The organism is Streptomyces sp. NPDC055025 (assembly GCF_053608565.1).
Genome location: NZ_JBSGVS010000030.1, coordinates 1 through 86,893, shown reverse-complemented (window position 1 = coordinate 86,893; position 86,893 = coordinate 1). Strand labels below are relative to the sequence as shown.

The 86,893-nt window shown below is 70.5% G+C and carries 62 protein-coding genes and 1 pseudogene; 39 read left to right on the top strand and 24 right to left on the bottom strand.

Features of this window, described 5'->3' with window-relative positions; translation table 11 throughout:
- Window positions 1-114: 114 nt before the first annotated feature.
- The 3 genes from ACWGDX_RS19910 to ACWGDX_RS19900 form a co-directional block, all read right to left on the bottom strand.
- Entirely contained in the window at window positions 115-1,344 is a 1,230-nt protein-coding gene (locus tag ACWGDX_RS19910) for a branched-chain amino acid ABC transporter substrate-binding protein (RefSeq protein WP_453627255.1), read from the bottom strand.
- Window positions 1,345-2,099: 755 nt separating this feature from the next.
- Window positions 2,100-2,564 (bottom strand): hotdog fold thioesterase, encoded by a 465-nt coding sequence (locus ACWGDX_RS19905; RefSeq protein WP_453627253.1) that lies wholly within the window; start codon window positions 2,562-2,564, stop codon window positions 2,100-2,102.
- A 194-nt stretch (window positions 2,565-2,758) separates the two neighbouring features.
- Entirely contained in the window at window positions 2,759-5,053 is a 2,295-nt protein-coding gene (locus ACWGDX_RS19900) for an FdhF/YdeP family oxidoreductase (protein ID WP_453627252.1), read from the bottom strand.
- A 157-nt stretch (window positions 5,054-5,210) separates the two neighbouring features.
- On the opposite strand from ACWGDX_RS19900, the gene polA reads away from it, so the two are divergent.
- Window positions 5,211-7,919: a DNA polymerase I gene (polA, locus tag ACWGDX_RS19895; protein ID WP_453627250.1), complete on the top strand. Its 2,709-nt coding sequence runs from the start codon at window positions 5,211-5,213 to the stop codon at window positions 7,917-7,919.
- 394 nt (window positions 7,920-8,313) lie between these two features.
- Complete coding sequence (locus ACWGDX_RS19890; RefSeq protein ID WP_453627248.1) at window positions 8,314-9,990, top strand: lytic transglycosylase domain-containing protein; 1,677 nt, start codon at window positions 8,314-8,316, stop codon at window positions 9,988-9,990.
- A gap of 115 nt (window positions 9,991-10,105) precedes the next feature.
- Here ACWGDX_RS19890 and ACWGDX_RS19885 read toward each other — a convergent pair whose 3' ends face one another.
- Window positions 10,106-12,781 (bottom strand): ATP-dependent RNA helicase, encoded by a 2,676-nt coding sequence (locus tag ACWGDX_RS19885; RefSeq protein WP_453627246.1) that lies wholly within the window; start codon window positions 12,779-12,781, stop codon window positions 10,106-10,108.
- A gap of 164 nt (window positions 12,782-12,945) precedes the next feature.
- Window positions 12,946-13,815, bottom strand: coding sequence for a class I SAM-dependent methyltransferase (locus ACWGDX_RS19880; protein WP_453627244.1), 870 nt, complete (start codon window positions 13,813-13,815; stop codon window positions 12,946-12,948).
- Window positions 13,816-14,169: 354 nt separating this feature from the next.
- Here ACWGDX_RS19880 and rpsA point away from each other — a divergent pair, with 354 nt between their 5' ends.
- Window positions 14,170-15,675, top strand: a complete 1,506-nt coding sequence (gene rpsA, locus ACWGDX_RS19875; RefSeq protein WP_365902437.1) for a 30S ribosomal protein S1 — start codon at window positions 14,170-14,172, stop codon at window positions 15,673-15,675.
- A 129-nt stretch (window positions 15,676-15,804) separates the two neighbouring features.
- Here the strand turns inward: rpsA and ACWGDX_RS19870 are convergent, their stop codons facing one another.
- Window positions 15,805-16,788 (bottom strand): right-handed parallel beta-helix repeat-containing protein, encoded by a 984-nt coding sequence (locus ACWGDX_RS19870; protein ID WP_453627242.1) that lies wholly within the window; start codon window positions 16,786-16,788, stop codon window positions 15,805-15,807.
- A 416-nt stretch (window positions 16,789-17,204) separates the two neighbouring features.
- On the opposite strand from ACWGDX_RS19870, the gene ACWGDX_RS19865 reads away from it, so the two are divergent.
- From ACWGDX_RS19865 to ACWGDX_RS19850, 4 genes are all read left to right on the top strand, one after another.
- On the top strand, window positions 17,205-18,728 hold the full coding sequence (locus ACWGDX_RS19865; RefSeq protein ID WP_453627281.1) for a flavin monoamine oxidase family protein: 1,524 nt from the start codon (window positions 17,205-17,207) through the stop codon (window positions 18,726-18,728).
- A 261-nt stretch (window positions 18,729-18,989) separates the two neighbouring features.
- A complete protein-coding gene (locus tag ACWGDX_RS19860) occupies window positions 18,990-19,937 on the top strand; it encodes a PAC2 family protein (protein WP_363080118.1) in 948 nt (315 codons plus the stop codon).
- 166 nt (window positions 19,938-20,103) lie between these two features.
- Window positions 20,104-20,709 carry a dephospho-CoA kinase gene (gene coaE, locus ACWGDX_RS19855; RefSeq protein ID WP_453627240.1) on the top strand — a complete coding sequence of 202 codons (606 nt, stop codon included), beginning with the start codon at window positions 20,104-20,106 and terminating at the stop codon, window positions 20,707-20,709.
- Between the two features lie 74 nt (window positions 20,710-20,783).
- Window positions 20,784-21,188, top strand: a complete 405-nt coding sequence (locus tag ACWGDX_RS19850; RefSeq protein ID WP_453627238.1) for a tetratricopeptide repeat protein — start codon at window positions 20,784-20,786, stop codon at window positions 21,186-21,188.
- A gap of 134 nt (window positions 21,189-21,322) precedes the next feature.
- Here the strand turns inward: ACWGDX_RS19850 and ACWGDX_RS19845 are convergent, their stop codons facing one another.
- The gene (locus tag ACWGDX_RS19845) at window positions 21,323-21,697 is read right to left on the bottom strand and encodes a DUF6343 family protein (RefSeq protein WP_453627236.1); all 375 of its coding nucleotides are present in this window, start codon (window positions 21,695-21,697) and stop codon (window positions 21,323-21,325) included.
- Between the two features lie 154 nt (window positions 21,698-21,851).
- Between ACWGDX_RS19845 and ACWGDX_RS19840 the strand changes: the two genes are divergently transcribed.
- Entirely contained in the window at window positions 21,852-22,592 is a 741-nt protein-coding gene (locus ACWGDX_RS19840) for a class I SAM-dependent methyltransferase (RefSeq protein WP_453627234.1), read from the top strand.
- On the opposite strand, the gene ACWGDX_RS19835 is transcribed toward ACWGDX_RS19840, so the two are convergent.
- Entirely contained in the window at window positions 22,574-22,918 is a 345-nt protein-coding gene (locus ACWGDX_RS19835) for a hypothetical protein (protein WP_453627232.1), read from the bottom strand. The genes ACWGDX_RS19840 and ACWGDX_RS19835 overlap by 19 nt on opposite strands.
- 300 nt (window positions 22,919-23,218) lie before the next feature.
- On the opposite strand from ACWGDX_RS19835, the gene ACWGDX_RS19830 reads away from it, so the two are divergent.
- From ACWGDX_RS19830 to ACWGDX_RS19810, 5 genes are all read left to right on the top strand, one after another.
- Complete coding sequence (locus ACWGDX_RS19830; protein WP_453627230.1) at window positions 23,219-24,301, top strand: SPFH domain-containing protein; 1,083 nt, start codon at window positions 23,219-23,221, stop codon at window positions 24,299-24,301.
- 145 nt (window positions 24,302-24,446) lie between these two features.
- On the top strand, window positions 24,447-27,479 hold the full coding sequence (locus ACWGDX_RS19825) for a DEAD/DEAH box helicase (protein ID WP_453627228.1): 3,033 nt from the start codon (window positions 24,447-24,449) through the stop codon (window positions 27,477-27,479).
- Window positions 27,476-28,855, top strand: a complete 1,380-nt coding sequence (locus ACWGDX_RS19820) for an SWIM zinc finger family protein (RefSeq protein WP_453627227.1) — start codon at window positions 27,476-27,478, stop codon at window positions 28,853-28,855. Before ACWGDX_RS19825 ends, ACWGDX_RS19820 begins: the two co-directional genes overlap by 4 nt.
- A 47-nt stretch (window positions 28,856-28,902) precedes the next feature.
- Complete coding sequence (locus ACWGDX_RS19815; protein ID WP_453627225.1) at window positions 28,903-29,328, top strand: hypothetical protein; 426 nt, start codon at window positions 28,903-28,905, stop codon at window positions 29,326-29,328.
- Window positions 29,329-29,332: 4 nt separating this feature from the next.
- The gene (locus tag ACWGDX_RS19810; protein WP_453627223.1) at window positions 29,333-31,465 is read left to right on the top strand and encodes an NB-ARC domain-containing protein; all 2,133 of its coding nucleotides are present in this window, start codon (window positions 29,333-29,335) and stop codon (window positions 31,463-31,465) included.
- Window positions 31,466-31,525: 60 nt separating this feature from the next.
- On the opposite strand, the gene ACWGDX_RS19805 is transcribed toward ACWGDX_RS19810, so the two are convergent.
- Window positions 31,526-33,181, bottom strand: a complete 1,656-nt coding sequence (locus ACWGDX_RS19805; protein WP_453627221.1) for a translation initiation factor 2 — start codon at window positions 33,179-33,181, stop codon at window positions 31,526-31,528.
- 326 nt (window positions 33,182-33,507) lie between these two features.
- Window positions 33,508-34,638 (bottom strand): S1 family peptidase, encoded by a 1,131-nt coding sequence (locus ACWGDX_RS19800; protein WP_453627279.1) that lies wholly within the window; start codon window positions 34,636-34,638, stop codon window positions 33,508-33,510.
- A 348-nt stretch (window positions 34,639-34,986) separates the two neighbouring features.
- Here ACWGDX_RS19800 and ACWGDX_RS19795 point away from each other — a divergent pair, with 348 nt between their 5' ends.
- Window positions 34,987-35,721 (top strand): DUF7873 family protein, encoded by a 735-nt coding sequence (locus ACWGDX_RS19795; RefSeq protein WP_453627219.1) that lies wholly within the window; start codon window positions 34,987-34,989, stop codon window positions 35,719-35,721.
- 499 nt (window positions 35,722-36,220) lie between these two features.
- Here ACWGDX_RS19795 and ACWGDX_RS19790 read toward each other — a convergent pair whose 3' ends face one another.
- Complete coding sequence (locus ACWGDX_RS19790) at window positions 36,221-37,432, bottom strand: pyridoxal phosphate-dependent aminotransferase (protein ID WP_453627217.1); 1,212 nt, start codon at window positions 37,430-37,432, stop codon at window positions 36,221-36,223.
- Between the two features lie 86 nt (window positions 37,433-37,518).
- Between ACWGDX_RS19790 and ACWGDX_RS19785 the strand changes: the two genes are divergently transcribed.
- The 3 genes from ACWGDX_RS19785 (at window position 37,519) to ACWGDX_RS19775 (ending at window position 41,601) form a co-directional block, all read left to right on the top strand.
- Window positions 37,519-38,190 carry a winged helix-turn-helix transcriptional regulator gene (locus ACWGDX_RS19785; RefSeq protein ID WP_453627215.1) on the top strand — a complete coding sequence of 224 codons (672 nt, stop codon included), beginning with the start codon at window positions 37,519-37,521 and terminating at the stop codon, window positions 38,188-38,190.
- Window positions 38,191-38,365: 175 nt separating this feature from the next.
- Window positions 38,366-40,897 (top strand): SpoIIE family protein phosphatase, encoded by a 2,532-nt coding sequence (locus tag ACWGDX_RS19780; RefSeq protein WP_453627213.1) that lies wholly within the window; start codon window positions 38,366-38,368, stop codon window positions 40,895-40,897.
- A 65-nt stretch (window positions 40,898-40,962) separates the two neighbouring features.
- Window positions 40,963-41,601: a uridine kinase gene (locus tag ACWGDX_RS19775; RefSeq protein WP_453627211.1), complete on the top strand. Its 639-nt coding sequence runs from the start codon at window positions 40,963-40,965 to the stop codon at window positions 41,599-41,601.
- 64 nt (window positions 41,602-41,665) lie between these two features.
- On the opposite strand, the gene ACWGDX_RS19770 is transcribed toward ACWGDX_RS19775, so the two are convergent.
- The 5 genes from ACWGDX_RS19770 to ACWGDX_RS19750 form a co-directional block, all read right to left on the bottom strand.
- Window positions 41,666-42,616, bottom strand: coding sequence for a carbohydrate kinase family protein (locus tag ACWGDX_RS19770; RefSeq protein WP_453627277.1), 951 nt, complete (start codon window positions 42,614-42,616; stop codon window positions 41,666-41,668).
- Window positions 42,617-42,675: 59 nt separating this feature from the next.
- Entirely contained in the window at window positions 42,676-43,584 is a 909-nt protein-coding gene (locus tag ACWGDX_RS19765) for a pseudouridine-5'-phosphate glycosidase (protein WP_453627209.1), read from the bottom strand.
- Between the two features lie 186 nt (window positions 43,585-43,770).
- On the bottom strand, window positions 43,771-45,000 hold the full coding sequence (gene fdhA / locus ACWGDX_RS19760) for a formaldehyde dehydrogenase, glutathione-independent (RefSeq protein ID WP_365902454.1): 1,230 nt from the start codon (window positions 44,998-45,000) through the stop codon (window positions 43,771-43,773).
- A gap of 306 nt (window positions 45,001-45,306) precedes the next feature.
- Complete coding sequence (locus ACWGDX_RS19755; protein WP_453627207.1) at window positions 45,307-45,852, bottom strand: methylated-DNA--[protein]-cysteine S-methyltransferase; 546 nt, start codon at window positions 45,850-45,852, stop codon at window positions 45,307-45,309.
- A gap of 115 nt (window positions 45,853-45,967) precedes the next feature.
- Window positions 45,968-46,876, bottom strand: coding sequence for a glycerophosphodiester phosphodiesterase (locus ACWGDX_RS19750; RefSeq protein WP_453627275.1), 909 nt, complete (start codon window positions 46,874-46,876; stop codon window positions 45,968-45,970).
- Window positions 46,877-47,228: 352 nt separating this feature from the next.
- Between ACWGDX_RS19750 and ACWGDX_RS19745 the strand changes: the two genes are divergently transcribed.
- The 5 genes from ACWGDX_RS19745 to ACWGDX_RS19725 all read left to right on the top strand — a co-directional run bounded on the left by ACWGDX_RS19745 (window position 47,229) and on the right by ACWGDX_RS19725 (window position 54,753).
- Window positions 47,229-48,227, top strand: coding sequence for an MHYT domain-containing protein (locus ACWGDX_RS19745; protein ID WP_453627205.1), 999 nt, complete (start codon window positions 47,229-47,231; stop codon window positions 48,225-48,227).
- Between the two features lie 62 nt (window positions 48,228-48,289).
- A complete protein-coding gene (gene uvrB / locus ACWGDX_RS19740; RefSeq protein WP_453627203.1) occupies window positions 48,290-50,425 on the top strand; it encodes an excinuclease ABC subunit UvrB in 2,136 nt (711 codons plus the stop codon).
- 185 nt (window positions 50,426-50,610) lie between these two features.
- Window positions 50,611-51,177, top strand: a complete 567-nt coding sequence (locus tag ACWGDX_RS19735; RefSeq protein WP_365902554.1) for a TerD family protein — start codon at window positions 50,611-50,613, stop codon at window positions 51,175-51,177.
- Between the two features lie 258 nt (window positions 51,178-51,435).
- On the top strand, window positions 51,436-53,484 hold the full coding sequence (locus ACWGDX_RS19730) for a TerD family protein (protein WP_453627201.1): 2,049 nt from the start codon (window positions 51,436-51,438) through the stop codon (window positions 53,482-53,484).
- Between the two features lie 252 nt (window positions 53,485-53,736).
- Window positions 53,737-54,753 (top strand): TerC family protein, encoded by a 1,017-nt coding sequence (locus ACWGDX_RS19725; protein WP_453627199.1) that lies wholly within the window; start codon window positions 53,737-53,739, stop codon window positions 54,751-54,753.
- Between the two features lie 85 nt (window positions 54,754-54,838).
- Here the strand turns inward: ACWGDX_RS19725 and ACWGDX_RS19720 are convergent, their stop codons facing one another.
- From ACWGDX_RS19720 to ACWGDX_RS19710, 3 genes are all read right to left on the bottom strand, one after another.
- The gene (locus tag ACWGDX_RS19720; protein WP_453627197.1) at window positions 54,839-55,894 is read right to left on the bottom strand and encodes a S66 family peptidase; all 1,056 of its coding nucleotides are present in this window, start codon (window positions 55,892-55,894) and stop codon (window positions 54,839-54,841) included.
- Window positions 55,895-55,973: 79 nt separating this feature from the next.
- The gene (locus ACWGDX_RS19715; RefSeq protein WP_453627195.1) at window positions 55,974-56,627 is read right to left on the bottom strand and encodes an MBL fold metallo-hydrolase; all 654 of its coding nucleotides are present in this window, start codon (window positions 56,625-56,627) and stop codon (window positions 55,974-55,976) included.
- Window positions 56,628-56,637: 10 nt separating this feature from the next.
- Window positions 56,638-57,324 (bottom strand): maleylpyruvate isomerase family mycothiol-dependent enzyme, encoded by a 687-nt coding sequence (locus ACWGDX_RS19710; RefSeq protein WP_453627193.1) that lies wholly within the window; start codon window positions 57,322-57,324, stop codon window positions 56,638-56,640.
- Between the two features lie 243 nt (window positions 57,325-57,567).
- Between ACWGDX_RS19710 and uvrA the strand changes: the two are divergent.
- The 16 genes and pseudogenes from uvrA to ACWGDX_RS19630 all read left to right on the top strand — a co-directional run.
- Window positions 57,568-60,483 (top strand): annotated as a pseudogene (uvrA, locus tag ACWGDX_RS19705) (excinuclease ABC subunit UvrA); the annotation flags it as partial.
- A gap of 295 nt (window positions 60,484-60,778) precedes the next feature.
- A complete protein-coding gene (locus ACWGDX_RS19700; protein ID WP_453627192.1) occupies window positions 60,779-61,207 on the top strand; it encodes a Rieske (2Fe-2S) protein in 429 nt (142 codons plus the stop codon).
- 107 nt (window positions 61,208-61,314) lie between these two features.
- Window positions 61,315-63,477, top strand: a complete 2,163-nt coding sequence (uvrC, locus tag ACWGDX_RS19695; protein ID WP_453627190.1) for an excinuclease ABC subunit UvrC — start codon at window positions 61,315-61,317, stop codon at window positions 63,475-63,477.
- Window positions 63,464-64,402 carry an RNase adapter RapZ gene (gene rapZ, locus ACWGDX_RS19690; protein ID WP_363083678.1) on the top strand — a complete coding sequence of 313 codons (939 nt, stop codon included), beginning with the start codon at window positions 63,464-63,466 and terminating at the stop codon, window positions 64,400-64,402. Before uvrC ends, rapZ begins: the two co-directional genes overlap by 14 nt.
- Window positions 64,399-65,433: a gluconeogenesis factor YvcK family protein gene (locus ACWGDX_RS19685; protein ID WP_363083677.1), complete on the top strand. Its 1,035-nt coding sequence runs from the start codon at window positions 64,399-64,401 to the stop codon at window positions 65,431-65,433. Before rapZ ends, ACWGDX_RS19685 begins: the two co-directional genes overlap by 4 nt.
- Entirely contained in the window at window positions 65,424-66,413 is a 990-nt protein-coding gene (whiA, locus tag ACWGDX_RS19680; protein ID WP_046495602.1) for a DNA-binding protein WhiA, read from the top strand. The genes ACWGDX_RS19685 and whiA overlap by 10 nt, the downstream gene beginning before the upstream one ends.
- Window positions 66,414-66,619: 206 nt before the next feature.
- The gene (locus ACWGDX_RS19675) at window positions 66,620-69,571 is read left to right on the top strand and encodes a M14 family zinc carboxypeptidase (RefSeq protein ID WP_453627187.1); all 2,952 of its coding nucleotides are present in this window, start codon (window positions 66,620-66,622) and stop codon (window positions 69,569-69,571) included.
- A 180-nt stretch (window positions 69,572-69,751) separates the two neighbouring features.
- Complete coding sequence (gene gap / locus ACWGDX_RS19670) at window positions 69,752-70,756, top strand: type I glyceraldehyde-3-phosphate dehydrogenase (protein ID WP_382859351.1); 1,005 nt, start codon at window positions 69,752-69,754, stop codon at window positions 70,754-70,756.
- A 155-nt stretch (window positions 70,757-70,911) separates the two neighbouring features.
- On the top strand, window positions 70,912-72,123 hold the full coding sequence (locus ACWGDX_RS19665; RefSeq protein WP_453627185.1) for a phosphoglycerate kinase: 1,212 nt from the start codon (window positions 70,912-70,914) through the stop codon (window positions 72,121-72,123).
- Window positions 72,124-72,130: 7 nt separating this feature from the next.
- Entirely contained in the window at window positions 72,131-72,907 is a 777-nt protein-coding gene (gene tpiA / locus ACWGDX_RS19660; protein WP_453627184.1) for a triose-phosphate isomerase, read from the top strand.
- Between the two features lie 186 nt (window positions 72,908-73,093).
- Entirely contained in the window at window positions 73,094-73,324 is a 231-nt protein-coding gene (gene secG / locus ACWGDX_RS19655; protein ID WP_363083672.1) for a preprotein translocase subunit SecG, read from the top strand.
- Window positions 73,325-73,494: 170 nt separating this feature from the next.
- Complete coding sequence (locus ACWGDX_RS19650) at window positions 73,495-73,830, top strand: RNA polymerase-binding protein RbpA (RefSeq protein WP_003976875.1); 336 nt, start codon at window positions 73,495-73,497, stop codon at window positions 73,828-73,830.
- Window positions 73,831-74,087: 257 nt separating this feature from the next.
- On the top strand, window positions 74,088-75,740 hold the full coding sequence (gene pgi, locus ACWGDX_RS19645) for a glucose-6-phosphate isomerase (RefSeq protein ID WP_453627273.1): 1,653 nt from the start codon (window positions 74,088-74,090) through the stop codon (window positions 75,738-75,740).
- A complete protein-coding gene (locus ACWGDX_RS19640) occupies window positions 75,730-76,242 on the top strand; it encodes a PH domain-containing protein (protein ID WP_453627182.1) in 513 nt (170 codons plus the stop codon). The genes pgi and ACWGDX_RS19640 overlap by 11 nt, the downstream gene beginning before the upstream one ends.
- Window positions 76,239-77,831 carry a PH domain-containing protein gene (locus tag ACWGDX_RS19635; protein WP_453627180.1) on the top strand — a complete coding sequence of 531 codons (1,593 nt, stop codon included), beginning with the start codon at window positions 76,239-76,241 and terminating at the stop codon, window positions 77,829-77,831. The genes ACWGDX_RS19640 and ACWGDX_RS19635 overlap by 4 nt, the downstream gene beginning before the upstream one ends.
- 149 nt (window positions 77,832-77,980) lie before the next feature.
- Window positions 77,981-78,820 carry a poly-gamma-glutamate hydrolase family protein gene (locus ACWGDX_RS19630; RefSeq protein WP_453627178.1) on the top strand — a complete coding sequence of 280 codons (840 nt, stop codon included), beginning with the start codon at window positions 77,981-77,983 and terminating at the stop codon, window positions 78,818-78,820.
- A gap of 138 nt (window positions 78,821-78,958) precedes the next feature.
- On the opposite strand, the gene pgl is transcribed toward ACWGDX_RS19630, so the two are convergent.
- The 5 genes from pgl to tkt are packed head-to-tail and all read right to left on the bottom strand — an operon-like array spanning window position 78,959 to window position 85,532.
- Window positions 78,959-79,741, bottom strand: a complete 783-nt coding sequence (gene pgl / locus ACWGDX_RS19625) for a 6-phosphogluconolactonase (RefSeq protein ID WP_365902472.1) — start codon at window positions 79,739-79,741, stop codon at window positions 78,959-78,961.
- A complete protein-coding gene (opcA, locus tag ACWGDX_RS19620) occupies window positions 79,738-80,769 on the bottom strand; it encodes a glucose-6-phosphate dehydrogenase assembly protein OpcA (protein ID WP_453627176.1) in 1,032 nt (343 codons plus the stop codon). The genes pgl and opcA overlap by 4 nt, the downstream gene beginning before the upstream one ends.
- A complete protein-coding gene (gene zwf, locus ACWGDX_RS19615; RefSeq protein ID WP_453627174.1) occupies window positions 80,766-82,298 on the bottom strand; it encodes a glucose-6-phosphate dehydrogenase in 1,533 nt (510 codons plus the stop codon). Before zwf ends, opcA begins: the two co-directional genes overlap by 4 nt.
- 5 nt (window positions 82,299-82,303) lie before the next feature.
- Window positions 82,304-83,422: a transaldolase gene (gene tal, locus ACWGDX_RS19610; protein WP_453627172.1), complete on the bottom strand. Its 1,119-nt coding sequence runs from the start codon at window positions 83,420-83,422 to the stop codon at window positions 82,304-82,306.
- A 34-nt stretch (window positions 83,423-83,456) separates the two neighbouring features.
- Complete coding sequence (gene tkt, locus ACWGDX_RS19605) at window positions 83,457-85,532, bottom strand: transketolase (protein ID WP_453627170.1); 2,076 nt, start codon at window positions 85,530-85,532, stop codon at window positions 83,457-83,459.
- A 337-nt stretch (window positions 85,533-85,869) separates the two neighbouring features.
- Here tkt and ACWGDX_RS19600 point away from each other — a divergent pair, with 337 nt between their 5' ends.
- On the top strand, window positions 85,870-86,817 hold the full coding sequence (locus ACWGDX_RS19600; RefSeq protein WP_453627168.1) for a heme o synthase: 948 nt from the start codon (window positions 85,870-85,872) through the stop codon (window positions 86,815-86,817).
- Window positions 86,818-86,893 lie beyond the last annotated feature (76 nt).

The window sequence follows — 86,893 nt, the reverse complement described above, 5'->3', positions numbered from 1 at the left end:
TTTTGCGTAATTTCGTGCACGGTGGCTCATGCTTTTTTCTTGGTTGGTGCCCCGGCGGGGGGCGCTTTGGGGGCCGCCCCGCGCGGCTGTGGGAGTTACGGAGTCAGCGGCTGATCAGCCGAAGGTGCCGGATTCGACGGGCTTGTGGGCTCCGCCTTCGACGGAGTAGACCGTGAGCTGCTTGTTGGTGGTGTCACCGAACTCGTCGAAGGAGACCTTCCCGGAGACGCCGTCGAAGGAGACGGTCTGCACGGCGTCGACGACCTTGGCGCGGGCGTCCTCGGGGAGCTTGCCGTCGTTGGCCTCGACGACCTTCTTCACGCCCTCGATGATCGCCCAGGCGGAGTCGTAGGAGTAGCCGCCGTACGCCTCGTAGGCGTCCTTGAAGCCGGCCTTCTCGTAGTTGGCGATGAACTCCTTGGCCGAGTCGAGCGTCTCGATGGGCGCGCCGACGGAGGTGGCGATGTCGCCTTCGGAGGCGGCGCCGGCGAGCTTGATGTACTCGGCGCTGTAGAGGGCGTCACCACCGGCGACGGGGATCTTGGCGCCGGAGTCCTTGATCTGCTTGCTCAGCGGACCGCCGGCGGGGTACTCACCGCCGTAGTAGACGACGTCGGCGCCGGAGTTCTTGACCTTGGTGACGACGGCGCTGAAGTCCTTGGTGTCGGGGTTGACGTGGTCGGTCCCGACCACCTTGCCGCCGAGCTTCTCGAACTCTTCGGTGAAGGTGCCGGCGAGACCGGCGCCGTAGGTCTTCTTGTCGTCGATGATGAAGGCCTTGGTCTTCTTGGCCTTGTTGTAGATGTACTGGGCGGCGAAGGGGCCCTGGATGGCGTCCGTGGTGGCCGTACGGAAGTACGACTTGTAGGTCCGCTGCTTGGTGCCACCGTTCCACTCCGGGCCCTGGGTGAGCGCCGGGTTGGTGTTGGCCGGCGAGACCTCGACCAGCTTGGCGTCGTCGAAGACCTTCTGCATGGACTCGGCGACGGACGAGTTGAGCGGGCCGACGACGCCGAGGACCTCGGGGTCGGAGACGAACTTGGTGGCGTTCTGCTGGCCGGAGGACGGCTGCGCCTGGTCGTCGAGGGCCTCGAACTTGAAGGTGACGCCCGGGACGTACTTCTTCGCGTTGGCCTGCTGGACGGCGAGGTCGACGGAGTTCTTGATGCCGAGGCCCAGCGCGGAGAGGTCGCCGGTCAGCGGGGCGTCGATCCCGATGACGACGGTCGTGTTGCCACCGTCGGTGGTACCACCCTTGCTCTCGTCGCGCGAGCCACAGGCGGTCAGCGCGAGTGTCCCCGCCGTGAGCGCGGCCGTCATGGCCATGAGCGAACGTTGACGCACGATTCAGTCCTTTCACCTGGCACGGCCGCCCCCCCTGGGACGCACCGAGTCGAGCGCGGGAACCGAACTGAAGGTAATCCGGTGGCGCGGTGACTGGCCGTGACTCTAAGCGCGCCGGTCGAAATGGTGCAGAGGTCCAGGCCATGCTGTGACTCTCTTGTTATGACAGGAGAGATTCGAAGATCGGATGGACGGGGTGGAAAGGGCGCTTTAATACCGTTCGGCAGTCCGGATGGTGAGAATCAGCAGGACGGCGCGGAGCCGCCCCGGCGAGGGGGACCGGCCGGGGCGGGGCCGCCGGAGGGCGGCGGCGGGATCCTCCGGGTGGCCGGATCCGAGTGGGGGGCTCGGCTGTTGTATTGCGTGTTTATTACCGAGTGTTACGTCCAGGAAAGGGAATCCGACATTCCGCGGGACTTTTCCGCAATCCCGGATATGCGCCGTAACAATCGTTTTCTGCTCCGACCAGGCTCTTACCGGTGAGGGGTGGCCGGGTGCGGCGATGGCGCGGCCCGCTTCGGCGGGGCTCGGCTCCCAGGGTGCGGAGCCACCGCGAAGCTTGGGGGAGAGGTACTACGGAAGGTGACGAGGCGGGGGGCCGCGGCGGGTACGGGATGCCCGATGCCCGGATCGGGGGGTCCGCGGCGTCCGGTTGTCCGGACGCCGCGCCCGGTTCACGCAGGGCTGTGCCCGCTTCGGCCCCGCGCCGCTCGGTCACCCGCCCCGTCGCGCACCGCCGGGTCCCGGCGCCGGGGTCAGGGCCGCGGGGTGGCGTCGCGCAGCAGGCAGGTCAGACGGGCCGAGCAGACCCGCCTGCCCTGCTCGTCCGTGATGACGACCTCGTAGGACGTGGTGGTGCGCCCGAGGTGGACGGCGGTCGCGACACCCGTGACGGTCCCGCCGCGGACACCGCGGTGGTGGGTGCAGTTGAGGTCCACCCCCACGGCGATCTTGGAGCTGCGGCCGTGCAGCATCGCCCCGACGGAGCCGAGGGTCTCGGCGAGGACGGCCGACGCGCCGCCGTGCAGCAGTCCGTACGGCTGGGTGTTGCCCTCGACGGGCATGGTGCCGACGACGCGTTCGGCGGACGCCTCGACGATCTCCACCCCCATCCGGCTGCCGAGATGCCCGGCGGAGAAGAGCGCGGGCAGATCGACGCCGAGCGCGGAGTACTCGTCGATGATGTCCTGCGGCAGCTTCGCGGTCGACTGCTCACCCATGGGCCCGGCTCCGATCGGATCGTCTGCGGTCGTTCGGCGTGTGCGCTGTGCACGGTCCTGCTTACCAGATGACTGAGCGAACGCTTAGGGCGGCCATCACATGGGCACCCGGGGACGGACCGCGCGGCTGCGGAACGGGCTGTACGGAACGGGCGGCCGGCGCGGGCCCCCGGCGCCGGCCGCCCCCGCCGTTCTCAGTCCGTCCGCTCGGAGTCCGTCCGCTCGAACCGTACGATCACGGACTTGCTCGCCGGGGTGTTGCTCGTATCGGCCGTGGCGCCCAGCGGGACCAGCACATTGGTCTCCGGGTAGTAGGCGGCGGCGCAGCCGCGCGCGGTCGGGTAGTGCACCACCCGGAAGCCGGGCGCGCGCCGGTCCACGCCGTCCTTCCACTCGCTGACCAGATCGGTGAACGAGCCGTCCTCAAGACCGAGGGCCGCCGCGTCCTCCGGGTTGACCAGTACGATCCTGCGGCCTCCCTTGATACCGCGGTAGCGGTCGTCGAGGCCGTAGATGGTGGTGTTGTACTGGTCGTGCGAGCGCAGGGTCTGGAGCAGCAGCCGGCCTTCGGGGAGCCTCGGGTACTCCACGGGCGCCGCGGTGAAGTTGGCCTTGCCGGTGGCGGTGGGGAAGCGGCGCTCGTCGCGCGGCGCGTGGGGCAGCGCGAAGCCGCCGGGACGGGCCACCCGCTCGTTGAAGTCCTCGAAGCCGGGGATCACGCGGGCTATCCGGTCGCGTATGTTCCCGTAGTCCTTCTCGAAGTCCTCCCACGGAGTGATGGACCCGGGGCCGAGCGTGGCGCGCGCCATCCGCGTGACGATGGCGGGCTCGGAGAGCAGATGGGGGCTCGCGGGCGGGAGGTTGCCCCGGGAGGCGTGCACCATGCCCATGGAGTCCTCGACGGTCACGATCTGCCGGACGCCCGCCTGGACGTCCTTGTCGGTACGGCCCAGGGTCGGCAGGATCAGCGCGCGGGCGCCGGTGACCACGTGCGAGCGGTTGAGCTTGGTCGACACATGGACGGTGAGCCGTGCGCGCCGTATCGCGGCTTCGGTGACATCGGTGTCGGGGGTCGCGGCGACGAAGTTGCCGCCCATCGCGAAGAACACCTTGGCCTTGCCGTCGCGCAGCGCCTCGATGGACCGTACGACGTCGTAGCCGTGGTGGCGCGGCGAGGTGATGGCGAACTCGCGGTCCAGGGCGTCGAGGAAGCTGTCGGCCGGCCGCTCGAAGATGCCCATCGTGCGGTCGCCCTGCACATTGGAGTGGCCGCGCACCGGGCAGACGCCCGCCCCCGGGCGGCCGATGTTGCCGCGCAGCAGCAGGAAGTTGACGACCTCGCGGATGGTCGGCACGGAGTGCTTGTGCTGGGTCAGGCCCATCGCCCAGCAGACGATGGTGCGCCGCGAGGCGAGGACGAGGGCGAGCGCCTTCTCGATCTCGGCGCGCTCCAGACCGGTGGCGGTCAGCGTCTCGTCCCAGTCGGCGGCGTCGGCGGCGGCCGTGAACTCCTCGTACCCGTGGGTGTGTTCACGGACGAAGGCGTCGTCGACCGCGCCGGGCGTCCGGAGGATCAGCTTGTTCAGCAGCCGGAAGAGGGCCTGGTCGCCGCCGATCCTTATCTGGAGGAAGAGGTCGGTGAGCGCGGCGCCCTTGACCATGCCGAGGGGCGTCTGCGGGTTCTTGAACCGCTCCAGGCCGGCCTCGGGCAGCGGATTGACGGAGATGATCTTCGCGCCCGCGGACTTGGCCTTCTCCAGCGCGGAGAGCATCCGGGGGTGGTTGGTGCCCGGGTTCTGGCCGGCCACGATGATCAGATCCGCCTGGTGCATGTCCTCCAGGGAGACGCTGCCCTTGCCGATGCCTATGGTCTCGACGAGCGCCGAGCCGGAGGACTCGTGGCACATGTTGGAGCAGTCCGGCAGATTGTTCGTACCGAACTCGCGGGCGAAGAGCTGGAGCAGGAACGCGGCCTCGTTGCTGGTGCGGCCCGAGGTGTAGAAGAGCGCCTCGTCGGGGGAGCCGAGCGCGGTCAGCTCCTCGGCGATGACCGCGAAGGCCCGTTCCCAGCTCACCGGTCTGTAGTGCTCGGGATCCTCGGCGGTGTCCAGCAGCATGGGCTGGGTGATACGGCCCTGCTGCCCCAGCCAGTAGCCGCTGCGGCCGGCGAGGTCGGACAGGGGGTGCGCGGAGAAGAACTCGGGGGTGACCCGGCGCACCGTGGCCTCTTCCGCGACCGCCTTGGCGCCGTTCTCGCAGAACTCCGCGGTGTGCCGGTGGTCCCCCTCGGGCCAGGCGCAGCCGGGGCAGTCGAAGCCGTTCTTCTGGTTGACCTTGAGAAGCGTCCGTGCGGTCCTTCGCACACCCATCTGCTGGTGGGAGATGAGGAGTGAATGCGCGACGGCGGGGATTCCCGCCGCGGCGTGTTTGGGGGCCGTTACCCGCGGTGAGTCCTGTGCTGGATCACCTGCTGGCGGCTTGCTGGCCATCACGCTCTCCTTGAGCCTAAGTGTCGACTGTCTACAGTATTCAATTCTCCCACGTCTCTGTGGCAACGTTACGTCCGGCCGGTGTCGGGATCGTTGCGGGGCGGGGTTGTCCGTACGGCGGGGCGGGTTGTCAGTGCGACGTGGCAGGATCGGGTCTGTGGCTGAGACAGCATCGAAGAAGACCGCAGACAACCGTCCACGCCTGCTCCTCATGGACGGGCACTCCCTGGCGTACCGAGCCTTCTTCGCGCTGCCCGCGGAGAATTTCACGACCGCGACCGGTCAGCCGACCAACGCCATCTACGGCTTCGCGTCCATGCTGGCCAACACCTTGCGTGATGAGTCGCCCACGCATTTCGCGGTCGCCTTCGACGTCTCCCGCAAGACGTGGCGCTCCGAGGAGTTCCCGGAGTACAAGGCGAACCGCTCGAAGACACCCGACGAGTTCAAGGGGCAGGTCGAGCTGATCGGCGAGCTGCTGGACGCGATGGGCGCGGACCGGTTCGCGATCGACGGCTTCGAGGCGGACGACGTGATCGCCACGCTCGCCACCCAGGCCGAGGCCGCGGGCTTCGAGGTGCTGATCGTCACCGGCGACCGGGACTCGTTCCAGCTCATCAGCGAGCACACGACAGTCCTGTATCCCACCAAGGGCGTCTCCGAGCTGACCCGCTTCACCCCGGAGAAGGTCCAGGAGAAGTACGGACTCACCCCCGCCCAGTATCCGGACTTCGCGGCCCTGCGCGGCGACCCGTCGGACAATCTGCCCGGTATCCCGGGGGTCGGCGAGAAGACCGCGGCGAAGTGGATCAACCAGTTCGGCTCCTTCGACGAACTGGCCACGCGCGCCGACGAGATCAAGGGCAAGGCCGGACAGAACTTCCGCGACCATCTGGAGTCGGTCAAGCTCAACCGCCGGCTCACGGAGATGGTGCGCGATGTCGAGCTGCCCAAGGGCCCCGAGGAGCTGAAGCGCGCGCCGTACGACCTCGCGGCCGTGAAGCGGGTGCTGGACGTGCTGGAGATCCGTAACCCGAGTCTGCGCGAGCGGCTGTTCGCGGTGGACCCCGGTGCCGCCGAGCACGAGGCCCCGGCGCCCGCCGCCGGTGTGGAGCTGGACGGCACGGTGCTGGGCCCGGGTGAGCTGGCGCCCTGGCTGGCCGAGCACGGCGGCGAGCCGCTCGGGGTCGCCACGGTCGACACCTGGGCGCTGGGCGCGGGGAGTGTCGGCGAGATCGCGCTCGCCGCGGCCGGCGGCGCGGCGGCCTGGTTCGACCCGGCCGAGCTGGACGAGGCCGACGAGCGGGCCTTCGCGGGGTGGCTCGGTGACGCGGCCCGGCCGAAGGTCATGCACAACGCGAAGGGCGGGATGCGGGTGGCGCCCGAGCACGGCTGGCGGGTCGGCGGCGTCACGATGGACACCGCCCTGGCCGCCTATCTGGTCAAGCCGGGCCGCCGTTCGTTCGCGCTGGACGCCCTCGCCATCGAGTATCTGGGCCGTGAGCTGGCCCCGGCCGCCGAGGACGGGCAGCTCGCCTTCGGCACCGACGAGCAGGCCGAGGCCGACGCGCTGATGACCCAGGCGCGCGCCGTCCTCGATCTGGGCGACGCGTTCGCGGAGCGGCTCGGTGAGGTCGGCGCGACCGAGCTGCTCGACGAGGTGGAGCTGCCCACCTCCGAGTTGCTGGCCCGGATGGAGCGGTCCGGCATCGCCGCCGACCGGGCGCATCTGGAGGCCATGGAGCAGCAGTTCGCGGGCGCGGTGCAGCAGGCCGTGAAGGAGGCGCACGCCGCGGTCGGCCATGAGTTCAATCTCGGCTCGCCCAAGCAGCTCCAGGAAGTCCTCTTCGGCGAGCTGGGCCTGCCCAGGACGAAGAAGACCAAGACCGGCTATACGACGGACGCCGACGCGCTGGCCTGGCTCGCCGCCCAGACCGAGCACGAGCTGCCGGTGATCATGCTGCGCCACCGGGAGCAGGCGAAGCTGCGGGTCACGGTCGAGGGCCTGATCAAGTCGATCGCGGCGGACGGCCGTATCCACACCACCTTCAATCAGACGGTGGCGGCGACGGGCCGGCTCTCCTCCACCGACCCCAACCTCCAGAACATCCCGGTCCGCACGGACGAGGGCCGGGCCATCCGGCGCGGCTTCGTCGTCGGCGAGGGATACGAGTCGCTGATGACGGCCGACTACAGCCAGATCGAGCTGCGCGTCATGGCGCATCTCTCCGAGGACGCCGGGCTCATCGAGGCGTTCACCTCCGGCGAGGATCTGCACACCACCGTCGCCTCCCAGGTGTTCGGCGTGGAGAAGCCCGCCGTCGACCCCGAGATGCGCCGCAAGATCAAGGCGATGTCGTACGGACTGGCCTACGGGCTCTCGGCGTTCGGTCTCTCCCAGCAGCTCGGTATCGAGGCGGCCGAGGCGCGCGGGCTGATGGACACGTTCTTCGAGCGCTTCGGGGGTGTACGGGACTATCTGCACCGCGCGGTCGTGGAGGCCAGGGCCACGGGATACACGGAGACGATGCTCGGCCGCCGCCGCTATCTCCCGGACCTCAACAGCGACAACCGCCAGCGCCGGGAGATGGCCGAGCGGATGGCGCTCAACGCCCCGATCCAGGGCACCGCGGCGGACATCGTCAAGGTCGCCATGCTCAAGGTCGACCGGGCGCTGACCGAAGCCGCCCTGGAGTCGCGGATGCTTCTCCAGGTGCACGACGAAATCGTGCTGGAGATCGCCGCGGGCGAGCGCGAGCGGGTGGAGGAGCTGCTGCGCCGCGAGATGTCGGGCGCGGTCGAGCTGCGCGCGCCCCTGGATGTCTCGGTGGGCGTCGGCACGGACTGGGAGTCGGCCGCGCACTGACCGGCGGAGCACCGGCACGACGACCGGCCGACCGGTGGAGAACGACGGCCGGCCGACCGGCGGAGAACCGAGAGCACGTGCGGTGACCGGTGGAGAACCGGCGCGGTGACCGGTGCTCTGATCGGTGCGGTCCTGAGGTCCCTTCCTGGTGCCTCGGGGCCGCACCGGCCCTTTTCCCGGGGCGCCTGAAGTACGCGGGTGCCGGGCGCCTGGCCACCGGGGCGGCCGGGAAGGATCCTTCGTACCGGCCCGGAGGGCACTTGGGGGTCCCGGAGGTGGCGAACTGGTGAATACCGGTCACGCACCGATGTGCTGGGGCCTGGAGTTGACGTAGTGTCGCCTGAGTCCACGCGCGGGGAGCGCGAACAGACGTGCACCGGGAGGGACCAGACGTATGGCAGCGCTATTCGGCCGCCGACTGCGTAAAGGAGCCATGACGACGGCGGTGGCCGCGGCGGCGATCGCCGCCCTCTCCGCTTCTCAGGCACCCGGCGCGATCCCCACGGACAAGGACACGGACACCGGCGGCAACGCCCAGGCGGCCGACGCGACACCGCCCCCCGGTACGCCGGTCACCGGCAACTCCCCGTACTACACCGAGCTTCCGCCGCTCACGACGCCGGACAAGCCGGTCACTTCGATAGACCTGCCGGCCACGGGTCCGGCGGAAGCGGGCATTCCGGCCACGGTCCTGGCCGCGTACCGACAGGCGGAGCAGGCTCTCGCGGAGAGCAGGCCCGGCTGCAATCTGCCCTGGCAACTGCTCGCCGCCATCGGCAAGGTGGAGTCGGGCCAGGCACGCGGCGGCCGGGTCGACGCCCAGGGCACCACGCTCTCCCCGATCCTCGGCCCGGTGCTCAACGGTGTGGGATTCGCCAATATCAGCGACACCGACAACGGCCAGTACGACGGCGACACGACACATGACCGCGCGGTCGGCCCGATGCAGTTCATCCCGTCCACCTGGGCCACCTGGGGCCAGGACGGCAACGGCGACGGACAGAAGGACCCCAACAACATCTACGACGCCGCGCTGGCCGCGGGGCAGTACCTGTGCGCCGGGAACCGCGACCTCTCGGTCGATGCGGATCTGCACAAGGCGATCCTCGGCTACAACCACTCGCAGGAGTATCTGAACACGGTCCTGACCTGGTTCGCGTACTACAAGAACGGTACGCACGAGGTCCCGGACGGCACCGGCGTACTGCCCGAAGGCCCTGGTCCGGCCGACCCCGGCACCTCGCCCGGCCCGAACCCCACCCCGCCGGCCACCGGCCCCAAACCGTCGAAGCCGGGCACCGGTTCGCCGACCCCGCCGTCCGGCGGTCCGGGCACCCCGAAGCCGCCCAAGCCGGACGACGGGAACCCGACCACGCCGCCCGCCCCGAAGCCCGTCGTCGAGCGGCTGGAGAAGACGGTCACCGGGACGCTGACCGCCGTGGCCGGCGGAGCGTTCACCGAGCGTGCCGGGGTACGGGCGGAGGACGCGACGGGCAAGGCGGTCGCCGAGGTGCCCGTACGGTTCGAGATCACCGGCACCACGGACGCCCGCTTCAGCGGCGGCCTCTCCGTGGTGACCGTCACCACGGGCAAGGACGGCCTGGCCGGTGCCCCGGTGCTCCAGGCGGGCGAGCAGGCCGGCGAGTTCAGGGTCCGGGCCACGGTCGTCGGCAAGGATGTCGCGGCCGTCGAGTACACCGCGAGTGTCACGGCCCGGCAGACGGACACGCTCGCCGGCGAGCAGAGGGCGCTGACGGCCGCGCCCGGCGCGGACTTCGCCGAGACGGTCGAGGTCAAGGCCACGTCCGGCGGTGTCGCCGTGGCGGGTGTCGGGGTGACCGCCACGGTGATCACCTCCGCGGACGATGCCACGACACCGGCCGCCGGTCCGTACTTCAAGGACGAGGCGGGCAACCCGCTGCGGAGTCTGAACCGCGTCACGGACGCCAACGGTGTTCTCCAGCTCCCGAAGATCTACACGGACGACACCACGGGCACCTTCGTGCTCCGTCTCGTGACCGAGAACGGCGTGAAGTTCGACATCACCCTGACGGTCGCCGCGCCCGCCTGACGGCTGGGGCCCACGGCCCCGAGGGCTCCCGCCCGTTCGCGTGCCACCCGTCGACGCCCGCCGCCCCCTGTCCGCCCGGACGGGGGACGGCGGGCGAACGCCGTTCTCGGCGTTCTCAGCGCCGGTTGTTCGTACGGCGCGTGGCCACCGCCGCCGAGGGGTCCTCGGGCCAGGGATGGCGGGGGTAGCGGCCACGGAGCTCGGCACGTACCGCGCGGTAGCCGTCCCGCCAGAAGGACGCCAGGTCCGCCGTGACCGCCGCGGGCCGGCCCGCCGGGGAGAGCAGATGGACCAGAACCGGCACGCCCGCGACCGCGGGGGTCTCGCCCAGGCCGAACAACTCCTGGAGCTTGACCGCCAGTACGGGCTGCGGACCGCCGTACTCGACCCGTATCCGTGAGCCGCTGGGCACCTCGATACGCTCCGGAGCCAGTTCGTCCAGCCGTGCCGCGTCGCCGGTCGCCCAGGGCAGTACCCGCCGCAGCGCCTGGCCCGCGTCGATCCGTTCCAGATCGGAGCGGCGGCGGGCGCGCGACAACTCGGGCTCCAGCCAGTCCTCCGTACGGGACAGCAGGGCGGCGTCCGAGACATCCGGCCAGGGCTCGCCCAACTCCCGGTGCAGAAAGGCCAGTCGCTCGCGCAGCCCGTGAGCGTCCCGCGTCCAGCGCAGCAGTCCGAGCCCGTGCCGGGCCAGACCGTCCAGCAGGGCGGTCCTCACGAGACCGGGGTCGGGCCTCTTCAGGGGCCGTACGGCCAGCTCCACGGCGCCGAGCCGCTCCACCCGCCGGGCGACCACCTCACCGTCCTCCCAGCGCACCTCTTCGCCCGCCACCCGCAGATGCCCGGCGGCGGTCCCCGCGGTGTCCTCGTCGATGACGGCGGCGAGCCGTACCCGTGCGGACGCGGAGTGCGCGGGGCGGTCCGCGACGGCCACCGCCAGCCACTGCGCGCTCCGCAGTCCGGACCCCTGACCCAGCTCGGCGCCGGTGCCGGAGACCATCAGGAAGGCCCCCTCACCGCGCGCCCGAGCCACCCGTTCGGGAAAGGCGAGCGCGGTGACGAGCCCGGCGGCGACATCGTCGCTCCCCGCGCCGGGCCCCGAGCCGGCACCGGACACCGGCCCCGGGCCCGTCCCCGACCCGGGGCCCGAGCCTGACCCCGCGCCGGACCTGGACACCGTCCCGGAGCCCGGCCCCGCGCCGGACCCGTGGGCCGGCTCCGTGGCCGCGCCCGGGTCCCGCCGCGTACCCGGCGCCGGTCCCGGTCCGTCGCCGCCCGCCGCCGATGTCAGACGGCGTACCTCCTGGCGCCAGCGTGCCGCGTATCCGTCACCGCCCCTGCGCGCCGCGCGCCACGCCGCCGCCAGATCGTCCCCGTACTCCCGGGGCGGCTCCTCGCTCAGCAGTGCCACCACCTCCGCCGCCCGCCGCGCGCCCACCTCGGCCGCCCCGTCCAGCAGGGCGCGGGCCAGCCGGGGGTGCAGACCGAGGCGCGACATCCGTACGCCCCGGCCGGTCGGCCGCCCGGCCGCGTCCACCGCGCCGATCGCGCTCAGCACGGAACGCGCGGCGGCCAGCGCCCCGGCCGGCGGTGGGTCCAGCAGTGCGAGACCCGCCGCCGAGGGGTCGCCCCAGCACGCCGCCTGGAGCGCGAAGGCCGTCAGATCCGCCACCTTGATCTCGGGGGAGGGGAAGCGGGTGAGCCGTGTGTCCTCGGCCTCGCTCCAGCAGCGGTAGACCGTGCCGGGCGCCTCGCGTCCGGCACGTCCGGCCCGCTGCGCGGCGCCCGCCTGGGACACCCGTACGGTCGTGAGCGCGCTCAGCCCCCGCGCGTGGTCGGTACGGGGCTCCCGCGCCAGCCCCGCGTCCACCACGATCCGTACCCCGGGAACGGTCAGACTCGACTCGGCGACGGCGGTGGCCAGGACGATCCGGCGGCGGGCCGGGGAGCCCGCGGAACCCGGTGAACCGGCCAGGACCGCGTCCTGCACCGCCGCCGGTGCGCGCCCGTGCACCTGAAGCACCTCCGCGCCCAGCTCCCCCAACTGCCCCGCGACCCGGCCGATCTCCCCCACACCCGGCAGGAAGCAGAGCAGATCGCCGTCCCGCTCGGCCAGGGCCCGCCGTACCACCGACGCCACATGCGTCAGCAGCGCCGGATCGACCCGCATCCCGTGCGGTGGTCTCACCGGCGACCCCGGCGGCGCCCACACCACCTCCACCGGATACGACACGTCCCGCGCGGTGACCACCGGCGCGTCCCCCAGCAGCCGCGCCCACCCGGCCGCGTCCGTCGTCGCCGAGGCCGCCACCAGCCGCAGTCCGGGCCGGAGGGCGGCCCGTACGTCCAGCAGGAACGCCGCCACCGTGTCCGCGTCGAGATGCCGCTCATGGCACTCGTCGAGGATCACCGCGTCGACCCCCGCCAGCTCCGGGTCCCGCTGGAGCCGCTGGAGCAGGACTCCGGTGGTCACCACTTCCACCACCGTCGCGCGCCCCACCGCACGCTCCCCGCGCACGGTGAAGCCCACGCGCTCCCCGGCCCGTTCCCCGAGCAGCCAGGCCATCCGGCGGGCCGCCGCGCGCGCCGCGATCCGCCGTGGCTCGGCGACGACCACCCGCCGTACGGGACCGTCGCCGAGCAGCCCGGCCAGCGCCAGCGGCACGAGCGTCGTCTTACCGGTGCCCGGGGGCGCGCACAGCACCGCGCAGCCATGGCCGTCGAGCGCCCGTTCCAGCGCGGGAAGGGCGGTGTGGACGGGCAGGCTGCCGAGGAGGTCGTCGCGGATCACCCGCTCAGTGTCGTACGGAAACGGCCCCGCGGTGCGGCGGGTGCCGTGCCGGGACCGTGGCCCGGGACCGTACGTCTCAGTCCCGTGGGCGCGTGTGCCCGTGTGCCCGTGTGCGCGTGGGCCCCTTTGCCTCTTTGCCGCTGTGTCCCGGGTCCCGTATCTGTTCAGTCCCGTTCGCAGACGAAGATCGCCGTCCCCGGGATCAGACCCCCGCGCAGCGGGGACCAGCCGCCCCACTCCTGGGTGTTCCAGGCCGGCCACTCCGGCTCCACCAGATCGACCAGCCGGAAGCCGCCCGCCACCACGTCCCGTACCCGGTCTCCGACCGTGCGGTGGTGCTCCACATAGACCGCGTGCCCCCGCTCGTCCTGCTCCACATAGGGCGTGCGGTCGAAGTACGAGGCCGACACCGACAGGCCCTCGGGCCCCGGCTCGTCGGGGAACGCCCAGCGGATCGGATGCGTGACGGAGAAGACCCACCGCCCGCCCGGCCGCAGGACACGCCGTATCTCGCGGAAGACCCCCACCGGATCGGCGACGAAGGGCATCGCGCCATAGGCGGAGCAGGCCAGGTCGAAGGAGCCGTCACGGAAGGGCAGCGTCCCCGCGTCGGCCTGCACCAGCGGGAACGTCAGGGACCGGCCGTCGGCGATACGCAGCGCGTGCTGGAGCTGGCGGTGCGAGAGATCGAGCGCCACCGGGCGCGCGCCCTGCCCCGCCAGCCAGCGCGAACACTGGGCGGCTCCCGCGCCGATCTCCAGGACGTCCAGTCCCCGCAGGGACTCCGGCGGGCCCAGCAGCCCGGCCTCCACCTCGTCCAGGCCCTCGGGGCCCCAGACGAAACGGTCGTCGCCGAGGAAGGTGCCGTGCTCGGTCTGGTAGTCGTCCGCGTTCCGGTCCCACCAGCCGCGGTTGGCCCGGCTGCTCTCCGTGGAGCCGCTGTCGCGGCGGGTCGCCTCGGGATCCCGCGTCACCTGCTGGTCCGGTGTCGCCTGGGGTTCCGGTGCCGCTTCGGGCTCATGCTCTTGGATCATCGTGTCCGTCGTCGTAGTGTGCGGGAAGTAGCGGTGATGGGCAGCCTCGGACGGGTGTTCTGGCCTCATCAAACGCGAATTGTGCCGGGTATGAGAGGTTCCGCCCCGGGTGTGCGCCTTCGCGCATTGACCGTGCCCGGCTGCCCCCGTATGCTAAAGGTTGCGCTGCGGGCCTGCGCGCCTCAGACGTAGCAGCCGCGCTCGCACTTGTATGAAAGTCTCCTCGGTTGTCGAGGCGCTCACCCTTTGTCCGGGGGCGGCGCTTCCTTGGCTGTCCGGCTTGTACAGGGGCGATACGGGTTCACGGCGTGGCAGTACCTACGACTCACTGTCCGTACCGGAGCCCTTTCCCACATGACGAGCAGCACCGAGACCACCGCCACCACCCCGCAGGTTGCGGTCAACGACATCGGTAACGAGGAAGCCTTCCTCGCCGCGATCGACGAGACGATCAAGTACTTCAACGACGGCGACATCGTCGACGGCGTCATCGTGAAGGTCGACCGGGACGAGGTCCTGCTCGACATCGGTTACAAGACCGAAGGCGTCATTCCCTCCCGCGAACTTTCGATCAAGCATGACGTCGACCCCAACGAGGTCGTCGCCGTGGGCGATGAGATCGAGGCCCTGGTTCTCCAGAAGGAGGACAAGGAAGGCCGTCTCATCCTGTCCAAGAAGCGTGCGCAGTACGAGCGCGCCTGGGGCACGATCGAGAAGATCAAGGAAGAGGACGGCATCGTCACCGGTACGGTCATCGAGGTGGTCAAGGGTGGTCTCATCCTCGACATCGGCCTCCGTGGCTTCCTGCCGGCCTCCCTCGTCGAGATGCGCCGCGTCCGCGACCTCCAGCCCTACGTGGGCAAGGAGCTCGAGGCCAAGATCATCGAGCTGGACAAGAACCGCAACAATGTGGTCCTGTCCCGCCGTGCCTGGCTGGAGCAGACCCAGAGCGAGGTCCGTCAGACCTTCCTCACGACGCTCCAGAAGGGCCAGGTCCGCTCCGGCGTCGTCTCCTCGATCGTCAACTTCGGTGCGTTCGTGGACCTCGGCGGGGTCGACGGTCTGGTGCACGTCTCCGAGCTGTCCTGGAAGCACATCGACCACCCCTCCGAGGTCGTCGAGGTCGGTCAGGAAGTCACCGTCGAGGTTCTCGACGTGGACATGGACCGCGAGCGTGTCTCCCTCTCGCTCAAGGCGACGCAGGAAGACCCGTGGCAGCAGTTCGCCCGGACCCACCAGATCGGTCAGGTCGTCCCGGGTAAGGTCACCAAGCTCGTTCCGTTCGGTGCGTTCGTCCGCGTCGACGAGGGCATCGAGGGCCTGGTGCACATCTCCGAGCTGGCCGAGCGCCACGTGGAGATCCCGGAGCAGGTCGTCCAGGTCAACGACGAGATCTTCGTCAAGGTCATCGACATCGACCTGGAGCGCCGCCGCATCAGCCTCTCGCTGAAGCAGGCCAACGAGTCCTTCGGCAGCGACCCGGCCTCGGTCGAGTTCGACCCGACGCTCTACGGCATGGCCGCGTCCTACGACGACCAGGGCAACTACATCTACCCCGAGGGCTTCGACCCCGAGACCAACGACTGGCTCGAGGGCTTCGAGACCCAGCGCGAGGCGTGGGAAGGCCAGTACGCCGAGGCGCAGCAGCGCTTCGAGCAGCACCAGGCCCAGGTCATCAAGTCCCGCGAGGCCGACGAGGCCGCCGCTGCCGAGGGTGCTGCCGCTCCCGCCGGCGGTGGCAGTGCTCCCGTCGCCTCGGGTGGCTCGTACTCCTCGGAGTCCGCGGACAACTCCGGCGCCCTGGCGTCGGACGAGGCCCTGGCGGCCCTGCGCGAGAAGCTGGCGGGCGGCCAGAGCTGACGCTCCGGTCTCCGGCCGGCTGCTCCAGCCTCCGGCTCCGGCCGGTAGCGTGAGCGTCCGGTAGTGGAACGTGGTAAGGCCCGCTCCCCTCGGGGGGCGGGCCTTACGCGTGTCCGGAGCCGGACGAGGTCAGGGGGTGACCGGGATATTGGTCAGGCCCTTGCCGCCGGTCACGGTGTTGCTGCTGTGGACGGTGGTGCGGCAGCTCGAACCGCTGTTGGTGACATTGACGGCGAGCTGGTTGGCGCCGGTCGAGCCACGGAGGTCCGACTTGTTGGAGCGGAAGACGGTGCCGCAGCCCCAGCCGCTCTGCTGGGTGTGGGTCTCATAGCCGTTGTTGGTGGTGTTCTTGCCGGTATTGCCCTCGACGAGGACGTTGTTGCCCTTTACATCGACCCAGGAGTCGTCGTAGTTGGCGCCGGTGAGGCCGTTGCCGTCGAAGGTGTTGCCGATGACACGCGCGCCGGTGGTGCCTTCCTTGATGTCGACGTTCTCGCCGCCGACATCGGGACCGATGGTGTTGTTGAGTATCTGCGCGTTGTCGCTGCGGTCGGAGAGTGAGTTGGCGGTGCCGACATACACACCCTCACCCATGCCCCGGCCGTCGTTGCCGGTGTCGTAGATCCGCGAGTTCCTGAGGATGCCGTCGCTGCTGGACTGACGGAAGTGCACGCCCTCCATGTCCAGGTTGTGCACCGTCACGGAGTCGATCACGACGCCGTTGGCCGCGTCCGCGACGATGCCCTTCTGCGCGTCGGTGAGGGTGATGCCCTTGACGGTCCAGTACGCGGCGCCGTTGAGATGGAGGGCGTAGCCCCCGCCTCCGGTGGTGAGGACCGCGCCGGACGAACCGGTCAGCGTGATCCGCGATCCGGAGGTGCCGGGCGTGGTCGCCTTGAAGTTGCCCTTGTACGTGCCGTTGGCGAGCTGGATGGTGTCGCCGGGGCGGGCAGCGGTGAGAGCCGCCTTGAGTTCGGCCGCGGTGGTCACCTGTATGACCGCGGCGGTTCCGGCGGCTCCGGCCGGCGAGGCGAGCAGGGACAGCCCTCCGGTGGCGAGCAGTCCTGCCAGCAGGGCGGGGACCAGGGCGGGGAACGGTGTTCGGGTGCGCATGTGGGGTGCCTTCCCGTGGAGTCCGAGTGGTGCCGAGGCAGGCCAGTCACTTCCCGTAGCGTACTCATACGTGAACGCTGGACGGGTTTCTGAACTCTGCTGTTCCGTGACGGTAGGGACGCGCCCTGGGTGTGTCAAGGTCCAGACCAATATCCAGGTCCAGACCAAGGGAAGTGTGCACGGAAGTGCCCGCGGCTCCGCCGGTGGGGGCGCTGAGTGAGGTGGTGAGCGGAGAGCAACGCGTGGGATACGCACGCATCTGACGAGCCGTAACAAGCCGTTGCCAGGATCCCGGCACATCTGAACAGCCGGAAGGGGTAACGGACATGAGTCACGCGCCGAACACCATGACGGGCACGGGCACCACCCGCCGCGGATTCCTGCGGCAGGTGGGCATCTCCGGGGGAGCGGGGGCGATGCTCGCCACCATGGGGGCCCTGGGTCTCGCCCCCACCGCCGAGGCCGCGAGCCGCGAACCCGTCTTCCGCGCGCCCCGGAAGAGCGACTTCACCCTCACGGGCCGGGGCGCGGCCAGAGTCGTCATCGTCGGCGGCGGCATAGCCGGGCTGACGACCGCGTACGAACTGGGCAAAGCGGGATACGACTGTACGGTCCTGGAGGCCCGGGACCGCACCGGCGGGCGCAACTTCACCGTGCGCGGCGGGGATTCGAACCTCGATCTGTACGGCAACCGCCAGACGGCGCGGTTCAGCGACGGCCAGTATCTGAACGCGGGACCCGCCCGTATCCCGCAGTGGATGGTCACCATGGACTACTGCCGTGAACTGGGCGTTCCCGTCGAGGTGTTCACCAACTCCAACGCCAACGCGTACATCTACAACGAGAAGGCGGGCATGACCGTCCCGGTGCGCTTTCGCACCGCCAAGGCGGATATGTACGGCTATGTCTCCGAACTGCTCGCCAAGGCGGCCGGAAAGGGCGCGCTGGACGGGGAGCTGACCGCCGGGGACCAGGAGCGGCTGCTGGAATTCCTCAGGGGCTTCGGGGACATCGGTTCCCGGCTCACCTACACCGGCAGCGACCGCCGAGGCTACAGCGTGGACCCGGGGGCGGCCGGTACCCCGGGCGTCGAGCTGGGCCCGGTGCCCTCGGCGTCCGAGGTCTTCTCCAGCGGGGTCGGGCGCTACTTCTCCTTCGAATTCGGCTACGACCAGGCGATGCTGATGTTCCAGCCCGTCGGCGGTATGGACCGGATACCGGCGGCACTGACCCGGGCGATAGGCGGGCACCGGATCAGAACCGGTGCGGCCGTGGAGAAGATCACGGACACGGCGCACGGCGTGACCGTCACCTACCGCGGCGACGGGCGGGTCCGCACCATCCACGCGGACTACTGCGTCGCCGCGCTGCCGCCCAACATCCTCGCCAAGACCGCGCACAATCTCGGTCCCGCCGTACAGACGGCCCTGGAGGCCTGCCGGCCGTCGTCGGCCGGCAAGATCGGGCTCGAATACCGCAGCCGCTGGTGGGAGAGCGATCACCGGATCTACGGCGGCATCACGGAGACCGATCTCGATCTGGCCCATGTCTGGTATCCGTCCTACGGGCATCACGGCCGGCGCGGTCTGATCGTCGGGTACTACAACACGGGCGCGTCGGCCGACTCGTACGCCCAGCTCACACCGCGCGAGCGCGAGGCGCGCGCCGTGGCGCAGGGCGTGAAGATCCATGGCGAGAAGTACCGCAGCGAACTCGCCTCGTCCTTCTCCCACCACTGGCGGCAGACCCCGTATCTGGAGGCGTCCTGGCACTCCCTGTCCGGCGGGCCCGACGCGCCCGTCTTCGACCCGCTCAACAAGCCCACCGGGCATGTCTACTTCGCCGGTGACCATCTCTCGTACGCCGACGCCTGGCAGCACGGTGCCTTCACCTCCGCCCGCAGGACGGTCACGGCGCTGCACGCACGCGTTCTCGCCTGACACCGGACGCCTGACACCGGACGCCTGACGGCCGGCACCGGACCCCTGACGGCTGACGCCTGATGTCTGGGGGACCGGCTCCGGACCTCCCCGGAGCCGGTCCCCGGCCCCGGGGGCGCGTTCGGGGCGCTGTCGGAGGGCGGGGCGCGAGCCGATGATCGGGGGCGCACTTCATGACCGCGGGTTTGTGACATGGGGCGTGGGGAATGCCTGCGCCCCATGACGCGTTCTTCGTTACGAACACGAGGAGGAGCGGTAATCGTGCTTGATCCGCAGGGTTTGTACGAATGGGAGCCCAAGGGCCTGGCCGTCGTCGATGTGGCGCTGGCACAGGAGTCGGCGGGCCTGGTCATGCTGTACCACTTCGACGGCTATATCGACGCGGGTGAGACCGGCGACCAGATCGTCGAGAACCTGCTGGAGTCGCTGCCGCACCAGGTGGTGGCCCGATTCGACCACGACAGGCTGGTCGACTACCGCGCCCGGCGTCCGCTGCTGACCTTCCGGCGCGACCGGTGGACGGCCTTTGAGACGCCGACGCTCGACGTACGGCTCGTACAGGACGCGACCGGTGCGCCGTTCCTGCTGCTCTCCGGGCCCGAGCCGGATGTGGAGTGGGAGCGTTTCGCGCTCGCCGTACAGCAGATCGTGGACCGTCTCGGCGTGCGTCTGTCCGTCAACTTCCACGGGATCCCGATGGGCGTTCCGCACACCCGCCCCGTCGGTATCACCCCGCACGGCAACCGCACCGACCTCATGCCGGGGCATCGCAACGCCTTCGACGAGGCCCAGGTGCCCGGCAGCGCCGAGTCGCTCGTCGAGTACCGGCTGATGGAGTCCGACCACGATGTCCTCGGTGTCGCGGCGCACGTACCGCACTATGTGGCCAGGTCCTCGTACCCCGACGCGGCGCTGACCGCGCTGGAGGCGATCACGGCGGCGACCGGGCTGGTGCTGCCGAGCATCGCGCACTCCCTCCGTACGGAGGCGCAGCGCACCCAGACCGAGATCGAGCGGCAGCTCGGCGAGGGCGACGAGGAACTCGTCTCGATGGTCCAGGGACTTGAGCACCAGTACGACGCCATCGCGGGCGCCGAGACCCGTGGCAATCTGGTCGCCGAGCCGGCGGAGCTGCCGTCCGCCGACGAGATCGGCCGGGAATTCGAGAAGTTCCTCGCGGAGCGGGAGGGCGAGGGCGGCGGAGCCTGACCGTCCTGGCGATTTCCGTGGGCGGGGTCGCCCGCCCGTCCTGGCGATTTCCGCGCTTCCGCTCGTGAGTGTTCACGGCCGTACGGTGCCCAGCAGCCGCTGGAACCGTGCGGCCGCTCGGTGTACCGGCGGACAGGACCGTGACGACACGCCCTAGGCTGAGCGCATGCTGAGATTGGGACTCACGGGTGGGATCGGCGCGGGCAAGAGCGAGGTCTCCCGTCTGCTGACCGGTTACGGAGCGGTGCTGATCGATTCCGACCGGATCGCACGCGAGGTGGTGGAGCCGGGGACACCGGGTCTGGCCGCGGTGGTCGCGGAGTTCGGTCCGGAGGTGCTCACCGCGGACGGGCGTCTGGACCGCCCCGGCCTCGGCGCGATCGTCTTCGCCGACCAGGACCGGCTCCGCGCGCTGAACGCGATCGTTCATCCCCTGGTCCGTGCCCGCTCGGCGGAACTGGAGAGCGAGGCCGGGCCGGACGCGGTCGTGGTGCACGATGTGCCCCTGCTGGTGGAGAACGGCATGGCCGGGCTGTTCGACCTGGTCGTCGTGGTCGACGCCTCGCCGGAGACACAGCTCGACCGGCTCGTACGGCAGCGGGGGATGGCGGAGTCCGAGGCGCGCGACCGGATGGCCGCGCAGGCGACCCGTGAAGAGCGCCGCGCGGTCGCGGATGTCGTCATCGACAACGACGGACCGCTGGAACGGCTGGAACCGCGGGTTCGCGAGGTGTGGAAAGAACTGACCGAGCGCGCGGCGGCCGACCGCTGACCGATGCGACGGGGTGTCGAACAGCGACCGACGCGCTGGCGTTGAAAGCGCGCAGCCAGGAAAGGATGCGAACCGTGCCCGAGAGCCCGGAGACCCACATCATCGACTATCGCGCGGCCGAGCAACTCCTGGCCGCACGGGATCCTCGGGGAGCCGTGAAGCTGCTCGACTCGGTGATCGCCGCCCACCCGGAGAACACGGCGGCCCGGCTGCTGCGCGCCCGCGCGTTCTTCGCGGCGGCGCAGCTGCGCCCGGCCGAACTCGAATTCGAGCTGGTGCTGGAGCGTGAGCCGGACAACGCGTTCGCGCACTTCGCCCTGGCCCGGACGTTCCAGCGCTCGGGCCGCCCCGAGCCGGCGAAACGGCACTTCCGGCTGGCGGCGGCGCTCGATCCCAAGCCGGAGTACGTCAAGGCCGCGCAGTTCGATTCCGACAGCCGCGGCGGCGCCGACGGGGACATTTCGCCGTCGGACGACTGACTCGTACGGGACCGCACCGCCTCGTACCGGACCGCACCGCGCCGTAACCACCAGCCCGCGCGGCGCCGACCTGGCCGCTCGCGGCAGGCGGTCACCTATGAGCCTTGGCGGTCACCGGTCGGTCACGGGGTGGGTCACGGTCTGTGCCGCCCGTACCGGCCGTGTCCCGGGCCGTCGTCACGTCGGCCCTCGTCGGGAACCCGGTGCCGGGCGCGGCCGCCGTCGGGACCGTGGTCCCCGGGCCGGCGCTCGCGCTCGTGGTCGGGTTCGTACGGAGGGATGTCCCGTCCGGGCTGGTAGTGCGGCCCCTGACGGATGTGGCGCACCACCAGGACCAGGTCCGTGGCGACGATCAGGAAGAGCACCCCGCACGCGACGGCCCATCCCGTCCGCCCGGCGACCGCGAGCACGCCGGTCCCGAGGGCGGTCCAGATCAGGCCCCATATGCTCAGCCAGAGCCGCATACGCAGCGGGCTGCGCGCGGTGGCCGGTTCACTTCCGGTGCGCATGGCTCTCGCACCTCCCACCCCGTGTGTACCCGCGGACGCGGACTCCGACCCGGCCCGGGGGCGGGCGATGTCGAAGATGTCTTGTCCTCGCCAGGGAGCGAGACCGAGGGAACCGGCGCGGGAGGCCGCTCGTTCCGGCGACATGAGCTTATCGATGGGGCAGGGACAACCGCGTCAGGGATATCGCCAGGGACATCAGGGCACCGGCCCGGGGGCCCTCACCCCGGACGGGTGCGCCGTCGAGCTGTACTCCCGTCTCTCCGCCCGCACCGAGCCCGAGGTGATCGCGGCAGCCGTGCCCGCGGGCGCCTCGGTGCTGGAACTGGGCTGCGGAGCGGGCCGGGTGACCCATCCGCTGCTGGAGCGCGGCTTCGCCGTGACGGCCGTGGACGAGTCCGCGGAGATGCTGGAGCGCATACGTGGTGCCCGTACGGTACAGAGCCCGATCGAGTCGCTGGAGCTGGACGAGACCTTCGATGTGGTGATGCTCGCGTCGTATCTGGTGCACGTGGGCGAGCACCGCGTCCGGGACGGTCTGCTGCGCACCTGCCGCAGACATGTCGCCGACGACGGCTGCGTACTGATCCAGCGCGAGGGGCTCGACTGGCACACCATGGTCCCTCGGGAGCGGGTGGATCCGGCCGGTTGCACCGTACGGATCGTGTCCTCCGACCCCGTCGGGGACGGAGTGAACTCCGTACACGCCGAGTATGTCTTCCCGGACGTCCGCTGGACGCAGACGTTCCGGTCGCGTCCGCTGACGAAGGAGGCCTTCGAGGGGTATCTCGACGCGGCGGGACTGGTGGTCGACAGCTATCTGACGGACGACGGGACATGGGTCAGGGCCGTGCCCAAACAGCCCCTCGACCAGCCCGGTCAGTGGACGATCGTGTAGCTGTGCCAGGGGCCGGAGCCGGGGGCGATCACGTCGGAGAGTGTGGTGGCGATGTACGTCGTGTGGTCACCGGTGCAGTTCGCCGACCGGTACATCATGAGATCGACGAGCGTGCGGTTCGTGAGCTCGACCGCTCCGGGGGATGTCAGCCGGTGGCAGCCCCTGACCAGGGGGTTGGACACCTGGACCTCGTGGTGCTGTTCCGTCCTGTAGGCGATGGTGCCCCTCGCGTTCTGGCCGAGGCCGGAGCAGCCCGCGAGGAGGACGGACAGGAACAGTGCCCCGGCGGCGGTGCCGAGGCGGCGCCGGTGATCTGTCACGGACATGGGCGGTCCTGGTCGGCTCGTCGGTGGTCGGCTCGGAGAAGCCCGGTGCTGGTCACACTGCCGGATCCGGCGTCCCACGGCACGAGGTGCGCGGCCGGCCGGGGTAGCGGGGTGCCGGTCACCCGCCGGTGCCGGTGCCGGTCACCCGCCGGAGCCACCGGCCCCGCCGGTCATGACCGGCCGCGCCGCTGGTGTCCGGCTACTGGCCCGTAGAACCCCCGTATCCGCTTCTCGACCGCCGGGTCATACAGGGCATACCGTGGATATGAGTACCTCGCTCCGGCGTCAGGGGGACCCGTCATGGTCCAGGAACTGGTGGTAGCGGTCATAGCGGCGGTATGTGCCCTCGGGCTGTACGGGATGGCCGCCGCGCGGGTCATCAAGCAGTACGAGCGAGGCGTGGTTCTGCGGCTCGGCCAGCTCCGCGAGGGTGTGCGAGGGCCCGGATTCACGATGATCGTCCCCTTTGTGGACAGGCTGCACAAAGTCAATATGCAGATCGTGACGATGCCCGTGCCCGCACAGGACGGCATCACACGGGACAACGTCACCGTCCGCGTGGACGCGGTGATCTACTTCAAGGTCGTGGACGCGGCCGACGCGGTGATCCGGGTCGAGGACTACCGGTTCGCGGTCTCACAGATGGCGCAGACATCGCTGCGGTCGATCATCGGAAAGAGCGATCTGGACGATCTGCTGTCCAATCGCGAGAGGCTGAACCAGGGTCTGGAACTGATGATCGACAGCCCGGCGATCGGCTGGGGCGTACAGATCGACCGGGTCGAGATCAAGGATGTGTCCCTGCCGGAGACGATGAAGCGGTCGATGGCGCGCCAGGCGGAGGCGGACCGTGAGCGCCGCGCGCGGGTGATCAACGCGGACGCGGAGCTCCAGGCGTCGAAGAAGCTCGCGGAAGCGGCCGAGCAGATGTCCGAACAGCCCGCCGCGCTCCAGCTGCGGCTGCTCCAGACCGTGGTGGCGGTCGCCGCCGAGAAGAACTCGACACTTGTGCTGCCCTTCCCGGTCGAGCTGCTGCGTTTTCTTGAGCGGGCCACGCCGGCCGAGACGGCGCAGGCCGTGAGGGCCGTCTCGGGTGCCCCGGTGCCGTCCGCGGTTCCGTCCGCTTCGGGAGGAGCGCGGACGGAACCGCGGACTTCGTCCGAGGCCGCGGGGCGCTCCGAGGTCTCCGAGGCGCCTGAGGTATCTGGGGTGTCCGAGGTATCTGGGGTGTCCGAGGCGCCGGCCCCGACGACGCCGGTCGGCGGGACTTCCGCAGGTGAGGCCGCGAGGGGTGATGCCGTGCTGGATGAGGCGGCGATTGGCGAGGGGCCGCCCGGGACCGCGCCGCGTCAGAAGCCCGTGCCGACCCAGCCGCGTGTCTGATTCTCTACCCTCACTGACCTGCGAAAACGCCGTTCCTGGACCCGTTGTCAGACCCCCCGCCTAGACTCGCGGAGGTAATCGGATCTTGCGCGGGAAGGAGTCGGCGGCTGTGGCGCGATTCGTTCATTCCTCGGCGGAACCGGTCATGCCTTCCGTGGTGGCCGTTCCTCCGCTGCCCGGATCTTCCGCGCCCCGCACATCCTCCCCGTCCACGACCGTGACCGCCGGGCTCACGCGCTGTGCGGCCGTCTTCCTGCCCGCGGGACTGCCGCGCGAGGGGCGGGTGGCCTTCTGGGCTCCGGAGGGCGCGCTGCCCGTCGCGGCGGAGCACGACGGCCCGGCGGACAGCACGACGGCGGACGGCGCGGAGGACGGCGCGGAGGAGCTGACCGTCGTACGGAGCCATGGGGACGGAGCCGTCCGCGCGAGTTCCGTTCCCGCCGTGCTGCTGTCCGTCGTGGACGCCGTTCCGCTGCTCGTCCGCGCCCGGCGCGACAAGGCGGCACATCCCGCGGCCGCCTGCTGGGGCGCCGCCGCGCTGCACGCGCTCCAGCTCGCCGCGCGCGGCAGACTGCTGCCCGGTCTGACCGCCTCCGACCACGACGCCTGGCGGGCGGGCCCGCTCGACGCCGACGACATCGCCCAGTTGCGGGCCATCGCGGCGGCCATGCCTCCCGAGGCGCACGCCGTGCCGCTTCCGGGGCCGGGTCCGCTGCGACTGCCCGATCCGGAAGCCCTGGTGCGGGCGTTCCTCGACGCCGTGGCCGACTCCCTGCCCCGTACCCCGGCCGCGGCGTACGCGGCGGGAGCGCCGTTCGCGGCCCGAGCGGCCCAGCATCTGCCGGGTGCGCGCACCTGGGCGGCGGAGGCGGCGGCCGGTATGGACGCGGGGGTGCGGGTCTCGCTGCGGCTGGATCTTTCCGCGTTCGACCTGTTCGATCAGGAGGGCGCCGGCGCGGACACCGGGACGGACCCGGGCTCCGGCCCGGACAGGGGCCCGCGCACGGGTTCCGATTCGGATGTCCCCGCCGTCGCCGGGCAGGACGATGTCGTACGCCGGGCGGGGACCGCGCTCGTCCAGGTCCACAGCCTGGCCGACCCGACCCTGGTCATCGACGCGGCCGGGCTCTGGGCGGGCGCCGGCGACGAGAGCTTCGGTCCGCGCGCCAGGATCGACGCGATGCTCGCCCTCCGCCGTGCCGCGCGCGTATGGACCCCTCTCGCCCGGCTGCTGGAGCGCGATGTCCCGGACGCGCTGGCGGTCTCCGAGGACGAGCTGTACGACCTGCTCGGCCCGGGGGCCGCCCGTCTCGCGGCGGCGGGCGTCGCCCTCCACTGGCCCAGGGAGCTGGCCCGTACGCTCACGGCCGCCGCGGTCGTGCGCCCCGCGCCCGGTTCGGCCACGGACGGCACACCGTTCTTCGACAGCGAGGAACTGCTCAAGTTCAACTGGCAGTTGGCGCTCAACGGCGATCCGCTCACCGAGGCGGAGATGGACGCGCTCGCCGAGTCGCACCGCCCGATCGTGCGGCTGCGGGACCAGTGGGTGGTGGTCGACCCCGCGCTCGTCCGCAAGGCGCGCAAACGGGAGCTGGGGCTGCTGGAGCCGGTCGACGCGCTCGCCGTCGCCCTCACCGGTACCGCCGAGGTGGACGGCGAGACGGTGGACGCCGTGCCGACGGGCGCGCTGGCGGCCCTGCGCGACCGGCTCACCGGGGACCATGGCACCGTTCCCCAGCCGCCGGCCCTCGCCGCCACGCTCCGCGACTACCAGCTGCGCGGTCTCGCCTGGCTGGATCTGATGACCTCGCTCGGCCTCGGCGGCTGCCTGGCGGACGACATGGGCCTCGGCAAGACGGTCACCGTCATCGCGCTGCATCTCCACCGGGCCCGTACGGCCCCCACGCTGGTCGTCTGCCCCGCCTCACTCCTCGGCAACTGGCAGCGCGAGATCACCCGCTTCGCGCCCGGGGTGCCCGTGCACCGCTTCCACGGCGCGGGGCGCACCCTGGACGATGTGGCGGCCGGCTTCGTGCTCACCACCTACGGCACGATGCGCGGCAGTGCCGACGCACTGGCCGCGCACACCTGGGGGATGGTCGTCGCCGACGAGGCCCAGCATGTCAAGAACCCCTTCTCGTCCACCGCCAAGGCGCTGCGTACGATCCCGTCGCCCGCCAGGGTCGCGCTGACCGGCACCCCCGTCGAGAACAATCTCTCCGAGCTGTGGGCGCTGCTCGACTGGACCACGCCCGGTCTGCTCGGCCCGCTCAAGGCGTTCCGGTCGCGCCACGCCAGGATCGTCGAGAACGCGGAGAACGCGAAGAGCGCCGGCGTCAAGGACGTGGAGAACGCGGCGGCGGTGGAGCGTCTGTCCCGGCTCGTACGGCCCTTCCTGCTGCGCAGAAAGAAGTCCGACCCCGGCATCGTGCCCGAGCTGCCGCCCAAGACGGAGAGCGATCACCCCGTCGCCCTCACCCGGGAACAGGCCTCGCTCTACGAAGCGGTCGTCCGCGAGACGATGGCGGCCATCGAGGAGGCGGAGGGCATCGCACGCCGGGGTCTCGTGATGAAGCTGCTCACCGCGCTCAAACAGATCTGCAATCACCCCGCGCAGTATCTGAAGGAGGACCCGGCCCGGCTGACCGGCCGCTCCGGCAAGCTCGCTCTTCTCGACGAGCTGCTGGACACGATCCTCACGGAGGACGGCTCGGTGCTGGTCTTCACCCAGTACGTCTCGATGGCGCGGCTGCTCTCCGCCCATCTCGCCTCCCGGGCCGTACCGTCCCAGCTTCTCCACGGCGGTACTCCCGTGGCGGAGCGCGAGCGCATGGTGGACCGGTTCCAGTCCGGCGAGATCCCGGTCTTCATCCTCTCCCTCAAGGCCGCGGGCACGGGGCTCAATCTCACCAGGGCCGGCCATGTCGTCCACTTCGACCGCTGGTGGAACCCGGCCGTGGAGGAGCAGGCGACGGACCGCGCGTACCGTATCGGCCAGACCCAGCCCGTCCAGGTCCACCGGCTCATCGCGGAGGGCACGGTCGAGGACCGGATCGCGGAGATGCTGATGTCCAAGCGGGCGCTGGCCGACGCGGTCCTCGGCTCGGGCGAGTCGGCCCTGACCGAGCTGACCGACCGTGAACTGGCCGATCTGGTGTCGCTGAGGAGGCTGCCATGACGGCACCCCACGCCTCGGACCCTCCGTATGTCCCGGGCACCCGGCCCACCCCGGACGCGTCGGACACCACCGGTGGGACGCGCGCCTCCGCCTCCAGGACCTCACGCGGCGGACGGGCCGGCGGCAAAGGCCGTGCGGCGCGCGCCCCGCGCCATGACGACCTGCGCCGTACGTTCCCGGCCCTGCCGCCCAGGCCCGGGGCCGCGCGCGACTTCGCCGCGACCTGGTGGGGGAACGCCTGGGTGGAGTCGATGGAGGACACCGCGCTCGACGCGGCACGTCTCCAGCGCGGCCGTGCCTACGCCGGCCGGGGCCTCGTCGACGCGATCACCGTCACCCCCGGGCGGGTCACGGCCTATGTCCACGGGACCAGGCCCCGGCCGTACCGTACGGAGATCCGGCTCCGGGTGCTCGACGAGGCCGACTGGGAGGAGCTCCTCGACGCCGCGGCGGCCCGCCCCGACCACATCGCGGCCCTCCTGGACAAGGAGATGCCCCATGCCCTCGCCGCGTCGGCCGACCTCCTGCCGTCGGCGGGCGATCTCACCCCCGACTGCTCCTGCCCGGACGACGGCTATCCGTGCAAGCACGCCGCCGCTCTCTGCTACCAGACCGCGAGGCTCCTCGACCAGGACCCCTTTGTCCTCTTTCTGATGCGCGGCCGTGGGGAGAGCGAGGTCCTCGCCGATCTGACCCGCCGCAACGCCACCCGTTCCGCCGCCGAGCGGACCTCCGCCGCCCCGGCCATGCCCACGGTCCCGGCCGAAACGGCCCTTCGCCCGCGGCCGCTTCCGGTGCTGCCGCCACCGTTCCCCGTGCCCGTGGTGCCCGGCCGGCCGCCGGTCTATCCGCAGGTGCCCGGCGCGCCCGATCCGCTGGCGCTCGATCTCCTCGCCACCGAGGCGGCGGTCCGCGCGCACACGTTCCTCACCACAGGGCTCGACCCGGTCGGCGCCCTCACCCCCTGGCAGGACGCGGTACGTCTGGCCGCCGCCCATCCCGGGTCCGGGCTCACCGCCTCCTCCCGCGCCCTCTACCGCGATCTGGCCGGGGCCCTGGACCGTACCCCCACCGATCTGGCCCGCGCGGTGGCCGCCTGGCACCAGGGCGGCCTCGCGGGACTGGCCGTGCTGGAAGAGCCCTGGGACCCGCCGGCGGGTCCGTTCGACCGGGCCCGGCCCGCTCTCGCCGCCGCCGACTTCCCGCACTTCCGGCCCTGGCGCAACCAGCTCTCCACCCCGTCCCTGCAACTACGCTTCGGCCGCGACGGCCTCTGGTACGGATACGAGTCGGACCGCGACCGCGAGGACTGGTGGCCGCGCGGCACCCCCGACACGGATCCGGTCGGCGCGCTGACCGCCCTGCTCGGCAGGTGACCGGTAGGCTCGGTTGTCCACAACGATCGGCGGCCGAAGGGGGCCCGGTGGAAGCCGAGTTGGTGACACTGGCGATGGCGGGCGCGACGGCGCTCGTCCAGCAGATGACGACGGACGGCTGGACCCGGGCACGAGTCCGGATGGTCGGATTCTTCGCGGGCCGGGGCCAGGCGTCCCCGGAGTCGATCGAAGCCGAGCTGGACACCGCGCGCGCCGAACTGACCGCGGCCGAGCGGGACGGCGACGAGCAGACGGCCGAGGACCTCCGCGTGGAATGGCGCAACCGGCTGCGCCGCACACTGCGCGCCGACCCCGAGGCCGCCGCCGAACTGCGCGCCCTCGTTGCCGAGTTGACCCCGCCGCTCCCGGCCCAGCAGGTCCGGGACGTATACAACACGATCAGCGGGGGCCAGTACGGCATGGTCATCCAGATCGGCTTGAACGGCCAGGTGCACAACGGCGGACAGGGCTGAGGAGATGACCGGCGGGGGAAACACGTTCGGCGGAGACGCCAGCGCGCATTCGGTCGTCCAGGCGAGGCGGATCGACAGCTTCACCCAGCATGTCCACGTCGGCGCCGACGCTCCGCACCAGGCTCCGGCTCCCGCTCCTGAATGTCAGCTTCCGGTGGAGGAGCAGCCGTTCGAGAACCGGGCTCCGGAGCGGGAACGGGTCGGACGGGAACTGGCCGCGCGCGGTCGGTCGGCCCGTCCCGTACGGCCGCTGACGGTCGTGCTCAGCGGGGTGAGCGGTATCGGCAAGACCGCGCTGGCCGTCCGGCTCGCCCATGAGCTCGAAGAGCACGGCCTGCTCTCCTTCTACGTCGATCTGGACGAATGGCGCACGGCGGGGGCGATCGACCTCACGGCCGTACTGAGGCATCTGCTCGGCTGGCTGACGCCGGCGGAGAGCCAACTGCCCGAGGAGCGCCGGGCACTGGAGAACAGATACCGGGCCAGGACCCGGGACACGCGTCTGGCGCTCGTCCTGGACAACGTGTGGTCCGCCGACGAGATCACCACCCTGCTGCCGGTGTCGGCCGAGTCGGTGGTCCTGGTCGCGAGCCAGGAGCGGCTGTCCGCACTGGAGTCGCGGGGTGCGCTCGGACTCGCGCTGGAGCCGCTGTCGTTCGAGCACGCCTCGGAGGTGCTCCGGCAGATCGTCGGCGGGCAGGCCTTCGGCGGGCAGGCCGTAGGCGGTGTGAGCCCCGGTGGGTCCTCGCAGGCCCTGGCCGCCGTCGCGCGGCTCTGCGCGGGCTTTCCCATCGCCCTGCACACCGCGGGCAAGCTGCTCCGCGCCCATCCCACCAGGCGGATGGAGCGGATCGTGGACGACCTCACCAAGGACCTCCACGAGAAGGGGCTGCCCGTGGTGGAAGCGGTGTGGAACGCGGCGTACGCCGCACTCGACCCGCCGGCGGCCCGGCTCTACCGGCTGATGCCGCACCACCCCGGTTACGACATCACGCTCGACGCCGCCACGGCCCTGCTCGGGACGGGGCTCGACGACGGGGAGGACGGGTTCGACGGACTGACGAACGCGGGACTGCTGGCGCTCTCACCCCGTGCGGGCCGGAGGCGGCTGCACAGCCTGCTCCGTGCCCACGCCGTCCGCTGCGCCGGCCGGCACGGCGATCCGGCCGAGACCGAGGAGGGGCTGCGCCGGCTGCTCGGGTGGTACCGCAGACAGGCGGAGCGGGCCGACCGCGCGATCGGCGCGGACAGAATGCGTATGGCCGAACCGGTCCCGGAGCTTCCGTACGCTCCCGATGTGCCGTTCGCGAGCGCGGCGGAGGCCGGGGCCTGGCTCGACGCGGAGCGCAGGGCGCTGTACGGACTGGTCCGCATCGCGGGCGACCTGGGCGAGGACACGCACGCCTGGTCCCTCTGCGAGCCGCTGTGGAAGCACTACGAGGACCACGGCAACCACGAGGACGCGATTCGCGCGTTCGAGACCGGCCGGGACTGCGCGCAGCGCGACGGTGCGGCCGAGGCGCTGATCCGGATGCGCTGCCAGCTCGCCCAGGCGCTCTGGAAGGCCGGCCGCGCGGAGGACGCGGATACGGAGACACGGCAGGCGGTGCTCTCGGCCGAGTCGGTCGTGCCGGGGGAGAAACCGCACGCCTCGGCTCTGGAGTTCCGGGGCAAGTATCTGGCGTGGCGCGGAGAGCCGGAGCGGGCCGTCGTGTACTTCCAGCGCTCGCGCGATATCCATCTCACGATCGGGAACCCCTACGGCGTACTGCTCCAGACCTTCCTGGTCGGCCGTACGCTGCGTGCCGCGGGGCGGCTGACCGAGGCCGAAGCGGAGCTGGAGACCGCGCGCCGGATGGCGGCGGACCAGAACCGGTCGCGGGTGACCGGTCGTGCCGTTGCCGAACTGGCTCGTACCCACCGCGCACTGGGGCGCACGGCACAGGCTGTCGCCGCGTACGAGGAGGCTCTGGCTCATGAGCGGGCACGGGGGTCCGTCCACGACCAGATCGCGCTGCATGACGAACTCGCCGGGGTGACGGAGGAGTCGGGCGATCCGGAGGCGGCCGGGAGGCACCGTGCCCGCGCCCGTGAACTGCGTGTTCGGCTGGGCATGGAGGCGGAGCCCGAAGACTGAAGGCCTGATGGTGACCGAAGGGCCGATGGAAGTGACCGGAGATGACCGAGGGACCGGCGGTCACAGCTCGGCGTGTATGTCGGCCTCCGTTCCGTACGCCACCAGGGCCCGTACCGGGCGGCCGCCCACCACACACTCAAGGGTCGCGGGCAGAGCCGGATCCGGGTTGGTGTCGAGCCAGCCGTGGACGGCGGAGAGTACGGCCGCGGGGTCGGGCCGTATCAGCGGTTCGCTCCGCTCCGTGTCGGCCGTGATGCGCACCGTCAGGAGCGGAGAGCCGTCGCGTCGCAGTACGCAGCGGTCGTGGGCGAGGACGGCCGCGGCCGTCCGGCAGCCGCGGTACTCAGCCAGAACGCGCGCCGTCCAGCCGCCCGCGGTCCACACCGCGTCGGATCCGTACGGTTCCCGGACGGGCGTCGTCATGGCCCGTGCCCGGCGGAGGATGAGCCCGGCGCTCTCCATCTCATGTGAGGTCGAGACGCCGTCCTCGGCGCTGATGTGCCCGCCGTGCGGACCGCTGTTCAGCGGATGGCGGGCCACGGACACCGTGTCGCCGGACACCTCCACGCGCACCGCGAACGCGGTCGGCCGCTCCTGGCCGGTCCCGGGGACCGGCAGGGGGCGGACCGTGACCGGTCCGGGAGGCGGTTCGAGCCCGAGGAGCCGGTAACAGCGCGTGCGCAGCAGCTCCAGCGAGCGCCCCTGCTCGGCGAAGGCCGCGGCGGCGAGGGCGCTGGTGTCACCCGTACGGTGCGTGGCGACGGCGGCGTCGATCTGCGCGTCGAGCGGCCGGTCCGCCGTCAAACGCGGTACGCGCGCCAGGAGCTCGGCCATGGGGCTGGCCGGAAGCAGTTCCGTACCGCCCGCGTAACAGCCGATCAGGGGCCGGTCCAGGGCCGCGGGATAGAGCGCGGTGGATCCATGGTCGGTCAGCACGCAGTCGGCGGCGGTGAGGAGAGTGGCCCACTCCTCGTACGGCCGCGCCAGTCGCAGCCCGGCGGCCAGCGCGGGCGCGAGCCACTGCCGCAGGGCGAATCCGCCCAGCCGGCTGTGAACATTGGGGTGCAGGACGAGGGCCACCTGATACGAGTCGTAGGGCAGCTCGGCGGTCAGCCGCCCCGGCAGCTCCGGCAGACGCTCGGCCAGTGACTCGGGTCCCCAGGTGGAGACGGCGACCACCAGCCTGCGCCCACCCGTGCCCAGCGCGTCCCGGTACCGCTCCCGGCGGGTACGGGACGCCAGCATCCGGTCCAGCGTCGGATCCCCCACGACGGCCGCCCGCCCGGCGACCGCCGCGGACTGCTGGGCGAGCCGCGCCAACTGGCCGGGGTGCGCGAGGGCATGCAGCGAGGCCAGGGGCGTCCCGTCGCGCAGGAGCTGGCGCGGATGCAGTCCGGAAGCGGAGTCGTCCGTGGACGAACGGGGAAGCCGCTTGTTGAACCCGGCGCCGTGCGGCAGCAGCACAAGCGGTCCCGGCAGCTCGTGGAGCGGCCCGTTGGGACTGGCCGCCACCACGAGATCATGCCCACCGCGTACGGCCTGCGCCCAGGGAACGGTCCGCGCGCCCGCGCCGTCGAGCGCGAGAAGGGCGTCCGTACTGAAGTCGGACCCGGGGACGAGGGTGAAGAGCGGCTGGACACGGTGGTCCCCGGCGAAGACGGGAAGGGTGTCGAGGAGACGATTCAGCGCGGTGGCGGACCGTACGGCATACAGCACGGTCCGCTGTCCGCTGTCCGCTGCCCGCTGCCCGCTGCCCGCTGCCCGCTGCCCGCTGCCCGCTTCAGGGTCTTTGATCCTACTTTGCTTGGGGTTTCCGGGTATGCCGTTCTCCCGGATCTGCGCGGGTTGTTCCGGGCGGTGTGACGGCACGGCGAGAGATTACCGGGGTACCGGGGTCCGGCCGGGCGGTGGCCGGGGCGGACGCGCGGTGTCCCCGCGCCTGTCGCGGCAAGGGGATCGCCCCGGGAGGGAACCCTTCGCCGCGACAGGCCTCATCCACGGACCAGCTCCATGGATGGGCGAGATCAAGGCCGTGTGGAGGATCAGGCCGTGTGGAGAGTCAGGCCGTAGCGGCCCAGGATTTCGTTGACCGGCTGGTACCAGGTCTCGCCGCCACTGCTGCAGTTGCCCCAGCCGCCCGAGGTGACGCCCTGGGCCTGGTCGCCGCTGATGAAGGAGCCGCCCGAGTCGCCGCCCTCGGCGCAGACGCTCGTCTTGGTCATCTGGTGGACGGCGCCCTGGCTGTAGTTGACCGTCTCGTTCTTGGCCAGGACATTGCCGCAGCGCCAGTGGGTCGTGGAGCCGGAGCGGCAGATCGAGGCGCCGATGGGGGCCTCGTTGGAGCCGCGGACGAGCTGGTCGGAGACGCTGCCCCAGCCGAGGACCACGGGGACGGTCCACCAGCCGCTGCCGACGTTCACCCACGCGTAGTCGTTGTCGGGGAAGGACGATCCCTGGAAGTTGCCGATGTACGAGCCGTCCCAGCCGCTCACCCCGGCACCGGCCCGGCCGCAGTGGCCGGCCGTGACGAAGCCGCCGTAGACGGAGAAGCCGATGGAACAGCGGACGTTGCCCGTGTAGTACGGGTCACCGCCGACCGTGCCCGCGGCGAAGGTCTGCGGGGCCGTGGCGGTCTCCTCGACCGTGACGGGACCGGCCTGCCGGGCGCGGGCGAGGAAGCCCTGGACATCGTTGTCGTTCTTCTGCGCGGCGACGACGTTCACGACGACCTTGTTGGCCTTGGGGTCGACGTGCCAGCTCGCGACACCGGCCGGCGCGGAGAGCGCGTCGATCTTCGCCTTCGCCGCGTCGAGCTGCTGTGCGCTGTGCTCGACCAGCCGTACGGTCGCGCCGGCCGCCCGTACGGCGTCGGCCTTCCCGGCGGTGGTGACGGCGACGGTCAGCGTGCCGCTGTCCGCGCTGAACCAGGAACCGCCGTACGCCGCTCCCGCCGCGCGCCGCGCCTTTCCGTCGACGGCCGTCGCGGTCTTCTCCGCCGCGAGACGCGCCTCGGCCTGGCCCTTCGTCAGGCCCAGGTCCTTCTGCATCGCGGAGAGCAGACCCGCGGAGGCCGGTGCTTCGGAGGTGGGAGAGGGGGCGGCCGTCGCGGGAACGAGGCCGGCGGTGGCCCAGGCTCCGATGACGAGGAGTGCGGACAGGCCGGTACGTATCACTGTCGTGCGTCTCAAGGGATTGGCCCTTCTGGTTGTTCCAGCTTCGTGGGGGTGGAACGTGGAACAGCGGCCGGCTGAGAGCGCTCTCAGCCCATGCCAGCGGGAGCGTATCCGAGGATCATGGGCAGGTCCATGCCAATGGCCAACCCGGGCCGCCCCCTGCCCGGTTGGGGTTCTGGGCTGTCCGTTCGGGGTGGCGTCCCGGCGGTTCCGGCGTCCGGCGGGTCCTCACTGGCTCCCCGGACGCCCCGGCCTCCTGCCCCGGCTTCTCGCTCCCCGGATGCCCCGCTCTTCCGGTGTCGTTTATTCGTTCGAACGGGGCTGGTCGACCCTGCTAACTTCCCTGACGTGGCAACGAAACTCAATCAGATCATCGCGGTGGAGAAGGGCGTCAAGTCCAAGGCGCACCAGGACCTGACGGCGGCTCATCACGGCCTCCAGAAGCCGGCCCTGCTCGCCGGTATCTCCCGTACGTATCAGCCGAAGGACGAGGAGGGTGAGCAGCTTCCGCCCGAGTCCACCCGTGTCCAGGTCAAGGCCGAGGACGTGCTGCGCGAGACCGCGAAGACCCTGACGCGGCTGTTCGATGTGACCGCCACCAAGGACTGGGCGAACTGCACCGCGCGCGCCGACATCACCGTCGACGGACGGGCGCTGGTGAGCCAGGCGCCGGTGTCGTATCTGCTCTTCCTGGAGAAGCAGCTCACCGACCTCAACACCTTCGTGCGCAAGCTGCCGGTGCTGGACGCCTCGGAGTCCTGGAGCCAGGACCCGTCGACGGACGCGTGGAAGACCGAGGCGGTACGGACCGTCCGTACGAAGAAGGTCCCGCGCAACCATGTGAAGGCCGAGGCGACCGAGAAGCACCCGGCGCAGGTCGAGGTGTACTACGAGGACATACCGGTCGGTTACTGGACCACGGTGAAGTTCAGCGGCGCGCTGCCCGCCCGACGGGTGAACGAACTGCTCGACCGGGTCGAGAAGCTCCAGCAGGCCGTGAAGTTCGCCCGTGAGGAGGCGAACGGCGCGGATGTCACCGATCAGCCGGTAGGCGACGCGGTGTTCGGCTACCTGTTCGGGTAGCCTCATATACTCCCCGGCTGCCCGCTTGTGCGGCCGGGGTGCGCGAGGAGCGCAAGCTGAAACTGAGGCTTGTCGTGACTGCGCGGTTCCAGTGGAGGTTCGAGTCCTCCCCGCGGCACATCCGCACAAGGGTGACGGGCCGCGGTAGCCCAACTGGCAGAGGCAGACCGCGATCAATCTCAGACTATTGCTCCAGACTCAGCATTGGCCGCCGATCGCCGGATCGATCGGGCCCAGGCCCTGGGACGTCGAAGTGCCGGTTCAAGTCCGGCCCGCGCAGCTCGATGCGCGGTGGTCCAATGGCAGGACGCGGCGACATGACGACTGACCTGGGTCCTCAAGTGTGCCGGCGTGCGACATGGGTGGCATCACAGGGCTCGGGGGCCGGCTACGCCCCCGGGTCCGCTCCTCCTCCCGCTCCTCCGGGCCCCCTGCCCAGCTCCTCCGAGTCCCCGCCCTGCCCTTCCGGGCCTTCGCTCCGCTCTTCCGGCGGCCGCCGTCATTGGCGGTACCCGCTCAGAAAGCGGCCGATACGGCTGATCGCCGCGTCGAGGTCGTCCGCGTACGGCAGGGTCAGAATCCTGAAGTGGTCCGTGCGCGGCCAGTTGAAGCCCGTCCCCTGGACGACCTGGATCTTCTCGCGGAGCAGCAGGTCCAGTACGAATCGCTCGTCGTCGTGGATCTTGTGCACCTTCGGGTCGAGCCGGGGGAAGGCGTACAGCGCGCCCTTCGGCTTGACGCAGGAGACCCCCGGAATCTCGTTCAGCTTCTCCCAGGCGCGGTTGCGCTGCTCATGGAGCCGGCCGCCCGGAGCCGTCAGCTCCCGGATCGACTGCCGGCCGCCGAGCGCCGCCTGAATGGCGTACTGCGCGGGCGCGTTGGGGCACAGGCGCATCGACGCGAGCATCGTGAGCCCCTCCAGATAGCTGCGCGCGTGCTGCTTGGGTCCGCTGACCACGAGCCAGCCGGAACGGAAACCCGCCACCCGGTAGGTCTTCGAGAGCCCGCTGAAGGTGAGGACGACCAGATCGGGAGCGAGGGCCGCGGCGGTGTGGTGGACCGCGTCGTCATAGACGATCTGATCGTAGATCTCATCCGCGAACACCATCAGCTGATGACGGCGGGCGAGATCGAGCATCCCCTCCACCACCACACGTGGATAGACCGCCCCCGTGGGATTGTTGGGGTTGATGATCACGACGGCCCTGGTGCGGTCGGTGATCTTCGCGGCCAGATCGTCGAGGTCCGGATACCAGTCCGCGGACTCGTCGCAGAGGTAGTGCACCGGACGGCCGCCGGCGAGGGTCGTGACGGCCGTCCAGAGCGGGAAGTCGGGTGCGGGGATGAGGACTTCGTCACCGTCCTCCAGCAGCGCCTGGACGGCCATCGAGACCAGCTCGGAGACTCCGTTCCCCAGGAAGATGTCGTCGACGGTGACATCCGGCAGGCCCAGCGTCTGATACCGCTGGGCGACGGCGCGGCGCGCGGAGAGGATGCCGCGCGAGTCCGTGTACCCATGTGCCTGGGGGAGCATCCGGATCATGTCCTGGAGGATCTCCTCCGGCGCCTCGAACCCGAAGAGCGCGGGATTGCCGGTGTTGAGGCGCAGGACGCTGTGGCCCGCCTCCTCCAGTGCGTCGGCGTGCTCGATCACCGGGCCGCGGATCTCGTAGCAGACCTCGCTCAGTTTGCTCGACTGCCGGAATTCCATGCGGTGGCCTCCCAGACCTTGTTGCGATACTTGGTTTTACCAAGTGTGAGCTTGGAAAGTCCAACAACATGTCTAGACTGCGCCACATGTCACGTCGCCGAAGTTACGACCAGTACTGCGCCGCCGCCCGTGCCCTCGACGCCGTGGGCGACCGCTGGACCCTGCTGATCGTCCGTGAACTCCTCGCGGGGCCCCGCCGTTACACCGATCTGCACGCCGATCTGCCCGGCGTCAGCACGGATGTGCTCGCGTCCCGGCTCAAGGACATGGAGCGCGACGAACTGGCCACGCGCCGCAGACTGCCGCCGCCGGCCGCCGCGTATGTGTATGAACTCACCGAGCGGGGGCGGGGGCTGCTGCCGGTCCTCACGGCCCTGGCGGAGTGGGGCGCTCCGGTGCTGGCGGAGCGCAGGCCCACCGACGCCGTTCGGGCGCACTGGTTCGCGGTGCCGCTGCTGCCGGTGCTGGACGGTCTGCCGGGGCCCGGTGGCGCGGACGGGTACGGACATGAGGGCGTGGTGGAAGTCCGGCTGGACGAAGGGGCGTTCCATGTGCGGCTCGGCGCGGGCGATCCGGTGTACGGCGACGGCCCCGCGGAGAGCCCCGACGCCCGTCTCGTCCTCGACGCCGACACCTGCCGCGCGTTGAGCGGAGGCGAGCTGACGGTCGGGGACGGAGTGCGGGAGGGGCGTATCGAGGTGTCGGGGGAGGGGGTGCTGGCCACGGTGCTGCGTGGGGAGTGGCGAGGAATGGAGTGACGAGGAGTAAGGAATACCCGAAACATCAAACACCGCATATATCAATTTTGATGAGTTATTAACATCTTTCTCAATGTATTGAGAGAAAATGGAGTTCGATGACCATATCTGTCACCCGGTGTCATACTTGATGGTGTCCGTGTCCCCTGGCGGTTCGAGGGTGAGATGAGTGGCCATGATTCGGCCGGACGCCGAGCGCGAGGAAGAGTCCGTCCGATCGAATGTCTTCGTGGACGAGACGTCCACCGCGAGGGTCGCTGTCGACGCCCGGGGCATGGTGACGCAGTGGAATGAGGGAGCCCGCAGACTGCTGGGGTACGCGTCCGCGGAGGTCGTGGGACGTCCCGTGGCCGGGCTGTTCGCCGGCGCGGAGACCGCCGAATCGGCCGCCAGGGCGGCGGAGGAGGCGCGGCGGAGCCCGGAGACGCTGGGCAGATGGAGCGGTACGGTCACGCTGCTGCACCGGGACGGCGGGCAGGTGGATGTGCCGCTGCTGGCGCACCTCCGCTCCTCGCACTCCGACGAAGGCCGGACCGACGAAGGCCGGACCGACGAAAGCCGGACCGACGAGAGCCGAACCGACGACGTCGAGTGGCTCCTCGTCTCCCCTCTTTCCCGTCCCGAGCCGTGCGCCCAGGACGGGGAACTGATCGAGGAGTACTTCGTCCAGTCCCCGTGCAAAATGGCGGTCTACGACACCCATCTGCGGTTGCGGTGCGCGAACGGCGACATGGAGCGTCTGCTGGGCCTGGTGGAGAGCGACATGCGCGGGCTGCGGCTGCCGGAGATCGTGCCCAGCCTGGAGGCCGAGAACACCGAGTGTTATATGCGGCTGGCGCTGGAGACCGGCGTACCGCGGCAGCTCGCGTTCTCCCTGCGCATGGCCGGCCATGAGCACGAACTCGCCTGGTCGCTCTCCATCTCGCCCCTGCGGGACCGCGAGGATGACGTGCGAGGTGTGATGGTGGCGATACACGACGTGACAGAGCAGTACACGGCCCGCCAGCGCCTGCTTCTGGTCAACGAGGCCAGCGTTCATATCGGCAGCACCCTCGACATCGGGCGCACGGCGCGGGAGCTCGCCGATGTGGCCGTCCCTGTCCTGGCCGATTTCGTGACCGTCGATCTGATTCCCACGGTCAGCGACGGCGGCGAGCCGCCGGCCGGACCGTTGAACGGCCGGGTCACACTGCGCCGGGCCGCGTGCAGTTCGATCTTCGAGGGTGTCCCCGAGTCCGTGGTCCCGGTGGGGGAGACGGATGTCTACTCCGACTACTCGCCCGCCGCCGAGAGCCTGCTCACCGCGCGTGGGGTCGTGAGCGAGATGACGGGGCCCGCCACCAACCCCTGGGAGATCCAGGCACCCGAGCGGGCCGCCAAGGCGCGCGAGTTCGGCTTCCACTCGATGATGTCCGTACCCCTGCGCGCCCGCGGGACCACCCTCGGCGTGGCGACCTTCACCCGGCACCGGCGCCCCGAGTCCTTCGAGCAGGAGGATCTGCTCCTCGCCGAGGAGATCACGGCCAGGGCCGCCGTCTGTATCGACAACGCCCGCCGCTTCACCCACGAACGCGAAACGGCACTGACCCTCCAGCGCAGTCTGCTGCCCAGGAAGCTGCCCGAGAACGCGGCGGCCGAGGTCGCCTTCCGCTATCTCCCCGCCGACACCAGGGCCGGGGTGGGAGGCGACTGGTTCGATGTGATCCCGCTGTCCAGCTCACGGGTCGCCCTGGTCGTGGGCGATGTCGTCGGCCACGGCCTCCAGGCGTCGGCCACGATGGGCCGGCTGCGGACGGCGGTGCGCACGCTGGCCGATGTCGATCTGCCTCCCGACGAACTGCTCACCCATCTCGACGACCTCGTCAACCATCTCGCCGCCGAAGCGGCGAGCGGCCAGGGTGTGGCCACCACGGCCGAGTCCTCCGGGGACGTCGGTGCCACCTGTCTGTACGCGGTCTACGACCCGGTCTCCCGGCACTGCTCGCTGGCCCGTGCCGGACACCCCCAGCCCGCAGTGGTCAGTCCCGACGGAGCCGTCGAATACCTCGACCTGCCGGCGGGCCCGCCGCTCGGGCTGGGCAATCTGCCCTTCGAGAGCGTCGAGGTGGACCTGGCGGAGGGCAGCATCCTCGCCCTCTACACCAACGGTCTGATCGAGAGCCGTGAGCGCGGTATCGACGACACGCTGGACGCGCTGCGCGAGGCGCTGTCCCAGCCCACCGCGCCTCTGGAGGAGATCTGCGACGGTGTGCTCAAGGCGCTGCTCCCGCCCCACCCCGCCGACGATGTCGCGCTGCTCCTCGCCCGTACGCACGCGCTCGACGCGAATCAGGTGGTCACCTGGGAGCTGACCACCGACCCCACCGTGGTGAGCCGGGCACGGAGCGAGGTCTCCGCCCAACTCGCCGAGTGGGGGCTCGACGAGGCCGTCTTCACCACGGAACTGGTGGTCAGCGAACTCGTCACCAACGCCATCCGGTACGCCGAGGCGCCCATCCAGCTCCGGCTGATCCATGACCGCAGCCTGATCTGCGAGGTCTCCGACGGCAGCAACACGGCGCCCCATCTGCGCCGGGCCCGCGTCTTCGACGAGGGAGGCCGCGGGCTGCTGCTGGTGGCCCAGCTCACCCAGAGCTGGGGTACCCGCCAGGGCGTCGGCGGCAAGACCATCTGGGCCGAGCAGAGCCTTCCGGTCATGGCTCTGTGACCTGCCTGTGAGGCGGTCTCCGAGCCGCCTTTCGCGTGCCTGAACGCCTGAACGATGATGAACGGGTGCGACTCGAAGCGATCACCTGGGACCGGCTGACCGAGGCCCTCGCCGAACGGATCCTGGAGACGGACCCGGCGGACGGCGGGCCCTGGTCGCGGGTGGCTCTCGACGGAGCGCCCGCCGCCGGGACCGCCGGGCCGGCCGAGGCGCTCGCCGAGGCGCTGCGGGTACGCGGCAGGTCGGTGCTGGTCGTCGGAACCGCCGGCTTTCTGCGCCCCGCCTCGCTGCGGTACGAGTACGGGCGCGAGGACCCCGACACGTACTACAGCGGCTGGTTCGACACCGGCGCCCTCTGGCGCGAGGTGTTCGGCCCCCTGGAACCGGGTGGCAGCGGGCGGGTCCTGCCCGATCTCTGGGACCCGGCCACCGACCGGGCGACCCGCAGCCCGCACCGTGAACTGGCGCCCGGCGGTGTGCTGGTGCTGCACGGGCCGCTGCTGCTGGGGCACTGGTTCCCGTTCGACCTCACGGCGCATCTGCGGCTGTCACCGGCCGCGCTCCGGCGCCGTACCGACGCGGGTGAACTCTGGACGCTGCCCGCCTTCGCCCGGTACGAGGACGAGGTGGACCCGGCCGCCGTCGCCGATGTGGTCGTACGGGCCGACGATCCCCGGCATCCGGCCTGGGGCGGGCTGGGCTGACGGGCGGCCGACGGGCGGCCCACGGCGGTGCGCCGTGCACCGGTGGCTACGGCGCGTCCGGTGGCTACGGCGCGTCCGGTGGCCACGGCGCGTCCGGGGGGCGTCCGCCCACCACCGCCACTGCGCGTGCCCCCGCCCGGCAGCCCGCCACGGCCGCCCGCACGGGGCTCGCGCCCGTCAGCCGCGCCGCCAGGAACGCGCCGGTGAACGCGTCGCCCGCCCCCGTCGAGTCCACGGCGCGGGCCGGGACGGGCGGTACGCGGGCACTGACGGCGCCCGCCTCCGCCACCAGGGCGCCGTCCCCGCCCAGGGTGACCACCGCCAGCGGCACCCGTCGGCTCAGCTCGGCCGCGGCGTCCGCCGGATCCGTCAGACCGGTCAGGAGCCTGGCCTCGTCGGCATTGGGCAGCAGCGTCTCCGCGCCCTCGACCGCTGCCAGAAAACGGTCCGCGCCCAGCTCCTCGATGAAGCCGGCCGAGGCGGGATCCACGCTCACCGGAATCCCGCGCTCCAGCGCCGAGCCCAGCGCGACGGCGGCGAGCCGCCGGCTCACCTCGGTGAAGAAGAGATAGCCGGAGAGATGCAGCCGCCCCACCCCGTCGAGGAGGGACGGCGACCAGTCGTCGGGGGACAGCCGCAGTGTCGCTCCGCCGTCGGTGAGCAGTGTGCGCTCGGCGGAGGCGTCGACCAGGCATATCACCGTGGCGGTCGGCACCTTGTCGTCGATGACGAGACGTGTCCGTACCCCCGCCCGCCGCAGCCGCTCCGCGTGCCAGTCATGGGCGTCCGCGCCCACCCGCGCCAGCAGCCGTACATCCGCGCACCCGCTGTGGACGGCCCAGCAGGCCGCGTTGGCCCCGGCGCCGCCGGGCAGCGTACGGATCTCGGCGGCCGTGTCCGTACCGTGCGCGAGAGATGCGCGGTACCGCGCCACCACATCGGTCACCACGTCCCCGACCACCAGCAGGGCGCCGCCGCCGAGCGTGCCGTGCCCGAGCGCGCCGCCGTCGTACACCTCGTCGTCGTACGTTCCGCCGCCGCGTGCCTCGTCCCCGCGTGCCTCGTCCCCGCGGGTCACCGTGCCGTGGCGATCCGGGCCGCGAGCCGTACATTGCCGCGTACCGCCGCCAGATTGGCCTCCAGCGAGGCACCCTCGGTCCGCCGCATGAGATGGTCCAGCAGGAACGGGGTGACGGCCTGGCCGCCGATCCCGCGCTCATGACATTCGGTGAGGGCCTCCGCGAGCACCCGGTCGTGCAGTGCCGGATCGAGCTGCCGCGCCTCCGGTACGGGGTTGGCGACGATCAGCGCCGACTCGGGGCCGCCCAGCGCGTCCTGGGCGGCCATCACGGCCGCGACCTCCTCGGGCGAGTGGACCGTCCAGTCGACCGGTTCGCCGGAAGAGGCCAGATAGAAACCGGGGAAACGTTCCGTCCCGTATCCCAGGATGCTCACGCCCAGTGTCTCCAGGCGCTGGAGCGTCGCCGGGACGTCCAGGATCGATTTGACCCCCGCGCAGACGACCGTGATCCGGGTCCTGGCCAGCAGCGCCAGATCGGCCGACTCGTCCTGGGTCTCGGTCCAGCCGCGGTGGACCCCGCCCAGACCACCCGTCGCGAAGACCCGGATCCCGGCCCTGGCGGCCAGAAACGCGGCGGCGGACACGGTGGTCGCACCGCTCGCGCCCGCCGCGATCGCGGGTGCCAGATCGCGCCGGCCCAGCTTCCGTACGGACTCGTCCTGGGCGATCCGGTCCAACTCGTCCTTGACCAGGCCCACATGGGGCCGGCCGTCCAGCACGGCGACGGTCGCGGGCACGGCGCCCCCGGCCCGCACCAGCTCCTCCAGCTCCTCCGCGACCGCCAGATTGCGGGGGCGCGGCAGTCCGTGCGCGATGATCGTCGACTCCAGGGCGACCACGGGACGGCCCGCGGCGAGCGCCTCCCGCACCTCGGGAGAGTGCTGCAAAGTGATGTCTGGCATGTCCCCATCCATGGCACGTCCGGGGCCCGCGCAAACGTCGGCCACCGGCTCCGTGCGGACACCGCCCCCGGATCGCCGGGCCGGGCGCGCGATCACCGGCCGGCGGGACAGCCGGCCGGCGATTCACGTCCGGATCTTGTGCCCGGGTCTCGTGCCCGGATCCCGGATCAGACCCGTCGTGCGACCTCAGGCGGCCTTCACTCCATTCAGCGCGCCATGCGGATTCAGCACATACTTGCGGCTCGCTCCGTGGTCGAACTCCGCGTATCCGCGCGGTGCGTCGTTCAGCGAGATCACCGTGGCGTTGACCGCCTTCGCGATATGCACCTTGTCGTGCAGGATCGCCTCCGCGAGGCCCCGGTGGTACTTCATCACCGGGCACTGGCCGGTGGTGAACTCATGGCTCTTCGCCCAGCCCAGCCCCAGCCGTACCTTCAGCGTGCCGGACTTGGCGTCCTTGTCGACACCGCGCGGGTCCTCGGTGACATACAGCCCCGGGATACCCAGCTTGCCGCCCGCCCTGACCACGTTCATCAGGGAGTTGAGGACGGTCGCCGGTGCCTCGTCGGTGTCCTTGCCGTAGGCGCGCGCCTCGAAGCCGACCGCGTCGACCGCCGCGTCCACCTCGGGCACACCCAGGATCTGGGCTATGTGGTCCTCCAGCGAACCCAGCGTCAGATCGACGGTCTCACAGCCGAAACTGCGGGCCTGGTCCAGCCGTTGGGTGTTGAGGTCGCCGACGATGACGACCGACGCGCCGAGGAGCTGCGCCGAAGCCGCGGCCGCCAGGCCGACAGGTCCCGCGCCCGCGATGTACACCGTGGAGCCGACCTCCGTGCCGGCGGTCACGGCGCCGTGGAAGCCGGTCGGGAAGATGTCCGAGAGCATCGTCAGATCGAGGAGCTTCTCGCGTGCCGCGTCCCGGTCGGGGAACTTGAGCAGATTGAAGTCCGCGTACGGCACCATGACGTACTCCGCCTGGCCACCGACCCAGCCGCCCATGTCGACATAGCCGTATGCCGCGCCGGGTCGGGCCGGATTGACGTTCAGACAGATTCCGGTCTTGCGCTCCTTGCAGTTCCGGCAGCGCCCGCAGGCGATGTTGAAGGGCACCGAGACGATGTCGCCGTTGTCGATGAACTCGACGTCGGGCCCCTTCTCGATGACCTCGCCGGTGATCTCGTGACCGAGGACCAGGCCTTCGGGGGCCGTCGTACGGCCTCGTACCATGTGCTGGTCGCTGCCGCATATATTGGTGGCGAGGACCTTGAGGATGACCCCGTGCCGGCACTTGCGGCCGATATTGGCCGGGGCCACTCCCGGCCCGTCGCGAAGTTCCAGCCCTGGGTACTCGGTCTCCCTGACCTCCACCTCACCCGGCTTGATGTATGCGACCGCCCTGTTTCCTCCGCTCATGCTGACTCGCCGTCCCTTCGGTTCTGCCTGTCCAGCGGATGACTCGGCATGTGCGCGGGTCATGGAGTCCGCTACCGCTCGGGCGGTCCGGCCACGGGGGGTGCGGACACGGGAATCCGCCCGGTCGGCGGGGCCGGACGTACAAGCGCCTCGCACGGTATCCGCCGGGCTGTACGCGCGGTGGTGCTCCACAAATCAGCCTAAGCCCGGCAAGGAAAGCGGACAAGTGACGGTAAAACCGTGCAATATTCGCACCCTCGTCCGGGCTTGCGGCAGCGTGCTTCCGGGGGGCGGGGGGGCGGGGGTTCAGAAAAGCGGCGCCGGGAGCACACCCTCCAGGGCCAGCAGCCGCCGCTTGGTCTCCAGCCCGCCGCCGAAACCGCCGAGCCCGCCGTCGCTCTCCACCACCCGGTGACACGGCACCACCACCGGCAGGGGATTGGAGCCCATCGCCGCGCCGACCGCCTGGGCGGCGCCGGGCTGGCCCACCCGGCGTGCCAGCTCGCCGTACCCCACCACCGCGCCGTACGGCACACCCGTCGCCAGCTCGCGCAGCACCTGCCGGTTGAAACCTCCGGAGAGCGACCAGTCCAGCGGCAGTCCGAACTCCCGCAGCCCGCCCGCGAAATACGCCGACAGCTCACGTATCGGCCCGGCCAGCAGGCCCGACGCCGATTCGACCGGCTCGGCCCCGAGCCGCTCCCTGAGCTGCCGCAGCGCCCTCTCCCGCACCGGCCCGTCGGCGTGGAAGACCACGCTCACCAGGCCCTGGCCCGTCGCGGCCAGCAGCAGCGGCCCGATGTCGCTGCCCACGACGGTCCACTCCAGCGGGGACTGTCCGTAAGTGTTCATGCGGACCACCGTAAGGGCCACCACTGACAACAGGTCCCGGCCCGCCGGCCCGCCCCGGCCGGTGCGGCCCGGACGGAGAGCCCCGGACGGAGAGCCCCGGACGGCCCGGCGGGTCTCAGCCCACCGCGTCCCGCACCACGTCCGGGTTGTTGGTGATGATCCCGTCCGCACCGAGATCCCTGACGCGCACCGCGCCCGCCGCGTCGTTGACCGTCCAGGTACTGACCGTGAGCGGCTTGCCGTGCGGGCCCTTCAGCCGGTGCACGGCGGCCACATAGCCGGCGGTCAGCGAGGTGTACGACGGATTGATCTGGTCCGTGAACGCGGCGTACGCGGGCAGCTCGGCCGTCGCCGGTGTCCCGAGGAAGCCCGTCGTGATCTCGGGGCGCCGCTGGTGCACCGCACGGACGCTGTCCGCGCTGAAGCTCTGGATGACCAGCTTCTCCTCGACATGGGCACGGTCCAGCCAGCCCTCCTGGCGGAGCACCCGCAGGATGTCCTTCTCGATGCCCGGGTACAGCTCGGAGGCCTTGATCTCCAGGAGCAGCTTCTGGCGGTTGGCGTCGACGGTGTTCAGGAACTGCTTCAGCGTCGGTACGCGCTCACCCGCCCACCGCGCGCCGAACCAGCTTCCGGCGTCCAGCCGCGCGATCTCGGCGGCGGTGAAGTCCTTGACCTTCCACGGCGCCCGGTCGGGGAAGACCCGCTCCACGTCCGTGGTCCGCAGCAGAGTGTCGTCGTGGATCACGACCAGGGCGCCGTCCCTGGTGCGCTGTACGTCGTTCTCCACCCAGTCGACGCCCAGTTCGGCGGCCCGCTCGACGGCCGCCAGGGTGTTCTCCGGCGCGTACGCCGAGGCGCCGCGGTGCGCGATCACGAGCGGGCCGCCGGCCCTGGGCGCGTCGGCGGTGGTGACGGCGGCGCCCGTGGCGGTCGCGGTCGCGGTGGCGGCAGCGGCGCTCGCGGGGGCGGGGACGGGAACGTCGCCCGGACCGGTGGAGGCCGTGGCGGCGCCCGGCAGCATGAGCGCGGTGACCCCCAGCAGCGCGCTGGCCGTTGTCGTCGACGTGCGCGTTGCCGCCGATGTGCGCGCGTACACCTGGACTCCTCGTGTCGCGGGATGACGGTCGGCCCCGAGGGTGGCAGCCTCCGGCCAACGGAGGACGGGCGAAGGTTGGCCACCACATGAAGCCACACCCCGAGACAGGCATACCGGACCGCGGGGCCGTGCCGCTCCGTGTCGCCGCATGTCGGCTTCATATCGGCTTCATATCGACAAATCGGCCGGTGCCTGTTTGATTACCGCGCCCGCCGTCCTACTCTCGCCCCGAACCAGCGCTTCCGTACATGGAGCCGAGGGGCGAAGGGCACACCGTATGCAGGGCACCGTCGAAGGATTCAGCTATGGCCTCGTCACCCCCGTGGCGGCCTTTCTCATGGCCTGTCTCGGGGCGGCACTCGGCCTGCGCTGCACCGCGAGATCCCTGCGCGCCCGGCGCCCCTGGAAACCCGGCGGGCTGGCGCTGGGGGCGGCCTCGATCGGCTCCGGCGTCTGGACGATGCACTTCATCGGCATGATGGGCTTCGCCGTCACCGAGGTGCCCGTCGGCTACGACCGGCTCACGACGTTCGCCAGCCTTGCCGTCGGGATCGTCATGACAGGGATCGGGATCTTCATAGTGGGTTATCGCGGCTCGACCCCGATGGCCCTGGTCACCGGCGGTACGGTCACCGGTCTCGGCATCGCCACCATGCACTACCTCGGCATGGCCGGCGTACGGCTGCACGGACAGGTCGCCTACGACACCGGGACGGTCGCGCTCTCCGTCCTGATCGCCGTCGCCGCGTCCGTGGCCGGGCTCTGGGTGACCGCCACGCACCGTGGTTTTTCGGCCAGTCTGGCGGCCAGTCTGGTGCTGGGCGTCGCGTCGACCGGAATGCACTTCACCGCGATGGCCGGGGTCGAGGTCCATCTCGACGGGACCACCGCCGTCCCGGGCGGCGCTCCGGCCACCGAGCTGCTCGTGCCGATGCTGATCGGCCCCGCGGCCTTCCTGCTGCTGGCGGGCGTGGCGCTGGTCTTCGACCCGCTGCTGGTGACGGGTGGCCGGGACCGGGACGCGGACCGGGAGCGGAACCGGGACCGGGACCCGGACGCGGACCGGAGCCGGCGCTGGGGCCGCCTCCGGTCCGGCCGGACCGCCCGGACGGCCCGGCCCCCGGGCTCCGTACGCGGGCTGTGCGGGTCCCGGGGGCTGGGCGGGGTGCCATCGCAGCGGACCCGGCCGCGCGCGGACCGGGACAGCCGTGAGGCGGCCGACCGTACGGCCGCCAGAGCGCCGCGCAGCGGCCCGCAGGACCTGCACGACTGGTGAGCGGGCGGTGATCCGGTGTCGTCCGGCGCCCGGCTGTCAGTGGGTGGTCGTACGGTGGTTCCATGCGGCCCGTTTCCAGCATCGAACGTACGGTGGCGCCCTTCGAGGTCGTCAGTCCCTACCAGCCCAGCGGCGATCAGCCGACGGCCATCACCGATCTTGAGCGGCGTGTCCGCGCCGGTGAGAAGGATGTCGTCCTGCTCGGCGCCACCGGCACGGGAAAGTCGGCGACGACCGCCTGGATGATCGAGAGGCTTCAGCGCCCCACCCTGGTGATGGCGCCGAACAAGACGCTCGCGGCCCAGCTCGCCAACGAGTTCCGCGAGCTGCTGCCCAACAACGCCGTCGAGTACTTCGTCTCGTACTACGACTACTACCAGCCCGAGGCGTATGTCCCGCAGTCGGACACCTACATCGAGAAGGACTCCTCGATCAACGAGGAGGTCGAGCGGCTGCGCCACTCCGCGACGAACTCCCTGCTGACCCGCCGCGATGTGATCGTGGTCGCCTCGGTCTCCTGCATCTACGGCCTCGGTACGCCCCAGGAGTACGTGGACCGGATGGTGCCGCTGAGGGTCGGCGACGAGATCGACCGGGACCAGCTCCTGCGCCGCTTCGTGGACATGCAGTACACGCGCAACGACGTGGCGTTCGCGCGCGGCACCTTCCGCGTCCGGGGCGACACCATCGAGATCTTCCCGGTCTACGAGGAGCTCGCCGTCCGTATCGAGATGTTCGGCGACGAGATCGAGGCGCTCTCCACGCTGCACCCGCTCACCGGCGAGGTCATCACCGACGACCGGGAGCTGTACGTCTTCCCCGCGAGCCACTATGTGGCCGGCCCCGAGCGTATGGAGAAGGCGGTCAACGGCATCGAGCGGGAGCTGGAGGAGCGTCTGGCCACGCTGGACAAGCAGGGCAAGCTCCTGGAGTCGCAGCGGCTGCGGATGCGCACGACGTACGACATCGAGATGATGCGGCAGATCGGTTCCTGCTCCGGGATCGAGAACTACTCGATGCACTTCGACGACCGCGCGCCCGGCACGGCGCCCAACACCCTCCTCGACTACTTCCCCGAGGACTTCCTGCTGGTCATCGACGAGTCGCATGTCACGGTCCCGCAGATCGGCGCGATGTACGAGGGCGACGCGTCCCGTAAGCGGACCCTCGTCGACCACGGGTTCCGGCTGCCGTCCGCGCTCGACAACCGCCCGCTGAAGTGGGAGGAGTTCCAGAAGCGGATCGACCAGACCGTCTATCTCTCCGCCACGCCCGGCACCTACGAGCTGTCCCGTTCCGACGGGTTCGTCGAGCAGATCATCCGTCCCACCGGGCTGATCGACCCGGAGGTCGTCGTCAAGCCCACCGAGGGCCAGATCGACGACCTGGTGCACGAGATCCGCGAGCGGACCGCGAAGGACGAGCGGGTCCTGGTGACCACGCTCACCAAGAAGATGGCCGAGGACCTCACCGACTACTTCCTGGAGCTGGGCATCCAGGTGCGGTACCTGCACAGCGACGTGGACACCCTGCGCCGGGTCGAGCTGCTGCGCGAGCTGCGCTCGGGGGAGTACGACGTCCTCGTCGGCATCAACCTGCTCCGTGAGGGCCTCGACCTCCCCGAGGTCTCGCTGGTGGCGATCCTCGACGCCGACAAGGAGGGCTTCCTGCGCTCCGGCACCTCGCTGATCCAGACCATCGGCCGGGCCGCGCGCAATGTCTCCGGTCAGGTCCATATGTACGCGGACAAGATCACCCCGGCGATGGAGAAGGCCATCGACGAGACCAACCGCCGCCGGGAGAAGCAGATCGCGTACAACACCGAGCGCGGTATCGATCCCCAGCCGCTGCGCAAGAAGATCAACGACATCGTCGCGACCATCGCGCGCGAGGAGGTCGACACGGAGGCGCTGCTCGGCACGGGCTACCGGCAGTCGAAGGACGGCAGGTCGGCCAGGACCGCCGTGCCCACGCTCGGTACGAAGGCCGCCAAGGCGGCCAAGGGCGGTGCCGGCGCGAAGACCGCGGTGCTCTCCGACCGCCCCGCCGCCGAACTGACCGGAATCATCGAGGAGATGACCGACCGTATGCGGGCCGCCGCGGCCGAGCTCCAGTTCGAGGTGGCGGCGCGGCTGCGCGACGAAGTGAGCGAACTGAAGAAGGAATTGCGGCAGATGAGGGAGGCGGGGCTGGCCTGACACCCCGGAACACCTGGTGTGTTGCAAGACCGACACAAAAACGGTCCAAGCCTCCTGCACCGCCCGCGCGACTGCGTAGGGTGCTGCGCAACCGCATACGGACGGTTGCGGGGGAACCATTCGAGAGGGGACAGCGCGTGGTGGACGTATCCAAGGGCAGTGCGCCCGGGGGCCCTGGCGTCAATCTGACCAAGGGACAGGCCATCAGCCTGGAGAAGAAGGGCGGCGGCACGCTGACCGCGGTGCGTATGGGGCTCGGCTGGCAGGCCGCGCCGCGCCGGGGTCTGTTCGGCTCGCGCACCCGTGAGATCGACCTGGACGCGTCGGCGGTGCTCTTCGCCGACAAGCAGCCGGTCGACGTGGTCTTCTTCCGTCATCTCGTCAGCGACGACGGCTCGGTGCGGCACACCGGTGACAATCTGGTCGGCGGCGCGGGACAGGGCGGCGACGACGAGGCGATCCTGGTCGACCTCCAGCGGATCCCGGTCCATATCGACCAGATCGTCTTCACGGTGAACTCGTTCACCGGCCAGACGTTCCAGGAGGTGCAGAACGCCTTCTGCCGCATCGTCGACGAGACCAACGGCCAGGAGCTGGCGCGCTACACACTGGACGGCGGTGGCCAGTACACCGCGCAGATCATGGCGAAGGTGCACCGCGCGGGCGCGGGCTGGCAGATGACGGCCCTGGGCAACCCGGCCAACGGCCGTACGTTCCAGGACCTGATGCCGGCGATCCTGCCGCATCTCTAGTACCCAGGCGAGTACCCAGGCGCATTTTCAGTACCCAGGACAGCTCCAGCACCACGACGCACACATCTGTGCGCATCTGTACGACACGGCGTCTCGCCGGCCCGCGCAGCTCCCGGAAGTCAGGTCGCCGGGAGCTGCGCGGCTGCCGTGGACCCGTCCCGCACCACCCGACCATCCATGGCCGGACTCCTGGCCGCATCCACAGCCGGCCGCATCCACAGCGAACGACGACGCGTAACCGACGAGGGGACAGAGGCGATGACGGCCGAGCTGGTCCGGGGGCAGAACCACCCCTTGCCCCACACCCGCCTGGAGATCCGGGTGACGGCCGCCGCGCCGGTCATGGCCTGCGCCACGCTCGGCGACGCGCAGGGCACGGTGCGCGGCACCGAGTGGATCGCCCACCCCGGCTCGCCCACGCTCCCCGGCATAGAGGTGTCCCGGCAGGCCGCCTCGGGGCTGCGCTTCCATATCGATCTGGAGGCCGTGCCCGAGCAGGCGCATCTGGTGCATGTGCTGCTCGCCCTGCCCGAGGGCGTCGGCGGACCGGACCGGTTCGGCGCCACCGCGGCTCCCTTCGCCGCCGTCACCTCCCCGGACGGTACGGAGGTCGCCAGCTTCACCCTCACCGGTCTGGACTCCGAGTCCGCCGTCGTCGCCCTGGAGCTCTACCGCCGCCAGGGCGCCTGGAAGGTCCGCGCCGTCGGCCAGGGGTACGCGGGAGGGCTCGCCGAGCTGCTCGGCGACCACGGCCTGCCGCAGGCCCGTGCCTTCGTCAGCGGTATCCAGGAGACGGTCGCCCGCCATCTGGCGAGCACGGTGCAGATCCCGCTGCCTGGAGCGCAGGACGGCGTACGGGTCAGGCCCGAGGGCCTGACCTCCTCGGCCACACCCGGTCCGGCCGCGCAGGCGGGACCGGCCGCCCAGGGCGGCTCCACCGTCCCGCAGCCGCTGGCTTCCGCGCCGCAGCCTGCCTCCGACCCGGTGACGCCGTCGGCGGGCCCCGGCGCCCCGCAGGGCGGCACACCCGGCGCGACGCCCTCCGGCGGGGCGGCGGCTTCCGGCGGAGCGGGCGGTTCCGGGGGCGCGGTCAACTACACGCATCCCGGGCGCCGCACCTCCGCGCCTCCCACACCGCCCCCGGTCGCGCCGCCCGCGGAGCCGGGCCGGCCGCCCAGCCCGGTCGCCGGTGACGCCACGGGCTGGTCCCTGGACGAGCGGCTCTACAACCAGGTCTGGGGCATGTTCGAGGATCTGGCCCGCGCGGTCGCCGCGTACCGTAGCGCGATCGACTTCGCCGAGTCCCGGCTCGACCAGGAGCTGGACCGCGTCCTGTCCGACCCCCGTAACCGCATCGGCGGGACGGGTGAGGCGGCGCGGGAGGCGGCCCGCGCCAAGCACGACCAGCTCGCCGCCCAGGCCCGTGAGGCCCTCGACCGCGATCTCGCCCAGCTCGTCGCCGAGTCCGAGGTCGTCGAACCGGCCCTGCCGGCCGCGTACGCCCGCTGGGACAACCCCGTCTGGCACGCGTACCGCGTTCCGATGGAGATCCCGATGGCGCTGCGCCTGGGCGATGTCCATCTCCCCGAGCGCCCGGATCTGCGGATCCCGATGCTGGTGAGGCTGCCGCTGGAGCGCGGGCTGTGGGTCGACAGCGGCCGGTCCGGCTCGGAGGCCGCCCTGATGATGGACGAGGCCCAGCTCCGCGGTCTCGCCCTGGACACCGCAGTCGCCCATGCCGGGCGGCTGCTCGCCGTCTATCCGCCCGGCGAGTTCACGGTCCATGTCATCGACCCGGCCGGGTCCGCGGCCCGCTCGCTGACCCCACTGACCGCGTCCGGCGCCCTGGCGGGACCGCCCGCCGCCGGTGCCGCGGGGGTGGCCGCCGTCCTCGCGAAGCTCACCGAGCGGGTGGACCTGGTGCAGATGGCGGTGCGCGGCGGTGCCGCCGAGTCGCTGCCGCCCGGTCTCGACACCGCCGAGCAGCTGCTGATCGTCAATGACTTCCCGCACGGCTTCGACGACCGCGCGGTGACCCAGCTCCGCTATCTCGCCGACGAGGGTCCCTCGGTCGGGGTGCATCTGCTGATGGTCGCGGACCGCGAGGACGCCGCCGCGTACGGGCCCGTGCTGGATCCGCTCTGGCGCTCCCTGCTCCGGATCACCCCGGTCCCCGACGACCATCTCGCGGATCCGTGGGTCGGCCACGCCTGGACGTACGAGCCCCCCATCGTGCCCCCGGGCAGCCGCGTGCTGTTCCAGGTCCTGGAACAGGTGGCCACCGCCCGTCGCTCCTGGCGCCCCTGAGCGGCGCGCGTCCGCGCACCCCCGCTGAGCAGCACACTTTCATCGGCCTTACCTCTTTCTTTACCTTTCCTTGGTCTTTCCTGTACTGTTCCTTGGAACGGAGGGGAGTACTCCCGCATCGCGACGTACCCGTCAATACGGACCGCCATCGGTCCCGGGGCGCCGGCCCGGGGAGCGGCGGACGCCGCCCGGGTGGAGGAGACCTCCGGCAGCGACGACGCTGATCAGTAGCCGTACGAAGCCGGAGGCGCAGTGGACGTTTCAATGACCCTGTGGGTGCTGACCGTTCTCGGTCTGTCCGCCCTGATCGCCGTGGATTTCCTCATCGGGCGCAAGCCCCATGACGTGTCGATGAAGGAAGCCGGGATCTGGACGGTCGTCTGGGTCGCCCTCGCGGTGCTCTTCGGCCTCGGCCTGATGGTCTTCGGTACGGGCCAGGCGTCCGGCGAGTTCTTCGCGGGCTTCATCACCGAGAAGTCGCTCAGTGTCGACAATCTCTTCGTCTTCGTCCTGATCATGGCGAAGTTCTCGGTGCCGTCACATCTCCAGCAGCGGGTGCTGCTGATCGGTGTGCTGATCGCCCTGGTCCTGCGCGCGGCCTTCATCGCGGCGGGCGCCGCGATCATCGCCAGCTTCTCGTGGGTCTTCTTCATCTTCGGCGCGTTCCTGATCTACACCGCCTGGAAGCTCGTCCAGGAGGCGCGCTCCGACGAGGAGGAAGAGGAGTTCGAGGAGAACCGCCTGCTCAAGTCCATCGAGAAGCGGTTCGGTGTCGCCGACAGGTATCACGGCACCAAGCTCTTCATCAGGAACAACGGCAAGCGGGTCCTGACCCCGCTGATGGTGGTCATGCTCGCCATCGGCACCACCGATGTGCTGTTCGCGCTGGACTCCATCCCCGCGATCTTCGGTCTGACCCAGGACCCGTACATCGTCTTCACCGCCAACGCCTTCGCCCTGATGGGTCTGCGGCAGCTCTACTTCCTCATCGGCGGACTCCTCAAGAAGCTGGTGCACCTCAGCTACGGTCTGTCGGTCATCCTGGGCTTCATCGGGGTGAAGCTGGTGCTGCACGCGCTGCACGAGAGCGGGGTGCATGTCCCCGAGATCTCCATTCCGGTCTCGCTGGCGGTCATCTGCGGTGTTCTGATCGTCACCACGATCACCAGCCTGATCGCCTCCAGGAAGCAGGCGGAGCGCGAGGCGTCGGCCGCGGCGGGCAAGGGCGACGCCGACAGCGCGGACAGCAAGGACAGCATCCAGGCCTGATCCCGACCCGGAGGTCCGGGGGTCCGGACCCCCGGACCCCGGACCTCCGGACCCCCGGGACCCCCGTTCGCTCCCCCCGGAGGCGTCAGTAGGTGACGCTGATACGGCGCGCGGCCCCGTCCACCCGTATCTGACCGCCGTAAGGGATCACCAGCTGCGGATCGGTGTGCCCGAAGTCGACATCGAAGACGGTGACCGTTCCGGGGGCGTACGCCGCGAGCGCGCGCAGTACGGCCTCGCGCTGCTCCCGCGCGTACCGGGCCGCCTCCTCCGGGCTGTTGGGCCGGGTGAACGACCAGGCCTTGGGCCGCGCCATCAGCAGCGCGGGAAAGCGCCGCAGCAGATCGCGCTCGCCCATGCCGCGCAGGATCCGGAACACCTCCTCGGCGGACGGCAGGTCCTCCGAGGTCTCCAGTACCAGCACACATCCGTCGTACACGGAGAGATCGCGCCGGATCTCCCGGTCCGCCATCAGCAGCCAGGAGAGAATCTCCAGATTGCCGCCCCAGCTACGGCCCTCCACCACCCGCCCGGGACCGTGCCAGCTCCAGCCGCCGCCCGGCCGCGTCTCCGGCTCGGCCGCGAAGACCGCGGGGTCCGCCCAGTCGTCGCCCGGGTCCCGGAACCGCTCGGCGGGGCGCAGTTCGTACGGTCCCGAGGTGAACAGCGCGGCCCGCAGGGACTCGGCGGTCAGCGCGTCCATCGCGCCCGGCCGGCCCAGCTCGGTCATCACACTCGCGCCGTGATAGCCGACGATCCCGGTGTTCCACAGATACGCCAGCAGATTGGTGTTGTCGCTGAAACCGAAGAACGGCTTGGGGTGGGCCCGGATCAACTCCCGGTCCAGCAGGGGCAGCACGGTGATCTGGTCGTCCCCGCCGATACTCGCCATCACGGCCTTCACCGTCGGATCCGCGAAGGCGGCGTGGATGTCGTCGGCCCGCTCCCGGGGCGTCGAATCCATCTTCCGGGTCGCCGGATACTCGACGGGCACCAGCCCGAAGTCCTTCGCCAGCCGGCCGAGCCCCAGTTCGTACGGGAGCGGAAGCAGCCCCGGCAGCCCGGAGGACGGCGAGATCACCGCGATCCGGTCACCGGGCAGGGGCTTGGGCGGATATACGGGCGATACGGGGATCGGCATGAACCGATCGTAGGAACGCGGCCCGGCGGGTTCGAGTCATTATTTCGAGCCACCGACCGGCCGGGCGGCACCCCGGAGATCACCAGCCGCGGGCCCGCCAGGCCGCGAGCTGCGGGCGCTCGTCGCCGAGCGTGGAGTCGTTCCCATGGCCCGGATAGATCCAGGTCTCGTCGGGCAGGGCGCCGAAGATCTTGGCTTCGAGCCCGTCCATCAGACTCGTGAACTCCGCCGGCGTCGTGGTGCGCCCGGGGCCGCCGGGGAAGAGGCAGTCGCCGGTGAAGACATGCGGGTGACCGTGCGGGTCGTCGTAGACCAGCGCGATCGAGCCCGGGGTGTGCCCCACCAGACGCAGCGCGGTGAGCCCGATCTCGCCGACGGTGACGGTGTCGCCGTCCTCGACCGGCACATCGGTCGGTACGGGGATGCCCTCGGCGTCGTACCGGCCCGCGTACGTACGGGCACCGGTGGCCGCCACGACCTCGGCGAGCGCCTGCCAGTGGTCGCCGTGCCGGTGCGTGGTGACGACGGACGCGATGCCGTCGTCACCGATCAGGGTCAGCAGGGTCGCGGCGTCATTGGCCGCGTCGATCAGAAGCTGCTCGCCGGTGGCCCGGCAGCGCAGCAGATAGGCGTTGTTCTCCATCGGTCCGACCGCCACCTTGGAGATCATCAGGGCGGGCAGTTCATGCACATCCGCCGGTCCGCCGACCTTCACCGCTCCGCTGTACGTCATAAGGATCAGCCTATAGCGGGGGGAGCACGGGGAGGCGGCCGTCCGGGAACTCAAGCGCCGCTCCGTCGCGACGGCCGGCGAGCCAGCCCACCAGATCGGCGGCCGGACCGGTGACGGGCAGCGGGACGCCCTCCGTACGGCCGGTGCGCCAGGTGCGGCCGTCGGACGCCTTCAGGGTCAGCGGCGGGACCCCGGGGCTGCCGGAGAAGCGCTCGGTGAGGAAGTCGATCTCGCGCGCGGTGAACTCCTCGGACAGATCCTCCAGCTCGCGGTCGATTCCCAGATCGACATGGTGCAGCTCCATCTCGACCAGCCGGCGGAACGGAAGACGCGCCGCCCTGTCCGTGACACCGTTGCGCAGCGCCACGACGCGGGACCAGTCGGCGGGGACGGCCGCGGAATGCTGGAACCGCTCCGCGGTGTTACGTACATCGGCGAGCTGCACATCGAGGGCGCGCGCCGCGTCCCGCTCGATGTCCGCCTCGCGGGAAGCGGCGTCCTCGTACATGGGCCGTCCTTCCAGAACATTGACCAGGGCGTCCGCGTTCCTGGCGAGATGGGCCAGTACATGACCCCTGCTCCAGCCGGGAAGGCGTGACGGCGCGGCGAGAGCCGCGTTGTCCAGTGCGCCGGCCGCGGTGAGGAGCCGCTCGGTCGCTTCGCGTACAGATACCAGGTCCCGCACATGGTCGATCATGGCGCCGACGATAGCCGCGCCACTCGATCGGGTGAAGGCGGTGACGAGCGTCCTTAAATCGAATGCACGTGCTATAGGCTCGGACGAGGCATCCTGGCATGTAGGCACATCGCGAATAGGCACATCCGAGCCCGGCGCTCCGCGCGCGGGGCCATCCACCGCTTGGCAATCAATCGCTCTGGCGACCCCCGTAGTCCGTGAAGGGGGCTCCGCCCCTGTTTCCCCAGAAAGGTGCGGACCGGCGTGGCCGACCGTCTCATCGTCCGTGGCGCGCGCGAGCACAATCTCAAGAACGTGTCGCTCGACCTCCCCCGTGACTCCCTCATCGTCTTCACCGGGCTCTCCGGGTCGGGCAAGTCCTCCCTCGCGTTCGACACGATCTTCGCCGAGGGGCAGCGCCGGTACGTGGAGTCGCTGTCCTCGTACGCCCGGCAGTTCCTCGGTCAGATGGACAAGCCGGACGTCGACTTCATCGAAGGGCTCTCCCCGGCCGTCTCCATCGACCAGAAGTCGACCTCGCGCAACCCGCGCTCGACGGTCGGCACGATCACCGAGGTCTATGACTACCTCCGGCTGCTCTTCGCGAGAATCGGCAAGCCGCACTGTCCCGAGTGCGGTCGGCCGATCTCCCGGCAGTCGCCGCAGGCCATCGTGGACCGGGTGCTGGAGCTCCCCGAAGGCAGCCGTTTTCAGGTCCTCTCGCCGCTCGTGCGGGAGCGCAAGGGCGAGTTCGTCGATCTCTTCGCCGATCTCCAGACCAAGGGGTACAGCCGGGCCCGGGTCGACGGACAGACGATCCAGCTCACTGAGCCGCCCACGCTGAAGAAGCAGGAGAAGCACACCATCGAGGTGGTCGTCGACCGCCTCACGGTGAAGGACAGCGCCAAGCGCCGGCTGACCGACTCGGTCGAGACCGCGCTCGGTCTCTCCGGCGGCATGATCGTGCTCGACTTCGTGGATCTCCCGGAGGACGACCCCGAGCGCGAGCGGATGTACTCGGAGCACCTCTACTGCCCGTACGACGACCTCTCCTTCGAGGAGCTGGAGCCGCGCTCCTTCTCCTTCAACTCACCGTTCGGCGCCTGCCCCGAGTGCACCGGTATCGGTACGCGCATGGAGGTCGACCCGGAGCTGATCGTCCCCGACGAGGAGAAGTCGCTCGACGAGGGCGCCATCCACCCCTGGTCGCACGGCCACACCAGGGAGTACTTCGGCCGGCTGATCGGCGGGCTCGCGCAGGCCCTCGGCTTCCGTACGGACATCCCGTGGGCCGGGCTGCCGCAGCGGGCGAAGAAGGCCCTGCTGTACGGCCACAAGACCCAGGTCGAGGTCCGCTACCGCAACAGGTACGGCCGCGAGCGGGCCTACACCACCCCGGCCTTCGAAGGGGCCGTCTCCTTCGTCAAGCGGCGGCACGGCGAGGCCGAGAGCGACTCCAGCAGGGAGCGCTTCGAGGGCTATATGCGCGAGGTGCCGTGCCCGACCTGTGAGGGCACGCGCCTCAAGCCGATCGTTCTCGCGGTCACGGTCATGGACAAGTCCATCGCCGATGTCTCGGCGCTCTCGATCAGCGACTGCGCGGAGTTCCTCGGCGAGCTCAAGCTGAACGCCCGGGACAAGAAGATCGCCGAGCGGGTGCTCAAGGAGGTCAACGAACGGCTGAGGTTCCTGGTCGACGTCGGCCTGGACTATCTCTCGCTCAATCGCGCGGCGGGCACGCTCTCCGGCGGTGAGGCACAGCGCATCCGGCTGGCGACGCAGATCGGCTCGGGTCTGGTCGGCGTGCTGTACGTGCTGGACGAGCCGTCCATCGGTCTGCACCAGCGGGACAACCACCGGCTGATCGAGACCCTGGTCCGGCTCCGTGACATGGGCAACACACTGATCGTCGTGGAGCACGACGAGGACACCATCAAGGTGGCCGACTGGGTGGTCGACATCGGCCCCGGCGCGGGTGAGCACGGCGGCAAGGTCGTGCACTCCGGGCCGCTGAAGGGACTGCTGACCAACAAGGAGTCGATCACCGGCCAGTATCTGGCGGGCAAGAGGTCCATCCCGACCCCGGACATCCGCAGGCCCGTCGACCCGGAGCGGAGGCTCACCGTGCACGGCGCGCGGGAGAACAATCTGCGGGACATCGATGTGTCGTTCCCGCTGGGAGTGTTCACGGCGGTCACCGGTGTCTCGGGCTCGGGCAAGTCGACACTGGTCAACGACATCCTGTACACGCATCTCGCGCGTGAGCTGAACGGCGCGAAGTCGGTGCCCGGCCGGCACACGCGGGTCGACGGGGACGATCTGGTCGACAAGGTGGTCCATGTCGACCAGTCGCCCATCGGCCGTACGCCCCGGTCCAACCCGGCCACGTACACCGGTGTGTTCGACCATGTCCGCAAGCTCTTCGCGGAGACGATGGAGGCGAAGGTCCGGGGTTATCTTCCCGGGCGCTTCTCCTTCAACGTCAAGGGCGGCCGGTGCGAGAACTGCTCCGGTGACGGCACCATCAAGATCGAGATGAACTTCCTGCCGGACGTCTATGTGCCGTGCGAGGTCTGCCACGGGGCGCGGTACAACCGGGAGACGCTGGAGGTCCACTACAAGGGCAAGTCCATCGCCGAGGTGCTGGACATGCCGATCGAGGAGGCCCTGGACTTCTTCGAGGCCGTCCCGGCGATCGCGCGCCATCTCAGGACGCTCAACGAGGTCGGTCTCGGCTATGTGCGGCTCGGCCAGTCCGCGCCGACCCTCTCGGGCGGCGAGGCACAGCGCGTGAAGCTGTCGAGCGAGCTCCAGAAGCGGTCGACGGGCCGTACGGTCTATGTCCTGGACGAGCCGACGACCGGTCTGCACTTCGAGGACATCAGCAAGCTGATCACGGTGCTGTCCGGGCTGGTCGAGAAGGGCAACTCGGTGATCGTCATCGAGCACAACCTGGACGTCATCAAGACGGCGGACTGGGTGATCGACATGGGTCCGGAGGGCGGCAACGCCGGCGGTCTGGTGATCGCGGAAGGCACCCCGGAGCAGGTGGCGGGCGTCCCGGCCAGCCACACGGGCAAATTCCTCCGGGAGATCCTGGACCCGGAACGAATCAGTGACGCGACGCCCCCGAAGAAGCCGGCGCGCAGGAAGGCGGCGCCGAAGAAGGCGACCGCCTCCCGCTGAGCCTGACGCCGGAGTCCGGGCCCGGCGGCCCGGAGCCCGTGCTCCGGTCCCGTGCTCCGGTCCCGTGCTCCGGCCTCGTGCTCCGGGTCCGGGGCCGGGGTCCAGGTCCCGGGCTCGGGGCCGCCGTGCCCCCGGGCCGCCGTGCCCCTGGGCCCCGTGCGGGGTGCCCCGTGCTCCCCAGGGCCCCGGCAGGGGCGGGCGGGGCCTGTCGGGCCGGGGCGGGCGTGGCCGGAGGGCGGTCGGTATCGTCGGGGGTGGCGTATTCGTAACCCCGACCAGTGGAGACACCATGAACGGCCCGTCCGCGCAGCGTCGCACCGTGTTGAAGGGGGTCGCGTTCGCGGGGGTGGCCGGGATCGGGGTGGCGGGGTGTTCCACCGAGTCCAAGCTCGGGCACGCCGAGGACCCCACACCCACCGCGGCCGTCGAGCTCGGCGCGGCGGACGACATCCCGGTCGGCGGGGCCAAGCTCTTCCGCGAGCAGCGTCTTGTGGTGAGCTGCCCGGCGCGCGGCGAGTACAAGGCGTTCAGCGCCCAGTGCACCCACGCGGGCTGCCTCCTGGAGAAGCTGGAGGGCACGGTGGGTGACTGCCCGTGCCACGGCAGCAAGTTCGACGTCACCACCGGCGAGGCCGTCCACGGCCCGGCGACCGTACCGCTGCCGGAGGTACCGGTCACGGCGCGGGGCGGCAAGCTCATCGCCGGTCCCCAGGCCTGAGGACCGGCCGGGCCGCACACGGCGACGACCGCCCCGAGGCCGTCCGAGGGCCGCCCCCGTACCCCGGAGCGGCCACACTGTCCGTCGCCGACAGTAGGGTGGACGGCATGGCCGACCCCTCCAGCTACCGCCCCAAGCCGGGACAGATCCCCGACTCGCCGGGGGTCTACAAGTTCCGCGACGACCACCGCCGGGTGATCTACGTAGGAAAGGCGAAAAGCCTGCGCCAGCGGCTCGCCAACTACTTCCAGGACCTGGCGAGCCTGCATCCGCGCACCCGTTCCATGGTCACCACGGCCGCCTCCGTCGAGTGGACCGTCGTTTCCACCGAGGTCGAGGCGCTCCAGCTCGAATACTCCTGGATCAAGGAGTTCGACCCCCGTTTCAACGTCAAGTACCGCGACGACAAGAGCTATCCCTCGCTCGCGGTGACGCTCAACGAGAAGTACCCCCGCGTCCAGGTCATGCGGGGCGCCAAGAAGAAGGGCGTGCGCTACTTCGGACCGTACGGACACGCCTGGGCCATCCGCGAGACCGTCGACCTGATGCTCCGTGTGTTCCCCGTACGGACCTGCTCCGCGGGCGTGTTCAAGAACGCCGAGCGGACCGGCCGCCCCTGCCTCCTCGGCTATATCGGCAAGTGCTCGGCGCCCTGCGTCGGCCGGGTCACCGCCGAGGAGCACCGTGAACTGGCCGACGAGTTCTGCGACTTCATGGCCGGCCGCACCGGTACGTACATCCGCCGCCTGGAGCGGCGGATGACGGCCGCGGCCGAGGAGATGGAGTACGAGAGGGCCGCCCGGCTCCGTGACGACATAGGCGCCCTGCGCCGCGCGATGGAGAAGAACGCCGTCGTGCTCGCGGACGCCACCGACGCCGATCTGATCGCGGTCGCCGAGGACGAACTCGAAGCGGCCGTACAGATCTTCCATGTCCGCGGCGGCCGGGTCCGCGGCCAGCGCGGCTGGGTCACCGACAAGGTCGAGGCCGTGGACACGGCGGGCCTGGTCGAGCACGCGCTCCAGCAGCTCTACGGCGAGGAGCGCGGCGACTCCGTGCCCAAGGAGGTCCTCGTCCCCGCCCTGCCGGAGGAGGCGGACGCGGTCACCCAGTGGCTGAGCGAGCGCCGGGGCGCCCAGGTCTCGCTCCGGATTCCGCAGCGCGGCGACAAGAAGGACCTGATGGAGACGGTCGGCCGCAACGCGCAGCAGTCGCTCGTCCTGCACAAGACCAAGCGGGCCAGCGATCTGACCACACGCTCCCGCGCCCTGGAGGAGATCGCGGAGGCCCTCGCCCTGGACAGCGCGCCGCTGCGTATCGAGTGCTTCGACATCTCGCATCTCCAGGGCGAGGACGTGGTGGCGTCGATGGTGGTCTTCGAGGACGGCCTCGCGCGCAAGAGCGAGTACCGCCGCTTCCAGATCAAGACCTTCGAGGGCCAGGACGACGTCCGGTCGATGCACGAGGTGATCAGCCGTCGCTTCCGGCGCTATCTCCAGGAGAAGGAGAAGACCGGGGAGTGGCCCGAGCAGCCCGAGGAGCCCGAGGAGCCCGACGAGGCGGAGCAGTCGCGGGAGCCGCGTCCGGACGCCCCCGTCCTGCTGCTCGACGCGCCGCGGCCCGACGGGCACGCGCGGCCCCTGGAGCAGGACCAGCCCGTGGAGCAGGACCAGCCCGTGGAGCAGGACGAGCCCCTGGACCACGCGCGGCCCGTGGAGCCCGACCGGGACGACGACGGCAGGCCCAAGCGCTTCGCGTACCCGCCCCAGCTCCTCGTCGTCGACGGCGGACAGCCCCAGGTCGCGGCGGCCAAGCGGGCCCTCGACGAGCTGGGCATCGACGATGTCGCCGTCTGCGGTCTCGCCAAGCGACTCGAAGAGGTCTGGCTGCCCGGCGACGACGACCCGGTCGTCCTGCCCCGCTCCAGCGAGGGCCTCTATCTCCTCCAGCGGGTACGGGACGAGGCGCACCGCTTCGCCATCACCTATCAGCGGACCAAGCGTGCCAAGCGGGTCAGGACCAGCCCGCTGGACGAGGTCCCGGGCCTCGGCGAGTCCCGCAAACAGGCGCTCATCAAGCATTTCGGCTCGGTGAAGCGGCTGCGGCAGGCGACAATCGACCAGATCTGCGAGGTACCGGGCCTGGGCCGCAAGACGGCCGAGTCCGTCGTCGTGGCCCTCGCGAAGGCGGCCCCGGCGGCACCCGCCGTGAACACGGCAACAGGAGAGATCATGGAAGACGACGGGGGCAGCACGCATGACCGAGCATGACCGGGACGGAGCGGAGCACGTGAGTACGGGCACCACCAAGGAGGCAGGTGACACCGGCGACGCGGCCATTCCCGAGCTGGTGATCATCTCCGGAATGTCGGGCGCGGGCCGCAGCACCGCCGCCAAATGCCTGGAGGACCTCGGCTGGTTCGTGGTGGACAATCTGCCGCCCGCGCTGATCCCCACCATGGTGGAGCTGGGCGCGCGCTCGCAGGGCAATGTGGCACGGATCGCCGTCGTCGTGGACGTACGCGGCAGGCGCTTCTTCGACAATCTCCGGGAGTCCCTCGCCGACCTCGACGCCAAGGAGGTCACCCGGCGGATCGTCTTCCTGGAGTCCTCCGACGAGGCGCTGGTCCGCCGCTTCGAGTCCGTACGGCGTCCGCACCCGCTCCAGGGCGACGGCCGGATCGTGGACGGCATCGAGGCCGAGCGCGATCTGCTGCGCGAGCTGCGCGGGGACGCCGATCTGGTGATCGACACCTCCAGCCTCAACGTGCACGAGCTGCGCGCCAAGATGGACGCCCAGTTCGCCGGGGACGAGAAGCCGGAGCTGCGGGCCACCGTCATGTCCTTCGGCTACAAGTACGGACTGCCGGTCGACGCCGATCTGGTGGTGGACTGCCGCTTCCTGCCCAACCCGCACTGGGTGCCGGAGCTGCGCCCGTTCACCGGGCTCAACGAGGAGGTGTCCGCGTATGTCTTCAACCAGCCGGGCGCCAAGGAGTTCCTCGACCGCTACACCGAACTGCTCCAGCTCATCGCCGCCGGGTACCGGCGCGAGGGCAAGCGGTATGTGACCGTCGCGGTCGGCTGTACGGGCGGCAAGCACCGCTCCGTCGCCATGTCCGAGAAGGTCGCCGCCCGCCTCGCCTCCGAAGGAATCGAGACCGTCGTCGTGCACCGGGACATGGGGCGCGAGTGACCGGACGCACCTTGCGTATGCGCCGACTGCGCCGGGGAGCACCCGCGCTGTCGGCGCGCGGACGCGGTGCCCAGCCGAAGGTCGTCGCACTCGGCGGCGGCATGGGCCTGTCCGCCTCCCTCGCGGCGCTGCGCCGGATCACGGGGGATCTGACCGCCGTGGTCACCGTCGCCGACGACGGGGGCTCCAGCGGGCGGCTCAGGGAGGAGCTGGGGGTACTGCCACCCGGCGATCTGCGCAAGGCCCTGGCGGCGCTCTGCGGTGACGACGACTGGGGCCAGACCTGGGCCCGGGTCATCCAGCACCGCTTCCAGTCCCAGGGCGATCTGCATGAGCACGCGGTGGGCAATCTGCTGATCGTCGCCCTCTGGGAGCAGCTCGGCGATCATGTCCAGGCCCTGGATCTGGTCGGCAAGCTGCTCGGCGCGCACGGCAGGGTGCTGCCCATGTCCGCCGTTCCGCTGGAGTTGCAGGCGCTCGTACGGGGCCATGACCCGGCGTACCCCGACGAGGTGAACACGGTGCGTGGTCAGGCGACGGTCGCGCTCACCCCGGGGGAGGTGCAGTCCGTGCATCTCGTGCCGCACGACCCGCCGGCCGTCCCCGAGGCCGTCGCGGCGGTCCGGGACGCGGACTGGGTGGTGCTCGGTCCCGGCTCCTGGTTCTCCTCGGTGATCCCGCATCTTCTGGTGCCCGAGCTGCTCGACGCGCTGATGGAGACCAAGGCCCGGCGGGTCCTCTCGCTGAACCTCGCGCCGCAACCCGGTGAAACCGATGGCTTCTCACCGCAGCGTCATTTGGAGGTTTTGGGGCGACACGCCCCTAAACTCGCCCTGGACGTGGTGCTGGCCGACAAGGCCGCCGTGCCCGACCGTGAGTCACTCTCCGATGCCGCCGGCCGGTTCGGTGCCGCGGTCGAGCTGGCGCCGGTGGCAGCGTCCGACAGTTCGCCGGTCCACGATCCGGAGCTGTTGGCAGCCGCGTACGACCGTATTTTTCGGATGCATGGAAGGATCGGCCCATGGCGATGACGCCAGCGGTGAAGGACGAGATCGCCCGCCTCCCCGTCACCCGGACGTGCTGCAGGAAGGCGGAGGTCTCGGCGATTCTTCGGTTCGCGGGCGGGCTGCACCTGGTGAGCGGCCGCATCGTGATCGAGGCGGAGCTGGACACCAGCATCGCCGCGCGCCGGCTCCGCAAGGACATCCTGGAGATCTTCGGGCACAACTCGGAGCTGGTGGTGATGGCCCCCGGCGGACTGCGCCGCGGCAGCCGTTACGTCGTACGGGTGATCACCGGGGGTGATCAGCTCGCCCGGCAGACCGGGCTGGTCGACGGCCGCGGACGCCCGATCCGGGGACTGCCCCCGCAGGTCGTCTCGGGAGCCACCTGTGACGCGGAGGCCGCCTGGCGCGGCGCGTTCCTGGCGCACGGCTCGCTCACCGAGCCCGGCCGTTCCTCCTCGCTGGAGGTGACCTGCCCGGGTCCCGAGGCCGCTCTCGCGCTCGTCGGCGCCGCACGCAGGCTCCAGATCGCCGCGAAGGCCCGTGAGGTGCGCGGGGTGGACCGGGTGGTCGTACGGGACGGGGACGCGATCGGCGCGCTGCTGACCCGGCTCGGCGCGCATGAGTCGGTGCTGGCCTGGGAGGAGCGGCGGATGCGCCGCGAGGTCCGTGCCACGGCCAACCGTCTCGCCAACTTCGACGACGCGAATCTGCGTCGCTCCGCCCGCGCGGCGGTCGCCGCGGGTGCCCGGGTGCAGCGCGCGCTGGAGATCCTCGGCGAGGAGGTGCCGGAGCATCTCGCCGCCGCGGGCAGGCTGCGGATGGAGCACAAGCAGGCCTCCCTGGAGGAGCTGGGCGCGCTCGCCGATCCGCCGCTGACCAAGGACGCCGTCGCGGGCCGGATCCGCCGGCTGCTGGCGATGGCCGACAAGCGGGCACAGGACCTCGGGATTCCGGGCACGGAGTCCAATCTGAGTGAGGAACTGGCGGACGGTCTCGTCGGCTGAGCCCTGCCCGCCCGTTCCCGTTCCCGTCCCCGTCCCCGTCCCCTCCTCAACCGCCCCCGTCCCCTCCTCAACTGCCCGCTGCCGGCACCGAACAGGTGTCGGCAGCAGGCATGGTGGCACTCTGTCACGCGCTCTTGACATGATCATGGAGCGTGGTCAGCCTGACGTCAGTTCACGGACGTGGCAGACAACAGCAAGAGGGGCACATGAGACACAGAGCAAGATCCATACTCGCCGCAGGCGTACTGCTGCTGGCCGGTGTGACGGCGGCGCCCGCCGCCCAGGCACGGCCGGCCCCGGACCCCGCCGCCAGCGCCGACGCGGTGAAGGTCTTCGACGCCGAGGTCACCCAGGAGCAGATACCACTGCTGCTCTCGGCGGGCCAGGACGCCCATGAACTCACCGAACGGGCCCCCGAGAAGGGGACCGCGAAGGTCGAACTGTTCCTCACCGACGCCCAGGCGCGCGACCTGGAGAAGCAGGGCGTCGGCGTCACCGAGCGTACGGTCCCCGCGAAGGCGGCGGCACGGGCGCGCGCGGCGGGCGACGGCGTCTACCGCCCGTACAGCGGCGAGGGCAATCTCCAGGAGGAGATCGTCGAGACCGGGCAGGCCAACCCCGGGATCACCAAGGTCGTCTCGATCGGCAAGACCGTCAACGGCCAGGACATCCTCGCCCTCAAGGTGAGCAAGGGCGCGCGCACCACCAAGGACGGTGACAAGCCGTCGGTGCTCTACATGTCCAACCAGCACGCCCGGGAGTGGATCACTCCCGAGATGACACGCCGTCTGATGCACCACTACATCGACAACTACGGCAAGAACCCGCGGATCACGCGGCTCGTCGACTCCACCGAGCTGTGGTTCGTCCTCTCCGCCAACCCCGACGGCTACGACTACACCTTCAGCTCCGACAGCGCCCGCCTCTGGCGCAAGAACCTCCGGGACGTCGATGGGGACGGGAAGATCGCGCCCGGCGACGGCGTCGACCTGAACCGTAACTTCTCCTACAAGTGGGGCTATGACGACGAGGGGTCGTCCCCGCAGCCCGCCAACGAGACCTACCGCGGCGCGGGCCCCAACTCCGAGCCCGAGACACAGGCCATCGACCGCTTCGAGCGGCGCATCGACTTCGACTACGGCATCAACTACCACTCCGCCGCCGAACTGCTCCTCTACGGCGTGGGCTGGCAGGTCGCGACCCCGACCCCCGACGACGTGCTCTACAAGGCGCTCGCGGGCACCCCGGAGAACTCCGCCATCCCCGGCTACTACCCGCAGGTCTCCTCCGAGCTGTACACGACCAACGGCGAGGCCGACGGTCACGCGGCGAACGTCAACGGCACGATGATGTTCACCCCGGAGATGACGACCTGCCAGACCGCGTCCGGGTACGACCCGGACGACGCGTGGGAGGCACGGGACTGCCGCTCCGGCTTCAACTTCCCCGACGACGAGAAGCTGATCCAGGAGGAGTTCACCAAGAACGTCCCCTTCGCGCTCTCCGTCGCCGAGACGGCCGCCCACCCCGACCAGCCCGCCTCGTCGGTCGGCCTGACCGCCCCCGACTTCACCATCGACCCGTTCACCACCTCGTACGCGCGCGGCGCCGACCAGGAGGTCTCCGTCATCGCGCGCTCGTCGCTGCGGAAGATGGAGCTGAACTACCGCGTCAACGGCGGCCGTACCGAGCAGGAGCGGATCAGGGCCTGGAAGGGCGGCGAGACCTACGGAGGCGAGGACAACCTCCACTTCGACCAGTACCGCGCCAAGGTCGAGGACGCCGGTCCGGGTGACACCGTCGAGGTCTGGTTCACCGGACGGGCGGAGAGCGGAGGGCCCACCTCCAGCGAGCACTTCACCTACACCGTGGCCGAACGCCCCAGCGCCGACACGATCGTGATCGCCGAGGAGGGCGCGCCCGCCCGGCAGGCCCAGACCTATGTCGACGCCCTGCGCGCCAACGGGCGTACCGCCGTCGTCTGGGACGTCGCCACCCAGGGCGCACCGCACCCGCTGGGGGTGCTCAGCCACTTCTCCACGGCCGTGCACTACACGGGCGCCGTGGCCCCCGGGGGCGCGACCCAGATCGCCGTGCGCGACTTCCTCAACGAGGGCGGCAAGCTCATCGAGGCCGGCGAGCTGGCCGGTGGCAACGCCCAGGTCGGGCGGGCCCAGACCAATGACTTCAGCCAGTACTACCTGGGCGCCTACGGACGTGCGTCCAACGCCCGCGCCACCGGATACAGCGGCGCGGGAGCGCTGTCGGGAGCGGCCGGAGCGCTCGGCGCGGCGCCCGGCAACCCGCTGAACGCGGCGGGCGTCTACACCGTCACCTCCGAGACCCTGGACCCGGAGACCTTCCCGCAGTTCAGCAGCGCGCAGGCGGGCGTGTACACCGGGACCGCGAACCCGTACGCCCCCTACGAGGGCCAGTGGATGGCCGCCGCCACCCACCAGGACAACGACTGGCGCCGGCTCACCCGGACCGTCGATCTGACCGGTGTCAGCGCGGCCGACAAGCCGGAGCTGCGCCTCGCGCTCAACTGGAACACCGAGCCGGGGTACGACCACGCCGTCCTGGAGGCGCACACCGCCGGGGCCGACGACTGGACCACGCTCCCCGAGGCCGGAGGCGCGACCAGCACCACCGTCCCCGCCGAGTGCGAGGCCGGATTCTTCCTCCAGGGCCATCCGTTCCTCGGCCGCTATCTGACCCTCGGGAACGACGGCTGCACGTCGACCGGCACCAGCGGCGCCTGGAACAGCCTCACCGGCAGTTCGAACGGCTGGCAGCAGGTCGTCTTCGACCTGAGCGCCTACGCGGGCACCAAGGCCGAGCTGTCGCTCAGCTACATCACCGACCCCGGCAGCGGCGGGCGCGGAGTCTTCGCGGACGACGCGCGACTCGCCGTGGGCGGCGTGGAGCAGGCCTCCGAGGGCTTCGAGACCTCGCTGGGGGCCTGGACCACGCCGGGCGCCCCGGAGGGAAGCCCCGCGGTGGAGGGGGACTGGGCGCGCTCCCAGGAACTCTTCAGGTCGTACGCGTCGGTCACCACGCGTGACACCGTACTGCTCGGATTCGGCCTGGAGCATGTCCTGGACGCGGGGGAGCGCGCGACGCTCCTCGGCAAGGCGCTGGGAGCCCTGCGGGACTGATCATCTTCCTACGCGCATGGCGGCCCGTACCCGTACCGACGGGTACGGGCCGCCGTCGGCTCGCGGTGCGACTCGATGTCACCACGCCCGCCGTGGAGAGGTAGGGTCATAAGCGGTCGGGGACATCCCATACAACTCGCCGGCGTCGAAACCCGGCGTACCTAACGAGGAGATCGGTTCGTGACGATCCGCGTAGGCATCAACGGCTTTGGCCGCATCGGTCGTAACTACTTCCGCGCGCTGCTGGAGCAGGGTGCAGACATCGAGATCGTGGCTGTCAACGACCTGGGTGACACTGCGACTACGGCACACCTTCTGAAGTACGACACCATTCTGGGCCGCCTCAAGGCCGAGGTGACCCACACCGCCGACACGATCACCGTCGACGGGCACACGATCAAGGTGCTCTCCGAGCGCAACCCGGCCGACATCCCCTGGGGTGAGCTGGGCGTCGACATCGTCATCGAGTCGACCGGTATCTTCACCAAGAAGGCCGACGCCGCGAAGCACATCGCTGGCGGTGCCAAGAAGGTCCTCATCTCGGCTCCGGCCAAGGACGAGGACATCACCATCGTGATGGGTGTCAACCAGGACAAGTACGACGCGGCCAGCCACCACATCATCTCCAACGCCTCCTGTACCACCAACTGTGTGGCGCCGATGGCCAAGGTTCTCCTGGAGAACTTCGGCATCGTCAAGGGCATGATGACGACGGTCCACGCGTACACCAACGACCAGCGCATCCTGGACTTCCCGCACAGCGACCTGCGCCGCGCCCGCGCCGCCGCGGAGAACATCATTCCGACCACCACCGGTGCCGCCAAGGCCACCGCGCTGGTGATCCCGGAGCTGGCGGGCAAGCTCGACGGCATCGCGATGCGCGTCCCGGTCCCGACGGGCTCCGTCACCGACCTGGTCATCGAGCTGGAGCGCGAGGTGACCAAGGACGAGGTGAACACCGCGTTCCAGAAGGCCGCCGAGGGCCAGCTCAAGGGCATCCTGGACTACACCGAGGACCCGATCGTCTCCTCGGACATCGTCAACTGGCCCGCCTCCTGCACCTTCGACTCCTCCCTGACCATGGTCCAGGGCAAGAACGTGAAGGTCATCGGCTGGTACGACAACGAGTGGGGCTACTCCAACCGTCTGGTCGACCTGACCGTCTTCGTCGGCGGCCAGCTCTGACGGAGGGCCCATGAGTTCAGGGCCGCCGAGTTCAGGGCCGGTAGGCATCTCGATATGAGCGACAGGGCTCGGTCGGCGCACTCGCTGCGCCGTTCGAGCCCTGTTGGCCTGTCCAGGCATCCCAAGGACAGACATCCCAAGGAGTCCAGCAGCAGATGAAGACGATCGACGAACTTCTCGCCGAAGGGGTCGGCGGCAAGCGCGTATTCGTCCGTGCCGACCTCAATGTGCCGCTCGATGGCACCACCATCACCGACGACGGCCGGATCCGGGCCGTCCTGCCGACGGTCGCCCGGCTCGCCGAGGCCGGCGCCCGGGTCATCGTCGCCTCCCATCTGGGCCGCCCCAAGGGCGCCCCGGACCCTGCCTTCTCGCTCGCCCCCGCCGCCGCGCGCCTCGGTGAACTCCTCGGCGCGGACGTGGCGTTCGCGACCGACACCGTCGGCGACTCCGCCAAGGCGGCTGTCGCGGGCCTGGCCGACGGCCGGGTCGCCGTCATCGAGAATCTGCGCTTCAACCCGGGCGAGACCTCGAAGGACGACGCCGAGCGCGGCGCCTTCGCCGATCAGCTCGCCGGGCTGGCCGATCTCTATGTCGGCGACGGCTTCGGCGCGGTGCACCGCAAGCACGCCTCGGTCGTCGATCTGCCGGCCCGGCTGCCGCACGCGGCGGGCGGTCTGATCGCCACCGAGGTCGCCGTACTCAAGAAGCTCACGGACGAGGTACGGCGGCCCTACGCCGTGGTCCTCGGCGGCGCCAAGGTCTCCGACAAGCTCGGGGTCATCGACCATCTCCTGGAGAAGGCCGACCGCATCCTGATCGGCGGCGGCATGCTCTTCACCTTCCTGAAGGCGCAGGGCCACGAGATCGGTTCCTCGCTCGTCCAGGAGGACCAGATCCCCGTCGTCCAGGAGTATCTGAAGCGGGCCGGCGAGCGCGGTGTGGAGTTCGTCCTCCCCGTGGACGTCCTGGTCGCCGCGGAGTTCCCGGACCTGAGGACCAAGGCGCCCGCGCACCCCGACACGGTGGCCGCCGACGCCATTCCGGCCGGAAAGATGGGCCTGGACATCGGCCCCGAGACCGGCCGTCTGTACGCTTCCAAGCTCCTCGACGCCGAGACCGTCTTCTGGAACGGTCCCATGGGCGTCTTCGAGCACCCCGACTACGCCGAGGGCACCAGGGCCGTCGCCCAGGCGCTCGTCGACTCCCCGGGCTTCTCCGTCGTCGGCGGTGGCGACTCCGCCGCCGCCGTCCGCATCCTGGGCTTCGACGAGAACGCATTCGGCCATATTTCGACCGGTGGCGGCGCCAGCCTCGAATATCTCGAGGGCAAGACGCTTCCCGGCCTCGCCGCACTGGAGGACTGACCCCCAAATGAGCATTCGTACCCCGCTGATGGCGGGCAACTGGAAGATGAACCTCAACCACCTCGAGGCCATCGCCCATGTCCAGAAGCTCGCCTTCGCATTGACGGACAAGGACTACGACGCCGTCGAGGTGGCCGTTCTGCCGCCCTTCACCGATCTGCGGTCCGTGCAGACCCTGGTCGACGGCGACAAGCTCAAGATCAAGTACGGCGCCCAGGACATCTCGGCGCACGACTCCGGCGCGTACACCGGCGAGATCTCGGGCCCGATGCTGTCGAAGCTGAAGTGCGCCTATGTCGCGGTGGGTCACTCCGAGCGACGGCAGTACCACGCCGAGACGGACGAGATCTGCAACGCCAAGGTCAAGGCCGCGTTCCGGCACGGGCTGACCCCGATCCTCTGTGTGGGCGAGGGTCTGGACATCCGCAAGGCCGGTGACCAGGTCTCCTACACGCTGAGCCAGCTCGACGGCGGACTCGAGGACATTCCGGCCGAGCAGGCCGGGTCCGTGGTGATCGCCTACGAGCCCGTATGGGCCATCGGCACCGGCGAGGTCGCCACCCCCGAGGACGCGCAGGAGGTCTGCGGGGCGATCCGCGGGCGGCTGGCCGAGCTGTACTCGCAGGAGCTGGCCGACCAGGTCCGGATCCAGTACGGCGGCTCGGTGAAGTCCGGGAATGTCGCCGCGATCATGAAACAGCCCGATGTGGACGGCGCCCTGGTGGGCGGCGCGGCGCTGGACGCCGACGAGTTCGTCAAGATCGTCAGGTTCCGGGACCAGTAGGCGCCGGTCAGCAGCTTCCGTGACCGGCAAGTATGCGGTGGCACGGATCCGTCGTACCCTTGCGGGGGCCGTACGGGCATCTCCGGTCCGTTCTCACGGAAGATGCCGCCCGGTCCCCGCAGTGCGTATCAGATACATCAGTCCTGTCGGTCCTGTCAGTCCGAGGAAGTTGGTCCAGCCGTGGTAATGGGGTTCTCGATCGCCCTCATCGTCTTCAGTCTGCTGATGATGCTGCTGGTGCTGATGCACAAGGGGAAGGGCGGCGGCCTCTCCGACATGTTCGGTGGCGGAATGCAGTCGTCCGTCGGTGGTTCCTCCGTCGCCGAGCGTAACCTCGACCGCATCACCGTTGTTGTCGGTCTGCTGTGGTTCGCGAGCATCGTCGTGCTTGGTCTGCTGCTGAAGCTGGACAGCTAGGCCGCGTACCGTACGGCGTCGCGGGCGCGGCCTATCATGGGGTTCCGCGCCGGGCGGCAGGGGGTAACTCCCTTCACTGGACGCGCGTTGGGCCTTACGTAGACTGGGGCGCCCGGCAGCGGAGCTGCCTATCGATGCTTTGCGGCACCATCACGCAGGGAGTTACGACCGTGGCAAGTGGCAACGCGATCCGGGGAAGCCGGGTCGGAGCGGGGCCGATGGGTGAGGCTGAGCGTGGCGAGTCCGCGCCCCGCCTGCGCATCTCCTTCTGGTGCTCCAACGGGCACGAGACGCAGCCGAGCTTCGCCAGTGACGCACAGGTTCCGGAGACGTGGGACTGCCCGCGCTGCGGATTCCCGGCCGGTCAGGACCGGGACAATCCGCCGGACCCGCCGCGCACCGAGCCGTACAAGACACACCTCGCCTATGTACGGGAGCGACGCAGCGACGCGGACGGCGAGGCGATCCTCGCCGAGGCGCTCGCCAAACTGCGCGGCGAGATCTAGACATCGGGATCTCGACATCGGGATCCGGGTATCGGGATCCGGACATACCGAGATCCGGATACAGCAAGATCTGGACATACTTCAGCCGGCCGGACACCCAACAGGTGTCCGGCCGGTTCGTTCTGCCCCGTCCGTGACCCGCGTCGTCCCGCCGCCGCGCGGCTCGTCCCGCCGTCGCGCGGCCACCCTGATCGCATAGGTTGGACGGGCAGCAGGGCACGCACACACGCACGAGAAGAAGTGGACCGATGTCCGAGATGAACGCAGAAGGCCGTACCAGGCTCAACCGGACGCCCGAGTGGAACGCGCTCGGCAAGCACCGTGAACAGCTCGGGCAGACGCATCTGCGGGAGCTGTTCGCCGCCGATCCGGCGCGCGGCACCGGCTACACCCTCCGGGTGGGCGACCTCTACCTCGACTACTCCAAGCACCTGGTGACCGACGAGACGCTGGCGCTGCTCCGTGAGCTGGCCGCGGCGACCGGGGTGGCCGAGCTGCGGGACGCCATGTTCCGCGGCGAGAAGATCAACACCACCGAGGACCGCGCCGTACTGCACACGGCGCTGCGCGCCCCGCGCGACGCCGTCATCGAGGTGGACGGGGAGAACGTCGTACCGGCGGTGCACGCCGTACTCGACCGGATGAGCGCGTTCGCCGACCGGATCAGGTCCGGCGAGTGGACCGGTCACACCGGGCGTCCCATCAAGAACGTGATCAATATCGGTATCGGCGGTTCGGACCTCGGGCCCGCGATGGCCTACGAGGTGCTCCGGTCCTTCACCGACCGTGACCTCACGGTTCGGTTCGTTTCCAACGTGGACGGCGCGGACCTGCACGAGGCCGTACGGGACCTGGACCCGGCCGAGACGCTCTTCATCGTCGCCTCCAAGACCTTCACCACCATCGAGACCATCACCAACGCCACCTCGGCCCGCTCCTGGCTGCTGACCGGGCTGGGCGCCGGGCAGGAGGCCGTCGCCCAGCACTTCGTGGCGCTCTCCACCAACGCCGGCAAGGTCGCCGAGTTCGGTATCGACACGGCCAACATGTTCGAGTTCTGGGACTGGGTGGGCGGGCGCTACTCGTACGACTCGGCCATCGGCCTCTCGCTGATGATCGCGATCGGGCCCGGCCGGTTCCGGGAGATGCTGGACGGCTTCCATCTGGTCGACGAGCACTTCCGTACCGCGCCGCCGGAGGCCAACGCGCCTCTGCTGCTGGGGCTGCTGGGGATCTGGTACGGGTCGTTCTTCGACGCCCAGTCGCACGCCGTCCTGCCCTACAGCCACTATCTGTCGAAGTTCACGGCCTATCTCCAGCAGCTCGACATGGAGTCCAACGGCAAGTCGGTGGACCGGGAGGGCCGGCCGGTCGAATGGCAGACCGGACCCGTGGTCTGGGGCACACCGGGCACCAACGGGCAGCACGCGTACTACCAGTTGATCCACCAGGGCACCAAGGTCATCCCGGCCGACTTCATCGGCTTCGCCCGGCCCGTCGACGATCTGCTGCCCGGACTGGTCGCACAGCACGATCTGCTGATGGCCAACTTCTTCGCGCAGACCCAGGCGCTCGCCTTCGGCAAGACACCCGACGAGGTACGGGCCGAGGGCGTGCCGGAGGAGCTGGTGCCGCACAAGACCTTCCGCGGCAACCACCCGACGACCACGATCCTCGCCGAGACCCTCACCCCGTCCGTGCTGGGCCAGCTCATCGCGCTCTACGAGCACAAGGTGTTCGTCCAGGGCGCCGTCTGGAACATCGATTCCTTCGACCAGTGGGGTGTTGAGCTGGGCAAGGTGCTCGCCAAGCGGATCGAGCCCGTACTCACCGGCGAGGAGCCCGGCGACCAGCTCGACGCCTCGACCGCGGCGCTGGTCGCCGCGTACCGGTCACTGCGTGGCCGCTGAACCGGTGGCGGAGGGGGCGCGGCGGCTCCGGCCGCCCAACAACACACTGAACGAGCGCGCCATCGGCTGGTGGCGCGCCCAGTGGCTGGCGCTGACCGTGGTGGCGGCGGGGGTACCGGCCGTGCTGGGGGCGTTCATCGCCCCCGCACGGGCGTGGCTGCTGGTCCCCGCCGCCGTCCTGGCGGTGCTCGGCCTCCTCTGCACGGCGCTGATACCCGTGTGGTGGTTCAGGGTGCACCGCTGGGAGGTGACGGAGGAGGCGGTCTACGTCCGTACCGGCTTCTTCTGGCAGGAGTGGCGGATCGCGCCGATGTCCCGGATACAGACCGTGGACACCGTGCGCGGTCCGCTGGAGCAGCTCTTCCGGCTCGCCACGGTGATCGTCACCACCGCGTCCTCCAAGGGCGCGGTCCATATCGAGGGGCTCGACCACGAGCTGGCCGCGGAGCTGGCCGAGCGGCTGACCCGGATCACCGAGGCGACCCCCGGGGACGCCACATGAGCGACCCCGCGGACGCCGCGGGGGCCCGGGAACCCGCGGGGACCGCCGGGTCCCTGGGCCTGGAGGACCCCGGGGCGGCCGGGGAGGAGAGCTGGCGGCGGCTCGACCGGCGCACTCTGCTGGTCACCGTGGTGGTCCTGACGGGGTTCGTCGTGGGTGCCGGGGTGCCCGCCGTCATGGGACTGGCGGGCAGCCGCCCCCTCGGGGAGGCGTTCATCTGGGTACTGTCGGGCGCCGCGCTGCTGATCGTCGCCGGTACGTTCGGGGACTATGTGCGCTGGCGCCGTACCCGGTACCGCACAGGTCCCGAGCGCGCCGAGCTGCACACGGGTCTCTTCCTGGTCAAACGGCGCTCGCTGGCGCGCGAGCGGATACGGACGGTCGATCTCACGGCCAATCCGCTGCTCCGGCTGCTCGGGCTGGTGAAGGTCCGGATAGGGACCGGAGAGCAGACCGGCGGTGAGTCCACGCTGGAACTCGACCCGGTCACCAGGGCCGAGGGCGAACGGCTCCGTACGGCGCTGCTCGGCCGCGCGGCCGAGGGGGACGGGGCCGCGGGAGGCGCCGACGACGGCATGCTGGCGGCGCTCGATCCGGGCTGGATCCGGTACGCGCCGCTCTCCTTCCTCAGTCTGGCGCTGGCGGGCGCGGGCGTCGGCGGACTGTTCCAGCTCAGCGAGTGGTTCGGTGTGCAGGGCCGGGTGGTCCACTGGGCCGGCGGCCATGTGCGGGACATCTCTCCCGTCTGGGGGATCGTGCTGCTCGTGGGGTTCGCGGTGGCGGCGGGGATCGCGGGGGTCGTCGGCGCGCTCGCCCTCTGGATCGAGATGTGGTGGAACTACCGGCTGGAACGGGAGCCCGGAGGCACCCTGCGGGTCCGGCGGGGGCTGTTCACCTCCCGCTCGGTCTCCATCGAGGAGCGGCGGCTGCGCGGGGTGGAACTGGTCGAACCGCTCGGTGTCCGGCTGGCCGGCGCGGCCAGGCTGGACGCGGTCGCCACGGGCCTCGCGCAGGACGAGGAGGACGAGCAGGCCGACCAGAAGAGCCTGCTGCCGCCCGCGCCGCGCGCGGTGGCGGACGAGGTGGCGGCCCGGATACTGCGGGAGCCCGTCTCCCCGACGCGGGCGGTCCCGCTGGCTCCGCACCCCCGCGCGGCCCGTGCGCGCAGGCTGCGCTGGGCCCTGTCCGCCGCACTGCTGCCGCCGGCGCTCCTGGCGGTCCTCGGTCTGCTGCTGACCGGTGTGCTGCTGATCGTCGCGGCGGTGGGTGCCGTGGTGGCGCTGCCGGTCGCGGTGCTGCTCGCGCTCGACTCGTACCGCAATCTGGGCCATGGCCTCGGCGGCGGCTATCTGGTGGCCCGCTCGGGCACGCTGCGCCGTACGACCGTCGCCCTTCAGCGCGGCGGAGTGATCGGCTGGACGGTCCGGCAGTCCTACTTCCAGCGCCGCGCGGGTCTGCTGACCCTGACCGCGACCACGGCCGCGGGAAGCGGCGCGTACCACGTGTACGACACGGCGGAGGGCGAGGGCCTGGCCTTCGCGGCGGAGGCCGTTCCCGGTCTGCTGGAGCCCTTTCTGATCGGGGAGTGACTCGGGAGTGACCTCTCTTCCGGTCCGGCCGGGGAGTCCGGGGAGTCCGGGAAGCCGGGGAGTCCGGGGGGAGGGGAAACGAGGAGCGGGGATTGAGGAAGCGCGGTAAAGGCCTCGCCTCCGTGCCGGGACGAGTGGATCATGGGGGCATGACATACACCAGCCGTCGTACGGTCCTCGCCGCCCTGGCCACCGCCACCGTGAGCGGGTCCCTGCTGGCCGGGGCCGGCGCCTCACCCGCGTACGCCGCCGACGACTACGCGTCCAACACGGACCTCTACACCAGGCTCGCGGGCCGTGAGGGCCTGGACTTCGCCCGCCGCTACAAGCGGCACGAGACCCTCGACAGCAGCCTCGGCACCGCCTACCGCTACCCGCGTACCACCGTCATGGCACCGCACGGCGGCGGCATCGAGCCCGGGACCTCGGAGCTGTGCCTCGCCATAGCCGGCTACCACCCGGCCACCTTCGCGGTCACACCGGCGGGCGGCCCGGTGTACGACTACTGGATGTTCGAGGGGCTCAAGTCCACCGGCAACGGGACGATGCATGTCACCTCGTCGCATTGCGACGACGGAGTCGCGCTCTCCCTGGCGGCGGGCAGTCTCAATGTGCTGAGCCTGCACGGCTGCCAGGCCGACCAGGCCGGTGCCCCGGCGAGCCGTCCCGAGGCCGTCGTGGTGGGCGGACGCAACGACCGCTTCAAGGAGCTGCTGCACACGGCCCTCGGCGCGGCCGGGTTCCAGACGATCGACGGCTCGGACGTGCCCGATCTCGCCGGGGTGCAGCCCCAGAACATCGCCAACCGCACGCTCCTCGGTATGGGGGGCCAGCTGGAGATCACCACCGAACTGCGCGAGAGCATGTTCGGCGTCTACACCCGGCTGGGCCGCCCCGGCTCCACCAACGAGGTCTTCGACCGTTTCGTGGGCGCGGCCCGCGGCGCCGTCGCGGACCTGGAGGCGACCGCCGAGCAGATCATTCTCTGACGCCGCTCCGGGACGGACGACCGCTCCGGGACGGACGACCGGACGGACTCCCGTACGGGACACACGAAGGCCCGGCCCGCCTGATGGCGGACCGGGCCTTGGTGAACCGGGCCTTCGCGGCACCGGACTGACGGATCGTCAGGCCGAGGCCGGCGGATAGAGACCGCGCGGCAGCCCCGAGGCCGCCGCCGCGTCCAGCAGCCACAGGGTGCGGCTCCTGCCGTACGCGCCCGCCGCCGGGGCCTGGATCTCACCCGCGCCCGACAGGGCGATCTCCGCCGCCTTCGCCTTGTCCTCGCCCGCCGCGAGCAGCCAGACCTCATGGGCCGCGCGGATCGCGGGCAGGGTGAGCGAGATACGGGTCGGCGGAGGCTTGGGAGCGCCGTGCACGGCGACCACCGTGCGCTCGGTCTCCCGTACGCCGGGCAGCTCCGGGAAGAGCGACGCGACGTGCGTGTCCGGCCCGACCCCCAGCATCAGGACGTCGAACGTCGGCACCGGACCGTGGTCCTCCGGCCGGGACGCCGCGGCGAGCTCGGTGGCGTACGCGGCGGCCGCGGCCTCCACATCGCTGCCGTAAGGACCGTCCGAGGCCGGCATCGCGTGCACCCGTGACGGGTCCAGCGGCACCGAGCCGAGCAGCGCCTCCCGGGCCTGGGTGACATTCCGCTCCGGGTCACCCTCGGGCAGGAAGCGCTCGTCGCCCCACCACAGATCCAGCCGTGCCCAGTCGATCGCGTCCCGGGCGGGCGCCGCCGACAGCGCGGCCAGCAGCCCGTTGCCGTTGCGTCCGCCCGTCAGCACCACCGAGGCGGAGCCCCGGGCGGCCTGGGCGTCCACGACCTTGGTGATCAGCCGGGCCGCCGCGGCCTGGGCCATCAGCTCCTTGTCCCGGTGGACGACCACCTGCGGGGCACTCACTTGGACGCCGCCTTCTTGGCCGGAGCCTTCTTCGCCGTGGCGGTCGCGGCCGTACCCGGCGCACCGGATCCGTCGGAGGGTCCGGCGGACGACGGGTCCGGCGCACCGCCCAGCCGCTCCACACCGAACCGCAGAGCCGACGCGTAGATGTCGTCCGGGTCCAGCCGGCGCAGCTCCTCCGCGATCAGCTCGGAGGTGTCCCGCCGCTTCAGCGCCACCGCGCGGTCCGGCTGGCCCTCGATGGAGAGGGTCGCCAGCGAGCCGTCGGCCCGGTGCAGACTGATCGGGCCGCAGGTGGTCTCCAGCCGTACGGCCGTGAGACCCGGCCCCGAGGAGACGGAGCGCCGTACCGGTACGTGCAGCCGGTCCGCGAGCCACATGGCGAGCAGTTCGGAGCTCGGATTGTGCTGCTCGCCCTCCACCTCCACGGAGGTGATGGCGCAGTCCACCTGGTCCAGCGCGGCGGCCAGCATCGAGCGCCAGGGCGTGATGCGGGTCCAGGCCAGATCGGTGTCGCCCGGGGTGTACGCGTCGGCGCGGACCGTCAGTTCCTCGGTCGGGTTCTCCGCCGCGTGGCTGTCCGTCACCCGGCGCTGCGCCAGCTTGCCCAGCGCGTCCTTGGCCGGGTTGGCCGGCGGGTTCACGGGCCACCACACGACGACCGGGGCGTCGGGCAGCAGCAGCGGCAGCACCACCGACTGGGCGTGGTCGATGACCTCGCCGTACAGCCGCAGGACGACCGTCTCACCGGTGCCCGCGTCCGCGCCCACCCGTACTTCCGCGTCCAGCCGCGCCTTGGACCGCTCGCGCGCCGAGCGCGAGAACCGCTTGACGACGACGAGCTTGCGCGAGGGATGCTCGCGGGACGCCTCGTCGGCGGCCCGGAGCGCGTCGTACTGGTTCTCCTCGTCGGTGACGATGACCAGGGTCAGGACCATGCCGACGGCGGGTGTGCCGATCGCCCGGCGCCCCTGCACCAACGCCTTGTTGATCTTGCTGGACGTGGTGTCCGTAAGGTCGATCTTCATGGCCGGCGCCAGCTCCGTCCGTCTCGTGCGAGCATTTCGTCCGCCTCGACCGGACCCCAGGTCCCGGACTCGTACTGCGCGGGCCTGCCGTGCTTCTCCCAGTACTCCTCGATCGGGTCGAGGATCTTCCAGGACAGCTCGACCTCCTCCACCCGCGGGAAGAGGTTCGAGTCGCCGAGCAGCACATCGAGGATGAGCCGCTCGTACGCCTCGGGGCTGGACTCGGTGAAGGACTCGCCGTACGCGAAGTCCATCGAGACGTCCCGTACCTCCATCGAGGTGCCGGGCACCTTGGAGCCGAATCGCATCGTCACGCCCTCGTCCGGCTGCACCCGGATGACCAGGGCGTTCTGCCCCAGCTCCTCCGTGGAGGTGTGGTCGAAGGGGGAGTGCGGGGCACGCTGGAAGACCAGCGCGATCTCCGTGACCCGGCGGCCGAGCCGCTTTCCGGTACGGAGGTAGAACGGGACGCCCGCCCAGCGGCGGTTGTCGATCTCCAGCTTGATCGCGGCGTAGGTGTCGGTCTTCGACTTGCTGTCGATCCCGTCCTCTTCCAGGTAGCCGACGGCCTGCACGCCGCCCTGCCAGCCCGCGGCGTACTGCCCGCGCACGGTGTCCGCGCCCAGGTCCTTGGGCAGCCGCACCGCGCCCAGCACCTTGGTCTTCTCCGCGACCAGCGCGTCCGCGTCGAAGGAGGCGGGCTCCTCCATGGCGGTCAGCGCGAGGAGCTGGAGCAGGTGGTTCTGGATGACATCACGGGCGGCGCCGATGCCGTCGTAGTAGCCGGCCCGGCCGCCGATGCCGATGTCCTCGGCCATGGTGATCTGGACATGGTCGACGTACGACCGGTTCCAGATCGGCTCGAAGAGGGTGTTGGCGAACCGCAGCGCCAGGATGTTCTGGACGGTCTCCTTGCCCAGATAGTGGTCGATCCGGAAGACCTCGTTGGACGGGAAGACCTCGTGGACGACCTTGTTGAGCTGCTTCGCCGAGGTCAGATCGTGGCCGAACGGCTTCTCGATGACCGCGCGCCGCCAGGAGCCCTCCTTCTGGTCGGCCAGCCCGTGCTTCTTGAGCTGCTGGACGACCTGCGGGAAGAACTTGGGCGGTACGGAGAGATAGAAGGCGAAGTTGCCGCCGGTGCCCTGGGTCTTGTCCAGGTCCGCGATCGTCGCCTTCAGATTCTCGAACGCGTCGTCGTCGCCGAAGTCGCCCTGGACGAAGCGCATCCCCTGGATGAGCTGCTGCCAGACCTCCTCACGGAACGGCGTACGCGCGTGCTCCTTGACGGCGTCGTGGACCTCCTGCGCGAAGTCCTCGTCCTGCCACTCGCGGCGCGCGAAGCCGACGAGCGAGAAGCCCGGCGGGAGCAGACCGCGGTTGGCCAGGTCATAGATCGCGGGCATCAGCTTCTTGCGGGACAGATCCCCCGTGACACCGAAGATGACCAGGCCCGACGGCCCCGCGATACGCGGGAGCCGTCGGTCCGCGGCGTCACGGAGCGGATTCGCCCCGTGGGTTGCGGTCAAGGAAATCAGCCCTCCGAAGGGGCGAGGCGCTTCAGCTCCGCCTCGGTCGACTTGAGCAGGTCGTTCCAGGACGCCTCGAACTTCTCGACGCCCTCGTCCTCCAGCAGCTGGACGACGTCGTCGTACGAGATGCCCAGCGCGGCCACGGCCGCCAGATCCGCGCGCGCCTGGTCGTACGTCCCACGCACCGTGTCACCGGTGATGGCACCGTGGCCGGCGGTGGCCTCCAGGGTCGCCTCCGGCATGGTGTTCACCGTGTTGGGCGCCACCAGCTCGTCGACGTACAGCGTGTCCTTGTACGCCGGGTCCTTCACCCCGGTCGAGGCCCAGAGCGGACGCTGCTTGTTGGCCTGCGCCCGGTCCAGGGCCGCCCAGCGGTCGGAGGAGAAGACCTCCTCGTACGCCTCGTACGCGAGGCGCGCGTTGGCCAGGGCCGCCTTGCCGCGGGCCTCCTTGGCCTCGGGGGTGCCCAGCGCGTCGAGCCGCTTGTCGATCTCCGTGTCCACGCGGGACACGAAGAAGGACGCCACCGAGTGGATCTTGGAGAGATCGAGGCCGGCCGCCTCGGCCTTCTCCAGACCCGAGATATAGGCGTCCATGACCTCGCGGTAGCGCTCCAGCGAGAAGATCAGCGTGACATTGACGCTGATGCCCCGGCCGATGGTCTCGGTGATGGCCGGGAGACCGGCCTTCGTCGCCGGGATCTTGATAAGGGTGTTGGGGCGGTCCACCAGCCAGGCGAGCTGCTTGGCCTCGGCGATGGTCGCCTCGGTCCGGTGCGCGAGGCGCGGGTCGACCTCGATGGAGACCCGGCCGTCCTGGCCCTGCGTCGCGTCGAAGACCGGACGCAGGATGTCGGCGGCGTCACGGACGTCCGCCGTGGTGATCATACGGACGGCCTCCTCGACGGTGACCTTGCGGACCGCGAGATCCGCGAGCTGGGCGTCGTAACCGCTGCCCTGGGAGATCGCCTTCTGGAAGATCGACGGGTTCGTGGTCACACCCACCACATGCTGCTGATCGATCAGTTCGGCGAGATTGCCGGATGTGATGCGCGTGCGCGACAGGTCGTCGAGCCAGATCGCGACGCCTTCGTCGGAGAGGCGCTTGAGTGCGTCTGTCATAAGAGTTGCATCTCCTACTGTTCGTATACGGGTGTCAGCGCGCCGAATCCGTCAGAGATTCCCGGGCCGCGGCGGCCACCGCCTCCGCGGTGAAACCGAACTCGCGGAAGAGGACCTTGCCGTCGGCCGAGGCTCCGAAGTGCTCCAGCGACACGATGCGGCCGGACTGGCCCACAAACCGGTGCCAGGTCAGTCCGATGCCGGCCTCGACCGCCACCCGCGCCTTCACGGAAGGCGGCAGAACACTGTCCTTGTACGTCTGGTCCTGCTCCTCGAACCACTCGACCGAGGGCATGGAGACGACCCGCGTCGGGATGCCGTCGGCCTGGAGCCGCTCACGCGCCTCCACGGCGAGCTGCACCTCGGAGCCCGTACCGATCAGTACGACCTGGGGGGCGCCGCCCTCGGCGTCGAACAGCACATAACCGCCCTTGGCCGCCTCGTCGTTGGGCTCGTACGTCGGCACGCCCTGACGGGTGAGCGCCAGACCGTGCGGAGCGCCCTTGTCATGGCGCCTGAGGATCTCGCGCCAGGCGACGGCCGTCTCGTTGGCGTCGGCCGGGCGGACGATGTTCAGCCCCGGAATGGCACGCAGCACGGCGAGATGCTCGACGGGCTGGTGGGTCGGACCGTCCTCGCCCAGACCGATCGAGTCATGCGTCCAGACATAGGTGACCGGTACCCGCATCAGCGCCGCCAGCCGCACGGCCGCGCGCATGTAGTCGGAGAACACCAGGAAAGTGCCGCCGTAGATACGGGTGTTGCCGTGCAGCGCGATGCCGTTCATCGTCGAGCCCATGGCGTGCTCGCGGATGCCGTAGTGCACCGTACGGCCGTACGGGTCGGCCTCCGGCAGCGGATTGCCCACCGGGAGGAACGACGACGTCTTGTCGATGGTGGTGTTGTTCGAGCCCGCCAGGTCGGCGGAGCCGCCCCACAGCTCGGGGATGACCGCGCCGAGCGCCTGGAGCACCTTGCCGGACGCGGCGCGCGTGGCGACCGACTTGCCGGCCTCGAACGCGGGGAGCTTCTCCTCCCACCCCGTGGGGAGTTCACCGGCCCTGATCCGGTCGAACGTCGCGGCGCGCTCCGGGTTGGCGGTGCGCCAGGCGGCGAAGGACTTCTCCCACTCGCCGCGGACCTCACGGCCGCGGTCGAGGGCCTCACGGGTGTGCGCGAGCACCTCCTCGGAGACGTCGAAGGACTTCTCGGGGTCGAAGCCGAGGACCTTCTTGGTCGCCGCGACCTCCGCGTCGCCGAGCGCCGAGCCGTGCGCGGCCTCGGTGTTCTGCGCGTGCGGGGCGGGCCAGGCGATGATCGAGCGGGCCGCGATGAAGGAGGGGCGCTCGGTCTCGGCCTGCGCGGCCTTGAGCGCACGGTGGAGACCGGCCGGGTCGAGGTCGCCGCTCGGCAGCTGCTCGACACGCTGGACGTGCCAGCCGTACGCCTCGTACCGCTTGAGGGTGTCCTCGGAGACCGCGGTCTCCGTGTCGCCCTCGATCGAGATGTGGTTGTCGTCCCAGAGCAGGACGAGATTGCCCAGCTTCTGGTGGCCGGCCAGCGACGACGCCTCCGCGGAGATGCCCTCCTGGAGACAGCCGTCACCGGCGATGGCCCAGATGGTGTGGTCGAACGGGGAGGTGCCCGCCGGCGCGTCCGGGTCGTACAGACCGCGCTCGTACCGGGCGGCCATCGCCATGCCCACCGCGTTCGCGACACCCTGGCCGAGCGGGCCCGTGGTGGTCTCGACACCGACGGTGTGCCCGTACTCCGGGTGGCCCGGGGTCTTCGAACCCCAGGTGCGGAACGACTCCAGATCGCTCAGTTCCAGGCCGTAACCGGCCAGATAGAGCTGGATGTAGAGAGTCAGGCTGGAGTGGCCGGCCGAGAGGATGAACCGGTCGCGGCCGGTCCACTGGGCATCGGCGGGGTCGTGCCGCATGAGCTTCTGGAAGAGCACATAGGCGGCAGGGGCCAGGCTCATGGCCGTACCGGGATGGCCGTTGCCGACCTTCTGTACGGAATCCATGGCCAGGACACGAACGGTATCGACCGCCCGGCGGTCCAGTTCGGTCCACTCGAGGTCTGTGGTGGTCGGCTTGGTGCTCACCCTGAGTCAGGGCTCCTCTCCACATGTCCAATCCCGGTGTCTGAGGGCGCACCGGTTCGTTGTCGAGCCTACCCTCGTGGGCTCGCCCAACCTTTCCCCTGCGTACCAGGGTGCGGTGATGGGCTGGACTTCGCCTCCCGGCAGCTTGGACTTCGCCTTCCGGCAGCGCGTACGGACGGTCCCGGGGCCCGCGGGGACGGTGTTCCGGGCGCCCCGAAGGCCATCCCACCCCCGCGAAGATCGGTGTCTGGGCAACGTCTAGAGTGGCGTGGTACGCGCAAGCTTCACCGGGGCTGCACGCCCGGAGCTTGCTGGGATTTCTCTGTCAGGGGTGTGCGTGACGGCCGTCGAGTCCCGACCCGCAGGGGTCGTCCTGACTCCGAGTCCGGGGGGCCATCGGCCGTTCGGGGCCCGTGTCAAGGCGTTCGTGGCGCTGACCAAGCCACGGATCATCGAACTGCTGCTCATCACCACTGTTCCGGTGATGTTCCTGGCCGCCGGGAGCGTGCCGGATCTGTGGCTGGTGGTCACTACGTGTGTCGGCGGCTATCTCTCCGCCGGTGGCGCCAACGCGCTGAACATGTACATCGACCGTGACATCGACGCGCTCATGGACCGTACGTCGCGGCGCCCCCTGGTGACCGGCATGGTCTCGCCCCGTGAAGGGCTGGTCTTCGGCCTCACGCTGACCGTGGGCTCCACGCTCTGGTTCGGTTTTCTGGTCAACTGGCTCTCGGCGGCGCTCTCGCTGGGGGCGCTCCTCTTCTACGTCGTCGTCTACACGATGATCCTCAAGCGCCGTACCGCGCAGAACATCGTCTGGGGCGGGATCGCCGGCTGTATGCCGGTGCTGATCGGCTGGTCCGCCGTCACCAACTCGGTGTCCTGGGCCGCCGTCATCCTCTTCCTCGTCATCTTCTTCTGGACGCCGCCGCACTACTGGCCGCTGTCGATGAAGGTGAAGGCGGACTACGAGCGCGCGGGTGTGCCGATGCTCCCGGTCGTCGCGACCAATCGCGTGGTGGCCCGCCATATCGTCCTCTACAGCTGGGTGATGGTCGTCGTCTCGCTGCTGCTGACCCCCCTGGGGTACACCGGCTGGTTCTACACGTCGGTGGCGCTGGCGGCGGGCGGCTGGTGGCTCTGGGAGGCGCATGGCCTCCAGGCCCGTGCCAAGGCCGGCGAGACGGGCGGCAAGCTCAAGGAGATGCGGCTGTTCCACTGGTCCATCACCTATGTGTCGCTGCTCTTCGTGGCGGTGGCGGTGGACCCCTTCCTGCGCTAGACCGCCGGGAACGGCCTGGGACGCCGCGATCGCCGAGGCGCCGGAGCTCCGGACGGGCGGGGCACGTGGCTGATGC

Excerpts from the sequence above, each read along its gene's own strand:
- uvrB (WP_453627203.1), top strand. The coding sequence starts at position 48,290 with ATGCGGCCCGTTTCCAGCATCGAACGTACGGTGGCGCCCTTCGAGGTC.
- uvrC (WP_453627190.1), top strand. The coding sequence starts at position 61,315 with ATGGCCGACCCCTCCAGCTACCGCCCCAAGCCGGGACAGATCCCCGAC.
- coaE (WP_453627240.1), top strand. The coding sequence starts at position 20,104 with ATGCTGAGATTGGGACTCACGGGTGGGATCGGCGCGGGCAAGAGCGAG.
- ACWGDX_RS19845 (WP_453627236.1), bottom strand. The coding sequence starts at position 21,697 with ATGCGCACCGGAAGTGAACCGGCCACCGCGCGCAGCCCGCTGCGTATG.
- ACWGDX_RS19890 (WP_453627248.1), top strand. The coding sequence starts at position 8,314 with ATGGCAGCGCTATTCGGCCGCCGACTGCGTAAAGGAGCCATGACGACG.
- secG (WP_363083672.1), top strand. The coding sequence starts at position 73,094 with ATGGGGTTCTCGATCGCCCTCATCGTCTTCAGTCTGCTGATGATGCTG.
- whiA (WP_046495602.1), top strand. The coding sequence starts at position 65,424 with ATGGCGATGACGCCAGCGGTGAAGGACGAGATCGCCCGCCTCCCCGTC.
- ACWGDX_RS19840 (WP_453627234.1), top strand. The coding sequence starts at position 21,852 with ATGGGGCAGGGACAACCGCGTCAGGGATATCGCCAGGGACATCAGGGC.
- ACWGDX_RS19720 (WP_453627197.1), bottom strand. The coding sequence starts at position 55,894 with ATGCCGATCCCCGTATCGCCCGTATATCCGCCCAAGCCCCTGCCCGGT.
- ACWGDX_RS19810 (WP_453627223.1), top strand. The coding sequence starts at position 29,333 with ATGACCGGCGGGGGAAACACGTTCGGCGGAGACGCCAGCGCGCATTCG.
- tal (WP_453627172.1), bottom strand. The coding sequence starts at position 83,422 with ATGACAGACGCACTCAAGCGCCTCTCCGACGAAGGCGTCGCGATCTGG.
- fdhA (WP_365902454.1), bottom strand. The coding sequence starts at position 45,000 with ATGAGCGGAGGAAACAGGGCGGTCGCATACATCAAGCCGGGTGAGGTG.
- ACWGDX_RS19870 (WP_453627242.1), bottom strand. The coding sequence starts at position 16,788 with ATGCGCACCCGAACACCGTTCCCCGCCCTGGTCCCCGCCCTGCTGGCA.
- ACWGDX_RS19825 (WP_453627228.1), top strand. The coding sequence starts at position 24,447 with ATGCCTTCCGTGGTGGCCGTTCCTCCGCTGCCCGGATCTTCCGCGCCC.
- ACWGDX_RS19745 (WP_453627205.1), top strand. The coding sequence starts at position 47,229 with ATGCAGGGCACCGTCGAAGGATTCAGCTATGGCCTCGTCACCCCCGTG.
- ACWGDX_RS19830 (WP_453627230.1), top strand. The coding sequence starts at position 23,219 with ATGGTCCAGGAACTGGTGGTAGCGGTCATAGCGGCGGTATGTGCCCTC.
- ACWGDX_RS19880 (WP_453627244.1), bottom strand. The coding sequence starts at position 13,815 with ATGATCCAAGAGCATGAGCCCGAAGCGGCACCGGAACCCCAGGCGACA.
- opcA (WP_453627176.1), bottom strand. The coding sequence starts at position 80,769 with ATGAAGATCGACCTTACGGACACCACGTCCAGCAAGATCAACAAGGCG.
- tpiA (WP_453627184.1), top strand. The coding sequence starts at position 72,131 with ATGAGCATTCGTACCCCGCTGATGGCGGGCAACTGGAAGATGAACCTC.
- ACWGDX_RS19905 (WP_453627253.1), bottom strand. The coding sequence starts at position 2,564 with ATGGGTGAGCAGTCGACCGCGAAGCTGCCGCAGGACATCATCGACGAG.
- ACWGDX_RS19790 (WP_453627217.1), bottom strand. The coding sequence starts at position 37,432 with ATGGAATTCCGGCAGTCGAGCAAACTGAGCGAGGTCTGCTACGAGATC.
- ACWGDX_RS19665 (WP_453627185.1), top strand. The coding sequence starts at position 70,912 with ATGAAGACGATCGACGAACTTCTCGCCGAAGGGGTCGGCGGCAAGCGC.
- ACWGDX_RS19780 (WP_453627213.1), top strand. The coding sequence starts at position 38,366 with ATGATTCGGCCGGACGCCGAGCGCGAGGAAGAGTCCGTCCGATCGAAT.
- ACWGDX_RS19750 (WP_453627275.1), bottom strand. The coding sequence starts at position 46,876 with ATGCTGCCGGGCGCCGCCACGGCCTCCACCGGTCCGGGCGACGTTCCC.
- ACWGDX_RS19785 (WP_453627215.1), top strand. The coding sequence starts at position 37,519 with ATGTCACGTCGCCGAAGTTACGACCAGTACTGCGCCGCCGCCCGTGCC.
- pgi (WP_453627273.1), top strand. The coding sequence starts at position 74,088 with ATGAACGCAGAAGGCCGTACCAGGCTCAACCGGACGCCCGAGTGGAAC.
- ACWGDX_RS19715 (WP_453627195.1), bottom strand. The coding sequence starts at position 56,627 with ATGACGTACAGCGGAGCGGTGAAGGTCGGCGGACCGGCGGATGTGCAT.
- ACWGDX_RS19820 (WP_453627227.1), top strand. The coding sequence starts at position 27,476 with ATGACGGCACCCCACGCCTCGGACCCTCCGTATGTCCCGGGCACCCGG.
- rpsA (WP_365902437.1), top strand. The coding sequence starts at position 14,170 with ATGACGAGCAGCACCGAGACCACCGCCACCACCCCGCAGGTTGCGGTC.
- ACWGDX_RS19765 (WP_453627209.1), bottom strand. The coding sequence starts at position 43,584 with ATGCCAGACATCACTTTGCAGCACTCTCCCGAGGTGCGGGAGGCGCTC.
- ACWGDX_RS19900 (WP_453627252.1), bottom strand. The coding sequence starts at position 5,053 with ATGGCCAGCAAGCCGCCAGCAGGTGATCCAGCACAGGACTCACCGCGG.
- ACWGDX_RS19635 (WP_453627180.1), top strand. The coding sequence starts at position 76,239 with ATGAGCGACCCCGCGGACGCCGCGGGGGCCCGGGAACCCGCGGGGACC.
- ACWGDX_RS19835 (WP_453627232.1), bottom strand. The coding sequence starts at position 22,918 with ATGTCCGTGACAGATCACCGGCGCCGCCTCGGCACCGCCGCCGGGGCA.
- ACWGDX_RS19730 (WP_453627201.1), top strand. The coding sequence starts at position 51,436 with ATGACGGCCGAGCTGGTCCGGGGGCAGAACCACCCCTTGCCCCACACC.
- ACWGDX_RS19865 (WP_453627281.1), top strand. The coding sequence starts at position 17,205 with ATGCTCGCCACCATGGGGGCCCTGGGTCTCGCCCCCACCGCCGAGGCC.
- ACWGDX_RS19755 (WP_453627207.1), bottom strand. The coding sequence starts at position 45,852 with ATGAACACTTACGGACAGTCCCCGCTGGAGTGGACCGTCGTGGGCAGC.
- ACWGDX_RS19675 (WP_453627187.1), top strand. The coding sequence starts at position 66,620 with ATGAGACACAGAGCAAGATCCATACTCGCCGCAGGCGTACTGCTGCTG.
- ACWGDX_RS19710 (WP_453627193.1), bottom strand. The coding sequence starts at position 57,324 with ATGATCGACCATGTGCGGGACCTGGTATCTGTACGCGAAGCGACCGAG.
- ACWGDX_RS19700 (WP_453627192.1), top strand. The coding sequence starts at position 60,779 with ATGAACGGCCCGTCCGCGCAGCGTCGCACCGTGTTGAAGGGGGTCGCG.
- rapZ (WP_363083678.1), top strand. The coding sequence starts at position 63,464 with ATGACCGAGCATGACCGGGACGGAGCGGAGCACGTGAGTACGGGCACC.
- ACWGDX_RS19630 (WP_453627178.1), top strand. The coding sequence starts at position 77,981 with ATGACATACACCAGCCGTCGTACGGTCCTCGCCGCCCTGGCCACCGCC.